General features: G+C 69.0%; 107 protein-coding genes, 1 tRNA gene and 1 pseudogene (1 of these 109 running past the window's edge). 54 read left to right on the top strand and 55 right to left on the bottom strand.

Features of this window, described 5'->3' with window-relative positions:
• Both C8263_RS09910 and C8263_RS09905 read left to right on the top strand, forming a co-directional pair.
• Positions 1–276 carry the 3' portion of a molybdopterin-dependent oxidoreductase gene (locus tag C8263_RS09910; protein WP_233218753.1) on the top strand. Its footprint begins 267 nt before the window's first position, so only the last 276 of its 543 coding nucleotides appear in the window; its start codon lies off the left edge, out of view; the stop codon is at positions 274–276.
• A complete protein-coding gene (locus C8263_RS09905; protein WP_107137960.1) occupies positions 276–1,481 on the top strand; it encodes a sensor histidine kinase in 1,206 nt (401 codons plus the stop codon). The genes C8263_RS09910 and C8263_RS09905 overlap by 1 nt, the downstream gene beginning before the upstream one ends.
• A 185-nt stretch (positions 1,482–1,666) precedes the next feature.
• Here the strand turns inward: C8263_RS09905 and C8263_RS09900 are convergent, their stop codons facing one another.
• Positions 1,667–2,881 (bottom strand): S41 family peptidase, encoded by a 1,215-nt coding sequence (locus tag C8263_RS09900; protein WP_158263778.1) that lies wholly within the window; start codon positions 2,879–2,881, stop codon positions 1,667–1,669.
• 378 nt (positions 2,882–3,259) lie between these two features.
• Here C8263_RS09900 and C8263_RS09895 point away from each other — a divergent pair, with 378 nt between their 5' ends.
• The 3 genes from C8263_RS09895 to C8263_RS09885 all read left to right on the top strand — a co-directional run bounded on the left by C8263_RS09895 (position 3,260) and on the right by C8263_RS09885 (position 6,423).
• The gene (locus tag C8263_RS09895) at positions 3,260–4,282 is read left to right on the top strand and encodes an SDR family NAD(P)-dependent oxidoreductase (RefSeq protein WP_107137958.1); all 1,023 of its coding nucleotides are present in this window, start codon (positions 3,260–3,262) and stop codon (positions 4,280–4,282) included.
• A 216-nt stretch (positions 4,283–4,498) separates the two neighbouring features.
• On the top strand, positions 4,499–5,248 hold the full coding sequence (locus tag C8263_RS09890; RefSeq protein ID WP_107137957.1) for an SRPBCC family protein: 750 nt from the start codon (positions 4,499–4,501) through the stop codon (positions 5,246–5,248).
• Positions 5,245–6,423 (top strand): zinc-dependent alcohol dehydrogenase, encoded by a 1,179-nt coding sequence (locus C8263_RS09885; RefSeq protein ID WP_107137956.1) that lies wholly within the window; start codon positions 5,245–5,247, stop codon positions 6,421–6,423. Before C8263_RS09890 ends, C8263_RS09885 begins: the two co-directional genes overlap by 4 nt.
• Positions 6,424–6,587: 164 nt before the next feature.
• On the opposite strand, the gene C8263_RS09880 is transcribed toward C8263_RS09885, so the two are convergent.
• Positions 6,588–7,364, bottom strand: a complete 777-nt coding sequence (locus C8263_RS09880) for a type III pantothenate kinase (protein WP_107138022.1) — start codon at positions 7,362–7,364, stop codon at positions 6,588–6,590.
• A 150-nt stretch (positions 7,365–7,514) separates the two neighbouring features.
• Here C8263_RS09880 and sufC point away from each other — a divergent pair, with 150 nt between their 5' ends.
• From sufC to sufD, 7 genes are read left to right on the top strand one after another with little or no spacing between them, the layout of a single operon-like run.
• On the top strand, positions 7,515–8,270 hold the full coding sequence (sufC, locus tag C8263_RS09875) for a Fe-S cluster assembly ATPase SufC (RefSeq protein WP_107137955.1): 756 nt from the start codon (positions 7,515–7,517) through the stop codon (positions 8,268–8,270).
• A gap of 36 nt (positions 8,271–8,306) precedes the next feature.
• Positions 8,307–8,576, top strand: a complete 270-nt coding sequence (locus C8263_RS09870; protein WP_107137954.1) for a type II toxin-antitoxin system Phd/YefM family antitoxin — start codon at positions 8,307–8,309, stop codon at positions 8,574–8,576.
• Positions 8,573–8,830, top strand: a complete 258-nt coding sequence (locus tag C8263_RS09865; protein WP_107137953.1) for a Txe/YoeB family addiction module toxin — start codon at positions 8,573–8,575, stop codon at positions 8,828–8,830. Before C8263_RS09870 ends, C8263_RS09865 begins: the two co-directional genes overlap by 4 nt.
• 10 nt (positions 8,831–8,840) lie before the next feature.
• The gene (gene sufB / locus C8263_RS09860; protein ID WP_107137952.1) at positions 8,841–10,247 is read left to right on the top strand and encodes a Fe-S cluster assembly protein SufB; all 1,407 of its coding nucleotides are present in this window, start codon (positions 8,841–8,843) and stop codon (positions 10,245–10,247) included.
• Between the two features lie 4 nt (positions 10,248–10,251).
• Complete coding sequence (locus tag C8263_RS09855) at positions 10,252–10,677, top strand: DUF7832 domain-containing protein (protein ID WP_107137951.1); 426 nt, start codon at positions 10,252–10,254, stop codon at positions 10,675–10,677.
• Positions 10,674–11,033 carry a VOC family protein gene (locus tag C8263_RS09850; protein WP_107137950.1) on the top strand — a complete coding sequence of 120 codons (360 nt, stop codon included), beginning with the start codon at positions 10,674–10,676 and terminating at the stop codon, positions 11,031–11,033. Before C8263_RS09855 ends, C8263_RS09850 begins: the two co-directional genes overlap by 4 nt.
• Positions 11,034–11,063: 30 nt before the next feature.
• Positions 11,064–12,416, top strand: coding sequence for a Fe-S cluster assembly protein SufD (gene sufD / locus C8263_RS09845; RefSeq protein WP_107137949.1), 1,353 nt, complete (start codon positions 11,064–11,066; stop codon positions 12,414–12,416).
• Between the two features lie 72 nt (positions 12,417–12,488).
• Here the strand turns inward: sufD and C8263_RS09840 are convergent, their stop codons facing one another.
• From C8263_RS09840 to ybiA, 3 genes are all read right to left on the bottom strand, one after another.
• The gene (locus C8263_RS09840; protein WP_107137948.1) at positions 12,489–12,911 is read right to left on the bottom strand and encodes a pyridoxamine 5'-phosphate oxidase family protein; all 423 of its coding nucleotides are present in this window, start codon (positions 12,909–12,911) and stop codon (positions 12,489–12,491) included.
• 108 nt (positions 12,912–13,019) lie between these two features.
• Positions 13,020–14,954: an alpha-amylase family protein gene (locus tag C8263_RS09835; RefSeq protein WP_107137947.1), complete on the bottom strand. Its 1,935-nt coding sequence runs from the start codon at positions 14,952–14,954 to the stop codon at positions 13,020–13,022.
• A gap of 48 nt (positions 14,955–15,002) precedes the next feature.
• Complete coding sequence (gene ybiA / locus C8263_RS09830) at positions 15,003–15,476, bottom strand: riboflavin biosynthesis intermediates N-glycosidase (RefSeq protein WP_107137946.1); 474 nt, start codon at positions 15,474–15,476, stop codon at positions 15,003–15,005.
• Positions 15,477–15,588: 112 nt separating this feature from the next.
• Between ybiA and proS the strand changes: the two genes are divergently transcribed.
• Positions 15,589–17,073, top strand: coding sequence for a proline--tRNA ligase (proS, locus tag C8263_RS09825; protein ID WP_107137945.1), 1,485 nt, complete (start codon positions 15,589–15,591; stop codon positions 17,071–17,073).
• Between the two features lie 102 nt (positions 17,074–17,175).
• Here proS and C8263_RS09820 read toward each other — a convergent pair whose 3' ends face one another.
• From C8263_RS09820 to C8263_RS09730, 19 genes are all read right to left on the bottom strand, one after another.
• Positions 17,176–18,633 carry an NADH-quinone oxidoreductase subunit N gene (locus tag C8263_RS09820; protein WP_107137944.1) on the bottom strand — a complete coding sequence of 486 codons (1,458 nt, stop codon included), beginning with the start codon at positions 18,631–18,633 and terminating at the stop codon, positions 17,176–17,178.
• A gap of 1 nt (position 18,634) precedes the next feature.
• Entirely contained in the window at positions 18,635–20,077 is a 1,443-nt protein-coding gene (locus tag C8263_RS09815) for an NADH-quinone oxidoreductase subunit M (protein WP_107137943.1), read from the bottom strand.
• Positions 20,074–22,002 carry an NADH-quinone oxidoreductase subunit L gene (gene nuoL / locus C8263_RS09810; protein ID WP_107137942.1) on the bottom strand — a complete coding sequence of 643 codons (1,929 nt, stop codon included), beginning with the start codon at positions 22,000–22,002 and terminating at the stop codon, positions 20,074–20,076. Before nuoL ends, C8263_RS09815 begins: the two co-directional genes overlap by 4 nt.
• A 6-nt stretch (positions 22,003–22,008) precedes the next feature.
• Positions 22,009–22,311, bottom strand: a complete 303-nt coding sequence (gene nuoK, locus C8263_RS09805) for an NADH-quinone oxidoreductase subunit NuoK (protein WP_107137941.1) — start codon at positions 22,309–22,311, stop codon at positions 22,009–22,011.
• A complete protein-coding gene (locus C8263_RS09800; RefSeq protein ID WP_107137940.1) occupies positions 22,311–22,958 on the bottom strand; it encodes an NADH-quinone oxidoreductase subunit J family protein in 648 nt (215 codons plus the stop codon). Before C8263_RS09800 ends, nuoK begins: the two co-directional genes overlap by 1 nt.
• A gap of 166 nt (positions 22,959–23,124) precedes the next feature.
• The gene (nuoI, locus tag C8263_RS09795; protein ID WP_107137939.1) at positions 23,125–23,661 is read right to left on the bottom strand and encodes an NADH-quinone oxidoreductase subunit NuoI; all 537 of its coding nucleotides are present in this window, start codon (positions 23,659–23,661) and stop codon (positions 23,125–23,127) included.
• Between the two features lie 207 nt (positions 23,662–23,868).
• Entirely contained in the window at positions 23,869–25,062 is a 1,194-nt protein-coding gene (nuoH, locus tag C8263_RS09790) for an NADH-quinone oxidoreductase subunit NuoH (RefSeq protein WP_107137938.1), read from the bottom strand.
• Positions 25,062–27,233 (bottom strand): NADH-quinone oxidoreductase subunit NuoG, encoded by a 2,172-nt coding sequence (nuoG, locus tag C8263_RS09785; RefSeq protein ID WP_107137937.1) that lies wholly within the window; start codon positions 27,231–27,233, stop codon positions 25,062–25,064. The genes nuoH and nuoG overlap by 1 nt, the downstream gene beginning before the upstream one ends.
• 76 nt (positions 27,234–27,309) lie before the next feature.
• Complete coding sequence (nuoF, locus tag C8263_RS09780) at positions 27,310–28,650, bottom strand: NADH-quinone oxidoreductase subunit NuoF (RefSeq protein ID WP_107137936.1); 1,341 nt, start codon at positions 28,648–28,650, stop codon at positions 27,310–27,312.
• A complete protein-coding gene (nuoE, locus tag C8263_RS09775) occupies positions 28,647–29,267 on the bottom strand; it encodes an NADH-quinone oxidoreductase subunit NuoE (RefSeq protein WP_107137935.1) in 621 nt (206 codons plus the stop codon). Before nuoE ends, nuoF begins: the two co-directional genes overlap by 4 nt.
• A gap of 90 nt (positions 29,268–29,357) precedes the next feature.
• The gene (gene nuoD / locus C8263_RS09770) at positions 29,358–30,593 is read right to left on the bottom strand and encodes an NADH dehydrogenase (quinone) subunit D (protein ID WP_107138021.1); all 1,236 of its coding nucleotides are present in this window, start codon (positions 30,591–30,593) and stop codon (positions 29,358–29,360) included.
• Between the two features lie 163 nt (positions 30,594–30,756).
• Positions 30,757–31,392, bottom strand: a complete 636-nt coding sequence (locus C8263_RS09765; RefSeq protein ID WP_332888940.1) for an NADH-quinone oxidoreductase subunit C — start codon at positions 31,390–31,392, stop codon at positions 30,757–30,759.
• Between the two features lie 50 nt (positions 31,393–31,442).
• The gene (locus C8263_RS09760; protein ID WP_107137934.1) at positions 31,443–31,979 is read right to left on the bottom strand and encodes a NuoB/complex I 20 kDa subunit family protein; all 537 of its coding nucleotides are present in this window, start codon (positions 31,977–31,979) and stop codon (positions 31,443–31,445) included.
• A gap of 187 nt (positions 31,980–32,166) precedes the next feature.
• The gene (locus C8263_RS09755) at positions 32,167–32,502 is read right to left on the bottom strand and encodes an NADH-quinone oxidoreductase subunit A (protein WP_107137933.1); all 336 of its coding nucleotides are present in this window, start codon (positions 32,500–32,502) and stop codon (positions 32,167–32,169) included.
• Between the two features lie 364 nt (positions 32,503–32,866).
• Positions 32,867–34,015 carry an ATP-binding protein gene (locus C8263_RS09750; protein ID WP_107137932.1) on the bottom strand — a complete coding sequence of 383 codons (1,149 nt, stop codon included), beginning with the start codon at positions 34,013–34,015 and terminating at the stop codon, positions 32,867–32,869.
• 161 nt (positions 34,016–34,176) lie between these two features.
• Complete coding sequence (locus C8263_RS09745; protein ID WP_107137931.1) at positions 34,177–35,043, bottom strand: carbohydrate ABC transporter permease; 867 nt, start codon at positions 35,041–35,043, stop codon at positions 34,177–34,179.
• Positions 35,044–35,194: 151 nt separating this feature from the next.
• A complete protein-coding gene (locus tag C8263_RS09740; RefSeq protein WP_107137930.1) occupies positions 35,195–36,319 on the bottom strand; it encodes a carbohydrate ABC transporter permease in 1,125 nt (374 codons plus the stop codon).
• Positions 36,320–36,413: 94 nt separating this feature from the next.
• Entirely contained in the window at positions 36,414–37,649 is a 1,236-nt protein-coding gene (locus C8263_RS09735) for an ABC transporter substrate-binding protein (RefSeq protein ID WP_107137929.1), read from the bottom strand.
• On the bottom strand, positions 37,646–38,989 hold the full coding sequence (locus C8263_RS09730; protein ID WP_107137928.1) for an ROK family transcriptional regulator: 1,344 nt from the start codon (positions 38,987–38,989) through the stop codon (positions 37,646–37,648). The genes C8263_RS09735 and C8263_RS09730 overlap by 4 nt, the downstream gene beginning before the upstream one ends.
• 315 nt (positions 38,990–39,304) lie before the next feature.
• Here C8263_RS09730 and C8263_RS09725 point away from each other — a divergent pair, with 315 nt between their 5' ends.
• Complete coding sequence (locus C8263_RS09725; protein WP_107137927.1) at positions 39,305–40,555, top strand: transposase; 1,251 nt, start codon at positions 39,305–39,307, stop codon at positions 40,553–40,555.
• Positions 40,556–40,947: 392 nt separating this feature from the next.
• Here C8263_RS09725 and lysS read toward each other — a convergent pair whose 3' ends face one another.
• Entirely contained in the window at positions 40,948–42,489 is a 1,542-nt protein-coding gene (lysS, locus tag C8263_RS09720; RefSeq protein ID WP_107137926.1) for a lysine--tRNA ligase, read from the bottom strand.
• A 35-nt stretch (positions 42,490–42,524) separates the two neighbouring features.
• Here lysS and C8263_RS19890 point away from each other — a divergent pair.
• Positions 42,525–42,740: pseudogene (locus C8263_RS19890) on the top strand (hypothetical protein); the annotation flags it as partial.
• 137 nt (positions 42,741–42,877) lie between these two features.
• Here the strand turns inward: C8263_RS19890 and C8263_RS09710 are convergent.
• The 8 genes from C8263_RS09710 to C8263_RS09675 all read right to left on the bottom strand — a co-directional run bounded on the left by C8263_RS09710 (position 42,878) and on the right by C8263_RS09675 (position 51,084).
• Positions 42,878–43,366, bottom strand: a complete 489-nt coding sequence (locus C8263_RS09710; protein ID WP_107137924.1) for a GreA/GreB family elongation factor — start codon at positions 43,364–43,366, stop codon at positions 42,878–42,880.
• A gap of 118 nt (positions 43,367–43,484) precedes the next feature.
• A complete protein-coding gene (locus C8263_RS09705) occupies positions 43,485–44,612 on the bottom strand; it encodes an MFS transporter (protein ID WP_107137923.1) in 1,128 nt (375 codons plus the stop codon).
• Between the two features lie 52 nt (positions 44,613–44,664).
• On the bottom strand, positions 44,665–45,195 hold the full coding sequence (locus C8263_RS09700; protein WP_107137922.1) for a hypothetical protein: 531 nt from the start codon (positions 45,193–45,195) through the stop codon (positions 44,665–44,667).
• A gap of 55 nt (positions 45,196–45,250) precedes the next feature.
• Positions 45,251–47,554 (bottom strand): endonuclease MutS2, encoded by a 2,304-nt coding sequence (locus C8263_RS09695; RefSeq protein WP_199188370.1) that lies wholly within the window; start codon positions 47,552–47,554, stop codon positions 45,251–45,253.
• Positions 47,555–47,839: 285 nt separating this feature from the next.
• Entirely contained in the window at positions 47,840–48,250 is a 411-nt protein-coding gene (locus C8263_RS09690; RefSeq protein ID WP_107137920.1) for a hypothetical protein, read from the bottom strand.
• A 3-nt stretch (positions 48,251–48,253) separates the two neighbouring features.
• Positions 48,254–48,499 (bottom strand): hypothetical protein, encoded by a 246-nt coding sequence (locus C8263_RS09685; RefSeq protein ID WP_107137919.1) that lies wholly within the window; start codon positions 48,497–48,499, stop codon positions 48,254–48,256.
• A 236-nt stretch (positions 48,500–48,735) separates the two neighbouring features.
• Positions 48,736–49,710: a hypothetical protein gene (locus C8263_RS09680; protein ID WP_233218752.1), complete on the bottom strand. Its 975-nt coding sequence runs from the start codon at positions 49,708–49,710 to the stop codon at positions 48,736–48,738.
• Between the two features lie 87 nt (positions 49,711–49,797).
• Positions 49,798–51,084, bottom strand: coding sequence for a replication-associated recombination protein A (locus C8263_RS09675; RefSeq protein WP_107138018.1), 1,287 nt, complete (start codon positions 51,082–51,084; stop codon positions 49,798–49,800).
• A 94-nt stretch (positions 51,085–51,178) separates the two neighbouring features.
• Here C8263_RS09675 and C8263_RS09670 point away from each other — a divergent pair, with 94 nt between their 5' ends.
• Complete coding sequence (locus tag C8263_RS09670; protein WP_107137918.1) at positions 51,179–51,457, top strand: hypothetical protein; 279 nt, start codon at positions 51,179–51,181, stop codon at positions 51,455–51,457.
• A 176-nt stretch (positions 51,458–51,633) separates the two neighbouring features.
• Here C8263_RS09670 and C8263_RS09665 read toward each other — a convergent pair whose 3' ends face one another.
• Positions 51,634–52,092 (bottom strand): NUDIX domain-containing protein, encoded by a 459-nt coding sequence (locus tag C8263_RS09665; RefSeq protein ID WP_107137917.1) that lies wholly within the window; start codon positions 52,090–52,092, stop codon positions 51,634–51,636.
• A gap of 104 nt (positions 52,093–52,196) precedes the next feature.
• On the opposite strand from C8263_RS09665, the gene C8263_RS09660 reads away from it, so the two are divergent.
• Together C8263_RS09660 and C8263_RS09655 are read left to right on the top strand one after the other, a co-directional pair.
• Positions 52,197–52,835, top strand: coding sequence for a winged helix-turn-helix domain-containing protein (locus C8263_RS09660; protein ID WP_107137916.1), 639 nt, complete (start codon positions 52,197–52,199; stop codon positions 52,833–52,835).
• Between the two features lie 87 nt (positions 52,836–52,922).
• Positions 52,923–54,014 (top strand): GNAT family N-acetyltransferase, encoded by a 1,092-nt coding sequence (locus C8263_RS09655; RefSeq protein ID WP_107137915.1) that lies wholly within the window; start codon positions 52,923–52,925, stop codon positions 54,012–54,014.
• A 58-nt stretch (positions 54,015–54,072) separates the two neighbouring features.
• On the opposite strand, the gene C8263_RS09650 is transcribed toward C8263_RS09655, so the two are convergent.
• Both C8263_RS09650 and C8263_RS09645 read right to left on the bottom strand, forming a co-directional pair.
• Complete coding sequence (locus C8263_RS09650; protein WP_107137914.1) at positions 54,073–55,167, bottom strand: App1 family protein phosphatidate phosphatase; 1,095 nt, start codon at positions 55,165–55,167, stop codon at positions 54,073–54,075.
• A gap of 109 nt (positions 55,168–55,276) precedes the next feature.
• On the bottom strand, positions 55,277–56,092 hold the full coding sequence (locus C8263_RS09645) for an SDR family NAD(P)-dependent oxidoreductase (RefSeq protein ID WP_107137913.1): 816 nt from the start codon (positions 56,090–56,092) through the stop codon (positions 55,277–55,279).
• A 65-nt stretch (positions 56,093–56,157) separates the two neighbouring features.
• On the opposite strand from C8263_RS09645, the gene C8263_RS09640 reads away from it, so the two are divergent.
• A complete protein-coding gene (locus tag C8263_RS09640; protein WP_107137912.1) occupies positions 56,158–57,363 on the top strand; it encodes a S8 family serine peptidase in 1,206 nt (401 codons plus the stop codon).
• 164 nt (positions 57,364–57,527) lie between these two features.
• Here C8263_RS09640 and C8263_RS09635 read toward each other — a convergent pair whose 3' ends face one another.
• Together C8263_RS09635 and C8263_RS09630 are read right to left on the bottom strand one after the other, a co-directional pair.
• Positions 57,528–58,100 carry a DinB family protein gene (locus C8263_RS09635; protein ID WP_107137911.1) on the bottom strand — a complete coding sequence of 191 codons (573 nt, stop codon included), beginning with the start codon at positions 58,098–58,100 and terminating at the stop codon, positions 57,528–57,530.
• On the bottom strand, positions 58,097–59,110 hold the full coding sequence (locus C8263_RS09630; RefSeq protein WP_107137910.1) for a tRNA dihydrouridine synthase: 1,014 nt from the start codon (positions 59,108–59,110) through the stop codon (positions 58,097–58,099). Before C8263_RS09630 ends, C8263_RS09635 begins: the two co-directional genes overlap by 4 nt.
• Before the next feature lie 164 nt (positions 59,111–59,274).
• On the opposite strand from C8263_RS09630, the gene C8263_RS09625 reads away from it, so the two are divergent.
• Together C8263_RS09625 and argB are read left to right on the top strand one after the other, a co-directional pair.
• On the top strand, positions 59,275–59,784 hold the full coding sequence (locus C8263_RS09625) for a GNAT family N-acetyltransferase (protein ID WP_107137909.1): 510 nt from the start codon (positions 59,275–59,277) through the stop codon (positions 59,782–59,784).
• 37 nt (positions 59,785–59,821) lie between these two features.
• Positions 59,822–60,571, top strand: coding sequence for an acetylglutamate kinase (gene argB / locus C8263_RS09620; protein ID WP_107137908.1), 750 nt, complete (start codon positions 59,822–59,824; stop codon positions 60,569–60,571).
• Positions 60,572–60,654: 83 nt separating this feature from the next.
• Here the strand turns inward: argB and C8263_RS09615 are convergent, their stop codons facing one another.
• The 5 genes from C8263_RS09615 to purE form a co-directional block, all read right to left on the bottom strand.
• Entirely contained in the window at positions 60,655–61,218 is a 564-nt protein-coding gene (locus C8263_RS09615) for a GNAT family N-acetyltransferase (protein WP_107137907.1), read from the bottom strand.
• A gap of 74 nt (positions 61,219–61,292) precedes the next feature.
• On the bottom strand, positions 61,293–61,622 hold the full coding sequence (locus C8263_RS09610; RefSeq protein WP_107137906.1) for a hypothetical protein: 330 nt from the start codon (positions 61,620–61,622) through the stop codon (positions 61,293–61,295).
• 454 nt (positions 61,623–62,076) lie between these two features.
• On the bottom strand, positions 62,077–63,237 hold the full coding sequence (locus tag C8263_RS09605; RefSeq protein WP_107137905.1) for a VanW family protein: 1,161 nt from the start codon (positions 63,235–63,237) through the stop codon (positions 62,077–62,079).
• A gap of 143 nt (positions 63,238–63,380) precedes the next feature.
• A complete protein-coding gene (purK, locus tag C8263_RS09600; RefSeq protein WP_107137904.1) occupies positions 63,381–64,544 on the bottom strand; it encodes a 5-(carboxyamino)imidazole ribonucleotide synthase in 1,164 nt (387 codons plus the stop codon).
• Positions 64,541–65,080 (bottom strand): 5-(carboxyamino)imidazole ribonucleotide mutase, encoded by a 540-nt coding sequence (gene purE / locus C8263_RS09595; protein WP_199188368.1) that lies wholly within the window; start codon positions 65,078–65,080, stop codon positions 64,541–64,543. The genes purK and purE overlap by 4 nt, the downstream gene beginning before the upstream one ends.
• Before the next feature lie 74 nt (positions 65,081–65,154).
• On the opposite strand from purE, the gene C8263_RS09590 reads away from it, so the two are divergent.
• The 6 genes from C8263_RS09590 to C8263_RS09565 all read left to right on the top strand — a co-directional run bounded on the left by C8263_RS09590 (position 65,155) and on the right by C8263_RS09565 (position 69,393).
• Positions 65,155–66,345, top strand: coding sequence for a glutamate ligase domain-containing protein (locus C8263_RS09590; RefSeq protein WP_107137903.1), 1,191 nt, complete (start codon positions 65,155–65,157; stop codon positions 66,343–66,345).
• Positions 66,346–66,382: 37 nt separating this feature from the next.
• Positions 66,383–66,458 (top strand) — tRNA-Lys (locus C8263_RS09585).
• Positions 66,459–66,772: 314 nt separating this feature from the next.
• Positions 66,773–67,174, top strand: coding sequence for a type II toxin-antitoxin system death-on-curing family toxin (locus tag C8263_RS09580; protein WP_107137902.1), 402 nt, complete (start codon positions 66,773–66,775; stop codon positions 67,172–67,174).
• 148 nt (positions 67,175–67,322) lie between these two features.
• On the top strand, positions 67,323–67,715 hold the full coding sequence (locus tag C8263_RS09575; RefSeq protein ID WP_107137901.1) for a nuclear transport factor 2 family protein: 393 nt from the start codon (positions 67,323–67,325) through the stop codon (positions 67,713–67,715).
• A gap of 32 nt (positions 67,716–67,747) precedes the next feature.
• Positions 67,748–68,458 carry a 23S rRNA (guanosine(2251)-2'-O)-methyltransferase RlmB gene (gene rlmB / locus C8263_RS09570; protein ID WP_107137900.1) on the top strand — a complete coding sequence of 237 codons (711 nt, stop codon included), beginning with the start codon at positions 67,748–67,750 and terminating at the stop codon, positions 68,456–68,458.
• Complete coding sequence (locus C8263_RS09565; protein WP_199188367.1) at positions 68,455–69,393, top strand: aldose 1-epimerase; 939 nt, start codon at positions 68,455–68,457, stop codon at positions 69,391–69,393. Before rlmB ends, C8263_RS09565 begins: the two co-directional genes overlap by 4 nt.
• A 272-nt stretch (positions 69,394–69,665) precedes the next feature.
• Here C8263_RS09565 and C8263_RS09560 read toward each other — a convergent pair whose 3' ends face one another.
• Both C8263_RS09560 and C8263_RS09555 read right to left on the bottom strand, forming a co-directional pair.
• A complete protein-coding gene (locus C8263_RS09560) occupies positions 69,666–69,890 on the bottom strand; it encodes a hypothetical protein (protein ID WP_107137898.1) in 225 nt (74 codons plus the stop codon).
• Positions 69,891–69,941: 51 nt separating this feature from the next.
• On the bottom strand, positions 69,942–71,012 hold the full coding sequence (locus tag C8263_RS09555) for a S1C family serine protease (protein ID WP_107137897.1): 1,071 nt from the start codon (positions 71,010–71,012) through the stop codon (positions 69,942–69,944).
• Between the two features lie 134 nt (positions 71,013–71,146).
• On the opposite strand from C8263_RS09555, the gene C8263_RS09550 reads away from it, so the two are divergent.
• From C8263_RS09550 to C8263_RS09535, 4 genes are all read left to right on the top strand, one after another.
• Positions 71,147–71,476, top strand: coding sequence for a PadR family transcriptional regulator (locus C8263_RS09550; RefSeq protein ID WP_107137896.1), 330 nt, complete (start codon positions 71,147–71,149; stop codon positions 71,474–71,476).
• Positions 71,473–72,534 carry a permease prefix domain 1-containing protein gene (locus C8263_RS19485; RefSeq protein WP_199188366.1) on the top strand — a complete coding sequence of 354 codons (1,062 nt, stop codon included), beginning with the start codon at positions 71,473–71,475 and terminating at the stop codon, positions 72,532–72,534. The genes C8263_RS09550 and C8263_RS19485 overlap by 4 nt, the downstream gene beginning before the upstream one ends.
• Positions 72,535–72,568: 34 nt before the next feature.
• Complete coding sequence (locus C8263_RS09540) at positions 72,569–73,063, top strand: EVE domain-containing protein (protein ID WP_107137895.1); 495 nt, start codon at positions 72,569–72,571, stop codon at positions 73,061–73,063.
• A 239-nt stretch (positions 73,064–73,302) separates the two neighbouring features.
• On the top strand, positions 73,303–73,974 hold the full coding sequence (locus C8263_RS09535; RefSeq protein ID WP_233218751.1) for a PIG-L deacetylase family protein: 672 nt from the start codon (positions 73,303–73,305) through the stop codon (positions 73,972–73,974).
• Between the two features lie 79 nt (positions 73,975–74,053).
• On the opposite strand, the gene C8263_RS09530 is transcribed toward C8263_RS09535, so the two are convergent.
• Positions 74,054–74,350 (bottom strand): hypothetical protein, encoded by a 297-nt coding sequence (locus C8263_RS09530; RefSeq protein ID WP_107137893.1) that lies wholly within the window; start codon positions 74,348–74,350, stop codon positions 74,054–74,056.
• A 99-nt stretch (positions 74,351–74,449) separates the two neighbouring features.
• Between C8263_RS09530 and C8263_RS09525 the strand changes: the two genes are divergently transcribed.
• Positions 74,450–76,345 (top strand): putative bifunctional diguanylate cyclase/phosphodiesterase, encoded by a 1,896-nt coding sequence (locus C8263_RS09525; protein WP_107137892.1) that lies wholly within the window; start codon positions 74,450–74,452, stop codon positions 76,343–76,345.
• Positions 76,346–76,622: 277 nt separating this feature from the next.
• Here C8263_RS09525 and C8263_RS09520 read toward each other — a convergent pair whose 3' ends face one another.
• On the bottom strand, positions 76,623–77,732 hold the full coding sequence (locus tag C8263_RS09520) for a M20 family metallopeptidase (protein ID WP_107137891.1): 1,110 nt from the start codon (positions 77,730–77,732) through the stop codon (positions 76,623–76,625).
• 69 nt (positions 77,733–77,801) lie between these two features.
• Positions 77,802–77,993: a hypothetical protein gene (locus C8263_RS09515; RefSeq protein WP_107137890.1), complete on the bottom strand. Its 192-nt coding sequence runs from the start codon at positions 77,991–77,993 to the stop codon at positions 77,802–77,804.
• A 363-nt stretch (positions 77,994–78,356) separates the two neighbouring features.
• Between C8263_RS09515 and C8263_RS09510 the strand changes: the two genes are divergently transcribed.
• Positions 78,357–80,390 (top strand): S9 family peptidase, encoded by a 2,034-nt coding sequence (locus C8263_RS09510; RefSeq protein WP_107137889.1) that lies wholly within the window; start codon positions 78,357–78,359, stop codon positions 80,388–80,390.
• 70 nt (positions 80,391–80,460) lie between these two features.
• Positions 80,461–81,132: an SMI1/KNR4 family protein gene (locus C8263_RS09505; RefSeq protein ID WP_107137888.1), complete on the top strand. Its 672-nt coding sequence runs from the start codon at positions 80,461–80,463 to the stop codon at positions 81,130–81,132.
• Here C8263_RS09505 and C8263_RS09500 read toward each other — a convergent pair.
• Complete coding sequence (locus tag C8263_RS09500) at positions 81,129–82,271, bottom strand: glycosyltransferase family 4 protein (protein ID WP_107137887.1); 1,143 nt, start codon at positions 82,269–82,271, stop codon at positions 81,129–81,131. The genes C8263_RS09505 and C8263_RS09500 overlap by 4 nt on opposite strands.
• 59 nt (positions 82,272–82,330) lie before the next feature.
• On the opposite strand from C8263_RS09500, the gene hisA reads away from it, so the two are divergent.
• Positions 82,331–83,053 carry a 1-(5-phosphoribosyl)-5-[(5-phosphoribosylamino)methylideneamino]imidazole-4-carboxamide isomerase gene (hisA, locus tag C8263_RS09495; protein ID WP_107137886.1) on the top strand — a complete coding sequence of 241 codons (723 nt, stop codon included), beginning with the start codon at positions 82,331–82,333 and terminating at the stop codon, positions 83,051–83,053.
• Positions 83,054–83,063: 10 nt separating this feature from the next.
• Here hisA and C8263_RS09490 read toward each other — a convergent pair whose 3' ends face one another.
• The 3 genes from C8263_RS09490 to C8263_RS09480 form a co-directional block, all read right to left on the bottom strand.
• Complete coding sequence (locus C8263_RS09490; RefSeq protein WP_107137885.1) at positions 83,064–83,834, bottom strand: ABC transporter permease; 771 nt, start codon at positions 83,832–83,834, stop codon at positions 83,064–83,066.
• A gap of 26 nt (positions 83,835–83,860) precedes the next feature.
• The gene (gene modA, locus C8263_RS09485; protein WP_107137884.1) at positions 83,861–84,631 is read right to left on the bottom strand and encodes a molybdate ABC transporter substrate-binding protein; all 771 of its coding nucleotides are present in this window, start codon (positions 84,629–84,631) and stop codon (positions 83,861–83,863) included.
• 69 nt (positions 84,632–84,700) lie between these two features.
• Entirely contained in the window at positions 84,701–85,870 is a 1,170-nt protein-coding gene (locus C8263_RS09480; RefSeq protein WP_107137883.1) for a YihY/virulence factor BrkB family protein, read from the bottom strand.
• A gap of 89 nt (positions 85,871–85,959) precedes the next feature.
• Here C8263_RS09480 and C8263_RS09475 point away from each other — a divergent pair, with 89 nt between their 5' ends.
• From C8263_RS09475 to dnaX, 5 genes are all read left to right on the top strand, one after another.
• Entirely contained in the window at positions 85,960–86,382 is a 423-nt protein-coding gene (locus C8263_RS09475; RefSeq protein WP_107137882.1) for a thioesterase family protein, read from the top strand.
• A 533-nt stretch (positions 86,383–86,915) separates the two neighbouring features.
• Positions 86,916–88,649: an NAD-dependent malic enzyme gene (locus C8263_RS09470; RefSeq protein WP_107137881.1), complete on the top strand. Its 1,734-nt coding sequence runs from the start codon at positions 86,916–86,918 to the stop codon at positions 88,647–88,649.
• 185 nt (positions 88,650–88,834) lie between these two features.
• Entirely contained in the window at positions 88,835–89,272 is a 438-nt protein-coding gene (locus C8263_RS09465) for a hypothetical protein (protein WP_107137880.1), read from the top strand.
• A 21-nt stretch (positions 89,273–89,293) separates the two neighbouring features.
• Positions 89,294–90,088, top strand: a complete 795-nt coding sequence (locus C8263_RS09460; protein ID WP_199188365.1) for a M15 family metallopeptidase — start codon at positions 89,294–89,296, stop codon at positions 90,086–90,088.
• A gap of 216 nt (positions 90,089–90,304) precedes the next feature.
• On the top strand, positions 90,305–92,617 hold the full coding sequence (gene dnaX, locus C8263_RS09455; RefSeq protein WP_107137879.1) for a DNA polymerase III subunit gamma/tau: 2,313 nt from the start codon (positions 90,305–90,307) through the stop codon (positions 92,615–92,617).
• A gap of 88 nt (positions 92,618–92,705) precedes the next feature.
• Here dnaX and C8263_RS09450 read toward each other — a convergent pair whose 3' ends face one another.
• A complete protein-coding gene (locus tag C8263_RS09450) occupies positions 92,706–93,176 on the bottom strand; it encodes a hypothetical protein (protein ID WP_107137878.1) in 471 nt (156 codons plus the stop codon).
• A gap of 220 nt (positions 93,177–93,396) precedes the next feature.
• Here C8263_RS09450 and C8263_RS09445 point away from each other — a divergent pair, with 220 nt between their 5' ends.
• From C8263_RS09445 to C8263_RS09430, 4 genes are all read left to right on the top strand, one after another.
• Entirely contained in the window at positions 93,397–94,941 is a 1,545-nt protein-coding gene (locus C8263_RS09445) for a glycoside hydrolase family 10-like protein (RefSeq protein ID WP_107137877.1), read from the top strand.
• A gap of 75 nt (positions 94,942–95,016) precedes the next feature.
• Complete coding sequence (locus C8263_RS09440; protein WP_107137876.1) at positions 95,017–95,511, top strand: flavin reductase family protein; 495 nt, start codon at positions 95,017–95,019, stop codon at positions 95,509–95,511.
• Between the two features lie 59 nt (positions 95,512–95,570).
• Positions 95,571–96,305, top strand: a complete 735-nt coding sequence (locus C8263_RS09435; RefSeq protein WP_107137875.1) for a metallophosphoesterase family protein — start codon at positions 95,571–95,573, stop codon at positions 96,303–96,305.
• Between the two features lie 163 nt (positions 96,306–96,468).
• Entirely contained in the window at positions 96,469–97,035 is a 567-nt protein-coding gene (locus C8263_RS09430) for a peptidylprolyl isomerase (protein ID WP_199188364.1), read from the top strand.
• A gap of 131 nt (positions 97,036–97,166) precedes the next feature.
• Here C8263_RS09430 and C8263_RS09425 read toward each other — a convergent pair whose 3' ends face one another.
• Positions 97,167–97,847, bottom strand: coding sequence for an SRPBCC family protein (locus C8263_RS09425; protein WP_233218750.1), 681 nt, complete (start codon positions 97,845–97,847; stop codon positions 97,167–97,169).
• Between the two features lie 119 nt (positions 97,848–97,966).
• Positions 97,967–98,188 (bottom strand): hypothetical protein, encoded by a 222-nt coding sequence (locus C8263_RS09420; RefSeq protein WP_107137873.1) that lies wholly within the window; start codon positions 98,186–98,188, stop codon positions 97,967–97,969.
• A gap of 182 nt (positions 98,189–98,370) precedes the next feature.
• Between C8263_RS09420 and C8263_RS09415 the strand changes: the two genes are divergently transcribed.
• The 10 genes from C8263_RS09415 (at position 98,371) to C8263_RS09370 (ending at position 110,055) form a co-directional block, all read left to right on the top strand.
• Entirely contained in the window at positions 98,371–99,291 is a 921-nt protein-coding gene (locus C8263_RS09415; RefSeq protein WP_107138014.1) for a DMT family transporter, read from the top strand.
• Entirely contained in the window at positions 99,288–100,760 is a 1,473-nt protein-coding gene (locus tag C8263_RS09410) for an ABC transporter permease subunit (RefSeq protein WP_107137872.1), read from the top strand. The genes C8263_RS09415 and C8263_RS09410 overlap by 4 nt, the downstream gene beginning before the upstream one ends.
• Before the next feature lie 85 nt (positions 100,761–100,845).
• Positions 100,846–101,256, top strand: coding sequence for an NUDIX domain-containing protein (locus C8263_RS09405; protein WP_107137871.1), 411 nt, complete (start codon positions 100,846–100,848; stop codon positions 101,254–101,256).
• A complete protein-coding gene (gene tmpR / locus C8263_RS09400; protein ID WP_107137870.1) occupies positions 101,253–101,981 on the top strand; it encodes a bifunctional dihydropteridine reductase/dihydrofolate reductase TmpR in 729 nt (242 codons plus the stop codon). Before C8263_RS09405 ends, tmpR begins: the two co-directional genes overlap by 4 nt.
• Before the next feature lie 681 nt (positions 101,982–102,662).
• Positions 102,663–104,204 (top strand): S8 family peptidase, encoded by a 1,542-nt coding sequence (locus tag C8263_RS09395; RefSeq protein ID WP_107137869.1) that lies wholly within the window; start codon positions 102,663–102,665, stop codon positions 104,202–104,204.
• Between the two features lie 87 nt (positions 104,205–104,291).
• Positions 104,292–105,140, top strand: a complete 849-nt coding sequence (locus tag C8263_RS09390; RefSeq protein WP_107137868.1) for a serine protease — start codon at positions 104,292–104,294, stop codon at positions 105,138–105,140.
• A 101-nt stretch (positions 105,141–105,241) separates the two neighbouring features.
• Positions 105,242–105,874: a DNA-3-methyladenine glycosylase family protein gene (locus C8263_RS09385; RefSeq protein WP_107137867.1), complete on the top strand. Its 633-nt coding sequence runs from the start codon at positions 105,242–105,244 to the stop codon at positions 105,872–105,874.
• A gap of 56 nt (positions 105,875–105,930) precedes the next feature.
• The gene (locus C8263_RS09380; RefSeq protein WP_107137866.1) at positions 105,931–106,518 is read left to right on the top strand and encodes an NUDIX domain-containing protein; all 588 of its coding nucleotides are present in this window, start codon (positions 105,931–105,933) and stop codon (positions 106,516–106,518) included.
• 20 nt (positions 106,519–106,538) lie between these two features.
• The gene (locus tag C8263_RS09375; protein WP_233218747.1) at positions 106,539–107,138 is read left to right on the top strand and encodes an IMPACT family protein; all 600 of its coding nucleotides are present in this window, start codon (positions 106,539–106,541) and stop codon (positions 107,136–107,138) included.
• A gap of 46 nt (positions 107,139–107,184) precedes the next feature.
• Complete coding sequence (locus C8263_RS09370; protein ID WP_146160643.1) at positions 107,185–110,055, top strand: hypothetical protein; 2,871 nt, start codon at positions 107,185–107,187, stop codon at positions 110,053–110,055.
• Positions 110,056–110,564: the final 509 nt, after the last annotated feature.

Raw genomic sequence — 110,564 nt, 5'->3', positions numbered from 1 at the left:
TACCAGGGCGTGCCGCTGCGCGACCTCGCGCGCCGGGGCGGCTTTGCGGGGCGCGACCTGCGTGTGACGGCCGAAGACGGCTTCGTGGCAACCATTACCGCCAGCGACTACATGACGGCGCCCATCATGGTGGCCTACGAGGCGGGCGGCAAACCCATTCCCACCCTGAAAAAAGGCCCCCTGCTGATCGTGTTTCCCCCCGACCCCGTGCGCTTTCCACGCCGGCCGTATGGCAGCCAGTGGGTGTGGTTCGTGCGCAGCGTTGGCCCGCGCTGATGCGGCTGTGGCCCCCGGCGCTGGGCCGGCGCGACCTGTTGCTGGCCGCGCTGCCGGGGGTGCTGTCCACCGCGCTGCTGCTGGCGGCCTTTGCCCCGGCGCAGCGCACCCTGGCCAACCCGAACAATTCCTGGACGGCGTACAGCTACGACTCGCTGCTCAACCGCGTCCACCTGTATGCCCTGGCGCAGCGGGATCCGCGCGCCACCCCGGAGCAGGTGCAGGCCCGGCGCGATCAGGCGCTCTCCAGCCTGAGCAGCCGCGCGGCCATGGAAAACGAGTTTCAGGAGCTGCCCACCCTGGAGGCCGAAGCCGGCTACCGCATGGAGGAGCTGCGCGACCTGCTGCGCCGGGGCCGCCCAGCCGACACCGCCGAGGCGCTGGCCATCGCTCAGGCCCTGAATGCTGCGGCCCACATCCGCCTGAATGAGCTGCGGGGCGAACTGCTGCGCACCCTGAAGCTGATCAAGACCACCGTGGTGCTGACCGCCCTCCTGACCGGCCTGATCAGCACACTGCTGATTGCCCGGGCCCTGGCCGGCGCGCGGCAGGCCCAGCACGCCCGGCAGGCGCGCGAGGCCCAGCACAAAGAAGCCCTGGGCATGGCCGCCCACGAACTGCGCCGCCCCCTGCAGGCGCTGCTGCTGGCCACCGACGCGCTGCGCGGGCAGGACAACCTGCGCGCCCGGGAAAAGCTGCTGCGCATCATTGAGGAGCAGGCGGCGTTTCTGGCCGCCCGCACAGAGCTGGAGCGCCTGGACGGCATGTATGTGAACATCAGCCCCCGGCCCCAGTCCACCGATCTGGCCGCGCTGCTGACCGGGCTGGAAAGCGAACGGGTCCGGCTGCGGCGCCCAGCTGGGCCGGTGAACTGGACCGTGGACGGCGCCCAGGTGCGCCAGGTGGTGGAAAATCTGGTGGAAAACGCCCTGCGCTACTCGGCCGGGCCGGTGCTGGTGGTGCTGTGCGCGCCCACCGAGGCCGGCGGCCCCCAGATCCGGGTGCTGGACCGGGGCCCGGGCCTGCCCCCCGAACAGCGCGAGGCCGTGTTTGACCCGGGCCACCAGCGTCCCCGGGTCGCCAGCGGGCGCGGGCTGGGCCTGCCCCTGGCCCGCCGCCTGGCCCGCGCCAACGGTGCGGACCTGACCCTGCACGAGGCGCAGGGCGGGGGCCTGGAAGCCCGCGTGGAGTTCGGGAGGCGCTAAGTCGCTCGCTGCCAAGCCCCCGATCAACCGAGCGGGCGGGGACAGCGGCGCCGCAGAGTGAGAAGCGGACACAGTGCCTCGCACCGGGAATGGACACGTTGCTGCGCCCTTCTGAACTGTTGCCATGGGAGGGGCGAGATCCTTAAGCGCCCCCACCCATCTGCAGTCTCTGCACGCTCGACAGATCATCGCCCTGAGCCCCGGGGCCCCGCGCAATTCTTTGTGCCCCGGGCCACCCGCAGCGCTTCCTCCAGCGCGGTGTCCCTTCCCTGAGAGCTGAGCTCTGCATCGTCCGGCAGGAGGCAATCCGGCACGACCCGGCCCGGCAACCGGACCCGACCGTCCAGCGTGGGCCGAACATCTGAGACGAACAGCAGGCCGCCTCCGGGCAGGTCATGGGCGCGCGTTCCACTGGACATCAGCCCCCTGGTGGGCTGGCCCACGACCATTCCGCCGGCGCGCTGCCCAAAATACGCCAGCAGCTCCCCGCAGGACGCGGTCCTGGCCGAGACCAGCAGGGCCAGGGGCCCCACCCAGGGGGTGCGAACGCGGGCGCGGGCGGCCTGCGCTTCGGGAGTGGTGCGCCACGCTGGCAGCGGCCGGCCGCTTCGCCCCACCCCAACCAGATTGACCCGGTCCCCCGCCAGTGACTGCGCCGCCGCCAGGCAGTCCACAGCGCTGCCGCCCCCGTTCCAGCGCAGATCCACAACCAGGCCGGCCGCGCCCTGGGCCGCCGCGCGGGTCACCAGTGTGTTGAAGGCCGGCCCGGTGCCGGGAACAAAATTGGGCACACTGATCACCGCGACCTGGCCGCGCCAGCGCAGACTGGGCTGAGCAAAGGCGGGCCAGGACGCCGGAATGACCGTCACGGTGAGCACCTGTTCACCCCGGCGCACGCGCAGGACGTAGGGCTTCTGGTCGGCCTCCGCCTCTTCCAGAAAGGACGCGCGCAGGCCCGCCTCTGCCATGTCGTCGCGGCGGTTCACGGCCAGCACCACATCCCCGGGGCGCAGGCCCGCGCGCTCTGCCGGGCCGCCGTGATCCACATGCACGACCTGCAGCGTGCTGGGGGTCCGGAGGTCGGTCAGCATGCCGCTCCAGACGCGGCGCGCCGTCACCTGCTGCGCGCCCTGCGCCAGGGCGGGCGCGTCCCAGTTGACCCCTGTGTGCGGGTCATCCAGACTCCACACCACGGCCTCCACAGCGGCGCGGCCCAGCGCCAGGGGACACGGCGCCGCCGCGCACCGCCCCAGCAGGGCGCGCCGCTGGGCCGCCAGTCGGGCTTCTATTTCACCCATGGCTGGACCGGCATAGTGGGTGCGCAGCACCTGGGCAGCCGCGTCAAAGACTGCCCGTCCGTCCACTGTGGGCGGCCCGCCCGCTCCGCCCGCGTGGCCCAAGGTGCCAAAAGTGCTTCCTACCAGAGCCAGAGTTAGGGCCGCCACACGCCATCTTGTTCGCATCAGCAGGAACTACGGCCAGCCGGGCGACTTCGTTCCAGCGGGCGGCGCGCGCCCTGCTGACCACCAGCAATCATGAGGGGGGGCCGGCAACAGGTCCCCTCTGATGACCTTGCTCCCCGGGGCCCGCCGCCCTCATCTCCTGCGCATCTGCCTGCCCCCGACGCATCCAGTACACCGTTGCCGCACAGGGGTAAAGCGGGGGTCCAGGCGCAGCGGACCCTGGCCGGTCACGGCTGACGGCAACAGGGCCGGGCGGTATTGCGGTCCTCTTTAGGCTTGCGGCCGGGGCGGCCCCGCAGCCCACACAATGCCCGTATGCGAATCCCGAAACGACTGCTGCTGCTGGGGGCCGCCGGTGCTCTGGCCGCCCGGCGTGCCCTGAGGGCCCCCTATGACCTGACCGGCAAGGCCGTGCTGATCACGGGCGGCTCGCGCGGGCTGGGGCTGGCGCTGGCCCAGGAATTCCTGGCCCGGGGTGCTCGCGTGACCCTGATGGCCCGCACCGAGGCCGACCTGAAGCGCGCGCAGGCCGGGCTGAAGGCGGGCGAGCGCGTGAGCATCGTGACCGGGAACGTGGCCGTGCCGGCAGACGCCGCGCGCGCGGTGCAGGCCACCGTGCAGGCCCACGGGCGCCTGGACGTGCTGGTGAACAACGCCGGAATCATTCAGCTGGGCCCGGTCGCCAACGCCACCGAGGAAGATTTCCGCACCGCCATGGAGGTCAACGCCTTCGGGCCGCTGCGCCTGATCCGCGCGGCGCTGCCGCACCTGCGCGGCGGGGGACGGGTGCTGATCGTGTCGTCGCTGGGGGGCAAGGTGGCCATTCCGCACCTCACGCCCTACGTCATGAGCAAATTCGCCTCGGCCGGGCTGGGACAGGCCCTGCGCGCCGAACTGGCCCCCGAGGGCGTGGCCGTGACCACAGTGCTGCCCGGTCTGATGCGCACCGGCAGCCCCCTGAACGCGCCGGTCAAGGGTCAGCCCCGCAAGGAGTACGCCCTGTTCGCCACCCTGGCCGCCTCGCCGCTGGTGTCGCTGGACGCCCACGAGGCCGCGCGGCGCGTTGTGAATGCCTTGGTGCGCGGCGACGTGGAAGCCATGATCGGCGGGCCCGCGCTGATTCTGCGCACCGCCCAGGCACTGGCGCCGCAGCTGACGGCCGACCTGCTGCGCCTGGGCCACCGCGCCCTGCCCGGCCCCGGGCCCAGCGACGCCATGGTGGAGGGCCGCGCGGTGGAAAGTGCCCTCACCCGCGCCAACCCCATCAAGCGCAGCGCCGAGGAGGAATTCAACCAGCGCGGCGCCCACGGCCACGCGCCGGGCGGCGATCTGAATTGAAGGGGGCTCCCCCTGGCGCACCTGCTTTTCCCTGCGGTCTTCCAGCGTCCACACCGGGTTTCAGGGCGCCTTGGTTCCCCTGTCATCAAGGGCCGCAAAACCCCGGTCCGTCTTGAGGCAGCGGTCACACAGTAAGGCGGGGCGCACTCTGGGCATGGCCCGCCCGCTTGACTGCCCCCACACGTTCCCCACCCTTCCCACCCTGCAGGAGGCCCCATGACACAGGAAGACCACCCCACCCCGACCGATGCCCAAGCCGCCACGCCCGACACCCCCAGCACCGGCGCCCATATGCCCACGCTGGAACGCTCGGTGATGGGCAGCGTGGGTGTGGCCCTGATGGGCGCGGGGCTGCGCAGCGCCCGCCCCCTGCAAAAGCTGGTGCTGGGCACGGTGGGCGCTGGTCTGGCCGCCATGGCCGCCACTGGCCGTAACCCCATTGCCACCGCCCTGAAGATTCGCCAGGGCGGAGACGGTGAGGTGCTGGTGGGCGACGCCGTGACCATTGGTCGCCCGGCTGCTGAGCTGTACGCCTTCTGGCGTGACCTGGAGAAGCTGCCCACACTGATGACCCACCTGCAGAGCGTGGAGGTCCTGAGCGACACCCGCTCGCGCTGGACGGTGAAGGCGCCCACCGGCGAGGTGAGCTGGGAAGCGGAAATCACGGCCGACGAACCGGGCCGACGCCTCGCGTGGCAGTCGCTGCCCGGGGCGATGGTGGAAAACCACGGCGAGGTGCTGTTCCGCGCGGCACCTGGCAACCGGGGCACCGAAGTCGTGGTGCGGCTGGGTTACCGCCCGCCCGCCGGCACGACCGGCGCCATCGTGGCCCGCCTGACTGGCGAGGAACCCGCCCAGCAACTGCGCGACGACCTGATGCGCTTCAAACGGGAACAGGAAACCGGGCACGCGCCCACCACCGAGGGACAGACGAGCGGCCGGGCCGCCAAGGGAGGCGAGGCATGAAGGCGATTGTCTGGCAGGGCACCAACAAGGTGGGTGTGGAGACGGTCCCAGACCCCACCCTCCTGCTCCCCACCGACGCGATTGTCAAGATCACCTCCACGGCCATCTGCGGCTCGGACCTGCACCTGCTGGACGGTTTCATCCCCAGCATGGAAAAAGGCGACATTCTGGGCCACGAGTTCATGGGCGAAGTGGTTGAGGTGGGCCGCGAGGTCAGGAAGCTCAAGGTGGGCGACCGCGTGGTGGTGCCGTTCAACATCGCCTGTGGGGTGTGTGATCCCTGCCGCCGGGGGCTGTTCAGCGCCTGCGACAACTCCAACCCCAACCACCGCATGACCGAAGCCATGTACGGCGGCACCAGCGGGGGCGGCCTGTTCGGGTACTCGCACATGTACGGCGGCTACGCTGGCGGGCAGGCCCAGTACGTCCGCGTGCCGTTTGCTGACGTGAACCCGCACAAGATCGAAACGAACCTCAGTGACGAGCAGGTGCTGTTCCTGACCGACATCTTTCCCACCGGCTACCAGGCTGCCGAACAGTGCGGCATCATTCCGGGCCGGGACGTGGTGGCGGTCTTCGGTGCCGGGCCTGTGGGCCAGTTCGCCGCCCGCAGCGCGCAGATGCTGGGCGCCGCCCACGTGATCGTGATTGACCGCGTGCCCGAACGCCTCGCCATGGCCGAGGCCGCCGGGTGCCAGACCATCAACTATGAGCAGGACGACGTACTGCTGGCCCTGCGGGAAGCCACAGGCGGGCGCGGCCCCGACCATGTGATTGACGCGGTGGGCATGGAAGCGCATGGCCACGGCCCCGGCGCCCTGGTCGACACCGCCAAGCAGCGGCTGCGCCTGAGCTTTGACCGTATTACGGCGCTGCGCTGGGCCCTGCTGAGCTGCGCCAAGGGTGGCACTGTCAGCCTGCCCGGCGTGTACGGCGGCCTGATTGACAAGGTGCCCATGGGCGCCGCCTTTGCCAAGGGCCTGACCTTCAAGATGGGTCAGACCCACACCCACCGCTACGTGGCCCCCCTGCTGGCCCGCATTGAGGCGCGCCAGATTGACCCCAGCTTCGTGATTACCCACCGCGCCTCCCTGGATGAGGCCCCGGACCTCTACAAGACTTTCCGCGACAAACACGACGGCTGCATCAAGGTGGTGCTGAACCCCTGGGCATAGCCGGTTGATGGATGATGGTAAATGGGTGATGGATGGGCCTGGGGCGACACCAGGATGAACGGTTGAGGAAGCCCTGGGGTTCAGTCCCCAGGGCGTTCTTGATGCCTTCAGTGCTGGCGTCACTGGCAACACGCGGGGGGCCACTGCCCAGGGCCCGGTGCCCTCTAGCGACTGGCCCAGAGTTCCACCAGACCGCGCAGGGTCAGCGTGTCGTCGTAGTGGTCAATTTCGCGGCACAGGCCCTCCACGGTGCGGGCAAAGCCGCCGGTGGCCACCGCCACAGCGGGGCCCGGTAACTCGGCGCGGATACGGCGCAGCAGACCGTCCACCATCTCGGCGTAGCCGTAGACCAGCCCCGACTGCAGGGCGTGCGTGGTGTTCTTGCCTATGGCCGTCTGCGGGGCTTCCAGGGCAATACGCGGCAGCTTGGCCGCGCGGGCGAACAGGGCGTCGGCGCTCACCTGCGCGCCGGTGGCCAGCACGCCCCCGATAAAGCGGCGGCCCCGGCCAATCACATCAAAGTTCGTGGAGGTGCCGAAATCCACCACCACGGCGTACTCGTGGCGGTCCAGGTATTTGCCGGCGCCAAAGAGGTTACACAGGCGGTCGGCCCCCACAGCGTCGGGGATGTCCAGCTCCACCCGCACGTCGGGAAGGTTGGTCGCGCTGACCTCGAAGGGCTGAATGCCGAAGTGACGGCGCAGGGCCAGCGCCAGATTCTGTCCCACCGGCGGAGCCACACTGCTCAGCACGGCGGCGCGCGGCGGCTGGGCGCCGGCCAGCGTCAGCAGCCCCTGCAACTGCAGCGCGAGGTCGTCGGGCAGCTGGTCACGGTTGGTGCGCACCCGCCAGGTGTGGGTCAGGGTCAGGGTCTCGTCGGCCAGGCCCAGCACGGTGCTGGTGTTGCCAATATCCACAGCCAGAAGGGGAAACGCAGGCACGGGGGGCATTGTACGGCGCGCCTGGGCGCTTCCAGTCGCAGGGACGCCAATCCACAGCACTTCACTCGACTTTAGCGGCCGGGGCGGGTAAAATAACACGGTAAGTAGGAATCATTCCTAACAAAATTCAGTGATTCCCCAAGGAGCCTCATGACCCACCAGCTCGAAATCCGCAACCTGCACGCCTCTGTGGGCGACCAACCCATTCTCAAGGGCATCAACCTGGTGGTGCCCCGGGGCGAACTGCACGCCATCATGGGGCCCAACGGCAACGGCAAAAGCACCCTGGCCAAGGTGATTGTGGGCGACCCCGAATACACTGTCACCGAGGGCGAAGTGCTGGTGGACGGCCAGAATATCCTGGAGATGGAGCCCGACGAGCGCGCCCGCCTGGGCGTGTTCCTGGCCTTCCAGTACCCCGTGGAGATTCCGGGCGTGACCATTGCCAACTTCCTGCGTCTGGCCATGCAGGCCCGCAAGGCCGAGGGCGAAGAGGTGGGCTTTGCCGAGTTCTACGGCAAGCTGCAACAGGCCCTGAAGACCCTGGAATGGGACGAGAGCATCGTGGAGCGCTACCTCAACGCGGGCTTTTCTGGCGGCGAGAAGAAGCGCAACGAGATTCTGCAGATGCTGATGCTGGACCCCAACTACATCATCATGGACGAGACCGACAGCGGCCTGGACGTGGACGCGCTGAAGATCGTGGCCAAGGGCGTGAACTCCATGCGCGGGCCCGGTCTGGGCGGGCTGATCATCACCCACTATCAGCGCCTGCTGGATTACATCACCCCCGACAAGGTGCACATCATCGTGAATGGCCGCGTGGTGCAGACGGGCGGCCCCGAACTGGCCAAGAAACTCGACACCCAGGGCTACGACTGGGTGAAGGAACTGGCGACGGCGTAACAGCGGGTGGGTGAGGCGCGCCCGCCAGGAGGACCCATGACGGCTTATTCCCTGAAGTTTGCCCAAGACAACCTGGAGCGGATTGCGCGGGAGACCGTGCAGAACAGTGATGAGACCATCATCACCCTGGACTCTGGCGAGGCCGTGGTCTTGATCCCTTTGGACCAGTACGAAGCCTGGAAGGAAACGCAGTTGCTGGCCCACCCGGCCAACCGCCGTCACCTGCTGGAATCCATGGAGCAGTACCGCCAGGGCCGCAAGGTTCCTCAGAGTCTGGCGGCCCTGCAGGCGGGCGCGCCGGAGTGAAGCTGAGTTTTACGCCGAATGGCTGGGCCGACTATCTCTGGCTTCAGGCACACGAGCCCAAACTGCTGCGTAAGCTCCACCGCCTGCTGGACGAGTGCCTGCGAGCCCCCTTTGAAGGCACCGGCAAACCCGAACCGCTGAAACATGAGTACGCCGGCTTCTGGTCGCGCCGCCTCACCGCCGAGCACCGCCTTGTGTACGCCGTGGATGATGACGCCCTGACTGTCATCGCCTGCCGCTCACACTATGAGTAAGGAGAAGCACATGACCGTTAATCCTGAAGCGTCAGAGATCAACACCAGCTACGAATACGGCTGGAGCAACCCCGAGAAGTACGCCATCAAGGCCCCCAAGGGCCTGCGCCGCGACGTCGTCGAGATGATCAGTAAGGCCAAGGACGAGCCCCAGTGGATGCTGGACTTTCGCCTCAAGGCCCTGGACATCTTCCTGAGCAAGCCCATGCCCGAATGGGGCGCGGACCTCTCGGGGCTGAACCTCGACGAGATTTACTACTACATCAAGCCTGAAGGCATGAACGCCCGCTCCTGGGACGACGTGCCCGAGGACGTGAAGAACACCTTCGAGCGCCTGGGCATTCCCGAAGCCGAGCGCGCCGCGCTGGCCGGGGTGGGCGCGCAGTACGAGAGCGAGATGGTGTACCACAACCTCAAAGAGGAGTGGGAAAAGCTGGGCGTGGTCTTTCTGTCCATTGAGGACGGCCTGAAGGAATACCCCGAGCTGTTCCGCGAGCACTTCGCCACCATCGTGCCGCCCGAGGACAACAAGTTCGCGGCCATTAACAGCGCGGTCTGGAGCGGCGGCTCGTTCGTGTACGTGCCCAAGGGCGTGAAGGTGGATATTCCCCTGCAAACGTACTTCCGCATCAACGCGGAAAGCAGCGGCCAGTTCGAGCGCACCCTGATCATCATCGACGAGGGCGCGCAGGCCCACTACATTGAGGGCTGCACGGCCCCGGCGTACTCCAGCGACTCGTTCCACTCCGGCGTCATTGAGATTGTGGTGAAAGAAGGCGCCCGCTTCCGCTACTCCACCATTCAGAACTGGAGCCACAACGTCTACAACCTCGTGACCCAGCGCGCCGCCGTGTACGCGGGCGGCGTGATGGAATGGGTGGACGGCAACCTGGGCAGCAAGGTGACCATGAAGTACCCCGCCTGCTACCTGCTGGAAGAGGGCGCGCGGGGCGAGGTGCTGAGCATCGCCATGGCCGGCCGTGGCCAGCACCAGGACGCCGGCGCCAAGATTGTTCACTTTGCGCCCAATACCAGCGGCACCATCGTGTCCAAGAGCATCTCCAAGGACAGTGGCCGCTCCTCGTACCGTGGGCTGGTCAAGATCTACGAGGGCGCCAGGGGCTCCAAGACCAACGTGGAATGCGACGCGCTGCTGCTGGACGAGGAAGCGCGCACCGACACCTACCCCTACATTGAGATTGAGGAAAAGGACGCTTCTGTGGGCCACGAGGCGACCGTGTCCAAGATCAACGATGACCAGATTCTGTACCTGCAGAGCCGTGGTCTGAGTGAGGACGAGGCCGCCGGCCTGATCGTGCGCGGCTTCATTGAGCCGATTGCCAAGGAACTGCCGCTGGAATACGCGGTGGAGCTGAACCGCCTGATTGAGCTGGAAATGGAAGGCTCGGTCGGTTAAAGCCATGACCCAGGGCATCTGCTACGACAAGGCCAAGTGGCACTATGACGGAGATTTTCCGGCAGACCTGCCGCCGTCGCAGGGATTCGTGCACACCGGCATGTTTATCAGCTGGCTGGCGGACCATCACCTGCTGGCAGATGCCCTGCAGCACGACGCCGAGGCAATCCGGACGAGAGAGCAGACGGGCGCCCAGGTATTTGGCCGCTGGGCAGGCGTACTCACCAGCGACATGCTGAGTGACGAAGGCAACGCCTTTGCCCGTCACTATTACGCCTCGGCGGCGGGCGGCGGCGAATATCTGCACGACTACTTCAACCTGTTTGACGAGCTGCCCTCCATTTACCATGTGACCGACACCTGGGAGAATTACGCCCGGGTGGCCGCCCTGATCAGTGATCGGCACGCCGAGTGGCGAGGAAAGCCATGAAACTCAATCACATCAATCTGGGCGTCAAGGATGTGCCGCAGGCGGTGGCGATCTTCCAGCGCCATTTCGGGCTGCGACCAGCCGGGGACGGCATGCCGATCAACGACCAGATGGCCTTTTTGCGGGATGACGTGGGCGCGCTGCTCTCCATGTTCCGCGTTGAGGATCCTCAGTACCCCAGGGTATTTCACATTGGGTTTTTGCAGGACAGTCCCGAGCAGGTGCGGGCGATTTACCAGCAGCTCACCGACAGCGGCTTTCAGATTCCGGCGCCAAGTGAGAATCACGGCCGGCTGACGTTTTACTTCAATACCCCCTTCGGCGTGGTCATTGAAGTGGAGTCGTTCCTCAACTGAGGGACTTCTTTTTCTTTTCCTGGAGTGTTCATGACCCAATTCACCGAGCAACTGGCCACGCACACCGGCCCCGAGTGGCTGAACAGCAAGCGCCGCGAGAGCCTGGACCTGTTCAACACCCTGGCCATTCCCACCGAGAACGTGGAGGCCTGGAAGTACACCCAGGTGGACATGGACTTCGCCGCGCTGCGCCCCCACGGCAAGCGCGACGAGGTCACGGACGTGGCCGCGCTGCCCGCCAGCGTGCAGGAACGCCTGACCGGCACCGACGTGGGCGCTTTCCTGGTGCTGGACGGCCCAGACGTGGTGTACCGCACCGAACTGCCCGCCGAGCTGACCCAGAAGGGCGTGATCTTCACCGACCTGAAGACGGCGGTGGAACAGCACGCCGACAAGGTGCAGCAGTACCTGTATTCCGTGGTGCCTGCCGAGGTGCCCGACGACACCACCATTGCCGCGCCCGGCACCACCCCCAGCAAGAGCCCCGACCCCAGCGAGGGCAAGTTCAGCGCGCTGGCGGCGGCGCTGTGGACGAACGGCGCCTTTATGTACGTGCCGCGCGGCGTGGAGGTCGAACTGCCCCTGGGGTCCTTCCGCGTGATGAGCGAGGCCGGCACCTACACCGCCACCCGCACCCTGGTGGTGGCCGAGGAAAACGCGCAGGTGACCTTCATTGACGAGCAGGCCAGCGACGACCTGCCCGGCACCTACGCCATTGGCGCTGTGGAGCTGGTCGTGAAGGCGGGCGCGCGCGTGCGCTACGTGTCCATTCAGAACTGGGGCAAGGGCGTGACCCATATTCAGCGCCAGCGCGGCGACGTGGAGCGCGACGCCACCCTGAACAGTCTGGTGGTGACCATGGGCGGCACCCTATCGCGCACCGAGATGCAGAGCTACCTGCGCGGGCAGGGCGCCGACAGCGAGATGCTGGCGCTGTACTTTGCGAATGAAGACCAGCACTTCGACCACTACACCCTGCAGCACCACGCCGCCGCGCACGCCCACAGCGACCTGCTGTACAAGGGCGTGAACAACGACCGGAGCGTGGGCGTGTTCTCCGGGATGATCAAGGTGGACCTGGGCGCCCAGAAAACCGACGCCTACCAGAAGCACCGCACCCTGATGCTGTCCAGCGAAGCCCGCAACTACTCGGTGCCGCAGCTGGAAATCAATGCCAACGACGTGCGCTGCAGCCACGGCAGCACCACCAGCCCGGTGGACCAGGAAGCCCTGTTCTTCCTGCGCTCGCGCGGCATCAGCAGGGAAACGGCCGAGAAGATGCTGGTCACGGCGTTCCTGGAAGATGTGCTGGGCCGCGTGCCGCTTTCCAGCGTGGTCAAGTACATCGAAGGCATCATTGCCCGGAAGGTGGGCGCAGTTTAATCCCCGCTTCACTGGACCCCCTGGGGCAGCCACCAACCGGGCTGCCCCATTTGCATGGCTGGGGGTTTCCCGTCAATCCGGCTTCAACTCAATCTTGCCGTCTTCCTCGCCCCACCACTGAATGCGCCGGGCGTCCACAACCAGCATCACCAGCCCCTCGGTGTCCAGGCCGCCTTTGAACCACCGCTCCAGCTCCGGGTGCCAGTGGTCTTTCATCACGCGGCGGTCGTGCAGTACGCGGGCGTGGCCCTGCACCGCCACGAACAAAAAGCCCTTCTTGGCCTTGAAGTTCAGTACGACGTGGCTGTTTTTCTCGATATCGCGGGCGGCGCGCGAGTCAGCCCAGGTGAAAAAGTAGCTGGTGCCGTCGTATTCCACCTCGCCGTTGTTGCTCATGGGCCGCGAGGCCAGCTGGCCGTGACTGCTCACGGTGGTCAGCAGGCAGTAGTCCATGCCGCGCATCTTCTGGGCCAGGGCCTTGAGGGTGGTTGCCATACCTGATGGTAGGGGGCCGGCCGCTGCAGGCGGAGTCCGTTGCTGTTGAGCTTTCGGTCACGTCCTCCTGCGCGTGGCCCCGTTGACTGGCCCCGTTGACCACCGCGCTCAGGGGGCCTGGGTCAGCCACAGGGCGCGGTAGGGGTCCAGCACCACCGGGGCGTGGCCGAAGGTAAAGGCGCTCCCGGCCACATGGTCCAGCGCGTGCTCGCCCAGGTGCTCGCGCAGGGCCCAGGCGGGGAACTGAACGGTGTGCTCGCTGAAGTTGTAGACCCCCAGCATCACGCCCAGCGGATGGTCGCGGCGCAGCAGCAGCACGCAGGGATCGGGGCTGCCCACCGGGCGGCTTTCCACGCTGGCGTGCAGGTGTGCCAGACCCTGGCGCGCGGCGATCAGGCGGCGCAGCCCGGCGTTCACGCGGCCCTCGGGGGTGCCAGGGTCGGCGGCCACGGCCTGCACGCGGGCCCAGTCCATGGGGGGGCGGTGAACCCAGCGGTTGTCCGGGGCGTGCTCGGGCGTGTCAGCGAACGTGTGGTCGTTCAGCAGCGCCAGTTCATCGCCCATATACAGCAGCGGCACCCCGCCAAAGCCCAGGATGACCGCGTGCAGCAGCAGCAGCCGCCGCACCGCAAGGTCCACCTGCCGCGGATCGCCCGCCGCCAGGGCCGCTTCCAGCCCCGCGAGGCTGGCCGCCGAGCCGCTGATGCGCCGGTCCCCGGTCTGCGGGTTGTGCTGAAACACCAGCCCCCGCGCAAAGGACCCGGGATACTCGCCGCTGTAAAAGTCGCTCAGGAAGTGGCGGTGCGCCGGCCCCGACAGGCCCACGCGGGCCGCGTCGTCATCACTGATCGCCCAGCCGATGTCATCGTGGCAGCGCACGTACATGCCCCAGGTGGTGCTCAAAGGCTTGGGCGCAAAGGCGCGCAGGGCCTCTTCAAACAGGCGCACGTCGCGGCTGGCGAGGCTGCTCCACAGCTGCACCATCAGCGAGTTGTGGTACGCCATGTCGCTCACGCGGCCGTGGTGCCCGCCGGTGCCCAGGTAATGAATCAGCTGCCCCGGGGCCACAATCGCCTCGGCCTTGAAGGCCACGGCGGGCGCCGCAATGCGCGCGCAGGCCCGCAGCGCCCGGGTCAGGTGATGCACCTCGGGCTGGTTCTGGCAGTCGGTGCCGGGGCGCTTCCACAGAAAGGCAATGGCGTCCAGCCGGAACACCTCGACCCCCCGGTTGGCGAGGTGCAGGATGATGTCCACGAATTCGCGCAGCACAGCGGGGTTGGCCCAGTTCAGGTCCCACTGGTAGGTGTTGAAAGTGGTCCAGACCCAGCCCTGCGCGTCCTCATTCCAGGTGAAATTGCCCGGCGCAAAGTCGGGGAAAATCTCGGGGAGGGTGCGCTCGTAGGCGTCGGGCCCGGCGCGGTCGGGAAAGAGGTGGAAGTAATCGCGGTAGGCGGGGTCGCCTGCACGGGCCTTCACGGCCCATTCGTGCTCCTGCGCCACATGGTTGAGCACGAGGTCCAGCACCAGACTGATCCCCCGGCCCCGCAGATCGGCGGCCAGCGCCGAGAGGTCGTCCATGCTGCCCAGATCGCCGCGCACCGCGCGGTAGTCGGCCACCGCGTAGCCGCCGTCGTTCTCGCCGGGCCGGGGCCTGAGCAGCGGCATCAGGTGCAGGTAGGTCACGCCCAGCTCTTCCAGGTAGGGCACGCGGGCCTGCACGCCCCTGAGGGTGCCGGCAAAGCGGTCGGCGTAGGCCACGTACCCGATCATCCCGGGCTGCTGCAACCAGTCGGGGCGCAGCAGCCGGGCCTCGTCCAGCCGTTTCAGGTCGGCCGGGCGGGTGTGAAAGGCGTGCAGCAGGACTTCCAGCAGTTCGGGCAGCAGCGCGGCGGTCTGGTCACCGTACACGGCCGCCAGGCTCTCGATCAGCTCCGGGCCGTAGCGCTCCAAGCGCAGCAGAAACGTCTCGGCGTCGCGGTCGTCGTCAAAGGCGCGGCGCAGCGACTCGGGGGCCAGCAGCCGGAAGGGGTCGGAAGGGGCCATGGCTGCTCAGCATAAACCGGAATTGGAACTGTTTCCAACTCTGGGCGGTCAGGCAAGCTGCAGTTCCGCCCGCACCGCCATCAGGGCTTTGCCCAGCAGGTTCTGCCCCCACGCCTGCCGCGCGCCCTCGGCCTGGGGCTCCGCGAAGCCGATGCCCCAGATGCGGTCATCCGCCGCCGTCTCGACCAGCTCGGCGTCTGCGGTGTTCAGCAGGAAGGCGCGCAGCTCTGGATTCTGCCCAAATTTCAGCCGCAGCATCGCCAGGGCCACGCCGAACCGCTCGCGCGCCCAGACCCCATCGTCGTATGGGGTCACGCGGCGCCCCAGCGCCTTGCATTCTGCGGGGGTAGAGGCGGCCAGGATCCTCGCCCGGGTGGCCTCGTCGCCAAACAGCTTCGCCTTGCGGGCCATCAGGTACTGCTCGGCCCAGTGGTATGTCACGCCGTCCTCCACAAACAGGCTGGGGTGGAAATTCGAGAACGGGTGGGCCGTTCGGTAGAAGTAATGGGTGGATGCACTCATAGCAGGCAGTCTGCCCGGCCCTCCCCTCCCCGCGCCTCTGCCACCTGGCCTGCCCTCTGCCCTCCCCTCTGGCCGATTCCGACCCTCCCTGCGCCCGGTATCATGCGGGGTGATGACGAAAGACGGCGGGAAACAGGACAGGAAGGCGGCGCAGTACGGCGTCACCCCCCAGAGCGCAGATTTCAACGACTGGTACAACGAGGTCGTGAAAAAGGCCGATCTGGCCGACAACAGCCCCGTGGCGGGCGCCATGGTGGTGCGCCCTTATGGCAGCGCGCTGTGGGAAAACATCGTGCGCTGGCTGGACGACCGCTTCAAGGCCACCGGCCACGAGTCCCTGGTCTTTCCCACCCTGATTCCCATGGGCTTTATCACCAGGGAAGCCGACCACGTGGAAGGCTTTGCGCCGGAACTCTTCACGGTCAGCAAGATCGGCACCGAGGAACTGGCTGAGCCCTATGTGCTGCGCCCCACCAGCGAAACCATCATTGGGCACATGTGGAGCGGCTGGCTGAACTCTTACCGGGACCTGCCTTTCTTGCACTACCAGTGGGGCAGCGTGTTCCGCGCCGAGCTGCGCACCAAGGCGTTTCTGCGCACCAGCGAATTCTTCTGGCACGAGGGCCACACCGCCCACGCCAATGAACCCGAGGCCCGCGCCGAAGTGCGGCAGATGCTGGACCTCTACCACGAGTTCTGCCGCGACGTGCTGGCGCTGCCCGTGGTGCGCGGCGAGAAGACCGCCAGCGAGCGCTTTGCCGGGGCCGTGGCCACCTACTCCATTGAGGGCATGATGCGCGACGGTAAGGCGCTGCAGTCCGGCACCAGCCACTACCTGGGCCAGAACTTCTCCAGGGCCTTTGACGTGAAGTTCCAGACGCGCGAACAGAAGGAAGAGTACGCCCACACGACCTCCTGGGCGATTTCCAGCCGCATCATCGGCGCGATCATCATGACGCACGGCGACGACTTCGGGCTGATCATGCCGCCCCGGATTGCGCCCATTCAGGTGGTGGTGATTCCCGTGGGCCGCAAGGACAACTTTGACCAGATGGTGGAAGAGGGCGAGAAGCTGGCCGCCGAACTGCGTGGCCTGGGCCTGAAGGTGAAGGTGGACCGGCGCGACGGCGTGACCAACGGCTTCAAGTACAACGACTGGGAACTGAAGGGCGTGCCGGTGCGCATTGAACTGGGCCCGCGCGATCTGGAGCAGGGTGTGGTCGTGGTGAAAAACCGCAACCGTGACGAGAAGGAGACCCTGACGCGCGCCGACGCCGTGGCGGGCATGCCCGCCCGCTTGGACGAGATTCACGACTGGCTGTATGGCCGCGCGACCCAGTTTCTGCTGACCCGCACCCTGGTGGCCGACACCTACGAGGCGTTCCAGGAAGGCATCGAGAGTGGGCACTGGGTCCGCGCGTACCACTGCGCCGACGCCGCGTGCGAAAAGAGCATCAAGGACGACACCAAGGCCACCACGCGCAACGTGCCGCTGGACGACGCCGAATTCTTCCACGAGCACGGCGAGGGCCCCTGCGTGAAGTGCGGCCAGCCGGGCGCCTACGGCAAGCGCGTGATTTTCGGCCGGCAGTACTGAGCAGGCCGCTGTCCTGAGAGAACCGGGGCACCCCCACCACAGCAAGCCGCCGCTCCAATCCGGGGCGGCGGCTTGCTGCTGGAACGGGGCCCGCTCCCGGCTTTACCGGCCGGCGAGCAGGTTCCAGATCACCGGCGAGGCCCCCCAGGCGTACCACAGGTTGGGCAGCAGGCCCAGCACCGTCACGCCCGCCACGCCCAGGCCCACCGCCAGGGTGGTGGCGGGACGCTGGCCGTGGGCGTATTCGCGCGCCGGGGTGCGGTCCGGCATGAACATCAGCATGGCGGGGCGCAGGTAGTACACCAGCGCGGCCACACTGGTCAGGGCCGCCAGCACGCTCAGCCACACGTAGCCGTTCTGAAAGGCCGCCTGGAACACGAGGTACTTGCCGAAGAACCCGGCAAACGGCGGCAGGCCCGCCAGCGAGGCCAGGCAGATGGCCAGGCACACTGCGTACCCTGGATGCCGGAAGTACAGCCCGCGCAGGTCGCTGATCTCGAACCCCGCCTCGGAGCGCTGCAGGGCGGCCACCACGGCCAGGGCAGCGGCGGTCATGAGGGTGTACACAAGCAGGTAGTAACTGAGGGCGGCGCCGCCCGCCTGGGGGGTGCCCAACAGGGCCATCGCCAGGAAGCCGGTGTGGGCCACGGCCGAGTACGCCAGCATGCGCTTGAAGTTCAGCTGGCGCAGCGCCGCCAGATTCCCCACGATCAGGGTGGCAGCGATCAGCACCTGCATCACCGAATGCCAGCCCGGGGCGTCGGCCAGGGCGCCGGAGAACACGCGCAGCATGCCTGCAAAGGCGGCGACCTTCACCACGGTGCTCAGAAAGAGGCTCACGCTGGTGGGTGCGCCGCCGTACACGTCGGGGGTCCACTGGTGAAAGGGCGCCAGGGCCACCTTGAAGGCAAAGCCGCACAACACCAGCAGGGCGCCGCCCACCAGAATGCCCACGTTCTGCGGCAACAGGCCCTGTACGGACCCCACGCGCTCGGCAATGGCGGCGTAGTTCAGGCTGCCGGTGGCGCCGTACACGAAGGCCAGACCGTAAATCAGCACCGCGCTGCCCGCTGCGCCCAGCAGGAAGTATTTCAGGCCGGATTCCTCGGCGCGGCGCGAGCCCTGCAGGGTGGCAAGCACGTAGCTCGACAGGCTCATGATCTCCAGGCCGATCAGCATGACGATCAGGTCGCCGGAAAAGGCGATGAGCAGGCAGCCGGTCACGGCGTACATGAGCATGGCGTCGAATTCGGGGAACGACACCCGCGCGCGCCACGCGGTATCCAGGGTGACCAGCAGGGTCATCAGGGTACCCACCAGAATGACAAAGGAGAGCAGCAGCGCCGCGTTGTCGGCGTTCAGGCTGCCGCCAAAGGCGCTCAGGCCCCGGTTCCACAGCAGGGTGAGGCTGGCGCCCGAGAGCAGCAGCGCGCCGATGTTGATGAAGGTGAGGGTGCGCCGCTGGACCCAGAAGCCCAGCAGGGTGCTGGAAATGGCGCCGGCCAGCACGATCAGGATAGGCAGCATGGGGGTCAGGGCCACATCGGGGGGCGTCAGCATGTCAGTTGCCTCCCAGGGCGCTCAGCACGGCGCGCACCGCCGGCTGCATGAGGTTCAGGGCCGGCGCGGAGTACACGCCGAAGAGAATCAGCACGGCCAGCGGCAGGCCCAGCACCAGCCACTCGGTGTGCACGAGGTCGCGCACGCCCACGGCGCCCAGCGGGCGGGCCTGCCAGAAGGTGGTCTGGAAGGCGGTCAGGGCGTAGGCGGCGGCGGCAATGGTGGTGATCCCGGCAATGAAGGTGAGCCACGGCGAGACCTGATAGGCCCCCAGGAGAATCGAGAATTCCCCGATAAACCCGGCCAGCCCCGGCACGGCGATGGACGCGAACCACAGGGCCATGGTCAGGCCACTCAGGGCGCCCGCCTGGGTCATCACGCCGCCCACCCGGGTCTCCAGGCTGCCAATGCGCTCCTGCACCATGCCCACCGAGAGAAACAGCGCGCCCGTGTACAGGTTCTGGAAAGCCAGCAGGTACATGGCGCCAATCACGGCGGTTTCGTTGAGCGAAAACACGCCCAGCGCCACGAAGCCCATGTGCGACAGGCCCGCGTAGGCCAGCAGGCGCTTCCAGTCGGTCTGCCGGAAGGCAATCCAGGCGGCGTACAGGGCCGTGAAGGCGGCCAGACCCATCAGGATGGGGCGCAGTTCCAGGCTGGCGTCCGGGAACAGCGGAATCCCGAAGGTAAACAGGCCGTACCCGCCCACCTTGTACAGCGTGCCCATCACGTCCGGCACGCCGGAATCATGGTTCTGCTCGTGGAAGTCCGGCAGCCACGCGTGTAGGGGCCACAGGGGCAGCTTCACCGCCATGGCCGCCAGGAAACCCAGGTACAGCCACGTCTGGGCGGGGCCCTCCACGAGGTTGGCCTTCAGGTCCACCATGGCGAAGGTGGGGCTGCCCCCCAGGTAGCGCACCCCGATGATGCTCACCAGCATCAGCAGGCTGCCAAACAGCGTGTAGGCCGCAAACTTCACCAGCGCCTTCATGCGCCCAGCCTTGCCGTACATGGCCAGCATCAGCAGGGCGGGAATCAGGGCGTCTTCAAAGAACACGTAGAACAGCAGCAGGTCCTGCGCGGCAAAAATACCGATCAGGCCGGTTTCCATCGCCAGAATCAGCGAGAGCATGGGCCCGGGGTTCGGGATGCGCCGCGCGGCGTACAGGATGGCGATAAAGGACATGAACGCCGTGACCAGCGCCAGCGCGAGGCTGACCCCGCTCAGCTGCACCGAGTAGGTGATGCCCAGCGGCGGAATCCAGTCCCAGCGGAACAGCTCTGAGCCGCCGCCGCGCCAGATGGCCAGCCCAGCGCCCAGGGTCAGCGCGGCAATCAGGCCCGCCACCTCGTCCCGGAAGGTTTTCGGCACCACCAGCAGCAGCAGGCTGCCCAGCACCGGCAGGAAAATCATGATCGTGGGAAGCCAGTCCAGAAAGGTCATGCGCCACTTCCAATCGTTTTCAGGGCCCAGTAGCCGATGATCAGCGCGGTGCCCAGCACCATGCTGACCGCGTAGGCCCGCACGAAACCGCTCTGCCACAGGGTGAACAGGCCGCCCGGCCCGCTGGCGTTGCGCGCCACACTGCCCAGCGCGCTGTCGGTGCCCCGGTCCACGGTGTCCAGCGCGCCGGCAATGGCCCGGCTGGGGGCGCCCACCACGTTGTCGTACACGGTGTCCAGGTACAGGGCGCGCGTGCTGGTTTCGCCCAGCGGGCCGTCCATCAGGGTGCCCCGGCGGTGTTCCAGATAGGCCCAGACCAGCCCCAGCACCCCGGCGCCCACCGCCAGCGCGGTCAGCAGCCACTCGGTGCTCACGGGAATCTCGTGGGCGTGCACTGGAATGGCGCGGCCCAGGTAGTCATCGAAGGCGTGCTTGCCGCCCAGGAAGGTGGGAATGTTCAGCAGCCCGCCCAGGGTGGCCAGCGCGGCCAGAATGCCCAGCGGAATCCTGGTCAGCAGGTCCGCCTCGTGCGGGTGCGCGTGCCCCCGGTACTTGCCCGCCCACACCAGAAAGTACCAGCGGCCCATGTAAAAGGCAGTCAGCAGCGCCACGCCCAGCCCGATCACGTACAGGCCGGGATTGGCTTCAAAAGCGGCGGCCAGAATGGCGTCCTTGGAAAAGAAGCCGCTCCAGATGGGAATGCCGGCAATGGCCAGCACACCCGCCACCGACACCAGATGGGTAAAGGGCATCTTGCGGCGCAGCCCGCCCATGCGGCGCACGTCCTGTTCGTCGTGCAGGGCGTGAATCACGGCGCCCGCCGCCAGGAACAGCAGCGCCTTGAAAAAGGCGTGCGTGAGCAGGTGAAAGACCCCGGCAGAGTAGGCGTGCAGGCCCACGGCCATGAACATGTAGCCCAGCTGCGACACCGTGGAGAACGCCAGAATCTTCTTGATGTCGTGCTGGTTCAGGGCGGAAAGGGCCCCGTACAGCGCCGTCAGGCCACCCACCCAGGCCACCCACAGGCTGGCGTTCGGGGCGAGGTCGTACAGGAAGTGACTGCGCGCCACCAGATACACGCCCGCCGTCACCATGGTCGCCGCGTGAATCAGCGCCGACACTGGCGTGGGCCCGGCCATGGCGTCCGGCAGCCAGGTGGTCAGGGGCAGCTGACCACTCTTGCCCACCGCGCCCACCAGCAGGAACAGACAGGCCAGTTCAATGCCGGCCTGCGCCACCTGCGCGCCGCCCTCCACCCGCTCGGCCAGTTCCGGGATGGAGAGGGTGCCGTACAGCTTGAACAGCAGGAACATGCCCAGCATGAAGCCCAGGTCGCCAATGCGGTTCATGATGAAGGCCTTGCGGGCGGCGTTGGAGTTCGCCACGCCCTCGCGGTCGCTGGCCTCGCGCAGGTCCCGGTCCGACGCTTCGCTGTTGCGGCCGTTGAACCAGAAGCCGATCAGGAGGTACGACGCCATGCCCACGCCTTCCCAGCCCACGAACATCAGGGGGTAGGAGTCGGCCAGGACCAGAATCAGCATCATGGCCACGAAGAAGTTCAGGAAGGCGAAAAAGCGCGTGAACTTCGGGTCGTGCCCCATGTAGGAAATGGAGTACAGGTGAATCAGGAAGCCCACGCCCGTGATAATCAGGGCCATCAGGGCCGAGAGCTGGTCATACCAGAAGCCCACGGCAAGGTTGGCGTTCAGGGCCATGTTGGGCAGCCATTCCCAGAGAATCTCGTGGGCTGGGGTACCACCCTGGTTCAGGTAGCGCAGCGCGGCCACCACGAAGGCGGCGCCCACCGCGCCGGTGGCCACCCAGCCGCCGGTCTTGCCCGGAAACAGGCGCGGAAAGCACATCAGCACCGCAAACGACAGCAGCGGCAGCAGCGGCAGCAGGTAAAGAGCGGGAAGACTGTCCATAGCCACTCAGCCTTTCAGGGCCGCGAGATCGTCCACGTTGGTGGTCTCGCGCTTGCGGAAAATAGCGACGATGATCGCCAGGCCAATGGCCACTTCGGCGGCGGCCAGGGTCATCACGATGAACACGGCCGTTTGCCCGGTGGGATCGCCCCACGAGCGCGCAAACGCCACCAGCGCGAGGTTCGCAGCGTTCAGCATGAGTTCCACCGACAGGAACACCATGATGGCCGTGCGCCGGGTCAGCACCCCGATCATGCCCAGGGCGAACAGAATGCCCGAGAGCGCCAGGTAGGAAGAGGTGGACACCATTACGCGCTCACCTCGCCGTCCCGGGCCGCTTGCAGGGCCGGCTGGCCGCCCACGCGGGGCCCAAAGCGGGGTTGCTCGTCCTGTCCCCGGTCGCCGGGCACGGTACCCACCGGGGTGTCCAGTTCATCGGGCACGCCGTCAGGCTGAGCCTCGGGGCGCTGCACCAGGGCCACCGAGCCCACAATGGCCACCAGCAGCAGAATGCTGACCGCTTCAAAGGGCAGCAGGAAGCGCGTGAGCAGCGTTTCGCCCATGATCATGGCGTCGCCGCCGCGCAGGGCCGCTGCACTTTCTGCCAGGGGGCGGGGGTCTTTGTAGGTAAAGGCCAGCACCACAAAGGCCGCCGCCAGCAGCGTGCCACCAATGCCCGCCAGCTCCCGCACGAACGGCACCGGGTCGTGCCCGGTGACCGGCTGGTTGGCATTGAGCAGCATGATGACGAAGAGAAACAGCACCATCACGGCCCCGGCGTACACGATCACCTGCGTGGCCGCCAGAAACGAGGCGTTCAGCGTGGCAAACAGCCCCGCCACGCACAGCAGCGTGCCCACCAGCCCCAGCGAGGCGTGTACAGCGTTGCGGGCGGCAATGGTGATGATGCCGCCGACGATGGCCAGCGCGCCCAGAAGGATAAAGGCGAGCGTCATGCGTGACCGCCGGCCACGGGAAGTGGGGAGTGGGCAGCAGGGAGTGGGAACAGCAGGGAACGCAGGAGGCAGGAAGCGGTGCGTGGGGTTTCGGTGCCCCACCCTTTCGCCCCCGCGACGCCCTGGCCGCTGACACCATCCACCATCAACGTTTGACCATCAACCATCACTGATACTTCACCCCTTCCAACTCCTCGCGCACAGCGCCCTCCAGCTGGAAGCCCAGGCGCACCGGCTTGCCCCTGCGCTCGGCCTCGCGGCGCTGGGGCAGGCTGCCGGTGACGCCCACCAGCATGTCTTCCTTGCCATACACGAAGTCGCGGGAGCGGTAATCGGCCATCTCGAATTCGTTGCCCATGACCACGGCGCCCGTGGGGCAGGCTTCCTCGCACATGCCGCAGAAGATGCAGCGCAGCATGTTGATCTCATAGACCCTGGCGTAGCGCTCGCCCGGACTGACGGGCGCGGCGGGGTCGTTCTCGGCGGCTTCCACATAGATGGCGTAGGCCGGGCAGGCGGCGGCACACAGCGAACAGCCGATGCACTTTTCCAGGCCCGTGCCCGGGTGGCGCGTCAGGATGTGGCGGCCACGAAAGCGGGGCTGCAGCGTGGCGCGCTGTTCGGGGTAACTGACCGTCACGGGCTTCTGAAACAACTTGCTCAGCGTGACGCCCATGCCCTTGGCGATCTCAAGTACGCCCATGGGGGGCTCCTTTCAGGGGGGAAGTGGGGAAACAGCGGGAGGCGGGAAGCGGGAGGCGGGAGGCGGTGTTGACTCCCTCTCCCCCCGTGGAAGAGGGGTGGGGTGGCTCGCAGAGCTGCGAAGCAGAGGAGGGGCGCACCCAGCTCAACGCGCGCTCCCGGCCGGCCACCTCTCCATCAACCATCAACCATTGACCATCACCACTCATCAGTCTCCACCCCCCAGCCGCACGTCGCCCTCGCGGCGCACGGTGGGCTGGTTCCACAGCACCCGCACCCGGTCACTCATGACCAGCAGGGCCGCCAGGGCCGCGAAGCTGAGAATGCTCAGGAACCACAGGCCGCCCTGACCACGGAAGGCCAGGAACGCGGCCGTCATGACCGTGTTGGCCAGGGCCAGGGGCAGCACCAGCTTCCAGCCAAAGCGCATCAGCTGGTCGTAGCGGAGCCGGGGCAGCGTGGCGCGCACCCAGATGAACAGGAAGAGGAAAAAGGCAATCTTGGCAATCAGCCACACCAGCGGCCAGTCGGAGATGCCGGGAATCAGACCATTGAGAAACTGCGGGCCCTTCCAGCCCCCGAAAAACAGCGTGGCCATGACCGCCGAGGCGGTGATCATGTTCACGTATTCCGCCATCTGAAACAGCGCCCACTTGATCGCGGAATATTCGGTGAGGTACCCGGCCACGATTTCCTGTTCGGCTTCGGGCAGGTCAAAGGGCGTGCGGTTCGTCTCCGCAAACGAGGAGATCAGAAAGAGGGCAAAACCCAGTGCCTGAAAGAGGATGAGCCAGCCGTTTTCAGCCTGCCAGCCGACAAAACCCAAAGCGCGCAGAGTGCCATCACTATTGAACGTGTTATTGAAGCTGGTGGTGCCCACCAGCATCAGCAGGCCCAGGATGCTCAGGCCCATGCCCAGTTCGTAGGAGATCATCTGCGCGCTGCTTCTCAGGCCGCCCAGAATCGGGTACTTGCTGCCCGAGGCCCAGCCACCCAGGAAGATGCCGTACACGCCCATGGAGGTCAGGGCCAGCAGGGCCAGAATGCCCGCATCCAGGTTGTAGACCCAGGGGTTCTCGCCAAACAGGCTGCCCGCCGGGCCAGCAGGGAGGCCACCAAAGGCGGTCAGTGCCATGCCAATGGCCACGATGGGCGCCAGGGTGTAGACCAGCTTGTCGGCCAGCGTCACGTTCAGGTCTTCTTTGAAGATGCTCTTAATCGCGTCGGCGGCGGGCTGCAATAGGCCCATGGGGCCCACGCGGTTGGGCCCGGGGCGCAGCTGCATGCGGCCCAGCAGGCGGCGCTCCACCAGGGTCATGTAGGCAAAGGTGGTGAGCAGGCCCAGCACGACCAGCACGGCCTTGACCAGCGAAATCAGGAGGGTGGCGAGCCAGTCGGGCATCAGTCATCCCCTCCCGGCTGAGGTGCAGCCGGCGACACCGGGAGCGTCCAGCCGCCCTGGGTCAGGTGGGCAATGCGCTCCACCCAGTCCCCGTCCCGCCGGACCATGCGCTCGGTCCACAGGCGGGGGGTGTGGGGCTGGGCCGGGGCGGTGTGGGTCTGGGGGAAGGGGTGCAACTGGCCCTGTTCGGGCAGGTCCGCGAGGTTCACGCCCAGCCGCTGGGCAGCCAGGGTCTGTGCACCACGCAGGCCGCGCACCGGGGCCTTTACGCCCAGGGCCTCGGCCAGAGCGGTCAGGGTGCGGATCAGGTCGGCCGAGTCGCCGGCCTGAATGGCGGCGGAAGACAGGGGCAGCAGGCGGCCTTCCAGATTGACGGTGGTGCCGCGCTTCTCGTAGTTCGTGACAGCGGGCAGCACCACGTCGGCCAGTTGCGCGGTGGCGGTCAGGTGAAGGTCGTGCACCACCGTAAAGCCACGCGCCCGCACGCCCGGATTCACGCGGCTGAGAAACGCGGCAGGCACCTCAGCCAGCCGGTTCAGGCCCAGGCCACCCGTGCGGGGCACGAGATTCAGGGCACTCAGGCCCAGACTATTCGGCCCGGCGGGAATGGCCAGCACCTTCGCCCCCGTGCTGGCCGCCAGGGTGCTCAGGGTGCCAGCAAACGAGCCGCTCGCGCCGTTCAGGGCGTCGGCACCCAGAATCAGAACCGGGCGTTCGGCCTTGTCCAGGGCCTCGCGCACCACCTTCAGTTCGGCCGTGTCGGGCTGCACCAGACGGTTCAGGACCCCATGCCCATTGGCACTGATGCGGTGCCCGGCGTGGCTCCAGAGGCGACTTTCGGCACCCACCACGGCGAGGCGCTCGGTTTTGCGCGCGGGCCGCTCGACCAGCCGCAGATCGGCAATGGCGGTGCCGTGGGCAAATTCGGGCGGCAACACGCCGCCCCGCAGCATCTCCAGAATGCGCAGTTCCAGCACCGGGGCTTCCTCGCCCAGATCGGCGCCAATCACCACCACAAAGTCGGCCTGGGCCACATCGGTCAGCGTGGCGGTGGGGGCAATGTGCACGGCCTGCCGGGGGCCGTGGTCCACATGCCGGGCCTGCAGGGCGTCGGCCAGGGCTTCCAGCGCCACGCCCTCTTCCAGGGTGGTGTCGGCACCCACGAACAGGCCCAGGTCGGCCAGAGGCAGCCCGGCCAGGCCCCGGTTGATCGCCGTGATCGCCTGATCCCAGCTGGCGGGCACGAGTTCGCCGTCCTCGCCCCGGATGAGGGGCGTGGTCAGCCGTTCCTCGCTGGCAAACGGGTGCCCGAAGCGGCCCGCATCGCAGATCCAGGCCTCGTTCACGTCGCGGTTCTCGCGCGCCACCACCCGTTCCAGGCGGCCGTTGCGGGCGTCGGCGGTAATGGAGCAGCCCACCGGGCACAGGGTACAGGTGGTGGGCGTGTGGTCGTATTCCCAGTTGCGGCCCCGGAAGCGCGCCACGTTGTCCAGCAGCGCGCCCACCGGGCAGATATCCGTGATGTTGCCCTGGAAGCCCAGCGGCAGCCCGCCCTCCTCGGTGTCAATGAAAGTGTGGCCACCACGCTCGATAAAGTCCAGCACTTCCTGGCCCGGCACTTCCTCGAAGTAGCGCACGCAGCGCTTGCAGTGAATGCAGCGTTCCTGGTCCAGAATCACGAAATCCGACAGCGGGTAATGCTTGTCGGCGTGGCGGCGGTCAAAGCCGTAACGGCTCGCCCCATAGCCGTACTCGAAGGCACGGTCCTGCAGTTCGCACGCGCCGCCCTTGTCGCAGGTGGGGCAGTCCAGCGGGTGGTTCAGCAGGGTAAATTCCATCATGCCGGCCTGGGCCTTGGCCACCACATCGCTGGTCTTGGCGGTGCGAATGTGCATGCCCTCGGTGGCCTGCATGGTGCATGACGCCATGGGTTTGGGGAACCAGAAGATCTTGGGCTTGGCCGCTTCCCCCTCCCCTTCCATTACAAATGACCCATCCGGGTTCTTGCGGGGGCTGCCGGTTTCCACCAGACACATGCGGCAGGCCCCAATAGGCGAGAGATACGAATGCGCGCAGAAGTAGGGCACGTCCCCGCCCGACTCGAAGACCGCGTCAATGGCGCTGGTCCCGGCCGGCAGTTCAACTTCGGTGCCGTCAACGATGACTTTCATTTCGCCTCCCTCCGGTCGGCGCCGATGCCGGGTGACAGGCGGCCTGCGGGCCCACTGCCCTGGACGGCGGCGCGGCTCACGCGTCCCTCCAGCGCTTCCTGGGCGCGTACATCGCCTGCCCGGTTTGCGCCAGGGCGTCGTATTCCTCGCGGAAGTGCTTGATGGAGCTGAGCACCGGGCCCAGGCAGGCGTCGGCCAGGGCGCAGAAGGAGCGCCCGCCGATGTTCTCGGACATGTCCAGAATCAGCTGCACGTCGCCGGGTTGCCCGCGTCCGGTGACCAGCTTCTGGTACATGCGGGTCATCCAGCTCGAAATCCCCTCGCGGCAGGGCGTGCATTTGCCGCAGGACTCGTGGCCGTAGAAGCGCACCAGATTCCAGGTGGCATTCACGATGCAGTCGGCCTTCGGAATCAGGGTGACGCCGCCCGTGCCCAGCATGGACCCGGCCGCCGCAATCGCCTCGTAATCCATGGGCGTGTCCAGAATCGCGTCGGTCCAGGGCAGCATGGGGCAGCTGCTGCCGCCCGGAATGATCGCCTTCATCTCTTCCAGAGGCCCGCCCGCCCAGTCATAGATGAGTTCGCGGAACGTGGTACCCAGCGGCAGTTCGTACACGCCCGGCCGCGCCACCGGCCCGGAAATCTGAAAGAGCTTCATGCCCTTGCTCTTCTCCGTGCCCATGCCCGCATGCCAGTCCGCGCCGAACTTCAGAATCTGGGTGGCGGCGCAGAAGGTTTCCACGTTGTTGATGGTGGTGGGCAGGCCGTACAGGCCGGCAGCCGCCGGAAAGGGCGGCTTGAGGCGCGGGTTGGCGCGCAGGCCTTCCAGGGAGTTCATCAGGGCGGTTTCCTCGCCGCAGATGTACGCCCCGGCCCCCCGGTGCAGGTGCAGCTGGAAGTCAAAGCCGCTGCCCAGCACGTTCTGGCCCAGCAGGCCTGCCGCGCGCGCTTCCTCAATGGCGGCCTGGATGCGCTCGGCGGCGTGCACGTACTCGCCGCGAATGTAGATGTAGCCCACGCTGGCGCGCATGGCGTAGGCGGCAATCAACATGCCTTCAATGAGCTGGTGGGGGTCTTCGGACAGCAGGTAGCGGTCCTTGAACGAGCCCGGCTCGGATTCGTCTGCGTTGCAGATGACGTAGTGCTGGCGCCCGTCGTTCAGCGGCATAAACGACCATTTGAGGCCGGTGGCAAACCCGGCGCCCCCGCGCCCGCGCAGGCCGGACTTCTTCACCTCGTCAATCACGGCATCCGGGCCCATGGCAAAGGCGCGCTTCACGGCCTCGTAACCGCCGGCGCGGCGGTAAAAGTCCAGGGTCCAGCTGCCCTCCTGGCCCACATAGGCGTACAGGGTGGGCGCAAAGCGCGGGTCCTTGGCGCTGGTGATGGGTTTGGGGGCGGGCTCGGCCACAGTCATAGGGCCCTCCCCGAATCCGGCAGGACGGTCAGGCCCGTGACACTGCTGCCCACCGCCTGCCCGTTGGCCATCAGCTGGCGGCCCTCGGCGGTCACCGTCACCGGCACCGGGTTGTCTGGCAGCGGTTGGCGGTCAGCACGCAGGTCCGCCAGAATCCGGGCGCACTTGCCTGGGCCCACGTTCTCGTAATAGCCGTCGTCGTTGATCTGCATCATGGGCGCGGTGCCGCAGCTGCCCAGGCACTCCACCTTCTGCACGCTGAACCGGCCGTCACTGGTCACTTCGCCGGGCTGCACGTCCAGCGTCTCCACGAGGTGGTCCCACAGCTCATCCGAACCCGCCAGCGCGCACATCAGCGTGGAGCAGACCTGCAGGTGATACCGGCCCGTGGGCACCGTGTGGTAGGTGGAATAGAAGCTCATGACGCTGCGCACTTCGGTGGCGGTAGTCCCCACCAGCGCGGCAATTTCCGCCATTCGGGTTTCTGAAACAAAGCCCTCGGCGTCCTGCACTTCCCGCAGCAGTGGCATCAGCGCGCTTCTTCGCCCCTGCGGCGAATCGGGGTAGCGGCTGAAAATGTCCGCCACCAGTGGTTGTTTATCCGCGAAGTAACTCAAAGTGGCCTTGCTCCTTGGTTGAAAAGGGCTCTGGGCTGTGGGCCATGAGGCGAAGAGGGCTCATGGTCCACAGCTCATGGCTTATGGCCTTCACCGGTCCACGTCTCCCAGGACCGGGTCAATGGTGGCCAGAATCGTGATCAGGTCGGCAAACTGCGCGCCCACGCAGGCGTATTCCAGGGCCTGCAGGTTCACGAAGCTGGGCGCCCGGATTTTCACGCGGTAGGGCATGGAGCCGCCGTCGGAGACGATGTAGTAGCCGACTTCGCCGCGCGCGCTCTCCACTGGCACGTAGACCTCGCCCGTGGGCGGGTGAAAGCCCTCGGTCACCAGTTTGAAGTGGTGAATGACCGCTTCCATGCTGGTTTCCAGTTCGTGGCGGGGGGGCAGGGAGATCTTGCGGTTGGGGTCCTTGACCGGCCCGGGCTTCAGCAGCTTCAGGGCCTGGCGCACGATCTTGATGCTCTCGCGGAACTCCAGCAGGCGCATGTTGAACCGTGCCAGGCTGTCGCCGTCCTGGCTGGTGACCACGTTGAAGTCGTACTGCTCGTAGCCGCAGTAGGGGTTGTCCTTGCGGTGGTCCAGGGGCACGCCGCTGGCGCGCAGGTTGGGGCCGGTCAGGCCCAGGTCCAGGGCCACGTCCGCCGGAATGACGCCCACGCCCTTGGCCCGGTCCAGGAAGATGGGGTTCTGCGAGAACAGGGTGCTGTACTCGTCCACGCCGCGGTCCATCTGGTCCAGGAACTTCGCCACGCGGGCGGGCCAGTCGTCAGGGATGTCGCGGGACAGGCCGCCCACCCGGAAGTAGCCCTGGTTCATGCGGTAACCGCACACCGCCTCGAACAGGTCCACCAGCGCCTCTTTCTCGCGGAAGGCGTAGAAGAAGGGCGTCAGGGCGCCCAGGTCCAGCAGGCCCGTGCCCACGAACACGAGGTGGCTGTGAATGCGCCCCAGTTCGTGCAGAATCACGCGCACGGTGGTGGCGCGCTCCGGCACCTGGGCCGAGAGCAGTTTTTCCACGCTCAGCACATACGCCAGTTCGTGCCCGAAACAGTGCAGGTAATCGGTGCGCGGCGCGTAGGTCACGCCCTGCTGGTAGGTGCGGTGCTCGAAGGTCTTTTCAAAGCCCGTGTGCAGGTAGCCCATGTGTGGGGTCACCTTCACCACGTACTCGCCGTCCATATCCACGACCAGGCGCAGCACCCCGTGCGTACTGGGATGCTGCGGCCCCACGTTCAGCGACATGATCTCGGTGTGCATCAGGGCCTCGCCCTCATCGGCCCCCAGGCGCTCGGCGCGGTCACTTTCCTGGTGATCCGGCCCCATCTGCTCGGGCGCCAGCGTGCCCCCCGGGGCAAGGCGGCCATGGGTGGGTTTGTCGGTGGTGGTCATGGGCGACCTCCGGTCGCGTTGATGGTGAAACGTGGATGGTTGATGGAAAGGGCGCCCGCGCAGCCCTCCATCAACCGTTGACCATCACCCATCACCATCATTTCGGTCCTCCTTCCGGCATGACAGGCGGCAGGCGCTCGCCGCTCTCGCCCCTCCGGAATTCGCCCCGGTAGCCGGTCAGGCCCGCGTCGCGGCCAGTCAGGCCAGCGCGGAAGGTGGCGGGGTCCAGAAAGCGGCCGTCGCGGAACAGGGTGGGGCTTTCGCCCAGCGGAAAGTCCTTGCGCAGCGGGTGACCTTCGAGGTCGTCGGGGGTCAGCACCTTGCGCAGGTCCGGGTGGCCGGTAAACACAATGCCCAGCAGGTCGTAGACCTCGCGCTCCAGATAGTTGGCGGCCTTCCACACCGGATACAGGCTGTCCACCGCTTCCCCGTCGTCCAGCCACACCCGCAGAAACAGGCGGCGGTGGTCGCGCGGGTGATAGACGTTGTGCAGCACGGCAAAGCGCGCCGGGCGCCGCTCCGGGTAGGCGCTGTAGTCCAGGCCCACCGTGTCCATCAGCATGAAGCCGCGCTCTTTGAGGGCCTGGGCGACGGCGCGCAACTGTCCGGCCGGTACCACGGCGGTGGGCTCGGCGGCGTGGTCTTCCTGCAGGCCCAGTTCGCGCATCAGGGGCCCCACGTCGCGCGAGGGGGGGGCTGGTACCACAGGCGCCGGGACAGGCACCGGCGGCAACGTCTGGGACGACTGCACCCCGCCCTCCCGGCCCGTGCGTTTCTCGCCGCTCACCGGGTCCACGCGTCCACCATTGGCAACTGGTGGCCCAGCTCGTCAAAGGCTTCGCCGCGTACCTTTTTCTGCAGCTGCATCACGGCGTAGATCAGGGCTTCGGGGCGCGGCGGGCAGCCGGGCACGAAGATGTCCACCGGCACCACGCTGTCCACGTTCTGGACAATGGCGTAGTTGTTGAACATGCCCCCACTGCTGGCGCACGCGCCCATGGAAATCACCCACTTGGGGTCGGGCATCTGGTCGTACACCCGGCGCATAATCGGGGCCATTTTCTTGCTCAGTCGCCCGGCCACGATCATCACGTCGGCCTGCCGGGGGCTGGCCCGGAACACCTCCGAGCCAAAGCGCGCCAGATCGTTGCGCCCGTCGGTCGAGCTCATCATTTCAATGGCGCAGCACGCCAGCCCGAAGGTGGCGGGCCACAGGCTGTTGCTGCGCCCCCAGGCCACCAGCTTTTCCAGACTGGAAAAGAGAACCCCTTCGGATTCCAGTTCCTGCCAGTCCTTCTCAAAGAGTTCCTTTAAAGCCATACAGCCTCCATCGGGTGGCCAGGAACGCTGAAGTGTCGAAGAGTCGGAGGGTCGAAGGGGCTAAGGAAACCCGGTGGCCTCAGACCCTTCGGCCCTTCCACTCTTTGACCGCGCGCAGCGCGGGTGGCCTGAGGCTCAGGGGCGGCCCTTCGCCTGTCTTGACCAGGTGGCACAGGCGTACCCGCTCTTAGGCCCATTCCAGCACCTTCTTCTTCAGGATGTACACGTAGCCCACCAGCAGCAGCAGCACAAAGGTAATTGCCTCGAAGAAGGCAAAGGGCACCAGCTTCTGGTAAGCCACCGCCAGCGGATAGAAGAACGCCGTTTCAATGTCGAAGATGATGAACAGCATGGCGACCAGGTAGAAATGCACCGGGAAGCGCTGGCCCGTGCCGACCCCACCTTCAGGATCGTTGCCGCTTTCATAGGCCATGAGCTTGGTGCGGCTGCCCCGGCGTTTGGGGCCCAGGATGGCGCTGGCAATGACGGCGACAATGCCAATACCCAGCGCGACGAGCAGCATGATGACAAAATTGGCGTATTCGATAACAGGTCCCCTTTCTGCGTGCGTACTCGCCCTTCACTGGCCTGCTCGTGAAAAACGGCACGAAATGCTGGAAAAAAAGAGAGTGCGTCCGAACTCCTCTTGCCTGACTTGTGGTGCACCCTTGTTCTAGCATGTTCTGTGCGCCTGGGGCGCAGATTCACCCCACAGTGATATGGGCAGGTTGGGGCAGGCCGGGCCAGGGGGGAGCGCCGAACAGGCGACCAAAAGCCGCTGGCCTCTCCCCGCACCGGGGAGGGGCCAGCGGTGAACAGGCCGTGGCGATGGTGCGGCGCCTCCATGAGGGAGCGGCGGGCCCTGTCAAGCGGAGCGCCCCGCCCTGCTACACCAGTTCCGCGAAGTCGTCGTCCTCGTTATCGGCGGCCAGGGGCAGGGTGAAGGTGAAGGTGGCCCCCTGCCCGCGCACCGAATCCACCCAGATCTTGCCGCCGTGTTCTTCCACCGCCAGCTTGCAAAAAGCCAGGCCCATGCCGGTGTCAAAGCGCCCGTGCAGGGTCAGGCGGGACTGCTCAAAGGCCGCAAACAGGTTGGGAATGTCGTCCTCGGGAATGCCCTCGCCGTCGTCACGCACCGTGATCTGCACTGTGTCGCCGTGCCCGCGCACAGTCACCACGATCAGGCCGCCGGTCATGGTGTGTTTCAGGGCGTTGCTGATCAGGTTGGCCAGCACCCGGCGCAGAATCTCGGGGTCGGCGCTGGCAGGGCTCAGGTCCTGTTCCACCTCCACGCGCAGGTGGCGGTCGCGCAGACCGCTGCCCACATCGCCGCAGGCCAGTTCCACCACCTCGCGGAACATGGGAGTGAACATCAGCTCCCGGCGCAGGTTCATCTTGCCCGCCTGAATCTTGCGCACGTCCAGCATGTTCACGGCGAGGTGCAGCAGGTGCTGGGTTTCGTCGCGCGCCACTTTCAGCAGGTCGCGGTTGTCGTCGGGCACGCGGGGGTCTTCCTGCACGATTTCCAGCAGGCCCATCACGGCGGCAATGGGGTTTTTCAGGTCGTGCACCAGCATGTGCACGAGCTGGTCGCGCACCCGCTCCTCGTGCTCCCAGGTGTCCAGGCGCCGCTGCAGCGACACCACCCGTCCCTGGGCGTCGCGGTGCTGCTGCGCGCGGGCCAGCAGGGTCTGCACCTGCACGGCCACCGCCTGGGGCGGGGTGGCCTCGCTGATCAGGGCGTCCACCCCCGCCGTCAGCATCTCGCCCAGGCCCCGCGAGCCCACCGCCAGCCAGTAGGTGCCGGCCAGTTCGGCGCGCTGGCGCAGCATGGGCAGCACCCCGTGCAGCGGCACGCCGGGCGTGTCGGTGTACAGCAGCGCCACATCAGGAGGGGTCACGTGGGCTTCGCGCAGCAGCGTTTCGGCGTCACTGATATGGCGGACGTTGGCCCGGGGCAGCAGCGGCCGCAGGGCCTGGGCCCGCGCCGGTTCCGCCGTCACAACGAACACGGGGGGGGATTCGGGAATCGTCATGAAGTGGGGTACAGCATAGCGGGGGCAGCCTGACGGAAGTGTAAGAGGGGGAAAAGAGGCCATGGGCTCTGGGCCATGGGCCATGGGGAACAGCCCCCATAACGCATGGCCCAGATGCTTTTTTGCTCACGGCTCAGAGCTCATGGCTCATGGCCTTCTGTTTACCCCTTCACGCTCCCCGCCAGCAGGCCGCGCACAAAGTAGCGGCCCAGCAGGATATACACCAGCAGCGTGGGCAGGGCGGCCAGGATGGCGCCGGCCATGGGAAGGTTCCAGCTGACCGCCTGCCCGCCTGCCAGCTGCGACAGGGCGTAGGTGACGGGCTGCGAACTGGTGTTCGTGAGGGTGGCGGCAAACAGGAATTCATTCCACACCTGCGTGAACTGCCAGATGATGACCACCACGAAGCCCGGAATGCTGATGGGGAAGATAACCTTGCCGTAGATCTGCCAGAAGCCCGCGCCGTCAATGGTGGCGGCTTCAATCAGGGCGTCGGGCACATCGGCGTAGAAGTTGCGGAAAATCAGGGTGGTGATGGGCAGGCCGTACACCACGTGCGCCAGGATGAGGCCCCAGATGGAGCCGTACAGCCCCAGCGATTTGATGAACTGAAACAGCGGAATCAGCACGGCCTGGTACGGAATGAACATGCCGAACAGCATCAGGGCGAACAGGGTGTTGGCGCCCCGGAACTTCCATTTGCTCAGGGCGTAGCCGTTCAGGCTGCCCAGCACGGCGCTGAGCAGGGTGGCCACCACCGCCAGAAACACGCTGTTGAGCATGTTGCCGCCAATCTTGGCCCAGGCGTCACGGAAACTGCCCCAGTTCAGCACGCTGGGCCAGTGCCACGTGGTGGCCTCGGCAATGGCGTCCGGGCTTTTCAGGGCCGTGGCAAACAGCAGGTACACCGGCACCAGGAAAAACAGGGCGGCCAGCACCAGCAGGGCGTACATGGCCACGCGGCCCGGCCGCAGCGGCTTTCTGGGGGCTGCCGCCGGGGCCGTGTGGGTGGGGAGGGTGGTGGTCATGCGGGGCCTCCGCTGCGCGGAGCCGCGTTGACCGTTGATGGTTCATGGTTGATAGAAACAGCGCGCCACTCGCCAACCAACCTGCCACCTCGAACCTTCAACATCATTGCCGCCCCTCCTCCATCACCCATCAACCTTCGACCGTCTACCCTCACGCGTGTCCCTCCTCGCCCCGGAACTGCGAGGCCAGATACGGCACAATCACGAAGGCCACCAGAATCAGCAGGATGGTGCCAATGGCCGCCCCCAGCGCGAACTGGTTCTGCCGGAAGCTGGTGAGGTACATGTTCAGGGCCGGCACGCTGGTGTTGATGTTGTCGGGCCCCGACATGGCGTACACGAGATCGAAGATTTTCAGGCTGATGTGGCCCAGGACGATCATGGCGGACAGGGAGATGGGCGCCAGCAGCGGGAAGATCACATGGCGGTACATGCCCAGGTCGCCGGCGCCGTCCACTTTCGCGGCCTCGCGCAGTTCCTCGGGAATGCCGCGCAGCCCGGCCAGATACAGCGCCATGGTGTAGCCGCTCATCTGCCACACGGCGGCAATGATGATGCCGATCAGGGCGAGGTTGAAGCCGTGAAGCTCCGGCGCGGGCAGCAATTTCAGGTTGGGGGCCACCAGCAGCGCCCAGCCCAGCAGCAGGGCCGCGCAGAGGGCAGCGACCAGGGTACGGCGGCGGTCCCCGGCGCGCAGGGCCCGCACCGCCACCACGATCAGCACTGCGGCCACCACGCTGGCGGTCAGCAGCGGCAGCCTGTTCCAGTCGAACTTCCAGATGGCCTCGGTGCTGCTGAGCCAGGGAAAGGTGCTGGGCGGGGCCCCGAACAGCGTGGGCGCCTGGTTCACGCCGCCGCCGGGCTGCAGCATCCAGCGCCAGATGGTGCCGGTCACGATGAACGACAGGCTCATGGGAAACAGGAAGATGGTGCGCCACAGCCCCTCGCCCCGGGGGTTGCGGTCCAGGATCAGGGCCAGCCCCAGCCCCAGACCCAGGCAGCCCAGAATGAAAAAGGCGGTGAAAAACACTGTGCTCACCAGTTCCTGGCGGAAACGACCCTGCAAGAAGCCGGTAAACAGGTCCTGGTAGTTGGCCAGCCCGATAAACCGGATCACCGGGTCCAGCGCCAGCGCCTGGGCGGGATCGTTGCCCCAGTCGGTCAGGCTGACGTACACACTGCGCGCGATAAACCCGTACACAAACACCGCGATCAGCACAACGCTGGGCAGCAGTACGGCGACCGACCACAGCCGGTCTTTACTCAGGCCTTTCATGGATGGGCCTCCTTTAGAACAGGGGAGCGGTGCGCGGGCAGCAGGGCGCGGTCAACACCGCGTACCGCACACCGCGCACCGCCTCCTGCTTGACTTACTTGCCGATGCCGGCGCGTACGGCCAGTTGCTGGGCGGCGGCAGCGGCGCCGGCGCTGTTGCGGCTGGCCACGAACTGATCAATCACCGTGCCGAACGCACTCATGAAGCTCTCGGGGGCCACGGCGCCGTGGACCAGCGAGCCCACGATCTTGTTGCTCTTCCAGTCGGCGGCGGCCGAGCGGCTGTAGGTGTTGTACTTGCTCAGGTCGCTGTCAGTGCGCGCAGCAATCGAGCCTTTGAGGGGGTTAAAGGCGTCCTGGCCGGCCTTGGAGCCCAGCACGCGCAGCCAGTTCAGGGCCTCGGCGCGGTTCTTGGCGCCCTTGGGCAGCCCGAAAGAGTCGGCCAGCATCACAAAGGTCTTGGTGGTGCCGGGGGACGGGGCCCAGCCAAAGCCGGTGTTGGGGGCCAGTTTCTTGGTGGTGGTGAAGTACCCGGCGGCCCAGTCGCCCATGATGTTAAACGCACTCTGGCCGCTGATGATGCGGTCACTGGCCTGCTGCCAGCTGAGGCCCGAGGCGTCCTTGTTGGCGCAGTCCATGACCTTGCCGAAGGTGGTAAAAGCGCCCACGACCCGGGGGTCGGTGAACTTCAGCTTGCCGGCCCACAGGTTTTCCCAGTTCTGGGCGCCCAGGGTGCCGATTGCCACGGATTCCCACAGGTGCTGCTGGGTCCAGTTCTCGCCCACCACCAGCGGGGCGGCCACGCCCTTGGCCTTGAGTTTGGTGCAGGTGCTCAGGAATTCAGGCCACGTCTTGGGCACAGTGACGCCCCAGCTCTTCAGCCTGGCGGGGTTGTACCACATGACGTTGCTGCGGTGAACGTTTACCGGCACGCTCCAGATGCCGCCCTTGCTGGAAATCAGGCGTACGAGGTCCTTGGGAAACGCCTTGTCCCAGCCCTCGGACCTGAACAGGCCGCTGAGGTCCTCCATGCGGTTGGCCACCACCCAGGTGCCAATGAGTTCCTGCCCGGCGTGCGCCTGGAAGGAGTCGGGCGGGGTGCCGCCCAGCATGCGGGTTTTCAGCACGGCCTTGGCGTTGGTGCCCGCGCCACCCGACACGGTGGCGTTGTCCACGGCCACACTGGGGTAACGCTGCTTGTACAGCTTGACCAGGGCTTCCAGAGCGGGGCCCTCGTCACCGGCCCACCACGAGAAGATTTCCAGCTTGCCAGCGGCGGCGGCGCTGGTGGGAACGGCGAGGGCGGCGGCGATCAACAGGGCTTTTTTCATGAGACTCCTCCAAACGGGGGAAAATGAGATCGGGTAGGGGCTGGGTCACTGGGGCCCAGGCCAGGCGGCGCGCGGCTGGCGGCGAGGTCGTGGGTGCTCTGGTTGACACGGGCAATGCCGTACAGGTGCGGCAGGCCGCGCGGGGTAAACAGCGAATCCAGCATCATGGCGCCCGCGCCCAGCACCCCCGCGTCGCTGCCCAGGGTGCCCAGGTCAATGCGCACCCGGTCGGCGTTGATGCGCATGGTGCGGCTCTGGGCACTGGCGCGCACCGCCTGCAGCAGCACGTCCCCGGCCTGCGAGAGGCGGCCACCAATGACCACCGCCGCCGGGTTAAACAGGTTCAGGGCCGTGCTGATGGCCACGCCCAGGTGGTGACCGGCCTCTTCCCACACGGCGCGGGCCAGCGGATCGGTGTTGGCGTGCGTGAGCAGCGTGCCCAGGCTGACAGGCGAGGGCAGGGCCGTGGGCACCCCCGCCGCGCGGCGTTCCTCGGCCAGGCGGGAGAGCACGCCGGCCGCCGCGTAACTTTCCAGGCTGCCAGGGTTGCCGCTGCGCCCCACCGGGCCCTGTTCGTTGATACTGATGTGCCCGATTTCGCCTGCCCCGCCGCGTGTGCCCCGGTGCAGTCGTCCGCCCAGCAGCACCCCGGCGCCTATGCCGGTGGCGGCCTTCACGTAAATCAGGTCCTGGGTGCCCCGGTGGGCGCCAAAGCGGGCCTCGGCCAGGGCGCCCAGATTGGCGTCGTTGTCCACCAGTACCTCCAGGCCCAGCAGGGTGCGCAGGGCCTCGCGCACGTTCTCGCCGTCCCAGCCGGGCATATTGGGGGGCTGCACCACGCGGCCGGTGTCGTGGTCCACCGGGCCCGGAATGCCCACGCCCACCAGCGCCACCTGGGCCGGGCTCAGGCGCGCGGCGCGCAGCACCTCCTGGCTCAGCTCGTGCAGCAGGGCGTAGGTGGCGCGCGGCCCGGCCTGAATGTCGTGCGGCACGCTCTGGGTGGCCAGGGTGCGGCAGTGCAGGTCCAGGGCGTCCACCCGGGCGTGGCTGGCCCCCAGGTCCACCGCCAGCAGCGCGGCGGCGCGGGTGTTCAGGTTCAGCAGGGTGGCCTTGCGCCCCACGCCGCTGCTGCCCCGCGTGCCCACCTCCTGCACCAGCCCCACGCTGATCAGCTCCGTAACAATCGAGCTGATCGCGCTGCGCGAGAGCCCCAGTTCGCGGGCCATGTCCACGCGCGCCAGGTCGCGGTTCCACAGCAGCCCCAGCAGCAGCAGCGTGTGCCGTGCACGGATGGCCGCAAGGTCCAGGGTATCGGCGCTGTGGGGTTCGTCGTGCAGCATGGCAGGGTCCTTGGGCAAGAGCGGGCCTTCCCGGCACCGGGGGCCAGGACGCACAAAGGGCAGAAAACGTCGTCAGATACAGGGGATCTGAGTGCAGGGCAGGGTTGTGTGCTCAGATGCTGCGCCCTGGCAATTTTGTTTGTCAAACGAACGAATGAATGAAGCGGTTCCAGTTTGGGGGGTGTGGGGAGGACGTGATCGGGAAGCGGCCGATGCGAGAAATTCTTGCGTTCGGCAGCATTTCTTTTGACGCCGTCTCATCAATGGTTCGGACAGTTTTCGCGGAGCGCACGATGCTGCCTCGACACTGTGGTGATGAATCAATCGCTTCCGGTCGGCCTCCTCAGCATCCTCGAACACGTCCTCAGAGGCACCACCCTGCGCCAAACGCAACGGCGATTTCTGACGGTCGTGCTCAGCGTATTTCTGGCGGTCCCTGGGCGTCTGAATGCCTTGAATCTCTCCCGGTACGCAGGCTGCTCTGACCGAACGATTCGGCGCTGGCTCCATCGGACAGACAAGGGGGCCCTTCCGTGGTGGTCGCTTCAGCTTCAGGCCGTTCAGGCGGGCATTGAGAGCGGGCTGATCAGCCCGCTCTTCGTCTTGGCCATTGACGCCTCGTTTCACCGGAAAGCGGGCACAACAACCGACCATATCGGTGCGTTCTGGAATGGGGCGACGGGGCATGTCGAGCAGGGCATCGAGCAGTCGTGCTGCGCCCTGGTGGAAGTGCAGCACCGCCAGGCCTTTCCAATTCACGCGCGCCAAACGCAGACCCAACCAGAAGCGGGCAACCGCATGGCCCAGGCGATTCGTCAGCTGGATGATGTGCTGCACGGTCTGCGGGCGCTCCCTCAACTTGAGGTGGCCGCGGTCGTGGCAGATGGAAACTATGCCCATCAGGACTTCGTGCAGGCCATGACACGTCATGGCCTGCCGGTGGTCTCGAAGATGCAACGCAACGCCGACCTGAAGTATGTCAAGTCAGGCGAGCACGAGAAGCGCCGTGGAAGACCGAAAAAGTACGATGGAAAGGTCACCTTCGACGATCTGTCACGCTTCGAGGTGGTGTCCGAGACCAACATCGAACGCGTACTGACCCAAGTGGTCTGGCGCACCCACTGGAATCTGCCTGTGCGCGTGGTGGTGGTGCAGCAGTTGAACCGCCGAGGACAGGTCAGCGCCTACGCCGTGCTGTTCAGCACGGCAGTTCACATGCCCGCCCATGAGGTGGTGGCGTTCTACAAGAGTCGGTTCGAGATTGAACTGATCTTCCGTGATCAGAAGCAGTTCTTGGGTGGGCAAGATGCTCAGGTTCGGGCGCAGCCGGCCCTGGAGGCGCACTGGAACATGGTGATGCTGATGCTGAACGTCGCTCGCCTGGAGGCGTTACGACAGGCGGGCAGTGGCCAGGGGCTGGTGTTTCACCTGGAAGATATGAAGCGCAGGGCGTATAACGCCCTGTTTGCTGAAGTCATTTTGGTGCAACTCGGCCTGAATGACTACTTCGATGAATTAGAAGCCATGCCGTCCAGGCCACTGAATTTCGGTCTCAAAGCGGCCTGAAACTGTCCGAACCATTGCTCATACGGCTTCCGGAAAATTCCGGAATTTTTCCGACCAAAGGGACTCGAAGAGCTGCGGAGCAGAGCAGGAACAAATACGGATTTCCGGGAATTGGGCTGGAACAGCGCCGAAGGCGGGGAACATCCGGCTCTTTCCCGGATGTTACGGAAATGGACGGCAGTCCGTATCAGGTGCTTTTGCTTCGGAAACGTGCGGCCGTCGCCCAACACGGCCGCGCCGCTTGAGGGGTCTCTCTCCACATAAAGGGCCATGACTTCTTTGGACCAGCGGCCCGGCAGGCGGACAGCACCCGGGCGCCCTGCACCCGTCCAGCGCAAAACAGCCAGCCGGGAAAGAGAGACGCCCTTTCCCAGCTGGCTGTTTTGCGAACTTTACTCCTGGCTCTGACTGCCCTGCGCCCTCTCCTCTTCCCCACCCGTGCCCTCGGGGCGCAGCAGCGGGAACAGCAGCACGTCGCGGATGGAATCGCGGTCGGTGAGGAGCATGGCCAGGCGGTCCATGCCCATCCCCATGCCGGCGGTGGGGGGCATCCCGTACTCCAGGGCCAGCAGGAAATCCTCGTCCTGTTCATGGGCCTCGTCGTCGCCGGCCTCACGCCTCTGGGTCTGGGCCTCGAACCGGGCGCGCTGGTCCAGGGCGTCGTTCAGCTCGGAATAGATGGGGGCCAGCTCAAAGCCCGCCACATACAGGTCGGCGCGTTCGGCCAGCCCGGCGCGGTCACGGTGCACCTTCACCAGGGGGCTGATCGCCAGCGGCATATCGGTCAGGAAGGTGGGGTTCTGCAGCAGCGGCTCCACGTACTCGCCGCCCAACTTGTCCAGCAGCTTGTAGTCCGGCACCTTGCGGAACTCGGGGTGGCGCTCGTCGCTCCACTGGCGCAGGCGGGGCAAATCGAGGGGATCAAAGTCCAGCCCGGCCTGTTCCTTCAGCGCCGTCACGAAATCCAGGCGCCTGAACGGCAGCGAGAAGTCCAGCTCCTTGCCCTGGTAGGTCAGCTTCGGCTCACCTCTCAGTTCCACCACGAGGTCGTGCAGCAGCTGCTCGACCAGCGCCATCATGTCGTGGTAGTCACCGTAAGCGAAATAAGCCTCCAGCATGGTGAATTCCGGGTTGTGGGTGCGGTCAATGCCCTCGTTGCGGTAGTTACGGCCAATTTCATACACGCGCTCGAAGCCCCCCACCAGCAGGCGCTTGAGGTACAGCTCCAAGCTGATGCGCAGGCTGAACTCGTGGCCCAGAGCGTTGTGGAAGGTCTTGAAGGGCCGGGCCTCGGTGCCGCCGGGGACCACCTGCAGCGTGGGGCCTTCCACCTCCATAAAGTCGCGGCTATCCAGGAAGTTGCGGATAAAGCGCAGCATCCGCGAGCGGGTGCGGTAGACCTCGCGGCTCTCGCTGTTCACCATCAGGTCCACGTAGCGGCGCCGGGCGCGCAGTTCCTCGTCCTGCAGGCCGTGGAACTTGCTGGGCAGGGGATGCAGGCTCTTGACCAGGGGCTGCCACGAGGTCACGCGCAGGGTCAGCTGCCCGGTTTTCGTCACGAAGGGAAAGCCCCGCACGCCGATAATGTCGCCCAGGTCAATCTTCCTGGTGGCGTCAAAGCCCTCGGTGTCCCCCTTGGAAAAGTGCAGCTGGATTTTGCCGTGTTCGTCGTTCAGGTCGGCAAAGGCGGCCTTGCCCATGTGGCGCATGAGGGTCACGCGCCCGGCCAGGGCGTACACCTCTTCGGGCCATTCCTGTCCGGCTTCCAGTTCGCCGGGGTGGGCCAGGAGCACCTCGCGGGCGTGGTGGGTGCGCGCGTAGGTGTAGGGATACGCTTCAAAACCGGCCGCCACCTGGGCGTCCAGGTTGTTCAGGCGGCTGACGGTCTGCTCATGCAGCCCCTCGGGGCGCGGCGTGGAGGGGGCGTCGGACATGAGGGGAAGTATATGGGGGCGCGGACAGCGCATGGCAGATGGCAAATGGCTCAGGGCAGATGGCAGATGGCGCAGAGCAGGTGGCAGATGGCCCCGGCGGTTTCGCCTTCGCCATCTGCCATGGGCATCCTGACTGGTTGTGGTCTTCGCCGCGCGGGGCGGCCCGCGCGTTGCTGCTGGTTCTTCTTGCGTGTCTGGCACTTGGTGGCGCCGCGCGGGGCGGCCCGCGCGTTGCCGCTCACTTGCAATGACGCGCCTGAAACCTAAGTCGCTCGCTGTTGATCTTTAGATCAACCGAGCGGAGCGAGTATCGAAAAAAGTACGTTGCACCGGGGGTGGAGACTTTGCGGTGCTCTCCTGCAAAGTCGTAACGTGAGGTGCAACGTCCTTAGTATTCGATGCTCTTCACCTTGTATTTCATCTGCTTGCCGTTGTCCAGGTTCACCACAAAGGATTCGCCCTTCTTGCGGCCCATCAGTTCCTTGCCCACCGGGCTGTCCTCGGACACGCGGGGCAGACTACCGCCGGTGACCGTGGCTTCGGCGGCGCTGACCACCTGCACCTTCATATCCTTCTTGGTGGTCTCGTTGGCCAGCACCACGATGGCGCCCAGTTCAATGCGGCCGTCGTGCTCGTGGTCCTCGATGACCGTGGCGCGGGCCAGGGTGTCTTCCAGCTCGTCAATGCGCGCTTCAATATTCATCTTCTCGCGCTTGGCGTCCTCCAGACCCGTGTCCTCGGTATCGGAGTTGGTTTCCATCTGCTCTTGCAAGATGCGGGTGGCTTCGGCCAGGCGGGCCATTTCCTGATCGAGCGTTTTTTGCAGCCGCTCGTACCCTTCGCGCGTGAGCTTTACCTGTCTGGTCGCTTGTGCCACTCTGGAGCCTCCGTGATGCCGCCGGGCCACTGGCCGTGCGCGGCCATGATGGGCGAAGTTGGGGTGAGAATTCGCCGCGCATTCTGCCACACGCCCCCAGCGCTGACAATGCGCTTTGCTAGGCCGCCCCGCCCGGGCGCAGGCCACGCCGCGCCAGCAGCGTAAAAGCGCCCATCAGGAGGGCCAGTGTACCCAGGCCCAGCGGCACGGCCGGCAGCCCGAAGCGGGCCAGCAGCGCGCCCAGCGCCGCCGGGGCCAGCACGCCACCCACCGAGCCCGCCACCAGCAGGATGGGCACCAGCCGCGCCGAGAGGCTCTGGGTGGCCCAGGCCAGGGTGGTGCCGAACACCGGGGCCAGTGCCAGCCCGGCCCCCAGGAACGCCAGTGGAGCCCAGGCCGGCACCAGCGCCAGCCCGGCCAGTCCCACCAGGGCGGCGGCGCAGGCCAGCAGCAGGCGGTGGGGCGCCGCCCGCCCACCAAACACCCCGGTCAACACCCGGCCCACGGTCAGCGCGCCCCAGAACAGGCTGAGCATCAGGGCAGCGCCGCCGATCCCGTGATCGGTCAGGTAACGCACAATCCAGGCGCCGTAGCCCGCTTCCATGCCCACATACGCCACCAGCAGGCCCCCAAACAGCCCCGCCTGCACCCCGGGGCGCGCAGGGGCGGTTTCGGGCGCGCGGGCCAGCATCTCGGGCATGCCCCAGACCCGGCCCACGGCGAAGGTCACGGCGCACAGGGCGGCCACCGTCAGGAACGGGCCGGCCAGCCCCGCGTGCAGGCCGGTGACCAGCAGCGGCGAAACCAGACTGCCCACCCCGAACACGGCGTTGACCAGATTCACGGCGCGCGCCCCCACGCTGGCGTACGCGGCGTTCAGGCAGGCGCTGACCCCGCCCAGGCCCAGGCCCCCCACAGCGGCGGCGGCGACCGCCAGCGGCCATGTGGGGGCCAGCACCACCCCCACCATGCCCAGCGCCAGCACCAGCAGGCTCCACGACGTTCCGGCGCGCGCACTCATCACGCGCAGCAGCAGGCCCACCGGCAGCGGCGCGCAGGCCGAACCCAGAAAATGCGCGCTGGCGATCAGGCCCACGGCGGCTGTGGACACCCCATAGCGGGCCTGAAACAGCCCGAAGGCCGGCCCATACATGGCCTGAATGACCCCCAGGGTAAAAAAAGCCGCCGTGCCTGCCGCCAGCAGCGGCCAGGACAGCGGCACAGACGGGGCAGGGGCAGCGCTCACAGCCGGGATGCTAGCAGGGCGCGCTGGCCCAGCACACCCGCGTGTCTACCCGTCAGAAGCGGAAGAATGGCAGGGCGTCTGCGCCCGGCGCCAGTGTGGCATAGACGCTGCCGCTGCCCGGTTGAAGGTGGTTCATCCCGCTCAGGTTGTCCATGGAGCACACCTCCAGCGGGGGCACACGTTGCCCCTCCAGGGCGCAGCGAACCTGATGCGGCTGGCCGTCCAGGGTCCTGTGAAGGCCGCTGGTCAGCCGGTCCACCGCAAAGATGTTCGCGCGGGCAAACGCGGCTTTCGCGGCCTCGTCACGCAAAAAGGCTTCGGTGCTCAGGCCCTTTTCGGCCAGCAGGCGGCCCAGCAGCGCGGCCCGCTCATCGTCGCCCAGATTGGGTGCGAGGACCGTCACCGGCCCCGACACGGCCGCGAGGGTAGGCAACAGGGCCCGGCAGTACACGTCCGTAGCGCTGCGCGCGCAGGACCGGACATAGTCCCTGGCACTGACCGGGCTGTAGACGTCCAGCCCCTGCAGATCGCAGGCCGACAGCGTGAGGGCCAGGAAGGTCCATCCCAGGAAGCGGCGGAGCATGCCACAGGGTACGCGCCAGGCCGGGGCCAGCCCCTGCCCAGCTTGACCCACTTCCTCAGCGCCGGATATTCACGATGGTCACGCCGTGGCCGCCCTGGTTGGCCTCGGCGTCGTGGAAGGACTCAACTTTCTTGTCGCTTTTCAGGTACTCGCGCAGCAGGCGCCGCAGCACGCCCTGGCCCTTGCCGTGCACCACCCGCAGCGGGCTTTCTTTCAGCGCGTGGGCTTCCAGAATGGCGGCGCGCAGTTCCTCCACCGCTTCTTCCACGCCCAGGCCGCGCAGCTGCAGTTCGTTCTGAAAGGTGCTGGCCGTGGTGCCGGTAAAGCGCGGGCCCCGGGTCTTGGGCGCGCCCGCCGCCACCGGCTTGGGCTCGCCCTTCAGGCGCACGTCGCGGCGCTTGACGCCCACCTTCATCACGCCCAGCTGCACCACCAGATCATCGCCGCGCAGTTCCAGCACCTGCCCGCTGGCGTTGTAGGCGGGCACGTCCACCGCGCTGCCCACGCGGATGGGGTCGCCCCTCTCCTCGCGCGGGGCCGCTGCCGGCCGCACCTTCTGGGCCGCCACCCGCAACTCGCGCAGTTCCTGCATCACGCGCGGGCGGGCGCTGTCTTCCTGGGCGCGCGCGCGCAGGGTCCGCACCCGCTCAATGGCGTCGGCGTACAGGGACTCGGCCTTCTGGGCGGCCTCGGCCAGCATTTCATTGCGCCGGGCTTCCAGCGTTTCGCGTTCCTGCCGCACCCGGCCCAGTTCGGCCTCGGCGCCCTGGCGGGCGGCGGCCGTAGCGTCCAGCTGGGCGCGCAGCTCGGCGCGTTCGCGCTCTAAGCCCTCCAGCATGCGCTCCATCAGGCCGGCGTCGGGGCCCAGCAGCTCCTCGGCCCGCTGCAGCACGTCGCCCGGCAGGCCCATGCGCTGGGCAATCGCCAGGGCAAAGGAGCGCCCCGGCTGCCCCACCTGCAGCACGTAGGTGGGGGCCAGGGTCTCCAGGTTGAAACCCATGGAGGCGTTTTTCAGGCCCGGCGTTTCCAGCGCGAACAGCTTCAGGGGCGAGAGGTGCGAGGTGATGACCCCGCGCGCGTCCTGCGACAGCAGACACTCGATCATCGCCTGGGCCAGCGCGGCGCCCTCGTTGGGGTCGGTGCCGGAGCCCAGCTCGTCCACCAGCACCAGCGTATCGGGGGCGGCGTGGCGCAGCACGTAGCGCAGGTGCTTGAGGTGACTGGCAAAGGTAGACAGGCTCGCCTCGATGCTCTGCTCGTCGCCAATGTCCACCAGCACGTCGCGCACCACCGGCAGCCGCGCGCTGGCCGCCGCCACGTACATGCCGCACTGGTGCATCAGCACCGCCAGCCCCAGGGTCTTGATGGTGGCCGTCTTGCCGCCCATGTTGGGGCCGGTGATCAGCAGCAGCTTGGTCTCGCCCAGCGCAATGTCGTTGGCGACCGGGTTTTCGATGAGGGGGTGGCGCACCTCGCGCAGGTCGTAGGTGCCGCCCGCCACCCCCTCGGGGCGGTTCAGGCGCCAGTCGCGCGCCAGCCGCGCCTTGGCCGCGATCAGGTCCAGTTCGCCCACCGCCGCCAGGGTGCGGGGCACCGCGCTGTCCGAGGCCAGCAGGCCCGAGAGTTCGGTCAGGATGCGCCGCACCTCGGCTTCCTCGTCCAGAATCAGGCGCGTGAGTTCGTTGTTCAGCTGCGTCACGGCGGCCGGTTCCACGAAGTAGGTCTGGCCGGTGGCGCTGGCATCCACGATGATGCCCTGCACCTGCCCCACGCGGCTGGCCTGCACCGGCAGCACATAGCGGTCGCGGCGAATGGTGACAATGTGTTCCTGCAGCACGTCCGACCACTTGTCCAGCGTGGCGGCCAGCTTTTCCCGGATGCGCCCGCGCAGGGGCTCAATACGTTTGCGCAGGTCGCGCAGGCGGGGGCTGGCGTCGTCGCGCACCGCGCCGTCGCGGTCCAGCGCCGAGAGCACCCGGCGCACGAGTTCGCTGTGGTCGCCCAGGTCCTCGGCCACCTCGCGCAGCGGGCCCCGGGAATTGGCGGTGATGGCGCGCCGCACCGTCATGGCGCCGTCCAGGGAGTAGGCGGCGGTCAGCAGTTCCGGCCCGGTCAGCACCCGGCCTTCCTGGGCGCGGGCGTGCAGCTCGCTGATGTCCTGAATGCCGCCCAGGGACAGGCTCACGCCGAACAGCGCGTCTTCCACCTCGTCCAGCTCCCGCGCAATGCGCTCCGCGTCGCTCGACGGGCGCAGGCTGCGGGCGCGCGCGGCCCCCAGGGTGGTGGCGCTGCGCTCGGCCAGGGCAGAAAGAATGAGGGGAAAATCCAGGGCGGACAGGGCGCGGGCATCAAAGGACATCTCGTTCAGGAGCATACTGGCCGGACCCCGGACGGACCGTGCGCCGAGTGGCTTAGAAAGCATTGACCCAATTGGGCAGCCGGTGGCCTGGAGCGCGCGGCCCCTGACCACCGGTGCTTTCCAGATTGCTCGCTGCCAAGCCCCCGATCCACTGAGCGGGCCGGGACAGCGGCGCCGCAGCGCGAGGAGCGAACAAGATGCCTTACCCCTCCCCGTTCAACGGTGCAGAGGAACGCCGAAACGTTTCCATTCCCGGGGCGAGGCACTTGGCCCCGCCGCCCCCGGTCAGATCAGGGCGGGGTGTGCGGCCGTGGTCCCCAGATCGGTGACCACATACGCGCAGCCCTGGCAGGCCCCGGCGCCGCTCTGCGCAAACCAGCGGCAGCGCCCGCGAATGCTGCAGCCCGGCAGTTCGGCCTCCGCCTGCAACGGCACCACGGCCAGCACGCTGTCAATCACGCCGCAGCGCTGCCCGGTCCACTGCGCGCAGCCGGCCGCCTGACAGGGCGAGGCGAACCGGAAGCGCTTTTCCGGCGCGCGGCCTTTGTGGGCTGTGTCTACAAACCCGGCGTCGACTGGCAGGGCATCTGGCAGCAGCTGAATCAGGCCGCCGGACCCCACCACCCCGATGAGCAAATGGCCCTCGGCGCAGGTGGAACTGGGGCACAGCGGCGCGCCCCGTGGCAAGGCGGCCATGGCCTAGCGGGTAAACGAGCGCAGCCGCTCGGCAATCTGCTTGTCCGGGCGAATGAAAATGCCCATCCATTCCTTCGGGAAGCGGTAGCGGATTTCGCTGTCACCCTGCAGGTCCAGCTCGGCCAGGGTCTGCATGGTGGTCAGGCGCAGGCGGCGGTCCAGGAGCGTGCGGAATTCCGGCGACAGCGGCGTGTCGCCGAAGTCCACGGTAAAGGCGCTGCTGCGGGCGGGCGGGGTCTTGTCGGTCATGGGGCTCTCCTCCGGGGTGTGACGGGCGTTGGAAACGGTGGGCGAGAGACGGAGCGGCTTGTCGTGGCTTTCCTCCCTGTTCGTGCGGGGTCATGGGGCTCGCCTTCCCCGCAGCGAACGGCGCCGCAGGCCGGAGCAGAGGCCGGTGCCTGCCCGCGTGCTGACGCTGAAGTCAGTGAACACCGCCCCCCGTGATCAGGCCGTGATCAGCGGGGGGCACCGGACAACGTGACTCTTCAGAGTTGAGGCGCCGCGCCCCCCACCGCGGCCAGAAACCCGCTGGGGTCATCCACATGCAGGCTGAGGTGCGCGGCCGTTTTGGTGATGCCGTAGGGCCCCAGCACCCGCACCGGCTGCGCGAAGCTGAGCACCACGTTGGGCTTGACCCCCAGCGCGATGGTGGGCACCGGGGCGTCCTGGCTGGGCACACAGGCGCGGGCCGATTGCACATTGGCCAGCGGCGTGCTGACCGTCCAGTGCAGCCCGGTGCGCAGGTACAGGCGGCGGTGGGTCACCGTGACCGGGCGGGCCCGCAGCGCGCGGGTATACGCCAGCAGCCACCCGGCCCCCAGGGCGTTCGCCGCCAGATGCAGGGCCGCCGCCGTGTGAGAATGGGGCGCCAGCATGAAATGCACGGGCAGGCTTTCGAGCGCCGTGTAGAACAGCAGCAGGGTCGCGGTGGCCGGCACAGAGGAGCCGCGCTGGGTGCCGAAGTGCTGGCCTTCAGGCAGCGCCGGGCGGCGCCACAGGTGGGGCCACAGCCGGGCGTCGTAGGTGAGCAGCCGGGCCGCGCGGGGCGAGGGCAGCGCGCGGGCCAGTGTGGCCTCGGCCCGCTCCAGGTCATCAAGTTCGGCAAAGCCTTCGGGCAGGGGGCGCCGCAGACCAGCCAGCCCCACCGCCAGCGCGGCCACCAGCACCGCCCCGCCCAGGGCCCACCACTCCCGCACCAGCGGCACGCACAGGGCCAGCACGAGTCCGCCGCGCAGACCCAGCAGCAGGGCGCGGGGCCAGTGGCGCTCCTGGCGTGGCGACGCGGCCCACACCAGCAGGGCCGTGGTCAGCGTGGCGTCGAACAGGGTGGCCGCCGCCAGCAGCGTGCGGCCCCCGCTCGTGGCGTGTGGCAGCAGCGCCAGCGCCGCGACAGCCGCCAGCAGCGGCACCAGCCAGGAGAGGCGAATGTGGAGCGGGGGCAACAGGAAGCGGCTGAGCATGACGGGGGCACCTCCGGGCTGAACTGTGGTGCCTGCACGTTAACGGGGGCTGCGCCGCCGAATGTCCTGGCCGCAGGCCGCCCCCGCTCAGCCCGGGCCGCCCTCCCCTTCCCCGTGCGCGTCTTTGAGTTTGCGCCAGCGCTCGGCCACCCGGGCTTCCCAGCCCTCGCCGGTGGGGGCGTACAGGTTCAGCTGCACGCCCTCTGGCAGATAGTTCTGGGCAAAGGAACCCTCGGGGTCGTCGAAATAGTAGGCGTAGCCCCGGCCGTAGCCCTGGGCGCGCATCAGGCTGGTGGGGGCGTTGCGCAGGTGCAGGGGAATGGGCAGGCTCTCGCCCTCGCGCACAGCCTTCAGGGCCTCGCCCCAGGCCACGTACACGCTGTTGCTCTTGGGGGCCAGGGCCAGGTACACCACCGCCTGGGCCAGCGCCAGGTCGCCTTCCGGATGGCCCAGAAAATCGGCGGTGTCGTGGGCCGCCACCGCCAGCCGCAGGGCCTGGGGGTCGGCCAAGCCAATGTCCTCGGCAGCCATGCGGATGATGCGCCGGGCGATATAGCGGGGATCGGCGCCGCCCTCCACCATGCGGGCCAACCAGTACAGGCTGGCGTCCACATGCGAGGCGCGCACGCTCTTGTGCAGCGCGGAAATCAGGTTGTAAAAGTCCTCGCCGTTCCGGTCCATCTGCGGCAGGTGGCGCCCAAACGCCTCGGTGATGGCCTCCGGGGTCACCGGGTTGGCCAGGGTGGCGGCCACCTCCAGGGTGCTCAGGGCGCGGCGGGCGTCGCCCTCGGCCAATCGGGCCAGCAACTCAAAGGCCTCCGGCTGGGCCGTGACCCCGCTCAGGCCGCGTTCGTCGCTCAGCGCGCGCTCCAGCAGGGCGCGAATGTCGGCCGGGGTCAGCGCCTCCAGGACCAGCGTGCGGGCCCGCGAACGCAGCGCCGGGTTCACCTCAAAGGAAGGATTCTCGGTGGTGGCGCCAATCAGGGTCAGCAGCCCCGACTCCACATGGGGCAGCAGGGCGTCCTGCTGGGCCTTGTTGAAGCGGTGAATTTCGTCCAGAAACAGCACGGTGCGCAGGCCCCGGGCGCGCTGGCGCTCGGCTTCGGCCACCGCGTCGCGCACGTCTTTCACGCCGGCACTCACCGCCGACAGGGCAATAAAGTGCGCGCCCACCTCGCCCGCCAGCAGCCGCGCCAGGGTGGTCTTGCCCACGCCGGGCGGCCCCCACAGAATCAGGCTGCCCAGCCGCCCACTGTGCAGCAGCCGGGTCAGCGGTTTGCCGGGCCCCAGCAGGTGCGTCTGCCCCACCACCTCGGCCACCGAGCGGGGGCGCAGGCGCTCGGCCAGGGGGGCAGGCGGGTCAAACAGCGTCACAGGCGCCAGCATACGGGCCGGTAGGGGCCCGCACAGAGCCTGATTTTCTTTAGGGAGCCGCCCCTGTGCGCCCAGACAGCGCCAGAATGCGGGCATGGACGAGGCAACCCTGCGGCATCAGGTGGCGTTGACGGGCTTTCCGGCGGGTGTGCAGGTGGACCACGTGCCCGGCCCCGGGCTGGTGCTGCGGGCCACCCAGGCGGGCGGTGGGCGCGGCCTGGAGGTGCAACTGACTGACGAGGCCGCGCGCCTGTACGGCGAGGGCCCGGCGGTATCGGTCGCCCTGGAACGGCTGAAGCAGGCCGCCGGGGCCGGGCTGCCGGCGGCGCGGCCGGACGGCACGTTCGAGCGGCTGGTGTTCGTGGGGGACTAAGGGGGCTCTGGGCCATGAGCCATGGGGAAAGGCCTCCCCACCCCTGTCCTCGGGGGGCCCTCTCTGCGGCGCAGCTCTTCGAGTCCCGTATAGGGGGAGAGGGTCAACAGGTCAACACCTGCTGTTCCAAGAACCCGCGTGTCTAGGTTCAGACCTCATAGCCCATGGCTCATGGCTCAAAGCTCATGGCCCCTGTGCCCCCCCAGCCACGCGCGGGCATACTCGCCCGGCTGGCCGCGCAGGGCCGGCAGCGCTTCCGGGCCGAAGAAGGCCAGTTCTACCCCTTCCACGCCGTCGGGAACCGGGGTGCCGTGCCACGCATCCACGCGGTAAATGGCGGTGTAGAAATGCGCCTGATCGCCGCCCGGCACCGTGCGCAGCGGTGTGGTCAGCAGGTCCAGCAGAGTGGCGGCCTGCACGGTGAGCGCCGTTTCCTCCCAGACCTCGCGCTGCAGGGTGGCCAGCGGCGGCTCGCCCAGTTCGCACAGGCCGCCGGGCAGGGCCCACACGTCGCGCCCCGCCAGCCGCTGCAGCAGGAGCCGGCCCTGGGGGTCCCGGATCAGACCGCACGCGCCCATCAGGTTCACGGGGCGGTGGCCGATCAGGGCGCGCAGATCAGCGATGTAATCGGGCATCGGGGAGCAGTGTAGCGGCCCCCCGGCGCAGGCCGGGCCGCAGGTGCCCCGCCATTTCAAAAGCGTGGCTGTCTCTTGAAATTCGGGCCATGCACAATGCCCCCATGCCCGATCCCCAGGCCACCCCCTTCCAGATCACGACCCCCGCGCAGGCGGCGGCTCTGCTGGATTTCACGTATGGGGCCCGTCTTCTGGAACAGTTCCTGACCCCCTGCACCGCCAGTCAGGCCGCGCGCGCGCTGGGCCAGCCGGCCAACCGCGTGACGTACCACGTGGGCAAGCTGGCGGGGTGCGGGCTGCTGCGCGTGGCCGGGCGGCAGGGCAAGGGCACGCTGTATGAAGCGGCCGCCCACACCTTTCAGGTGCCGTGCGCCCTGGTGCAGCTGGACGAACCCCTCAGCCTCATTGAGCCGGTGATGCGCGAGATCAGCGCCGCCTACGCCCACGCGGTGCTGGACTGGCAGGCGCGGCAGGGCCACCTGGACCTGCGCGGCGGCCACCCCCTGACCGTGAGCCTGGGTGCCCCGCACCCCACCGGGACCCCCGCGGTCCCCGAGGGCCCCTTTCCGCCGGCCATGCGCCTGCGCGCGGTGCAGCTCACCCCGGCCCAGTACCGCCGCGCCCAGGCCGCGCTGGACGCCATCCTGAGCGAACTGGAAACAGAGGCGGATGGGTCCGGTGAGCACGCCCGGCCCGCCACCTTTGTTCTGATGGGCTTTCCAGGCCACCTGCACGGCCACTGAGGCCAGCGCTGTTCAGCGCGCCCCCGCCGCCTTCCCCACCACCCGCACTCTATTCAGGCGAGCCCCAGGCTCTGCCCAGGAGCCCCCATGCCGCACACCCCGCTGTCCACCGCCGTCCACCCGCCCCGCGTGCCAGCTGGCCTGCACCTGGAGCCCTACGACCCCCGCACCGCGCCCGACGCATTCATGACGGCGCTGGCGGCCTTTCAGACAGCCCAGCTGCACGAACGGCAGCCGGACGATCCGGCCATTCAACCCGGCCAGCTGGCCGCGCAGCTGCGCCACCTGCCGCCGTTCGTGACCCTGCCCGGCTGGGTGGTGCGCGACGGCGCGCGCGTGGTGGCCGAGGCGAACGTGGCGCTGGTGAACCTGGACCAGAACCGGCATCTGGCGCAGGTGGGGCTGGGGGTGCTGGCTTCCTACCGCCGCCAGGGCCTGGGCCGCGCCCTGCTGGCGCAGGTCACAGAGGCCGCCCACGAGGCTGACCGCCGGCTGCTGCTGCTGAGCAGCCACGCGCGGGTGCCGGCAGGCGAAGCGGCCCTGCGCCGGGCCGGGGCCACCCCGGGCCTGAGCGCGCAGGTGAACCAGCTGGCGCTGACAGAGGTCTCGCACGAGCGGCTGGCACAGTGGGCCACGCAGGGACAGGCGCGCGCCCAGGGCCACCGCCTGGACCTCTGGGAAGCCGAGCTGCCTGGGGCCGACCTCGCCGCCTTTGCCGAACTGACCCAGGTGATGAACGACCAGCCGCTGGGGGACCTGGACGTGGAAGACAGCGCGATGAGCACCGAGCAGTTCCGCGAGGCAGAGGCGCACTTTCAGGCGTCGGGGCGACAGCGGGTGCTGGCGGTGGCGCGCCGGACCGCCGACCACCGCCTCGTGGGCTTTACCGAGCTGACGTGGCACCCCGCGCGCCCAGCCATCCTGGCCCAGGGCGCCACTGGCGTCCGCCCAGAGGCCCGTGGCCTGGGCCTGGGGCGCTGGCTGAAGGCCGCCGCCCTGCAGCGCGCCCTGGCCCGCAACCCCGAAGCCCGCTTTGTGCGCACCGAAAACGCCGACACGAACGCCGCCATGCGCCGCATCAACGAGGAACTGGGCTTCCGCCCCTACTCCACCACCACCCTGTGGCAGCTGGAGGTGGCCCAGGCCCAGACATATCTGGCCGGAGCCGCGGCGCGCTGACCAGCACAGCGGGGCGGCTGGTCATGCTTCAGCCGCCCCGCTCGCTGCTTTCAATTGCCTACGTTTCGTAGGTGCGGGCCACGCTGGTGAGCACGCTGCGGTATTCGCCCGCTGTGATCAGGCCCATGGCCATGGCGTGGCTGGCGGCGTTCAGGCTGTCGGCGGCCAGCACAAGGTCCACGCCGGCCTTGCGCACCTCCTCGCGCAGTTTCAGCACGCCCTCGTCGCGGCTGGCCTCGGTCACGTCGCGGATGTACACGGCCAGTACCCGGTTGGGGTGGCGGTGCACCACCTCGGCGTAGATTTCAGGGTCCTTTTCACCGCTGTCGCCCACCAGCACAAAGGGCAGGTCCGGAAACCGCTCGAAAATCCGCTCAATGACCGTGTGCTTGTGCCCGCCGTGCCCGCCCAGCAGGTCCATGCCCCAGTTGCGCAGGAACATGGGCCCCAGCGGAATGCGCCGGTAGTCCAGAAACTGCCACAGCAGATCGAACAGGTTCCACGGACTGCTGGAGACATAGAAGATGGGGTTACGGGCTTCACCGTCGCGGGTCAGGGCCCGGTACAGGGCGCCCACGCCGGGAAAGGGCAGGCGGGTGCGGGCGTTGCCGGTGAGCACGGTGCTCAGCATGCGCGTCAGGCTGGTCACGTCCGACTTGATCACGGTGTCGTCCAGGTCGCTGATCACGCCAAAGCGCGCCGCCGCCACCACCTGCACGCGGGCCACGGCGCTGACCTCGCGGCCCTCCATCTTCAGGCTGACCTGATGCCACCCGCCCCCCAGCGGCGAACTGGGATGAAAGGTCAGGGTGAAGTACCCGTCGCTGTCGCTGACCCCGCTCACCGTCACGCCGTCCAGGGTGCCCATCACCTTCACGCCCGCCACCTCGCGCGAGAGCAGGCGGCGCAGCATGTTGCGCGCGTTGTGCAGGCGGCGGTCGCCCTTGCGGGCCGGCGCCAGGGTGCGCGGCAGCAGCACGCGCCCGGTCACCTCCACCTGCTGCGGGGTGCCCCAGCCCACGTAGGGCTGCAGAATCAGCTTGCCGCGCGCCCGGCGGGGCTGCACGTACCCGCTGAACGCCCGATCTACGACCAGCACCGCCCGTTCCAGCGCGGGCTGAATGGTCTTGAAAGCGGTCTTGACCAGATTCACCCGCCCAGTCTAAGCGGGCGCCGGCCCCCGCACCCTGAAGCCCACCTTGCGCCTTTGCTCAAGTGCAGCTGTTCAGAGGCGCGGCCGGCGCGCGCGGACCCGGCCGCACTCAGCGCTGGGCGGCGTCTGGGGCTCCGCTGTGGTCGTAGCGGCGCCAGATCAGCTTTTGCACCACCCAGTCGCCCAGGGCCGGAAAGTGGCGCTCCAGCCACACCAGCACGCGGTAGGGTGCCGGCACCACCGTCTCGGCGCGCGGGCGCAGCAGCACGGCTGCCACGGCGCGGGCCACCACCCCGGGCCCGGGCATGGGCAGGCGTGCCTGGGCGGTCATCTCGCTTTTCACGAAGCCCGGGGCCACCAGACTCACGTGGACGCCGCTGCCCAGCAGCTCGCGGCGCAGGGCCAGCGAGAAGCCGCGCAGGCCAAACTTGCTGGCCGAATACATGCCGTTGGTGGCCGCCAGCCCCGCCACCGAGCCGATGTTCACGATGTGGCCGCTGCCCTGGGCGCGCAGGGCGGGCAGCAGCAGGCGCGTGAGTTCTATGGGGGCTTCCAGGTTCACCCGTAGCACCCGCAGGGGATCGGCGTCGTTCCACCACCAGCCGCGCTCCACTGTGACCCCGGCATTGTTCACCAGCACGTCAATGCGGCCAAAGTGGGCCTGGGCGGCGGCCAGCAGCGCCCGGCGCGAGGCGTCGTCGGTCACGTCGGTGGGCACGGCGATCACCCGCGCGCCGCTGGGGTCCAGGCGCCGGGCCAGGGCCTGCAGTTCATCGGCGCGGCGGGCAGCGAGCACCAGCGCGTAGCCCAGGTCCGCCAGCTCCTCGGCCGTGGCCCGGCCAATGCCGCTGGACGCCCCAGTCAGCACCACCACGGGCCGCGCGGTGGGATGGGTAGGCAGGGGGGCCGGCACAGGGGCGCTCATCAGGGTGATGGTAGCCCCAATGCCGCCCTCAGGTGGGCGTCAGGCCCGGGGCGCACACTGCGCGGATGACGGCCCACCTGCTTGCCCGCACGCTGCTGGGCGCGGCCCTGCTGGGGTCCGCCGCCCCCGCGCAGGACCTCACGTTGCCCGAACTCAGCCCACTGCCCGGCGCGCCCCGGCCCACGGCGCCCCTGCTGCCGCTGCCCGCTGGGGGGGCCGCGCCGTCTTCCCGCCCGGCCACCCCCGCCGCCACCTCTGCGGCGCCCACCCTGCCCACCGATCCCCTGGCAGCCCGGCAGTGGAATCTGGGGGCCATCCGGCTGCCGCAGGCGTGGGCGCTGCTGCCGGGCACCGGCCCTGGCGGACGCGGCGCACCGGTCACGGTGGCGGTGCTGGACACGGGCTATGTGCCCAGCCCCGAACTGGGCGCGCGGGCGGTGAATGGGTACGACTTCGTGAGCAGCCCAGCCCGCACCGGCGACGGCAACGGGCGTGACCCGGACGCCCGCGCGGTGGGCGACTACGCCTACCACGGCGAGGTGATTGCCAACCTGATTGGCGCGGCGCACGACGGCCGGGGCATGGCGGGCATTAACCCCCAGGCGCGGGTGGTGCATGTGCGGGTGGCGGCGGTGGACGGCACCATTGAAGTGCCGGATCTGGTGGACGGCCTGAAGTGGGCCGCTGGTCTGCCGGTACCCGGAGTGGGCGCCAACCCCAACCCGGCGCGCATTCTGAATCTCAGCCTGTACGCCGACTTTATTCCCCTGACCGGCTGCGACGCGCGGGTGCAGGCGGCGGTGGACGCCGTGACGGCCAGGGGCGCCCTGGTGATCGCCGGCGCGGCCAACGACGGGCGGGACGCGGCCGGCTATTCCCCGGCCGGCTGCCGCAATGTGCTGACTGTGACCAGCGTGAGCGCCGCCGGGGGGCGCCCCAGTTACGCCAACTGGGGCCGCGCGGTGGCCCTGGCCGCGCCGGGGGGTGACCCCGGGCAGGGCATTGTGGCCAGCAGCGCCACGGGCCCGGGCGGCGAACGCAGCCCCAACGGCACCAGCTTTGCCGCGCCCCACGCGGCGGGTGTGGCCAGCCTGCTGCTGGGCGTGCGCCCCAACCTCAGCCCGGCGCTGCTGCGCTCGTACCTCACCCGCAGCGCCTCGCCCTTTCCCGGGGGCCGCTGCGACCCACAGCCCGAACGAAGCTGCGGCGCGGGCCTGCTGAACGCCGAGGCCGCGCTGAAGCTGGCACTGGGATCAAGCCTGGGGAAGTAGGCCCCCTCGGCGTGGGGCTTTCTGCTGACAGAGAAGTGGTATCCCAGACCGCCGAGCCCACCACAAGGTCGTGCGGGGCGCCGGGCAAATGTCAACGCCCGCCAACGTCAGTGCCGCGCCCGGTGGTCCAGGCGCGGCTGTGCTGACCTTGTTGCCGCCGGCTCTTACAGCTCGTCGTCCAGGTCGCCAGGGTCCAGGCCCTGGTCCGGGGCGCCGGCCTGGGCGGGGGTGCTCTGGGGGCGCACGAAGCGCATGTAATCCAGCCAGGGCGGGGTATGGCCCAGCTGGCGGATCATCAGGGCAATCTGGGCGGTGTGGCGGACCTCGTGGGTCATCACGTTCCACAGCAGCTGGTCCAGGGTCACGGTGTCGCTGGCGGGGTCGTCCTGCACCAGCTTCACGCTGCGGTCCAGGTCCGGGTCACTGTCCAGCAGGGCCTGGGTGCGCCGCGTCACCTCACGGCTGTAGTCCAGAATCCAGTTCAGGTCGTACTGCGCGGCCTGGGGCTGCACCCAGTCGTGCGGGTACTGGCTCTGCACACCGTCACCCAGCGCAATGCCGTGGACCCAGTGGTCTTCCACATCTGTCACGTGCAGCAGCAGGTCCTTGATGCAGTGAAACCGGTCGCCGGTCTCGATGAGATTCCGGTTCAGGTCCTCTGCAGGCAGGGCGCGCAGGAAGTTCCACAGCTGCTCCCGCGCAGCCGTCAGGTAGGCGTAATACTCGCGCACGTTCATGAATGACCCACAGCATACCCTGCCGCGTCGCCCCCCGGCGCGCCTTGCCTGTCTGGCCGCTCTTCCAGCAGCGGGCGCAGGGCGGCCCGCACGTCCTGCACGGTCACCACGTTCACCAGGGCCTCGCGCAGCTCTGGGAAGTCCGGCAGGTAGGCGGGCAGCACCTTGCGCAGCGGGCGCAGGGTCAGGCGGCCGGTGGGGTCGGCATAGAACTGCTCCTGCAACTCGGCGTGGCGCAGGGCGGTGCAGGCGCGCTCCTGGGGACCGGGCCGCTCATCCTGGCCGGTGGCCAGGGCGCGGAAAATCCAGGGATTGCCCACCGCCCCCCGGCCAATCATCACGGCGGCCACCCCCGTACGGGCCCGCTGCCGCGCCACGTCCGGCGTGGTCACGTCGCCGCTGCCCACCACCGGCACCTTCACTGCCGCCGCCACCCGCGCAATGGCCTCCCAGTCGGCCTCGCCGGTGTAGCGCTGGGCGCTGGTGCGGCCATGCACCGTAATCAGGGCCGCGCCCGCTGCCTCCAGGCCCTGGGCCACCTCCAGGCTGCGGTCGTGGTCCCAGCCCAGGCGAATCTTGGCGCTCACGTCCAGGGCGGTGGCACTCTTCATGGCGCGCACCAGTTCATAGGCCACCTCGGGGGTCTGCAGCAGGCACGCCCCGCCCCGGCCCCGGATCTTGGGCACCGGGCAGCCCATGTTCAGGTCCAGGGCCGCCGGGGCAAACCAGGCCTCTGCGCGGGCCACGGCTGCGGCCAGCACCTCGCCCTCGGCGCCGAACAGCTGCACCACGCGCTCCGCCTCGCCGGGATAGGGGCGGCCCAGGTTCAGTTTCTCCGAGTCGCCGCCCGACATCAGGCCGCGCGCGCTGATCATCTCGCTGACCGTCCACAGCGCGCCCTGTTCGGTGGCCAGCTGGCGCATGGGGGCGTCGCTGTAGCCCGCCATGGGGGCCAGCACGGCGCCGGGGCGCCGCAGCCGACGGGCGTAGAAGTGGGGGGCAGCGGTCATCTGTGCAGGGTAGCGCACCTGCCCCCCCTGTTCGGTGAAGTGGGTCTTTGGGCACGGCTGTGGCGGAATTCACCGCGCCGGGCTGCAGGCGGCGTATGCTCGGCTCAGTCCGGCCATCACCCAAGCCCTTCTTTGCCCGACCCAGCCGGACCCGGGGAGGCCCTTTGAACGTTACGTCGCTGGCGCTGCACCACGCGCCGCTGCTCCACCAGCTGTACGCCGCGTCGCCCGGGTATTTCGAACTGCTGAGCACGCGCCTGCCCACCCTCAGTGAAGTGCAGCGGGACGTGGAACTGGCCCTGCTGGACCCCCGCCGCAGCCTGGAACTGCTGCTGGACGATGACGGCGAGGTGATCGGCAGTCTGGACTGCAAGCGCGACTTCCCCGGGCCAGGCGACCTGACGATCAACCTGCTCCTGATTCGCGAGGACCGTCAGTCGCAGGGCTGGGGCCGCCGGGCCGTGCGCCACCTGGAGGGCCGGGTGGCGCCGGGCACCACGCGCATTCTGGCCAGCGTGCTGGGTGACAATCCGCGTGGCGCCCGCTTCTGGGAGCGTCTGGGCTTTGCGTTTACCCTGGACGCCCGCCCGGTCATGACGTGGTATGCCCGCCCGGTGGGGACGCAGCCGCCGGCCACCCCCGTGCCCGCTGCCCTGCGCGCCAGCCACGATTAGGGTCCGGGGCGCGCGTTTCTCGCCTAGACTCGGGGGCGTGATCGTCAAGTACGGCGGCAATGCCATGAAAAGTCTGAAGCTGCGCCGCGCGGTGGCCGCCGAGATTGCGGCCCTGCGCACCGAGCATGCGGTGGTGGTGGTGCACGGCGGCGGCCCGGTGATTGAGCAGGAACTGGCGGCGCGCGGCATTGTCAGCGAATTCCGGGACGGCCTGCGCGTGACCTCGCCGCAGGCCATGCACGCTGTGGAACTGGCGCTGTGCGGGCTGAACAAGGCGCTGAGCCAGGATGTGGGGCAGGCCGTGGGCCTGATGGGCCGCGACGACCGGCTGCTGCAGGCCGAGCCCCTGGACCCGGCGCTGGGCCGGGTGGGCCGGGTGACCGGCGTGAACGCGGCGCTGCTGCGCACCCTGCTGGGCGCAGGCCTGACCCCGGTGGTGGGCTGCGTGGCGGTGGACGCAGCGGGCGAGCCCCTGAACGTGAACGCCGACACGGCCGCCGGCGCGGTGGCGGGCGCCCTGGGTGACGGCATCGTGTTCCTGACCGATGTCGAGGGCGTGTACCGCGCCTACCCCGACCCCGAGAGCCTGGTCCCCCACCTGACCCGCGCCGAGGCCGAAGCCGGCATGGCGGCCGGCTGGATTGCCGGCGGCATGAGGCCCAAGGTGCGCGCGGCCCTGGACGCTCTGGACCGGGGCGCTCCCTTCGCGGTCATTGCCAGCGGCATGCAGACCGGCGTGCTGGCCGCCGCCGCGCGGGGTGAAACAGGAACGCGGCTGACGCCGTAGAGGGTGGACGGGTGATAGTTGAAGGGTGATGGTGAAGGGCTTACAGCCGCGAGCCCCTCTCTTTCTCCATCAACCGTCAACCATCACCGCTTCCCCAGGCGGCTGAACACCAGCGTGTCGCGCAACTGCGCCGGGTCATCGGCGCGCACGTCGTCGTTCACGAAGCGGGCGTCCAGGGCGTAGCCCAGGGCCCGGGGAATGCGGGCGCTGCGGGTGTTCCCGGGGTCGCAGCGGATTTCCAGGCGGGCAAAGCCCAGCGGGCCCAGGGCCAGATCGGTCAGGGCCTGGGCCACTTCCTGCGCGTAGCCCTGGCCGGTGTGGGCCGTGGCTATCCAGTAGCCTATTTCGCCCTTCGGCACCCGCCAGTCCAGGGCGTGGTAGCCGCTGCTGCCCAGCAGTTCGGTGCCCTGCGGATTCCACACGTGGTAGCGCAGGTTCTCGCGCGTCTCGAAGCGCTCGGCGGCCGCGTGCAGGTTGGCCTGGGCCGCTTCCAGGGTCAGGGGCACCTGGGCCCAGTGCATCCAGCGCCGCAGCTCTGCGTGCGAGGCGTTGACAGCCGCCACCAGGGCGGGGGCGTCGGCCACCCGGGGGCGGCGCAGCCACAGGCGGGAAGTCCGGAGGTCGTCAGGCACAGCAGGCAGGGGCATGTGCGCGCCAGTGTAAAGAAAACAGGGAGCGCCCGCACGCGCTTCTGTCCGGGCGCCTGCGTGCGGTCTCGCCCTTAAAAATGCGTGCGGAACACGGCGGGGCGCGGCACGTGGCGCCCCTTGCCCGCCTTCTTGGCCAGGTCCAGATCCACGAGGCGCAGCAGTTGCCAGCGCTTCAGGCCCGGGTGCTGACGCTGCTTGGTCAGCACGTGGCGTTCCAGGGCGGCGCGGTTGCCGTGCAGCGCAGCCAGCACGCGGGCTTCCCAGAAGACATCCTGGGCGCTGTCACGCCGGGCGTGGCCCTGGGGAATGGCGGAATAGCGCGATTTGCCCCGGGTCACGCCGCTGAGCAGCAGCGCGACTCCACCCAGAGCCATCAGCAGAAGCAGGGTTGTCAGGAGCACAGGCGCAGTGTACCCGAGACACCCCGGCCAGAGCGGCGAAGTTTTGCACGGCGTCAGGTGGTGGTCAGCCGGGGCAGCGGCCACGCTGGGGGCCGCCCCAGTGCGAGGCGGCCCGGTCTTGCTCAGGGTGACACGGCTGGCCGTCCATTCCCGTCACATTCAGGAGGAAGGGGGATGCTCCCCGCCCAGGGCGGGGAGCGGTCCAATGCCCGGAACGCCTTCCCTTCTCCTCCTCTGCTCCGCAGCTCCCCGGGTCCCTCCGCTCGGAAAAGTTCTCTCACGTGTGACGGACCTTTTCGGAAACCGTCTTAAGTCGCTCGCTGTTGATCTTGAGAGCAACCGAGCAGGCTGAAACAGCTGCGCCGCAGAGCGAGTCTCGAAAAAAGGACGTTGCACCGGAAGTGGAGACTTTGCGGTGCTCTCCTGCAAAGTCGTAACGTGAGGTGCAACGTCCTTAGCGCTTCAGGCGCTTGTCCTTGGGGTTCACGCCGTAGACCGCGCCCCAGGGTTCATAGACGCTTTTCAGGGTGTCCTTGCTCACCACCTTGCCGCCCACCTTGATGGTGCGGGTGATCACGCTGGTCATGCCCTGCGCCGGGGTATCCAGCAGGCGGCGCCCGCCCAGGGCCACGCTCTTGTCGGGGGTGTAGCTGGGCTTGGCGGGGGGCTTGAAGTTGGTAATGACGGGCCTACTGATGTTCACCTGCCGCCCGGTGTTGGCCCCAAAGACATCGAAGCGCAGAGTGTCCGCCGCCGCGTTCCAGGTGGCCTGGATGAACAGGTGCGCGCCGGTGTCGTTTTTCATGCGCAGATTCTTGGCCGGGGCATACACGGTGGCTTCAAAGCCCACGGGGTCGTAGTACTTCACGCGGTGGCTGTGTTCGTGGCGCTCGGTGATGGGCAGACCGGCCTGGTACAGCGCCCGGAAGATGGTGGTGCTGACCTGACAGATGCCGCCGCCGTCCTCCTTGGTGAGGGTGCCGTCACTGATCACAAAGCCCTTCACGAAGCCGGTGCTGGCGTCAATCTGTCCGATTTCCTCGTTGAAGTTGAATTCGTGGCCCGGCGCGATAAAGAAGTTATCCAGCTTGCTGGCCCCCACCAGAATATTCTTTTCGCGGAAAGCCGGGCTGCCCGCGTAGCTGCTGCTGCCCGAGGCCACGTGCCAGCGCACGCCCCGTGCGGCCAGCACCTTCACGCTGCGGGCCGGCTCAATGCGCTTGTAGGCCACCTGGGCGGTCTTTTTACCGGACCGGATGGCGCGCAGCAGGTTCTTTTTGGTGGCGTCGCGGTCAAAGACCCAGCCCGTCTGGCCCTGGGCCACCCAGCTGCCGCCCACATTGCGAAACACGGCGGGCCGGGGCTTGCGGGCGCTGAGGGCCTTCTCAATGCGGTTCAGCGTGGGCGTGAAGGTGCTGCTGACCTTGTTGTATTTCTTGCTGGCCTTCACGCCCGCCGCCGGCAGCGGCCAGGATTTGACGATGGCCTGCTCCCGCACCTCGCCCTTGCGGATGGAGGCTTCGGTGGCCTTGAACACCAGTTTGAAGGTCTGGCCCTGCGCGCCGCCCGCCAGGGCCAGCGTGAGCAGAGGGAGAAGCGCGAGAGAACGGGTCATGCCCCCCAGGCTAGGGGCCGCGCACGCCGCGCCCGTGAGGCCGGGTTGTTCGCCCGTTCAGCCCGCCTTCCCCGAAGGTTGAGGTTTGTGGGGCGGTCAGATGGCGTTCAGGGGGGTGTGCCCGGCAGACGTGGCCCGCTCACTCAGGGAATCAGCGCTTCAAGCTGACGCAGACGCGCGTGCAGCGTCGCCTCGTCGGGGGCCACCAGATTCACGTGGCCTAACTTGCGCCCGGCCCGCCAGTCTTTGTGGTACAGATGCACGCGGGTACCGGGCAGCGCGTCAATGGCGGCCCAGTCGGGGTGCAGCGGCTGGCCATCTGGGCCGGCCACGCCCACCACGTTCACCATGGCGCAGGGCAGCAGCGGCGACCAGTCACGCAGCGCCAGCCCCAGCACCGCGCGCACCTGGGCCTCGAACTGGCTGACCCCGCCGCCGTCCTGGGTCAGGTGGCCGCTGTTGTGCACGCGGGGGGCCACCTCATTCACCAGCAACTCCCCGCCGGGCAGCTCAAAGAATTCCAGGGTCAGCAGCCCTTCCAGGCCCCAGCCCTCGGCCACGGCGCGGGCCAGTTCGCGGGCCCGCCCCCCGGTGTCCTGCGGCGCCGCACGGCAGACGCTGGTGCGCAGAATGCCCTGCCGGTGCACGTTTTCCACCAGCGGCCCGAACGCCACCTGCCCGGCCGCCGTGCGCGCCACCGCCAAGCTCACCTCGCGCTCAAAGGCCACCAGCCCCTCCAGCACGCAGGGCACCCGGCCCAGCGCGGCCCAGGCGGCGCCCAGGTCGGCGTCGGTGTTCACCCGCGCCTGCCCCTTGCCGTCGTAGCCCAGTTCGCTGGTTTTCAGCAGGCCCTGGCCGCCCACCCGCGCCAGGGCGCCGGTGAGGTCCGCCGCCTCTTCAATGGTCACGAAGGGCGCCGTGCCCACTCCCGCCGCACGCAGGGCCTCCTTTTCGCGGGCGCGGTGTTTGCTGCGGGCCAGCACCCCGGGCCCCGGGCGCAGCGGCACGCGGCCGTCCAGGGCGGCCAGGGCGGGCAGCGGCACGTTCTCGAATTCCAGCGTCACGGCGTCGCACCCCGCCAGCCGGGCCAGCCCCTGGGGGTCGGTGTAGGGCGCGGCCAGATGCTCGGCGCACAGGCGGGCAGGGGCCTGGGGATCGGGCTCCAGCACGGTCACGCGCACGCCCAGCGGCAGGGCGGCCAGGGCCAGCATCTGGGCCAGCTGCCCGCCGCCCAGGATGCCCAGGGTGGGCTGTGGGTTGTGAGACGTGGGCTGTGGGTTGTGGGACGTGGGCTGTGGGGCGCTCATGCCTCGCCCGCCTGGGGGTGGCCGTCAAAGAAGGGGTTGTCCAGCACGGCCCCGGTCTGGGCGGCCCGGAAGGCGTCCAGCCGCGCGCGCACCCCCGGGTCAGTGGTGGCGATGATGGCAGCTGCGAACAGGGCCGCGTTCTTCGCGCCCGCCGCGCCAATGGCAAAGGTGGCCACCGGCACCCCCGCCGGCATCTGCACGATGCTCAGCAGGCTGTCCTGGCCGCTCAGGGCGCGCGACTGCACCGGCACCCCCAGGACCGGCACGCGGGTAAAGGCCGCCAGCATGCCCGGCAGGTGCGCTGCCCCGCCTGCCCCGGCGATGAGGCACGAGAAGTTCAGCCGCTCGGCCCGCGCGCCGTAGCTGGCCAGCAGCGCGGGCGTGCGGTGCGCCGAGAGCACCCGCACCTCGTAAGAAACGCCCAGGGCCTGCAGCGTGCTCAGGGCGCCTTCCATCGTCTCGAAGTCGCTGCGGCTTCCCATCACGACGCCCACACGCGGGGCGCTTTCTGCGGCAAAGTCGGTCACGGCCTGCATGCTACCCGGGCGGCCCTGGGGCCCCTGCCGACCAGACTGGACGGCGGGCGGGCCCCATGCTTTACCGTGCGCGCATGGCCGCCCCGCACCCGACGCCCGACCACACCCGGCCCGATTACGACTGGCTCTATGCCCGCACCCGCGCAGGTCGGGCCCGTGGCCCCCAGGGCGCCCAGACCCTGCTCCGGGCCCTGGGCCGCCCCGACCACGCCTTTGTGAGCGTGCGTGTGGTGGGGACCAACGGCAAGGGCAGTACCTGCGCCATGCTGGAAGCCGGGCTGCGGACCGCTGGCGTGCGCACCGGCCGCTTTACCAGCCCGCACCTGCACGCCTACGAGGAACGCATCCGGGTGGACGGCCAGAACCTGGACCCGGCGCGCGCCGCCGCCTTTATCGCCTGGGCCCAGGCCCACGCCCCGGACGCTGCTTTCTTTGATCTGACGCTGGCCCTGGCCTGTCAGGCTTTCGCTGAGGACGGGGTGCAGGTGGCCGTGATGGAAGCCGGGGTGGGCGGCGAGAGTGACGCCACCCAGGCCCTGGACCGGGTGGCGGCGGTGGCCCTGACGAATGTGGGCCTGGACCACACGGCGGTGCTGGGTGACAGCGTGGCGGCCATTGCCCGGGACAAGGCGGGGGCGGCCCGGCCCGGCGTGCCCCTGCTGACCACAGCCCAGGACGAGGCCCTGGCCGTGATTGCCGGGGTGGCGGCCACTGCAGGTGCCCCGCTGCTGACCCCACAGAGCCACCCCGAACTGTTCGCGCTGCCCGCGCCCCCCCGGCTGGCGGGCCCCCACCAGCAGCAGAACGCTGCGCTGGCCGTGGCCACCCTGCGCACCCTGGGGTATGAACAGGGGGTGCCGGCTGCCCTGCAGGCCAACCACCCGGCCCGGCTGGAACGCTTTGCGCACGGTGGAAAGACCGTGCTGGTGGACGGGGCCCACAACCCCCACGCCACCCAGGCCCTGGCCGCCGCCGTGCCGGGCGCCGACGTGCTGCTGTTCGGCGGGCTGGCGCGCAAGGACACGGCCGCCACCCTGGCCCCGCTGCTGGGGCGAGTGCCGGTGCGCGTGTTCACAGCGCCCGGTGATCTGGCCACGCCCCCGGCCCAGCTGGCGGCCACATTCGGCGGCGAGGCTGTGCCCGACCCCCCCCAGGCCCTGGCGCGCGCCCTGGCCGTGACGCCAGCGGGCGGGACACTGCTGGTGGCGGGCAGCCTGTATCTGGCGGCCACCGTACGCGCCCTGCTGGGGGCCAAGCCCGCTTGACAGGCCCGGCAGCGGCCCGTATACTTCCTTCCGCTCTGGGTCGTTAGCTCAATTGGCAGAGCAGCTGACTCTTAATCAGCGGGTTGTAGGTTCGATTCCTACACGACCCACCAGACGCAAACGGTGCCCCAGGCACCGTTTTTTGCTTTCTGCTGTTCAGCGTTCACAGCGCCGCTGTGTTCGCTCCAGGGACACCACTGCCAAAAGCCCTATACTGCGGCCCACACAGCTGATTCACTGCCAGGACCAGGGGGAAGGTATGGGCACACCCAGTACACCAGACGATCAACCGCCGGTCTTTCGGTCTCTCAAGGAAACGCGGCCCACACCCCGCACCGAGCAAGCGGATGCCGAACTGGAAGCGTGGACCATGGAACAGCTCCAGGCCGATCAAAAGACCCTTGATCTGCTGGCTACCCTCTGATCTGTGTCACGCTCAGGACGCTATTTCGACCATCACCACGGTTGGGCGTATCCGACCCCAGCCTTCGTTCACCTCGTGCATGACGGCATTTTTCAGATTTCGCCCGGTCGTGCCGGGGTGGCCCATCCAGGGGTGATTGAAAGCGCGACGGCCAAAGCCACCGACAGCGCTTTTGGCGACGACGCTTATCCCACACTGTTCACCAAAGTGGCTGCTATAGGCTCCACCCTGGCGCACGACCACGGCTTTAGCGACGGCAACAAGCGCACGGCGTTGCAGGTCATGCTCCTGACCTTGAAGCGCAATGGCCTGCACCCCAACCCCAGCGCGCGGGAAGCTGCCACCGTCATGGTGCTCGTGGCGATGGGGGCCTGCTGGACGGCCCCGGTCTGCGGGTGGCCCTGATGCTGTGGTGCGGCATTGACCCGGCCGACGCCGAAGCCTGAGGGGCCCAGCCCACTCAGGCCCCCTTTCTCTTCACCTCCTTCACCTCTTCTTCAGCCCGTAGCCGCGCCTACGCTCTGGGCCTGCAGGGGATGGTGTGCTGGGGCCCATGAGCTACGCCCCGGACGGCAGCACCACCCAACGCTTTATGGCCGCGCTTCAGACGGCGGAAAACACCCGGCAGCTGGATGATCTGCTGGCGCTGCACGCTCCAGAGGTCACACTGCGCAATCTCAGCGCCCACAGCTGGTCGGGCCTGGACGGCGCCCGAGAGTTCTGGCAGACCTACCTGAACAATTTCGCGCAGGTGCACAGTGAGTTTGCCCGCAGCCACGAGGAAGGCGGCCTGGGTGTGATGGAGTGGGAAACCACCGGCCAGCTGGCAGCGGGACGTGACGTGGCCTACCGGGGCGTGAGCCTGATTGACGTGCGGGATGGCCGGGTGACGGCCTTCCGCACCTACTACGACAGCGCGGCGTTCGTGGCCCCGGCCACCGAGTAGGCCCGCGCGCCGCGCCGGGTACACTGCCTGACATGTTGCTGTACGGGCGGAATCCGGTGCTAGAGGCACTTCGCGATGGACGCGTGAGCGAGGTCCTGGTCGCGCGGGGCGTGGAAGAGGCGCTGGTGGCGCAGCTCAAGGCCACGGGCGTGCGCCTGCGCTTTGCTCCACGGATTGAGCTGGACCAGCTGGCGGGCACCACCGCCCACCAGGGCCTGCTGGCGGAAGTGGAGGACCTGGACTGGGCCAGCGTGGACGACATTCTGGATCTGGCCGAGAAACGGAGCGAGCCGCTGCTGATCGTGCTGCTGGACGGCATCACTGATCCGCGCAACTTTGGGGCCATCATCCGCAGCGCGGAGGTGCTGGGCGCGCACGGCGTGGTGGTCGAAGAACGGCGCAGCGCGCCACTCTCGCCGGTGGTGGCCAAAACAGCGGCGGGCGCCACCAGTTACCTGCCTGTGGCCCAGACGAAGAACCTGCCCCGCCTGATGGACGCGCTGAAAAAAGAGGGCGTGTGGGTGTACGGCGCGGCGGGCGAAGCGGCCCAGGACGTGCGCCGGGTGGACTTCAGTGGCAAGGTTGCCCTGGTGATTGGCGCCGAGGGCGAGGGCATGCGGCGCCTGGTGCGCGAGAAATGCGACGCCCTGGTCAGCATTCCGGTGCGCGGGCAGGTGCAGAGCCTGAATGCCTCGGTGGCGGCGGGAATTCTGCTGTTTGAAATCACCCGGGGCCGCGCGTGACCCCAGGCCCCGGGCCGGTGCAGACCCTGCGCAGCGAGCACCTGACCCTGGAGGTGCTGCCCGGGCTGGGCGCCAGCGTGCTCAACCTGCACGCGGCCAGCGGGCGGCCCGTGCTGCGCGCCGTGGACCCGGCGGCGGTGCAGACCAGCAGCCAGTGCGCCAGCTTTCTGCTGGTGCCCTACAGCAACCGCATCCGCGACGCGCGCTTCACTTTCGGAGGCCAGGCCGTGCAGTTGCGCCCCACCACCAAAAACGGGCTGGCGCAGCACGGCGATGTGCGGGGCCGCCCCTGGCAGGTGGCCCAGGCCGAGACTGGCTTCCTGCGCGCCACCTTCGACAGCCGCGACTTTGCCGACATGAACTGGCCCTGGGCCTTCACGGCGGCCGTGGAGTACCGCCTGCACGGGCCCCATCTGGACACCACAGTCAGCCTCGTCAACGCCGACACCCGGCCCATGCCGGCCGGGCTGGGCCTGCACCCTTACTTCGCCCGGGGCATAGGCGGCACCGACCCCACCCTGGAAGTGGACACCGAACTGATGTACGACACCGATGAGCGCCAGCTGCCCCTGGGGGCTGCGCGCCCTGTTACGCCTGCCGAGGACTTCCGGCGCCCCACGCCTGTGGGCCAGCGCCAGATTGACGCCACCTATACCGCCTGGAACGGGGTGGCGCGCCTGGACTGGGGCCACCGCGCCCTGACCCTGACCGCCGACAACGTGTATTCGCACCTTGTGGTCTTCACCGCGCCGGACGGAAGTCTGGCCCTGGAGCCGGTCTCGCACGCCACCGACGCCCTGAATCTGGCCGCGCAGGGCGTGGACGGCACCGACCTGCGCGTGCTGAGCCCGGGACAGACCCTGGCCGGCACCGTGCGGCTGACCCTGGAAGGCGACTGGTCAGGTATGGCCGGGGATGAAGTCACTCGCGGTTGATCCCCCGATCAACCGAGCGGGCGGGGACAGCGGCGCCGCAGCGCGAGAAGCGAACAAAGGGCCTTGTCCCAGGAAGGGAAACGTTTCTGCGCCCTTCTGAACCGTCGGCCTGGGGGAGGGGCGAGGCAATTGACGTTGCCCCTCATGGTGCGACTTTGCAGGAGAGCACCGAACAGTCTCCACGCCCGGTGCAACGTCCTTTTTTCGAGACTCGCTCTGCTGCGCAGCTGTTCCAGCCCGCTCGGTTGATCTAAAGATCAACAGCGAGCTACTTAACTTGCAGTGGCCAGCAGCACGCCCTGGCCGTCACGCAGTTCAAACAGGTGGCGCTGATCGCGGGCCTGCAGCCAGCGCAGGGCTTCAATCAGGTCGTCGGTTTCGCGCACCACTTCGGGCGCCTGGGCGGCCTCACCGCGCCACACGATGCGGTAGGCGCGGCGCGGGGAGGGAGGCTGCCAGCGCTCCCCCTCGTCTTCACGAACAAAGGCTCTGGACATCCCCCCAGTCTGCGCCCGGCCAGTGAAGCCCAGATGGGCCGGGGCTGAACGTCAGGGCAGGTCCGGGACACTGGCGCGCGGCACCAGGGTAATGCGGGCCTCGCGGGTCTCGTCGCCGCGCAGGTAGGTCAGCACCACGGTCTGGCCAATCTGCAGGCGCCGGATGGCGTTGATGACCTCGTTGGCGTCCCGGGTGCGCTGGCCGTTCACCCGCAGAATCACGTCACCCAGGCTCACCAGATGGTCCTGTTCGTCGCGCACGCTGCCACGCAGGCCGGCGCGCTCAGCGGGGCTGCGGCGGGCCACGGCGTCCACCACGGCGCCGGGCGGGTCGGTCTGGCCGCTGTGCAGGGGGTCAAACACCAGCCCCACCACCGGCACGTCGCGCTTCTCGCCGCTGCGCAGCGCCGCGATCAGTTCGTTGCCTTCGGTGACAGGCACCGCGTAGCTGCGCCGGGTCTGCCCGCTGCCGTCCACGCTGATGTAGCTCACCACGCCGATGGCCTGCCCGTTGCCGTCCAGAATAGGGCCGCCACTGTCACCGGGGGCCAGGGGCGCGCTCATTTCCAGGGTGCCGCCTGGAAAGTCGGCGCGGGCCGAGGCCGCGTTCAGGCGCAGCAGTTGCCCCCGGCGCGGCTGCAGAAAATCACCCCCGCTGTTGCCGATGGCCAGCACCGTCTCGCCCACGCGCGGCGCCCGGGTGGCCAGCTTCAGGAACGGAAACTCGCCGCCGCCGCGCACCTCCAGCAGAGCCACATCGTTGCTGGCATCAAAGGCCGACACCCGCGCCGGATACGACCGCCCCGAGAGGGTGCGCACCTGAAACAGGCTGCCCCCGCTGACCACGTGGTACGCCGTGAGCACCTGCCCCCCAGCGCTGATGAGAAAGCCGGTGCCAATGCCAGCGTTGCGGGTGGCCGGGTTCACGCTCTCCACCCGCACCGTGGCCGGGCGACTGCGCTCAAAGAGGGCCTGGGCTTCGGGGGGCAGGGCGCGCGGCAATGCGGGCACCGGGCCCGGCGCGGCCGGCGCAGGAGCGCCAAAGGGCAGGGTCGCGTCTGGCAGCAGGTAGGCGGCCAGCGCCAGCAGCAGCAAAACCGGAAGCCAGGGCGAGGCGCGCACAGGGGGCAGTGTAGTGCGCAGGCCCGGGGGCCACGGTAGCGAAAGGCACGGGAGCCCGGCGCCACCACTATCTGGCTTGACAAGTATCTTGCTCACTACTACTTTGTAGAGCAAGCAACCCAGGAGGTTCGCCTGTGAATCCACTGAAATCCGGCACGCTGGACCTGGCCCTGCTGGCGGCCTTGCAAGACCGGCCCCGCTATGGCCTGGACATCCTGAACCATGTGAACGACCGCAGCAGCGGCCTGTTCGACCTGAAGGAAGGCAGCCTGTACCCGGCGCTGCACCGTCTGGTCAAGGCCGGCTGGGTGGAGGGCGACTGGCAGCCCAGCGACCGGGGCGGAGCCCCTCGCAAGGTGTACCGTCTGACCGACGACGGACGGCACGCCCTGACCCAGAAGCGCCAGGAATGGCAGACGCTGCGCGGCGCCCTGGACGCCCTGCTGCTGCGGCGGCTGGCATGAAGTTGCTGCGAGGCCGCGCCCGGCTCTCTTCGGCCCTGACGGTGGAAGGGTATGTTCACCGCGCCACCCGGGGCCTGCCCGTTGCCCAGCGACTGGACGCCGCCGCCGAACTGCGCACCCATCTGCTGGACCGCGCCGCCGGGCACGAAGCGCAGGGGTTCAGCCGGGAAGAAGCCGAGTTTCTGGCGGTGCGCGCCATGGGGCACCCGCAGCCGGTGAACCGCCGTCTGCTGGGCCACGCCCTGACCCACCGCGTGGGCTGGCTGACGCTGGGCACGCTGCTGGCCGGGGGCCTGGCCTGGACGGCCTACCGCGAATGGATGCCGCCCCGGGAGGGCGCACAGTTTGAGACCGCCACCCAGCAGGACGTTGCGGCCCTTTTCAGCGTGTCAGACGCCCCCAGAGGCACCTATCAGGCGGTGACCCTCACCCTGCCCCGGGGCACCCAGTCACTGGTATACCTGAATCTGAGCACTGACCGGCAACTCGGAGAGCGCCTGGAGGTGGGCACCTTCGATGTGGCCGGCCACGCCGCACAGAACATCCAGGGCCGGATTCCAGGCAGTTACCGCGCCCAGGCCCGGCTGCTGATCACAAGCCAGCGCCTGACCTGCGCCGGTCAGCCCCATGCGCGGCTGTACGTGACCGAGCGCAGCGTGCCGTCCCCGTTCTGGAACACCGGGGCCCAGGGGGGTGGCGGCGTGGTGACCGAAAGCCTGCCCGCCTGCGCCAACCCCAGCCTGCCGCTGCGGCAAGTGGACCGCCCGGCGCGGGTGGCGCCGCCACACGGCGAAAACACCGTGCGCACAGGACATGAACCGCTGCGGCTGAACGAATGGACCGTCCTGGCGCGGCTGGTGGTTGATCCCCAGGGTGCCCCGAATACCTTCGGCTTTCCGGCGGGCGGCTACAGCGCCCAGGCCCGGGGCAGCTACGTGGCGGTCCTGCCGCTGGACCGCGCGACCACCGGGAACGGCGGCTACCGCTGGGGCGGCGGGCAGCTGCAACTGAGCGGCGACGCCCAGCCCCTCCCGCCGCTGCCCCCCACGGTTCCCTGACCAGCGCTGCCCCTGACCCCCTACCCTGGGGGTCATGCGTTTCTGGCTGCTGAAATCCGAACCCGATGTGTTTGGCTACGCCGATCTGGCGCGCGCCGGGCGCGAGCCCTGGAACGGCGTGCGCAATTACCAGGCCCGCAACTTCCTGCGCCAGATGACTGCGGGTGACCTGTGCCTCTTTTACCATTCGGGGACCAGGCCGCCCGGGGTGGCGGGCGTGGCGCAGGTGGTGCGCGCCGCCTACCCGGACAACCTGCAGTTTGACCCGGCCAGCTCCTACGCCGATCCCCGGGCCACCCCGGAGGCGCCGCGCTGGAGCATGGTGGACGTGGCGCCGCTGCTGGCCCTGCCCCGCCTGATCACGCTGGACGAACTGCGCACCCTGCCGGCCTGGGCCGCTTCGCCGCTGCTGGCCCGGGGCTCGCGCCTGAGTGTGCTGCCGGTGGACCGCGCCCAGGTGCAAAGCGTGCTGCAGGCCGCCGGCACCACGCTGCCTGCCCTAGACGAACCCGCAGCCCCGGCGCTTTGACGGGCCGCGCCCCTGGGGTAGAGTTGGGCGTTTCAATCACCGGTGATCTGATGTTGATGGATATTTCACGGCAGAGCGGCAGGCCGTCACATTAACGTCAGATAAAGAAAAGGAGAATGCCCTATGGAATTGCTGCTGGCGTTCATGGTCATTGTGGTGTCACTGCTTCTGGCGGCCTGGCAGGGTGGGCCCAGCCGCTCGTCCCGTTCCAAGCGCTAGGCCGCCCTATGCTGGAGCGCATGAGCTCCGGGCTGAAACTGCTGTTGATCGTGCCCCACCCCGACGATGAGGTGTACGGCGCCGCCGGCACCCTGATGACGCATCTGGCGGCCGGTGAGCCGTGTGGCCTGATTACCCTGACGCGCGGCGAGGCCGGGCGCACCCTGGGCCTGTGCGACTCGCCGCAGGCGCTGGCCCGCATGCGCGAAGCCGAACTGGCCGCCTGCCTGGACGTGATCGGCCTGACCCGCCACCCTGGCAGCGTGTTCGAGCACCACCACTTTCCCGACAAGTACCTGCAGGATCAGCCGCTGGCGCCGCTGGTCGAAACTGCGCGCGAGGCCATGGTGCGCCTGCGCCCCGATACCGTGCTGACCTTTCCGCCCAACGGCAGCAACGGGCACCCGGACCACGTGACCACATGGCGCGCCGTGAAAGCTGCCTGGGACGCGCTGCCGCCTGGGGAGCGCCCCGCGCTGTGGTACTACGCCAGCGACGTGCCGCCCGAACACGAGGCCCTGCGCGCCCAGTGGCTGCCGCCGAACGTGCGCCGCGATGTCAGCGCGCACGTGACCCGCAAGCTGCAGGCCATCGCCTGCCACCGCACCCAGGCCCTGAGCACCGTGGACTTTATCCGCAAGTTTCCCGAGCGCATCACCCAGGAAACCTTTCACGCCGTGGGGGCCGACTAGCGGCTTCACATCAGCCAGCACCGCCGGCCACAGGCGCCGCGTGATGTCAGAAAAAGGACAGACCCTCGCCTGAACCCGCTCACGCCCCAGCGTCTGGCCACTCGCTGACCGGAATGAAGCTGAGGTTCTCGGCCTCGGTGGCGGTCACGCGGTAGGCGCGGTCAAAATGCACCACCAGTTCGCCCCGGTCCAGATGCCGGGGCGAGACGATGGGCTTGCGGAAAAAGAAGGTGCCGCCCTCCCCGGCGGCGATGTGGGCGCCCTTGGTAAAGCGCACCTCTACCTCCTCGCCGTGGGGCTGGGTGCGCACCCGCACACGAAACACCTGGGCGCTGTCGGTTTTGACATACGGATTGGCGGGGCGGCGGCGGAACATGGGGTGATTGTGCGGGCCGCGCCGCCCCGGGCACAAGGGCCGGCAAAACCCGGCGCGCCGGTATGAAAACTGTGGGGCCAGGGCGCTAGGCTGCCGGACATGGGCACAGAGGGCGCACCACTCACGCAGGAGCTGCAGGGCGCGTGGCGGCGCATGCTGCTGCTGGGCCTGCCGGTGGTGCAGCTGTCTATCCTGGCCGCGCTGCTGTTTGCCCGCCCCGACGTCTGGGACACCCACTATGATCCGCCGCTGTACCTCGCCATGTCGGCGCTGCTGCTGGTCTGCTGGCTGGCGACGCTGCGTTCGTGGGCGTCCATCCGGCAGATCACCCTGGCCGTCACGGCGGGCAGCGGCCTGTTTTTAAGCGCCAAGCTGCTGCTGCTGGGCTTTGTGCTGCGTGACCCCTACGCCCGGGTGCTGGAGGTGCTGGAAACCCTGGTGTGGCTGCCCACCGTGATCACCTGGACCATGCTGACCGATCTGGCGCGCGAGGTGCGGCGGGTGCTGGGCGCCCTGCTGTGGGCGGTGGCGCTCTGCAGCCTGATGATTGTGCTGTGGCCGGTGGTGCAGGGCGAGGCCCTGCCGGTAGACCTGGCGCGCGCCCTGCTGCAGATCAACCTGTCGGCGGCGGTCAGCCTGTACGGGGCGTCGTTTTTCATGCAGCGCAACGACGCCCTGGGGCGGCTGCACGGCGAGCAGCGGGTGCTGCAGCAACTGGTGTACACCGACCTGCTGACCGGGCTGCCCGGGCGAGTGCGCCTGCACGAGCAGCTGGAGCAACTGGCCGCGCAGCAGACGCCCTTTGCGGTGCTGTTCGTGGATGTGGACGCCTTTAAGGTCATCAACGACACCCTGGGCCACGCGGCGGGCGACGACCTGCTGCGTGGGCTGGCCCGTGAACTGCAGCGCCTGGCCGGCGAGGGGGCGCAGGTCTTTCGTCTCAGCGGCGACGAATTCGTGGTGCTGCTGCCCGACACCCGCGAGCCCGAGGCCCACGCGCTGGCCGGGCACCTGCTGCAGGCGCCGCTGGCCCCCAGCCGCCACGTGGGTGTGGACGCCACGGTAAGCATTGGCCTGAGCCTCTACCCCGACGACGCGCAGCACCCCGGCGACCTGCTGCGGCACGCCGACAGCGCCATGTACGCGGTCAAGCGCGCCGGGCGGCGGCAGGTGCGGCGCTACCACCCGCAGCAGGACGCCGCCACCGAACGCTTTCAGGTGCTGGCCCGCGACCTGGGGAACGCCCTGGGGCGCGCTGAACTGTCCCTGCGCTTTCAGCCCATCTACCGCCTGCGTGACCTGCGGCTGGTCAAGGCCGAGGCGCTGCTGCGCTGGACGCACCCCACGCTGGGCCCGGTGCCGCCCAGTGAATTCATTCCGGTGGCCGAGCGGGTGGGCCTGATCATGCCGGTGGGCACCTGGGTGCTGCAGACCGCCTGCGAGGCGGCGCGCGGCTGGCCGGGCGTGCGGGTCAGCGTGAATGTCAGCCCGGTGCAGCTGCTGCAGGCCGACTTCGCGCAGACGGTGCGCGCGGCGCTGCAGCGCACGGGCCTGCGCCCCCGCCGCCTGGAACTGGAACTCACCGAAACCGCCGTGCTGTACGAGGACGACCGGGTGGCCCGTACCCTGCAGGAGCTGCGGGACCTGGGCGTGCGCATCAGCATTGACGATTTCGGCTCGGGCTATTCCAACCTTGCGCGGCTGCGCACCATGCCCATCACCGGGGTCAAACTCGACCGCTCAATCATTGTTGATCTGCCCCATGACCAGAATGGGGGCTTTGCCCGCGCCCTCACCCGCGCCGCCCTGGACATTGCCGCGCACATGCGGGTGGACCTGACCGCCGAGGGCATCGAGACCTGCGCCCACCTGGAGATGCTGCGCGCCCTGGACTGCCCCCTGGGCCAGGGCCACGGCCTGTGCCGCCCCATCACCGCCGAGGAACTGGGCGCCCTGCTGCGCGCCGCCCACGCAGAGCCCGCCAGGGCCACCTGATACGAGTTCCGAAAAGAGTGTGTAAGGATGACGGACTCTTTCGGAAGCCACCTGAGACAGAACGTCTGGAGGCCGTTCCTCCGAGGTCGCCACCCACTGGACCGTGCGGCGTGGCCTTATACGGACTGCCGTCCAGTTCCGTACCATCCGGGAAGAAGGGCGATGTTCCCCGCCTTCGGCGCTGTTCCAGCCCAATTCCCGGAAATCCGCCTTCTTTCCTGCTCCCTCCGGTCGAAAAAATTCCGGAACACGTTACGGAATTTTTCGGAATCCGTAATTACACCTCGCGCAGCAGGCGGGTCAGCAGGCGCACGTGGTCGGGCCAGCGGTCCAGGCGCACGTGTTCGTGGGCCGCGTGCGCACCGTCGCCGGGGGCGCCCAGGCCGTCCAGGGTGGGAATGATGGGCGCCGTGAAATTGCCGTCGCTGCCGCCCCCCACCACCGCGTGGGGCAGGTCAAAGCCCAGGTCCCCGGCAATGGCGCGGGCCTGTTCGTACAGGGCCAGGGTGCCGGGGCCCTGCTCGAAGGGCGGGCGGTTCAGGCCGCCGGCCACGTTCACCTGCACCCGGGCGTCCCCCGGGCGCCACGCCCGCACGGCGGCGTCCAGGCGCTCGGCCTCGGCCAGGGTGCTCACGCGCAGGTCAAGGTGCAGGGTGCAGTCGGCTGGAATCACGTTCACCGCGCTGCCTCCCGCCATCAGGCCCACGCTGACGGTGGTGCCTGCCTCCGGGCGGGCCAGGGCCTGCAGGGCCAGCACCGCCTCGGCCGCCGCCGTGATGGCGCTGGCCCCCTCTTCGGGTTTGTTGCCCGCGTGACTGGCAATGCCAGTGAAGGTCAGGGTGAACGAGCCGGTGCCCTTGCGCCCGGTTTTCAGGGCGTGGGTGTCGGCCACCGGGGGCTCCACCACCAGCGCGGCGCGGCTCTGGCGGGCAGCGGCTTCAATGTGGGCGCGGCTGGTCTCGCTGCCTGTTTCTTCATCGGGTGAGAGCAGCACGGTCACGCCGCCTCGCGGCCACTCGCCGCGCAGGGCCCGCAGCGCGTGGAACAGCCCCGCAATGCCCGCTTTCATGTCGTAGGTGCCGGGGCCGTACAGGCGCTCGCCGTCCACCCGAAAGGGCATGTGGGCCAGGGTGCCGTGGGGCCAGACCGTATCGGCGTGGGTCAGCACCAGCAGCGGGGGCCGCGTGCCGTCCACCCCGAAGCGGAACACGCGGGTGCCGCCGCCCAGGGCGTGGGTCTCGGCGCCCAGGGCGCGCGCCCAGCCTTCCACCACGTTCATCACATGGGCCACGGCCAGCGGATCGCTGGACGGCGACTCGATCTCCACGAGCTGGCGCAGGTCGGCCTGCAGGGCGCTCAGGTCTATGTCGGGGGCAGGGTGGCTCATGGGGGCATGCTAGCGCGCAGCCAAAAAGGCGCCCCGGATCATGGGGGCGCCCCGGGGCATGCGGGGAACTCAGCTGAGCAGGGCCACCTGCTGCGGATCGGCCTTGAGCTTGGCACTGCCCTTGAGATACAGGTCGTGCAGGGCCTGCTTGCCGAACAGACGGGCGAGGCGGGTGCTGGTCATTTCCACGGTGCGGCCAGCGAATTTCAGGCGAACGACATCAAAGGTGCCCGGAACCCAGGTGCAGGACAGCTCTTGCATGGCAGACCTCCAGAGGACGATGAAAAGAGTGGAGCCAGGGACGGCGGCGGACAATCAGCGCGGGCCACACGCCGACAGAAGGGTAGGAACAGACCGGATTGGGCCGGTACAGTCAGAGTACGGTAAGGTTCTTTGGAAATAGCGAGGACCGTTCCACTCCGTCTTGAGCGAGTCATCATGAATGGGGATTTTTTCCGTTTGGAAGCGCTTCTATGGGGTGCGTGCACACAGAGTGCCGGGGCCGGCGCCGCAGGGCCTGACCCTGCAGCTGCGCCTGGCAGCAGGGCGCTCTGTCCAGCCCAGGCGCACGCCTCCGCACTGCCAAAGCGGGCCCCGCGCTCCCGGTGTGATTGACTGGGCACCATGACACAACCCAACCGGGGCCAGCCCGGCCCGGACAGCCTGCTGCAGCTCTCGTTTCCCTCGGACCCCCAGGTCAGCCCGGACGGCACGCGGGCCGCCTTTGTCCTGACGCGCGTGGCCGAAGAGGACCCCCACAAGCCGGACGCCAGCTTTGCCCGGCCGCGCTACAAGGGCCAGATCTGGCTGGCCGACGCGGCGGGCACCCGGGCGCTGACCCACGGCGAGGGCCGCGACGGCTCGCCGCGCTGGTCGCCGGACGGGCAGACACTGGCCTTTATCCGCAAGGCGGGCGAGGGGGGCGGCGCGCAGCTACACCTGCTGCCACTCTCGGGCGGCGAGGCCCGGCGCGTGACCCATTTCCGGGGCGGCGTGCAGGACCCGCAGTGGAGCCCCGACGGCCGCCACATCGCCTTTCTGAGCACCGCCGACGATGAGGACAAACGCGACGAGCGCGGCGAGGCCCGGATCATCACCCGGCCGCGCTACCGCCTCAATGGCCGCGACTGGCTGCCCGAGCGCCCCGCGCGGCTGTTCGTGCTGACAGTGGCCAGCGGCGAGGTGCGCGAGTGGTTTGCCCCCCAGGTGGAACTGGGCGGCGTGACGTGGCTGCCCGACAGCCAGAGCGTGCTGCTGATTGCCCCCCAGAGCGAGCGCCACGGCGCCCAGTGGCAGGACGAGGTGTGGCAGCTGCGCCTGGAGGACCAGACCCCCCGGCAGGTCACAGCCTGGAACTCGGCGGTGCAGGCGGTGGTGCCGCACCCGGACGGCACGCACTTCGTGCTGGTGGGCCGCCCCGAGGGCCAGGGCAACACCGAGCACGCCCACCTGTATCTGCTGCCACTGCAGGGCCCGGGCGCGCCCCTGCGCCTGGACCCCGGGCACGACTCGCCCGTGGGCAATCTGGTGGGCGGCGACTGCCATGTGGGCGCCATGCCCGGCACCCCCACCTGGCTGGACGAACGCACGCTGCTGTTTTCCTCGACGGTGCGCGGCAGCTGCGGGCTGTTCACTGCGGCGCTGGACGGCGCCGGGGTGCGCCCGCACGACCACGACCCCCAGACTGTAATTGCCGCTTTCACCGCGCGGGGCGGCGGGGTGGCCCTGATCCGCGAGCGCGCCGACTGCTTTCCCGAGGTGGAACTGAACGGGCAGGCAGTGACCCAGCTGCACGCCGCGCTGCCCTTTCCGGTGCGCTCACCGGCCCGCGTGACCTTTTCCACCGAGCTGGGCGAGGGCGAAGGCTGGGTGCTGCGCCCGGGGGGCGAGGGCCCCTTTCCCGCCCTGCTGAACATTCACGGCGGCCCGCACACGGATTACGGCCACGCCTTCATGCACGAATTCCAGCTGATGGCCGCACGCGGTTACGGCGTGTGCTACAGCAATCCGCGCGGCAGTGTGGGCTACGGACAGGCGTGGGTGGACGCCATTCACGGCCGCTGGGGCAGCGTGGATATGGACGACCTGCTGGCCTTTTTCGACCGCTGCCTGGCGAGCGACCCTGCGCTGGACGAAGCGCGCACTGCCGTGATGGGCGGCAGTTACGGCGGCTACATGACGAACTGGATCACGGCGCACACCCCGCGCTTTCAGGCGGCAATCACCGACCGGTCCATCTGCAACCTGATTTCCTTCGGGGGCACCAGCGACATTGGCCTGCGCTTCTGGGACGACGAACTGGGCCTGAATTTCCATCGCCGGGGCGACGCCCTGAAGCTGTGGGACCTGAGTCCCCTGCAATACGTGGAAAACGTGCAGACCCCCACCCTGATCGTGCATTCGGTGCTGGACCACCGCTGCCCGGTGGAACAGGCCGAGCAGTGGTACGCCGCCCTGACGCTGCACGGGGTGCCGGTGCGCTTCGTGCGCTTTCCAGGCGAGGACCATGAACTCAGCCGCTCGGGCCGCCCCGACCGCCGCCTGACCCGCCTGAGCGAGTACCTGGGGTGGCTGGACCAGTGGCTGGGGGAGGGCGAGGTCACGCCCGGAGCAGCCGACCTGAACCGCCAGGGCGCGGCCGTGCCTGCGGCGGAATAGGCTGGGGCCCTGAGCACCCCAGGTCCAGGCCGCCACGTGCGCCGCCAGGGCAGGAGGAAGCGAGCTGACGATGCCCAACCCCACCCCTTTTCACACCATCCGGTCCTGGTGGCCCGCTGAGCAGACCGCTCCCACTGAGCCGGAGAACCTGACGCCACTGTTCCAGCGTCTGGAACGCGAGTTGAAGGTGGCCGTGCCAGACGATCTTCAGCAGTATTTTCATCAGCTGAACCCCCTCTTGGCGCGGCAGGCGCAGGCCCTGTTCTACGGCCTGAGCGCCCTGCCGCTGCAGGCAGGCCTGGATGAGCGCGGGGGCTTCCTCAGCAGCGTCTTCATGGACCCTGCTTTTCAAACGGTGGAGGCAGTTGATCCCCCGGGCACCGTGAGGCCGGTGGCCTTCGATGCGGGCTGGCTGCCGCTGGCCCACGACCACAGCGGAGCGTACATCGCGGCAGATCTGCGCCCAGACCCTGGCGGCCAGGTGGGGCAGATCATCAACTTTGGCGCGCGGGAGCTTAAACGCTTTGTCCTGGCGTCCTCCATCACGCAGTTTCTCTCGGACCTGCTTCAGAACATCGCGCAGGGTCGCGTGGAGCAGGTCTGCGAGGCCGGGGTCGTGGAGGTCCGCTTCACCGACGCGGACATCACCCACCCGCTGGACCTGTGCGAACAGTTCGGGGCCCAAGCTCTGCGGCCTGCAGGGTCGGCGCGGAAGCAATCACCTGGGGCCGGCCCGGCCTAGTGCCGCGCTGTCAGCACACGTTCATAGACCGCTTCCAGCGCCTGGGCCCGCACCGGCAGATCGTAGCGGGCGGCGCTGGCGCGGGCCCCGGCCTTCAGGGCAGGCAGTTGCCCGGGGGCCAGGGTGTCCAGCAGGCCCCCGGCCAGGGCCTCGGGCGTGGGCTCGCGCACCGTGCCGTTTTCGCCCTCGGCAATCAGGTCCAGGGCTGCCGGGCTGCGCGCGGCCACCAGCGGCGTGCCGGAGGCCAGCGCTTCAATCATGCTCATGGGCAGCACCTCGCTGGTGCTGGCGGTCACGAAGGCGTCGGCGGCGGCCAGGGCTTCGGGCACCCGGGCGTAGGGAATGGGGCCGGTGAAGGTCACGCCCTCCGGGGCCCGGGTCTGCAGGCCCGCGCGGCTGGGCCCGTCGCCCACCACCAGCAGGCGCAGTTCGGGGCGGCTGGCGCGGGCCTGGTCAAAGGCGCGCAGCATCACGTCCAGATTCTTTTCTGGCGCCAGCCGGCCCAGCGATACCACCAGCGGCGTGTCTGGACCCACATGAAACTGCGCGCGAAACGCGGCGCCCTCGGCGGCCCGGAAGGCGGCAAGGTCCACCGGGTTGGGAAACAGCTCCACCGCGCCGCCGTAGCCGTAGGCGCGCAGCATGTCCACCATGGCCTGCCCCGGAGCCAGCACCGCCGAGACGCGCCGGGCAAAGGCGCTGACGTGCGGGCGCAGCACCGCGCGGCCCACCCGCTCGGGCATGGGGGCGTAGTGCAGGTACTGGTCGTACTGGGTGTGGGCGGTGTACACCACCGGCGCCCCGGACAGCCGCGCCCATTTCAGCGCCAGTCCGCCGGCCAGAAAGGGGTGCATGGTGTGCAGCACGTCCAGGTCGCGCAGCGGCAGCCGCGCTGTAAGCAGCGGCCCCGGCGCCAGCATCACCGGGTAGTCGGCCGGGGCGCCCAGGGCGCGCGCCCCGGCAAACGAGGAATTCAGGCGGTACACGCCGTCTTCGGGCGCGGTCACCTGGGGGTGACGCGGCGCGAAGATGCGCACGTCATGGCCGCGTTCACGCAGGCCCCGCGCAAAAAGAGCGGTACTCGTCGCCACCCCGTTGCGGGACGGCAGGTAGGTCGCTGTGACAATCCCCACGCGCACGGGGGCAGTGTAGCCCTCACGGGCGCCCCCTGTGGGCCGGGGCCCGTATCCTGGGCCGCATGAGTGCCTCCTCTCCCCTGCTCATTCCCTGCGTGGACATCCAGTCCGGGCGCGCTGTGCGGCTGTACGAGGGCGATCCAGACCGCGAAACGGTGTATTTCGAGTCGCCGCTGGCGGCTGCGCGCCACTGGGTCTCGCGGGGCGCCGGTCTGGTGCATCTGGTGGACCTGGACGCCGCCACCGGGCGCGGCGAGAACCGCGCGGTGATTCACCAGATCACGCGTGAACTGGGTGTGCCCGTGGAGGTGGGCGGCGGCATCCGCACCCGCGAGGCCGCCGAGGCCCTGCTGGCGGCCGGGGTGGCCCAGGTGGTGATCGGCACGGCCGCCGTGAAGCAGCCCGAACTGGTGGCCGGGCTGATCGCCGCGCACGGGCCAGAACGCGTGGTGGTCAGCCTGGACGCCCGGGGGCTGGAGGTGGCCACCCACGGCTGGGCCCAGGGCAGCGGCGTGTCGGTGGGGGATCTGACGCCGGCGCTCTCGGGCGCGGGCCTGCACACCCTGATCTTTACCGATGTGACCCGCGACGGCACCCTGCGCGGCCTGGACCGCGAGCTGATGCGGCAGGTGCGCGCGCTGTGGAGCGGCACGCTGATCGTGGGCGGCGGCGTGGCCAATCTGGACGATGTGGCGCTGCTGCAGGAAGAAGGCATTGAGGGCGCCATCGTGGGCCGGGCCATCTACGAGGGCACGCTGCCGTATCCGCTGCCCACCCCCGCCTGAAGCCCGGCCCCTACTCCTGGCGCAGCCCGGCCAGCCCCCGCACCAGCAGCAGCACGCCAAAGGCCACCACCACCATCACTGCCGAGAGCACCAGCGCGGGCCCCAGGTCCGATTCGAGCGCGGCGTAGATGGCCAGGGGCACCGAGCGGGTGGTGCCCTGCAGCGACCCGGCAAACAGGATGGTGGCGCCAAATTCGCCCAGGGCGCGGGCCCAGGCCAGAATCAGGCCCTCCAGCAAGAAGGGCAGGGTCAGGGGCCACGTGATGAAGCGGAACACCGCCCAGCCCCCGGCGCCGTCGGTGCGCGCGGCGGCTTCCAGGTTCGGGTCCACGGCGGCAAAGCCCGCGCGGGCGGCACGCAGGTAGAACGGCGCGGCCACGAACAGCTGCGCCAGCACCACGGCGGCCGGCGAAAACGCCACGCGGATGCCCGCCAGTTCCAGCGGCGGCCCCAGCCAGCCCTGTCGGCCAAAGGCCAGCAGCAGCCCCACCCCCGCGACCACGGGCGGCAGCACCATGGGCAGGTCCAGCAGCGTTTCCAGGGCCGCCTTGCCCGGAAAGGTGAAGCGGGCCAGCCCCCAGGCCACCGGGGTGACCAGCACCACCGTCAGCAGGGCGGCGCAGCCGGTGGTGAGCAGGCTCACGCGCAGGGCGTCCTGCACGGCGGCACCCTGCAGGGCGGGCCAGAAGCCCGGCCCCAGGCCCCGCGAGAGCAGCGCCGCCACCGGCAGCAGCAAAAAGGCCACCAGCAGCCCCCCCAGCACGGCGGGCAGAAGCGGCATCCTGGTCTGGCGGCGGCCCACGCGGCTTACGGGGTGGCGCCCGGCACAGGCAGAAAACCCCAGCTCCGCAGAATCTTCTGCCCCGGGGCCGAGCGCACGTAAGCCACAAACGCCTGCGCGGCCTCGGGGCTGGCGCTGTTCCGGACCACACCAATGGGATAGCGGGCGGTCTGGTTAAAGCGGGTGGGCAGGGCGATGAGGCGCACCTTCGCCTTCAGGGCCGGCGTCACGTCACTCTGGTACACCACGGCGGCATCCGCCTCACCCAGGGCCACCTTCAGGGCCACCTGCCGCACGTTGGGTTCCTCGCTCACCACATTCTTCAGCACCCGGCCCGAAAAGTCCTTGCCGTATGTGCCTGCCCGGTCCACGGCCCCCAGCATCCGGCGCGTGTAGTCGCCGGCGGGCACGGCGCGGTCGGCCAGGACCAGTTTCACGCCGGGCCGCGCCAGATCGGCCAGGGTGGTCACGGCGCGCCCGGTTCTGGGGGCAATAATGGCCAGCCGGTTGCCCACGAAGAACGTTCCTGGATTCAGCAGCCCGCTCCGCACCAGCGGGTCAAACTGCGCGCTGTTGGCGCTGGCGTACACGTCGGCCCGGGCGCCCTGTTCCAGCTGGGTGCGCAGCACCTGTGAGCCGGCGAACTGAAAGGTGGTTCTGTGCCCGGTGCGGGCATCGAAGGCCCGGCCCAGTTCGGTCAGGGCGTCGGTGAGCGAGGCAGCAGCGAACACGGTCAGGTTCGCCGCTCCGGCCGAGCCCGCCAGCAGCAGACCCAGCAGCAACAGGGGGCGCTTCATGCGCCCTGTGATAGCAGATTGGGGGGCACAGGGCCGGAATGGGAGGGGGAGAGCGCCCAGGCCCTGCCCTCAGCGCCGCCGCCCGCCGGTCAGGCCCAGCACCCGCAGCACGATCACCGCCGGAATGGCCAGCAGGGCCAGCAGGGCGTGGCCCAGGGCCGCGCGTACCGTGGGCAGGACCCGACCTTCCTCGCGCCGGGGCACCTGCGGCAGCACGCGGGGCAGCGCGGGCACCTTCACGCCCAGCACCCGGCCCCGGGCGTCGCGCACCGGGCCGTCGGCCGCCGCCTTGGCCGCACGCTCCTGCTCGCTCTCGCCGGGGTGAATGTCCACGCCCTGGGCGGCCAGGGCTTCTTTCTTGGCAGTGTTGCCCGCGCCGCCCGCATGGGTGCCGAACTTCTGGGAATAGACCCAGGTCACTTCCGCGCCAAAGAAGAAGATCATGGCCGAGTAATAGATCCACAGCAGCAGCAGCACCAGCGAGGCCGCCCCGGCGAACACGCTGCCCGGCGCTGCCTGCCCCAGGTACAGGCCAATGCCCAGTTGCCCCAGCGTGAACAGCGCCGCCGTGAAAAAGCCCCCCACCCAGACCTCGCGCCATTCCAGTTTCACGTCCGGCAGCACCTTGTAAATGCCCGCAAAGATGGGCGTGAGAAACAGCGTGGACAGCAGCACCGTGCCCAGGCGCACGAACAACGCGCCCGCCCCGATGGTGTCGCCCAGCCGCTGGGCCATGGCCGAGAGGTAGGTGTTCAGGCCCAGAAAGACAATCAGAATCAGCCCGATGGCCAGAATCATCAGGAAAGACTTCACCCGGGTCCACAGGACATGCAAGACCCCCTGCGGCGGGGCCGGATCGGCGCCCCACATGCTGTTCAGGGCGTCCTGAAGCTGCACGAACAGCCCGGTGGCCCCCATGAACAGGGTCACGCCCGCCACCACCGAGGCCACCACGCTGCTTTTTTCCAGGCTTTCGGGCTTGATCAGGCCCTTCAGGAAGGCGGCGGCGTCGGCCCCCAGATTCTGCGTGACCACGCCGCTGGCCCCGAACAGCTGATCTAAAAAGCCCTCGTTGGTCAGAAAGCGGCTGGCCACGATCACCGCCACCAGCAGCAGCGGCGCCAGGCTGAACATGGCGTAGTAGGCAATGGCCGCCGCCAGCCGGGGGGCCTTGTCCTGCCCGAACGCCAGGAATGCCTCGCGCAGCAGGGTGAACAGGTCGGCAGGCTTGAGCCTCATGCCGGGCAGTGTACGGGCGCGCCTGCCGCTGTCCGTGACAGCAGGTTAAGGCTCTGCCCATGCACGCGCCCAGTTGTTAGCCTACGCACATGCGCGCCATTCCCGCCGGCTTTACCCAGACCCTCACCGTGACCGTGACCGACGACATGACCGTGGACTTTGGCGAACTGGGCCGCGTGCATCCGGTGTACGCCACCTACTGGATGGCCAAGCACTTTGAAGAGGCCGGGCGCAAGATCATCCTGCCGTTTCTGGAAGACGGTGAGGGCGGCATTGGGCTTCAGGTGGAGGTGAACCACACTGCCTCGGCGCTGCCCGGCATGACGGTCACGGTGAGCGCCACCTTCGAGCGGCAGGAGGGGCGGCGCATCTACGCCTCCATGGTGGCCGTGAACGAACTGGGCGACGAGATTGGCCGGGGCAGCAGCACCCAGGCCGTGCTGCCGCAAAGCCGCATTGACGAGGGCTTTGAAGGGCTGCGGGCCCGCTGGGCAGCGCATCAGGGGCGGTGATGGGTGAGAGTTGATGGGTGATGGCCAGGGCAGCATCCCACCGTGCTGGACGAAGAATGCTTGAAGATGGGGTCACTGCTGGCCTGGCCCGGTCGCTTTTTGCCGAACTGCGGGGGCTCTGGTGTGATGGCGTGGCGATTGAACAGCCCACCACAGCCCCTGGCCCGCGCCCGTTCGAGCACAGCGGCGAAGTCTCTGGGACCGCGTGGAGTGGCAAGGATATGACCGGGATGGGGGGGGTCCTGTACCACCGACGGTCCGCTTCAGGCCCCGGGCCCAGCTGGCAGAGATCAGGGGCGAGCCGATGACCCATTCATCCCGGGGGCCGGGGCAGAGCCCGGGCTGTACCTGCATGCCTCCACCCGGTCGCTGGCGCTTCAGCTCTGGTGAACCCAGGTCGCCCGGCCGTGTTTTCGTTCACGCCATGAACAGAGGCGCGGCGCCCCAGCCTGGCTCTGTGCCTTCTCCCTGTGCCTTCTGTTCACGGCCGCCCCTGAACCCAGTTCAGCCGGGCCCCGCTATGCTGGAAGGCCATGCCGAAGTCCCCGCCTGTTTCCCGGTATTACGACGTCAAACGCGACCCAGACGGCCAGCGTTACATCGAGGTTCAGGTCACGGGGCTGGCCCTGCTGCAAAATCCGCTGCTGAACAAGACCACGGCCTTTACCCGCCAGGAACGCCGGGCGCTGGAGCTGGAGGGGCTGATTCCGCCCCACACCAGCACCTTTGAAGAGCAGAAGGAACGCACCTACCTGCGCTACCTCAAATGCGGCACCGACCTGGAAAAGCACGAGTACCTGCGCGCGCTGCAGGACCGCAACGAGGTGCTGTTCTACGCGATTCTGGAAGATCACCTCGAAGAGATGCTGCCCATTATCTACACGCCCACCGTGGGCGAGGCGGTGCGCACTTATTCCAGCAATTACCGCTACCCGCGCGGTTTCACGGTCAGCACCGAGGACATTGACCACGTGGAGGACATGCTGGAAAACGTGACGGTGAACGACGTGCGCATGATCGTGGCGACCGATTCCAGCGCCATTCTGGGGATTGGCGACCAGGGCTTTGGTGGCATGGCGATCAGCATTGGCAAGCTCTCGCTGTACACGGCGGCGGGCGGCGTGGGCCCCGACAAGACGCTGCCCGTGGAGCTGGACGTGGGCACCAACCGCCAGGACCTGATTGACGACCCCCTGTACCTGGGCGTGCACCACCCGCGCCTGACGGGGGCCGCCTACGACGAGTTTCTGGACGCGTTCGTGGAAGCCGTGTCGCAGCGCTACCCCAAGGCGATCATTCAGTGGGAGGACTTCAGCCGGGGCACCGCCTTCCGGGTGCTGGAGCGCTACCGCCGGGTCATTCCGTCCTTCAACGACGATATTCAGGGCACCGGGGCCATGGCGCTGGCCGGGCTGCTGGGCGCGGCGCGCATCAAGGGCGAGCGCCTCTCGGATCAGGTGTTCGTGGTGGTGGGCGCGGGCGCGGCGGGCATTGGCGTGGCCATGGCCATCCGCCAGGGGCTGCAGGGGCAGGGCCTGAGTCCCGAGGCAGCGGGGGCGCGCGTGTACGTGGTGGACCGCCACGGCCTGCTGATGCACGGCCAGCCGGACCTGGAACCCCAGCAGCTGGGCTTTGTGCGCAGCCGCGACGAGGTGGCGCACTGGCGCTTTGAGGGCGAGTACCCCTCCATGCACGACGTGATCGTGAATGCCCGGGCCACCGCCCTGCTGGGCTTTACCGGCGTGCCGGGCCTGTTCAAGCAAGAGAGCATCCAGGCCATGCTGGCGCACACGTCCCGGCCCATCGTGTTTCCGCTGAGCAACCCCAGCAGCCATGTGGAAGCCCGCCCCGCCGACCTGATTCACTGGACCCGGGGCGGCGCCATCATCGCGTCGGGCAGTCCGTTTCCCGATGTGGAGTACGAGGGCCGGCGCTTTCCCGTGGGCCAGGGCAACAACGCCTTTATCTTTCCGGGGCTGGGCTTCGGGGCGGTGGCCAGCCGCGCCCGCGAGATCACCGACAACATGGTGATGGAAGCCGCGCGCACCCTGGCTGAATTCACCGAGCGCTACGGCGAGCGCGTGTACCCGCCCATTGCCGACCTGCGCGAACTGAGCATCCGCGTGGCCGTGAACGTGGCCCTGCAGGCCATCCGCGACGGGGTATGCGCCGAGCGCCGCATCCGCAACATGACCCCGGAAGAACTGGAGGCCGTGATCCGGGACCGGGCGTGGCAGCCGCGCTACCTGCCGCTGCGAAGGGCGTAAGAGTGGATGGTTAAAGGGTGATGGTTGATGGAAAAGGGCCTGGGGCGGGTGCCTGGGGACGGGGCAGGGCCACCCTGTGGCTGGTGACCTGTCGTACATTCAGCAGAGATCCGCTTCCATTGTTCAGAGGCGGTCTGTTCTGCCACAGTGTCTGGGCACAGCAGGCCATATTTACCGGAGGACCTATGAAGCCACATGCACTGCGATTCGCTCTGTTTGCCCTGCTCCTGGGCAGCGTCAGTCAGGGGCAGCGCCTTCAGCTGCCTGCTCAGCCGCCCGCGCCCCAGGCCAAGCTGCTGTTTTCCTACGTGGCGTTCCTGTCCACAGATGACCACTTCAATTCCAGCGGCATCCGGCTGCAGAGCGTGGCGGCCATCATTCAGCAGGACCGCGCCAACTACCACGGCATGAAGATGGACGCCTGTGACGGCGCCGAGCGGTACTTCTCCAGCAAGGCCAACCGCGCCGCCCTGAGCAGCATGGTGGCCCGCGCCACGGTGCCTGCCAGCCTGAAGAACCGCATTCTGAACGCCACGCCCGTGGTGAGGGTGTCGGTGTACCGGGGGGCGGCGGCCGATTACGTCACCCTGGCCGAGTTGCCCTCGTCCACCTGTGGCCGGTAGGCCCGGCCGCCGCGCGGCGCCGTGACGGCTCTCCTCCGCCTGCTGGCCCCACTGGCCCTGCTGCTGGGCACCCCGGGCGCCGCCCTGACGGCGCCGGAACGGGCGCAGGTCGCGGCCCTGATCCGGGCTTACCCCGCGTTTCTCAGCCGGGTGGAAGGCAACACGCTGGTCTGGCGGGACGGCACCCGCATGCCCCTGAGCCACAGCCGCGCCGCAACCTATGTGGACCGGCTGAATGCACCGGGCCTGCTGGACCAGCTGGCCACTCCCTACCCTGCTTGTGCCCCGCTGCGGCCCCCGGCCTGGAACGTGGACCCCGGGCGCGTGCGCTTTGAACCGTTCTTCCGCAAGATGTACGGCGCCTCGGCGGCCGAGGTGGAACGCCAGCTGACGAATGTGGACTGGTTCGGGCAGCGGCTGCGGGTGACGCAGGTGAACGGCGCGGCGCAGAGCCTCGCCGCTGTGGCGGCCGAACTGGCCCGGTTGCCGCAGGTCCGGCCGTTTGTTACCCCCAGCGCGGGCACCTTCAACTGGCGCACGATTGCCGGCACGCCGCGCCTGAGCGTGCATGCTTACGGCGCCGCTATTGACCTGAACGTGGCGCGCTCGGCGTACTGGGCCTGGGGCGGCTACCGCGAAGGGCAGCGCGGCATTCCCTACCGCAACGCCTTTCCCCTGGCGCTGGTGCAGGTGTTCGAGCGCCACGGCTGGATCTGGGGCGGGCGCTGGTACCACCACGACACCATGCATTTCGAGTACCGCCCGGAGCTGACAGGACCAGCCCAGTGTGCGGCGGCGCTCAGGGGACAGCCATGACGCAGCGGCGAGAGCACCGCTCTTTTTCCATCCCCACGCTCCCCTCCCCCCTCCAACCCAACCTGCCTTACTGCGCCCCCTTCCCCCGGCCCTCTACACTGGGGCAGTGAAGCGGCGAGTGGTTGAACATCAGCAGTTAAGTGCGTGCAGTCCTGGCTTCCTGTCTTTCCCACTCCCTACTCCCCACACCCCACGCCCCGCCCCGAAGAGGCACCCATGAGCGCCATCTACCAGCGGGCCCGGCCAGTGCGCTGGGAAGACGTGGTGGGGCAGGAACACGTCAAGGACGTGCTGCGCGCCGCCCTCTCGCAGGGGCGGGTGGGGCACGCCTACCTGTTCAGCGGCCCGCGCGGCGTGGGCAAAACCACCACCGCGCGCCTGATTGCCATGACCGCCAACTGCACAGGGCCGCTGCCCAAGCCCTGCGGCGAGTGCGACAGCTGCCTGGCCGTGCGCGCGGGCTCGCACCCCGACGTGCTGGAAATTGACGCCGCCTCCAACAACTCGGTGGACGATGTGCGTGACCTGCGCGAGAAGGTGGGGCTGGCGGCCATGCGCGGCGGCAAGAAAATCTACATTCTGGACGAGGCGCACATGATGAGCCGCGCGGCCTTTAACGCGCTGCTCAAGACCCTGGAAGAGCCGCCCGGCCACGTGATTTTCATCCTGGCGACCACAGAGCCGGAAAAGATCATTCCCACCATCCTCTCGCGCTGCCAGCACTACCGCTTTCGCCGCCTGACCCCCGAGGAGATTGCCGGCAAGCTGACCGGACTGGCAGCGCGCGAGGGCGTGAGCGCCGAGCCCGCCGCTCTGGCCCTCATTGGCCGCCTGGCCGACGGCGCCATGCGCGACGGTGAGAGCCTGCTGGAGCGCATGCTGGCGGCCGGCAACGCCATTACCCGCACGGGCGTGGAAGAGGCGCTGGGCCTGCCCCCCGGCGAGCGGGTGCGCGCCGTGGCGGCGGCCCTGGTGAGCGGCGATGCGGGCGCGGCTCTGCAGGGTGCCGGGGCCCTGTACCGCGACGGCTTTGCGGCCCGCACCGTCGTGGAGGGACTGGTCTCGGCCCTGGGCGCCGCGCTGCACGCCGAACTGGGCCTGGGCGGCGAACGCCTGGAGGGTGCCGACGTGCCCCGGTTGCTGCGCCTGCAAGCGGCCCTGGACGAGCAGGAAGCCCGCTTTGCCCGCGCCGCCGATGGCCAGAGCCTGGAACTGGCCCTGACCCACGCCCTGCTGGCCGCCGATGGGAGCCAGGGCGCTGGCCTGGGCAATGCCGGGGGCGCCGCCGTGCCCGCCGAGCTGACCCAGCGCCTCAACCGACTGGAAAAGGAACTGGCCAGCCTGAAAGCCGCGGGGGGGCGGTCCGGCGCCCCGCTGGCCGAGCCCCCACCCCGGGCGGCAGCCCCGGCTGGTCCGGCCCCGGTGCGCGCCGCCGTGCAGGCGGCGGCCGAAGAGGCGGGCGTGCCACTCCCCGCCCCGCAGGGCAACTGGGCCGACGTGCTGCGCCAGGCCAGCATGCAGCTCAAGGCGTACCTGAAACCGGCCCGCATGCACGCCGAAGCCGGCTACGTGAGCCTGAGTTACGATGAAAAGAACAAGTTTCATGCCAAGCAGTTGGCCGGCAAGTTTGACGAGGTGGGCGCGCTGGTGCTGCGGGTGTTTGGCCCGGTCACCTTTGAACTCGTGGCGCCCGAAGGCGGACGGCGGGTGAAGCTGGGGGGAAACCCTGACGGGGGCGCGGCGCCCCCCGCCCCCCCCAGCCCTGCCCCCCCCAGCCCTGCCCCCCACAGCCCCGCTGCCAGCGCCCCGGTGAACCGGCCGCCCGCCCAGTCCCCACCTGCCCCGGCGGCGCCCGAGATTGCGCCCTTCGAGCCGGGCCGGGGGACGCCGCCGCGCCGCGCCGCCCGTGGCCCGGAGGTTGAGCCGCTGGAACAGAACGCGCCCGCGGCGAGTGCGCCCCGGGCCACGCCGCAGCCCGCCAGCACGTCGCCCCGGCCGGCGGGCGTGGCGACCCTGCCCCCGCCGCTGCCTGAGCGGCCCCTGCCCGCACGGGCTCCCGCCGAACGGCGGGTGCCGCCCGCCAGCCCCGACGACGTGGCCCCGGCCCCACTGCCGGTGGCCGACATCCCGTGGGACGACCACGCCGCGCAGCCGCCCCGCCCCCCCGCCGATGCCCAGGGCGGCGACCGGGTGCCGCCCCCCACCGCCCGCGAGCCTTACATCGTGGAGGCCATTACCGAAGAACCCGACTGGGACGCCTTCGGAGCCCCGGTGACCGAAACAGGCCCCCCGCTGGAAGACGCGCCGTTTGCCGAATACAGTGTGCCGCGCCCGCCGCCCCGGCCCGCGCCGGCCCCCGCCGCCGTGCCCACAACGGCCGCCGCCCCCCCGGGGCGCCCCGGCGACATCCGCGCGCATCCCATGTACGAGGACATCCGGGCCCGCTTCAGTGGCCGCGTGCGCGAAATTGGCAAGAACCGCAACACACCTGCGGCGGCGGCCACCGAGGACGGAGGCGACGAGGAATAGGCGCAGCCCAGGATGAGACGCCCCGCCCCCGTCACCCCAAGCGAAAGGCCCGCTCAGATGCAGCGGGCCTCCAGACTTCAAGCAAGCTTCAGATGTCGGCGCACAGGGGGACCACGGCCAGTGCGTTGGCCTCATGCACGTTGATGTACGCGGCGGTGCTCAGCGTGCTGGTGTCCTGCAGGCCCTTGAGGGTCAGCGTGCCGTTGGGGCTGGCGGGCATGGCCATGCCGATGGTGGAGGGGGTGCCCACGATGGGGCCGCTGGAGGCGCAGTCGCCCGTGCCCGCCGGGGCCGCCGCGCCGCGCGCGTGGTAGTGGGCCACGTAGCTCACGCCGGGCTTCAGGCCGGTCATGGTCAGCACGGTGCGGCGGTCGCCCCCCGTGAGGTCCACGTAATCCACCGTGCCCGCAGCGGCTGTGTAGCCGGAGCCTGTCGTGGTGTTCAGCTGGGCGGTGAAGGTGGCCTTGCGGGTGGTCCCGGAGACATCCGGGGCGCGGTTCATGTTGCAGGAAGCCAGAGCGACCGAACCCACAAGCGCCAGAAGCAGTTGCTTTTTCATAACAAACCTCCTTGAAGTGTCAGCCGTACGGGCAGGCTAACACCGCGCCCAGCGCTGGGCCGCCGCCCCTGCCCCTGAGCCTTTCTTCATGAACTTCACATGGCTCAGCCGGTGGAATGGCCTGGGTCACGCCTCAGGCCTCTGGCCGCAGCCCAGGCGCGCCGGCAGGGTCCATGAAGGGCAGCCGGGGGGCAAATGCTCTAGCCTGCCGGACACGATCATGGCTCTCTTTCTCTCTGGCCGCGCCGCCCTTCTGTCTCTTGTGCTGGGGGTGGGTGCGGGCGCGCAGACCCCGGCCACACCGCCCGCCCCGCCCCCTGGCGCCGCGCTGCGCGGCCTGTGGGTGGACGCCTTCGGGCCAGGGCTGCATACCCCGGCCCAGGTGAAAAAAACGGTGGACGACGCCGCGCAGCTGGGCATGAACACCCTGTTTGTGCAGGCCATTCGCCGCGCCGATTGCCTGTGCCTGAAGGCCAGCGTGCCCCCGGTGTCCGACCCCGAGCTGGCGCCCGGCTTCGATCCTCTGGCAGCGGTGACGGCGCAGGCGCACGCCCGGGGCCTGAAGGTGATTGCCTGGATCAGCGTCACGGGCGCGGCCAACACCGCCAAACCCAACACCCGCCCCGGGCATGTGTTCCGGGCGCATGGCCCGGCCGCCGGGGCCGCCTCGTGGCTCTCACGCCGCCCGGACGGCAGCTGGCAGGAAGGCCGCGACGCGTGGCTGGACCCCGCCATTCCCGAAGCGGCAGACTTCATGGCCCAGGCCGCCCTGAGTCTCGTGCGCCAGTACCCGGTGGACGGCGTGCAGCTGGACCGCATCCGCTACCCCGATGGCGGCGCCTGGGGCTACGATCCCAAGACCCTGGCCCGCTACCGCGCCGAGACCGGCCGCCCCGGCATGCCCGCGCCCGGCGATCCCCTGTGGCAGGGCTGGAAACGCCAGCAGGTGTCGAATCTGGTACGGCGCATTGCCCTGGAAACCAAGGCCGTCAGCCCCAGGCTGTGGGTGAGTGCCGCCACCATCACGTACCAGACGCCGCCCGCCGACCTGGCCGCCTTTCAGAAGACGCGCACCTACGCCGACGTGCTGCAGGACTGGCCCGGCTGGATGCGCGCCGGGTGGCTGGACCTGAACGTGCTGATGAACTACAAACGCGACGCCCTGCCGCAGCAGACAGGCTGGTTTGACGGCTGGAACGCCTTTGCGCGCCGGGTGGCGGTCCGCACAGATGGCACTCCGGTGGCGGTGGCCTCGGGCACGGCCATGTACCTGAATTCGCCCGCCGTGACCGCCGCGCAGGCGGCGCGCGCCCTGAACGCGGGCCTGGGCTGGGTGGGGTATTCCTACCGCACGCCCACCCTGGACGTGTACGGCGAGCGCCAGACAGCCACCCAGGGCCTGCGGGCCGTGGGCACGCTGCTGCGCGCGCCCGGCGGCGCCCTGAACGGTGTTCAGCCCTGGACCGAGGCGGCGCCGGTCGCCCGGGGCCTGCTGGGCCGGGTGACGGGCGTGGCGGTGCCCGGCGGACGGCGCGTGCAGGCGTGGCAGGGCGGCGTCCTGGTGGCCGAGGCCGACACCGACGGGGGCGGCCACTACGGCTTTGCGGCGCTGCCCCCCGGGCCCACCGAGGTGCGGGTGGGCGGCCAGCGCTGGACCGACACCGTGCCCGCCGAGGGTGTGGTGCGCCTGCCGGACCTGCTGCTGCGCGACCTGAAGGCGGTGCCCGCCGCTCCCGTGCCGGCCCTGCCCCCCGCGCGGCCGTAGACGGGAGCGCCGGTCCGGACCGGGCGTCTGGCAGAGTGGAACGGCCTGCCCAGCCCCAGCCGGTACACTCGCCGCATGAGTGAACCGCAGCACGCAACCGATGGCCTCTCGCCCCTGGAATTCCGGCAGACGCTGGGGCGCTTTGCCAGCGGCGTGACCATCATCACCGCCGCCGACGGCACCGAGCGCCGGGGCATGACCGCCAGCGCCTTTGTGTCGGTCAGCCTGCAGCCGCCCCTGATTCTGGTGAGCGTGGACAACCGCGCCCAGATGCATGCCCTGCTCTCGCGCCCGGAGGTCACGCACTTTGGGGTGAGCGTGCTTTCGGCCGCGCAGCGGCACCTGAGTGACCACTTTGCCGGGCGCCCGGGCCCCGAGGAGCTGGTGCCCTGGTTCGAGCACGAGGGCCTGCCGCTGATTGGCGGCGCGGTGGCGCAGCTGGTGTGCCGCAAACACGAGGTCATCCCGGCGGGCGACCATACCCTGTATCTGGGCTTCGTGGCCTACAGCCGCTACACCGACGACGACCCCCTGGTGTATTTCCGGGGCCAGTACCACGAACTGGGCTAAAGGAATCCCCCGCACAATCTGACCGGGCGCCCGGCGGGGCCTGGGCTAGACTCGGGTGCATGATTCGCCTCGCCATCCTTGCGGACCTGCACGCCAATCTGGCGGCCACGCTCGCAGTTCACGCAGACCTTCAGCGGCGCGGCCTCACCGACATCTGGGTGCTGGGCGATCTGGTGGGCAAGGGCCCGCGCCCGCGTGAGGTGGTGGACTGGACGCAGGCCCACGCCACGCGCGTGATTCAGGGCAACTGGGACGCCCGGGTGGCCGGCGCCACCCACCGCCCCCAGGACCTGTGGCCGCGCAGCAAGCTCAGCCCCGCCGCTCTGACCTACCTCTCCGAGTTGCCTTACGGCATTGAGGAGCAGTTTGGCGGCGCGTGGTGGCGCTTTGTGCATGCCAGCAGCCGGGGCCTGTTTCACCGCCTGTATCCGCACAGCAGCCTGCACGACCAGCTCGAAGCCTTTGCGCCCAACGCGCAGTTTGGCCTGAAAGAGCACGCCGACGCCCTGGTGTACGCCGACATGCACGAGGCCCTGATGCTGGATGTGGAGGGCCGGCCCCTGATCAACTGCGGCAGCGTGGGCAATCCCCTGGATTCCACGCTGCCCTGCTATCTGGTGCTGGAATTCGATCCCCATAGCCCGGCCCACAGCGCCACCTACGTCCGGCTGACCTACGACCGCGACGAGGAAATTGCCGCCGCCGAGGCCAGCGACATGCCCTTTATCCGCGAGTACATTGCCGAGCTGCTGACCGGGGCGTACCAGAAGCGGCGGGCCCGGACGGGAGAGTAAGGGTAGCGCGGGCAGCGGTGAACAGCTGTCTTTTGCCGCGCCCTGCCTCCGGCGCCCCGCGCACCCTTTTTAAGGAACGGCGGTCCACATCTGGCAGGCGCCCGACACCTGCTTTGCCCGCGCACTGCCTCCCGCGCCCTGCGCACCATTTACAATGCCCCCCATGACTGACCTGTACCAGGCCGACGGCTTTGCCCCCACCCCCGAACTGGCCGCCGAGCGCCAGACGCGCTTTTCGCAGGCCCCCGAACTGGGCCAGGGCATCGAGCCCGGCAAGCAGTACCGCGCGGTGCTGGAGACCAGCAAGGGCCGCCTCGTGGTGGAGCTGTACCCCGACGACGCCCCGGTGACGGTCAACTCGTTCGCGTACCTGCTGCGCCACCACTATTACGACGGCATCAAGTTTCACCGCGTGATTGACGGCTTCATGGCGCAGGCAGGCGACCCCACCGGCACCGGCGCGGGCGGCCCCGGCTACGACTTTGAAGACGAGCCCAACGGCCACCGCCACCGGGGCAAGGGCATCCTGAGCATGGCGAACCGGGGGCCCAACACCAACGGCAGCCAGTTTTTCATCACCTTTACCGATACGCCGCACCTGGATGGCCGCCACACGGTCTTCGGCAAAGTGGTGGAAGGCCTGGACGTGCTTGACCGCCTCACGCGCATCCAGCCGGGCATGGGCGGCACCCCGGACGTGATTGAACAGGCGTACCTGGTCGAGAAGTGAGGTGATGGGTGATGGAAGCAGGTTGATGGTCAAAAGCCATCAACCTGCTTCTCTCTTCTGCCCTCCCGGCCCAAAAAAGTTGATGGCCGGAGCACCCCCGACCATCACCCATCACCTCTCAACCATCTCCGTCAGTTCTTGCTGCCACCCTCAAAGGCCGCCTTGAACTTCTGCAGGTCCTCGGCGATCTGCTGGCTGGGCTCCTCGCCAAACAGCTTGGCCACGGCCGCGCCCAGGGGGCCGGCGGGCGGGCGGTAGGACAGGGCCACGTGCACGCGGGTGCCGCCGCCGGGCAGCTCTTCAAACTGCACGCTGCCGGCGTTGTCCACGGTGGCGCCAGGAAGCGAGTGCCAGCCGATGCGCTGCCCCGGCTTATCATTCACGATTTCGGCTTCCCACTCCACGTGGGTGCCCAGGGGCGCCTTGGCCACCCAGCGGCTGCGCTTCTCGTCCAGCTCGGTCACGCTTTCCAGGTGGCTCATCACGTGGGGCAGGTTTTCCAGCTTGCGCCAGTAGTCGTACACCTGCTGGGCGGGGCGGTCAATGACCACGCTGTGCTCCACGAAAATGGGCTTGGCGGCCGCCGCGCTGCCACTCAGGCCCGCCGCCGCCATCACGGGGTCATTGCCGGTGGCGGCGCGGTAGGCGAGGTAACCGCCCACAGCGGCCATCCCCAGGCCCAGAAGCCCGCGCTTGCGCAGGCCCATCAGCAGCAGGGCGCCGCCGGCGGCCCCACTGATCATGCGGCCCTGGTCCATCCCTGCCATTCCTGTGCTGCTCTCGCTGGTGCTGTTGCTGCTGCTGTTCGTCATGATTCCCTCCGTGCGGGCAGTGTATGAGTTGGCCCGGGGCAAGCGCGTGAAGCGAGCCCCAACGAAGATTAAGGGCTCTGGGCGACTGGCGGGCCCCAGGGTGCGGCCTGGGGGGATGCTCAGGTGGTTGTGGGGCCCAGTTCATCCCCGCTGCCCGCCGAGGGGTCGCCGCTGCGGCGCTCCTCGATCTCCTGCGTGGCCGCCTGATCGCTGGCAGTGGCCGGGCCGCCCTGCAGGCTGGGGTCCAGATTGGTGTTGGCGCCGTGGGTACTGTGGTCGTTGCCGGTGTGGTTGGCCATGGTTTCGGGGGTGCTGGTCTGTGTGGGCTTGCGCTCGTCCATAGGGCCCTCCTGTGGGCCTCATCCTGAGCGGCGCGCGCCGGGAGCGGGTGTGCGGGCCCTCAGGGTCTCCTTATGCGGCTGTGGGGGCCTGGGGCCGCTGGACCAGCGCCGGCGAGGTGACCGGCGGACCTCTGGCGGCCCGGGCCGAACGCCGCGCCCCGGCGCTCTATGCTGGCGGGCGTATGCGCGCGCCTGTGCCCGGCCGACTGGACGCCCTCTCGCTGGGGGCCATTCTGGTGACCATCGTGTTCTGGGCCTCGGCCTTTGCTGGCATTCGCGCGGGGCTCGAAGCGTTCTCGCCGGGCCACGTCACCCTGTACCGCTTTCTGGTGGCCAGCGCCGCACTGGGCCTGTACGCCGTGGCCGCCCGTCTTCCACTGCCCCCCATGGGCGACCTGGGCCGCATCGCGCTGCTCAGCTTCTCGGGCATCACGCTGTACCACATCTGCCTGAACTACGGCGAGGTCAGTGTGCCCGCCGGCACAGCCAGTCTGCTGATTGCCGCGGGGCCGGTGATGACAGCCCTGCTGGCCACCCGGTTTGCCGGCGAACACCTGAATGCGCTGGGCTGGCTGGGCACCCTGATCAGCCTGGGCGGCGTGGCGCTGATCGTGCTGGGCAGCGGCCAGAGCCTGCAGTTCACCCAGGGCGCGCTGCTGATTCTGGCCGCTGCCCTGTTCACCAGCCTGTATTTCGTGTTTCAGAAACCGCTGCTCACGCGCATGAATCCGCTGCATTTCACGGTCTGGTCGCTCATTCTGGGCACGTTGCCCATGCTGATCTTCCTGCCGGGCTTTGGCACGGCGCTGGCCCAGGCGCCGCTCCCGGCCCACCTCGCCCTGGTGTACATCGGGCTGTTTCCGGCGGCGCTGGCGTACCTCACCTGGACCTTCGCCCTGGCGCGCGTGGGGGCAGCCACCACCACCTCATTTCTGTATGTCTCGCCGGTGTTTGCGGTGCTGATCGCGTGGCTGTGGCTGCGCGAGGTGCCCACGCCCCAGGCGCTGCTGGGGGGCGCCATCGCCGTGGCGGGCGTGGTGCTGGTGAACACGCGGGGCCGCCCCGTGCCGGCCCCCACCCCCCCGGCCGAGGTCCGGGTATGACCCCGGCCCATCCCCCGCTGGCCGTGCAGGACATCACCGTGCGGCTGGGCGGCGAGGTCATTCTGGACGGCGTGACGCTGGACGTGCAGCGCGGCGAGTTCCTGGCCCTGATTGGCCCGTCCGGCGGGGGCAAAAGCACGCTGCTGCGGGTGCTCGCCGGACTGCTGAGGCCAGGGGGGGGCACGGTTCACATCGCCACGCCGCCCGCCCTGGTGTTTCAGGACTACCGCCTGCTGCCCTGGCGCACGGCGCTGCGCAACGTGGCCCTGCCTGCCGACCTGGGCACCGGCGGCGGCCTGGCCCCCGACGAGGCGCTGAAGATGGTGGGCATGGAGGCGTATGGGCCCTACTTTCCCGCGCAGCTCTCGGGCGGCATGCGCGCCCGCGTGGCGCTGGCCCGCGCCCTGGCCCAGAGCGGCGACGTGCTGCTGCTGGACGAACCCTTTGCGGCCCTGGACGCCCTGGTGCGCGAGCGCTTCAACGCCGAGTTGCGCCACCTGCACGAAAAGACCGGGCGCACCACGGTGCTGGTCACCCATTCCATCCGGGAAGCGGTGTGGCTGGCCGACCGGGTGGCGGTGCTGCGCGGCGGTAAGATCGTGGAACTGCTGGACACGCGCGGCGAGGGCCGGGTGAGCGCCTACACCGACGGTCTGGAAGCGCACCTGCGCGCCGTGCTGGGCACCGGCGACAGCACCCGCCTGCGGCTGGGCAGCCGCCCCGCGCCCAGCCGCGCCTGGGTGCTGCCGGTGGCTGCGGTGGCGCTGGCCCTGGCGCTGTGGACCTGGGGCGCGGCGCGACTGGACCAGCCCTTCTTGCTGCCCACGCCCGGCGCGGTGTGGCAGGAAGCGGTCAGGACGGCCCCGGCCCTGGCCAGCGCCTTCTGGGTCACGGTGCGCACCGCGCTGCTGGGCACGCTGCTGGGCGCCCTGGCCGGCGTGCTGATCGGCTACCCACTGGCCCGGTGGCGGGCGCTGGAACGCTTTCTCAGCCCTTTTCTGGTGGCCTCGCAAAGCACGCCCATCGTGGTGCTGGCGCCGCTGCTGGTGTCGTGGCTGGGCTTTGGCTTCTTGCCGGCGCTGGTGGTCTCGGCGCTCAGCGCGCTGTACCCCATTCTGGTGGCCACCCTGGTGGGGGTGCGCGAACTGGAAGCCACCTACCACGAACTGTTCAGTTCCCTGCGCGCCACGCGCTGGCAGCGCCTGACCCGGCTGGAATTGCCCGGCGCTCTGCCGGTGCTGCTGGGGGGCCTGCGTCTGGCGGCCAGTCTGGCCCTGATTGGCGCGGTGGTGTGGGAATTTGTGGACCCCAATCAGAAGGGCCTGGGGCTGGCCGTGCAGGTGGCGGGCGTGTACCAGAACAAGGCCGGGCAGTTTGCCGCCATTGCCCTGCTGGTGGCCTACGGAGTGCTGGTGTACCTGCTCATTACCGGGCTGGAGCGCCGCGTGATGCGCCGCCGGGGCCGGTAGACGGGCGCGCGGGCGCCGGACGCTCTGAAGACTCTATAGGCATTCATCCTCTCTGCCGCCCGGGCGTCCCTGTACTCTGGCCGCCATGAACAGACCGCTGGTGTGCGTGGGGGCGCTGGTGTGGGGCCCAGAGAACCGGGTGCTGCTGGTGCGCACCACGAAGTGGCGTGGCCTGTGGGGTGTGCCGGGCGGCAAGGTGGAGTGGGGCGAGACCCTGGAAGCGGCCGTGCGGCGTGAACTGGCCGAGGAGGTGGGCCTGCACCTGAAAAACGTGCGTTACGCCCAGACCCAGGAAGCGGTGCTGAGCGAGGAATTCCACAAACCGGCCCACATGCTGCTGGTGGACTTCTTTGCGGCCACCGACGACACTGCCATCACCCCGAACGAGGAAATTGCCGAATGGGCCTGGGTCCCGCTGGCACAGGCCCCCAGCTATCCGCTGAACACCGTGACCCGCACGCTGGTGGCCCTGGCCGCCCAGGCGGCGCGGGCATGAGGCCCGCGCGCGGCACGGCGCTGGTGACAGGCGCGGCGCGCGGCATTGGGCGGGCCCTGGCGGTGGCGCTGGCCGGGGAGGGCTTTGATGTCGCCGTGCATTACCACCGCAGCGCCGCCGATGCCCAGGAAACAGCGGCGCTGTGCCGCGCCCGGGGCGTGCAGGCCCTGACCCTGCCGGCCGACGTGACCGTGCCGGCCCAGGCCCGCGCCCTGGTGCAGCAGGCGCACGGCGCCTTTGCCGGGAGCGGCGGGCTGGCCGTGCTGGTGAACAACGTGGGCAACTATATTCACCGCCCGCTGCTGGACCTGACCGATGAGCAGTGGGCCGACATGCTGGGCAGCAACCTCACCGCCACCTTCGCCACCTGCCAGGCGGCGGCGCCGCTGCTGCGGGCCCGGGGCTGGGGCCGCATGGTTAACCTGGGCTATGCAGGCGCGGCGCAGCTGGTGGCGCGCCCCGGCATCGTGCCCTACGCCATTGCCAAGGCGGGGGTGCTGCAGCTATCGCGCTCGCTGGGGCAGGTGCTCGCGGGCAGCGGGGTCAGCGTGAATGTGGTCAGCCCCGGCGTGATCGAAACGAGCGTCAGTCAGCCGGTGGCTCAGATTCCGGCGGGCCGGGTGGGCACCGTGCAGGAGGTGGTGGACGCCGCGCTGTATTTCGTGCGGGCCAGCGACTACGTCACCGGCCAGGAACTGGAAGTGGCCGGCGGCTGGAATCTGTAAAGACCAGCACTCGGGCGCCGCCACAGGCAGAACCGGCGGGGTGGCCTGCCACAGGACGCGGTGCTGGCACCTTCTCTGGACCTGAAGCTTTCGGCTGTCTTCAGGTAGTCCTGAACTCGCACACCCCCTGACTGCCGCGGGTGGAGCCTCAGGCATTGGCCGAATTCGGAAGCCGTGTCAACCGGGCCTATAGAGCGGCAATGAACAGCAACAGGGCAAGCTCCAGCCCCTCTGCACGCCGCAAGGCTGCTCATACAGGGTGAGGACACCTGTCCTTTCCCTCACCCTAAACCGAGAAAAAGACACGGTTTCTGAGGATCATTCCCGCCGTAAGTTTCAATTGCCAATTCAAAAGGCACTCTACCTTGCGGAGAGCAGGCTCCTAGACAGGCGAGTATGTGAGAAACATGAGGATCAACTCATCTGTTCGAAGGCACAAAACACCCGTCTCTTTATTCGGGACAGAGCGTTTTGCGCTTGCAGCGGGACGGAAGCCTTCATTTTGAACTCAGGGTGTACCAATTCTCTGTCAGAGTTCTGTCATTCATCCAATGGCAGTGCGGGATGCGTATGATTTGCAAAGTTCCCAAATTTACTTGACAGAAGCGCCCGGCCGTGTCAGCGGTTCGTGGATGTTGTCGCTTCGCTGCTCAGGCCGTGGAACAGCCCAGGAGGTTTCCCATGAACGCACGTCTTGCTTCCTCTGCCCTTGGTACCCTTGCCCTGACCCTGCTGCTGGCCGCCTGCGGCAGCCAGACCGCCACCCCCCAGGCCAGTGACACGGCCCGTACCCGCACGCTTGCCCCCCTCCTGGGCACCAGCAACCCCGAGGCGATTGCCGGGCAGTACATCGTGGTCTTCAGCGAAGGCGCCGCAAGCAACCTGAGCGCCCAGAGCGCCAGCGGCCTGATTCAGAGCCTGAACCTCGACCCCCAGGGCGTGACCATTCAGCACATTTACGGCGCGGCCCTGAACGGCTTTGCGGCCAAGCTGAGCGAGCAGAACCTGCAGGCCCTGCGCAGCGATCCCCGCGTGAAGTACATCGAGCAGGACGGCGTGATGCGCGCCACCGCCACCCAGACCGGCGCCACCTGGGGCCTGGACCGCATTGACCAGCGCAACCTGCCGCTGGACGGCAACTACGTGTACAACTCCACCGCCAGCGGCGTGAAGGTGTACATCATTGACACGGGGATCAACACGGCGCACAGCAACTTTGGTGGGCGCGCGGTTTGGGGCACGAACACCACAGGCGACGGCAACAACTCCGACTGCCAGGGGCACGGCACGCACGTGGCCGGCACCGTGGGGGGCAGCACCTGGGGCGTGGCCAAGGCCGCCACGCTGGTGGCTGTGAAAGTGCTGAACTGCCAGGGCTCCGGCAGCAACTCCGGCGTCATTGCCGGCGTCAACTGGGCCGTCACCAACAAGGGCAGCGCGACGGCCGTGGGCAACATGAGCCTGGGCGGCGGGGCCAGCCAGGCCGTGGACGACGCCGTGAACAACGCCGCCAGCAAGAACCTGATCATGGCTGTGGCCGCGGGCAACGAGAACCAGAACGCCTGTAACGTCTCGCCGGCCCGCGCCGCCAGCGCGATCACCGTGGGCAGCACCACGAACACGGACGCCCGCAGCTCCTTCTCGAACTTTGGCACCTGCGTGGATATCTTCGCCCCCGGCAGCAACATCACCTCCACCTGGATCGGCTCCACCTCCGCCACCAACACCATCTCCGGCACCTCCATGGCCTCCCCCCACGTGGCGGGCGCCCTGGCCCTGCTGGTGGCTGGCGGCAACACCACGAACAGCGCCGCCACCAGTGCCTTGATCAATGCTGCCACCACGGGCAAGGTGACGGGCGCGGGCACCGGCAGCCCCAACCGCCTGCTGTTCACCGGCACCGGCGGCACCACGCCGCCCCCCACGGGTGGCACCACCACCTACACCGGCAGCGTGTCGCGGGGCACCTTCAGCTACCAGCCCGGCACGGCTGGCTTCTCCTACGCGGGCGGCACCCTCAAGGGCAACCTCAGCGGCCCCTCGGGCACCGACTTTGACCTGTACCTGCAGCGCTACAACGGCTCCTCGTGGGTGGATGTGGCGGCCAGCGAGGGCGCCAGCAGCACCGAGGCCATCACCTTCACGGCCAGCAGCGGCACCTACCGCTGGGAGGTCTACGGCTACTCCGGCTCGGGTTCCTACACCCTGGTTGAAACGAAGTAAGTCCAGCCGGGAGGCGTCTGCGTGACGCCTCCCGCTGCTTTGGGCCCCCCCTGCCGCCTCTCTCCTGCGCCCTTCCCGAGGTCTGTCATGTTCAAACCCCTGCACGCTCTGCTGTCGGCTGTCGGTCTGCTCGCCCTGTCTGCCTGCTCCACGCAGGCCACCCCCGACGCGGCGGTGCTGCCCCAGGAGACGGTCACGGTCACCGGAACAGAAAAGGCATTTACCGATGATCTGAGCAGCCAGATTGTGTATGGCGTGGTGACCAACGTGACCAACCGGCCGTACCAGGTCAGCGTGACGCCCAGCAACTCCATGAGCGGCTGGTGCGGCGGCACCCTGATCAGCTCCACCTGGGTGCTGACGGCCGCGCACTGCGTGGACGGCTACAGCGCCTCGCAGATGCGGGTGCGCGCGGGCATCAACGACCTGACCACCAGCACCGGGCAGCTGCGCACCGCCGCGCAGATTGTCATGCACCCCAGCTACAACCGCAGCACCAACGCCAACGACATCGCCCTGGTCCGGGTGTCGGCGTTCACCCTGGGCAGCACCGTGCAGCCCGCCGCCCTGCCCAACAACGCCACCGAAAGCGTGCTGGACGTGAACGGCAAGTTCGCCGTCGTCAGCGGCTGGGGCAAGACCGAAACCGGGTCTTCCAGCCCGCGCGCCCTGCGTGAAGTCAGCATTCCCATCACCCCCACGGGCAGCGACTGCGGCAGCCGCCCCGCCAACACCATCTGCGGCAAGTACTACCAGGGCAAGGATTCCTGCAACGGTGACAGCGGTGGCCCGCTGGCCGCGCGCTACAACAACAAGTTCTATGTGCTGGGCGCCGTGTCCTACGGCCCGGCCGAGTGCCGTGGGTACGGGGTCTACACCCGCGTGAACGGCTTTATCAACTGGATTTACAGCTACACCGGCATCAGCGCGCAGTAAGCGCCGCCCTGCCCCCGCGCCCCCGGCTCCACACGGCCGGGGGCCCTGCTTTGTGGTGGGCAGGGCTGTGGGCAGAGCCTGCCCCGCCGAAAATGGGGGCGATGCCTGTTCTGTCCCCTGTCCTTGCGCCCCTGACCACCCACGCCGGGGCCACCGCCCACCTGTCGCGCGATCCGGTGATGGCGGCCGTGATCGCGCGGGTGGGCGAGTTGCCGGTGTTCGCCCCCACGACCAACCCTTTTGCCACCCTCATCCGCAACGTGACGGGCCAGCAGCTGAGTGTCAAGGCCGCGGCCACCATCTACGCCCGCCTGGAAACGCTGCTGGGCGAGGTGACCCCAACCACGCTGCTGGACGCAAACCCCGAGGCCCTGCGCAGCGCCGGGCTCTCCTGGGCCAAGGTGCGCACCGTCCAGGCCATAGCCCAGGCAGCGCACACCGGCACGGTGGATTTCGCGCACCTGGGCACCCAGCCCGACGAGGCGGTGATTGCCGCCCTGCTGCCGCTGCCCGGCATAGGCCGCTGGACCGGCGAGATGTTTCTGATGTTCGGCTTGGCGCGCCCGGACGTGTTCAGTATGGGCGACCTTGCCCTGCGCCAGGGGCTGACGCGGCTCTACCCCGGCACGCCCGCCGCCGAGGTTCTCTCCGGCTGGCAGCCCTACCGCACCCTGGCCGCGCGCTACCTGTGGGCCGAGGGCGCACTGAACCGGGGCGGCGGGGCGCCGGTCTGAAGGCCCCGCCGCCTGCCCGCCCCTGCCCCGGTGCTCTCCCCTGCTAGCCTGCGCATATGCCTGAACACCCCAACTGGGCGACCCTGACCGAGGACGAGACCCAGCCGTGGCAGACCCTGGAATCCCGGGTGCTGGTCACGGGGTTCCGCACCGTTTTTGAGGACCGGGTGCGCCTGGACAGCGGCGTGGAAACCCTGTACCAGTACCGCCCCCGGGGCCCGCGCGCCGTCTTCGTGCTGCCGGTCACGGCGCGCGGCGAGGCGGTGCTGATTCGACAGTACCGCTACCCCCTGCGCGCCACCGTGACCGAGGTGGTGGCCGGCGGCGTGGAGCGCGGCGAGGACCTGCACGCCGCCGCCGCGCGTGAACTGCAAGAAGAGGTGGGCGGCGCAGCGGCCGAGTGGCTGGCGCTGCCGGGCTTTTACCCCCAGCCCAGCATCAGTGGGGTGGTGTTCTATCCCTTTGTGGCCCTGGGCGTGACACTGGGGGCCCCGGCGCACGAGGCCACCGAGACCATTGAGCGCGTGGTGCTGCCGCTGCGGGACGCTTACGAGCTGCTGGAGCGCGGCGGCATTCAGGACGGCGCCAGCAGCCTGACCCTGTGGCATGCCCGCGCGGCGCTGCAGGCGCGGGGGCTACTCTGAGCGAAGAGGCCCCTGCCAGAGTGCCCCCGCCCTACACCACCCTGGCGGGCCCCTGGCGCGAGGACCTGCTGGTCGAGAACAGCGAATTTCTGGCGTTTGCCGAGCGGGCCGAGACCCCCGCGCAGGCCCTGGCGCAGCTGGCGGCCCTGCGCGAACGTTATCCCGGCGCCACCCACCACTGCTGGGCCTACCGCATAGGCCCGCTGCAGCGCTTTCACGACGATGGCGAGCCCGGTGGCACGGCCGGCGCGCCGCTGCTGAAAGTCATAGACGGCCAGGGCCTGGACCATGTGATGGTGGTGGTGGTGCGCTTTTACGGCGGCGTGAAGCTGGGCACCGGGGGACTGGCGCGGGCCTACAGCGGCGCGGCGGCCGCCTGCCTGCGCGCCGCCCCCAGGATCACAGTTCAGCCACGCCAGACCCTGCGCGTTACGGTGCCGTTTGCTCACCTGGGCCGCCTGTACCACCTGCTGGAAGGCTGCGGAGCCACGCGCGGCGAGGAAACCTATGGCGAGGGCGGCGTGACCCTGCTGGCGGAGCTGCTGCCCGGGGACATCGCCGCTTTCACGGCCGCGCTGCAGGGTGCCACCCGCGGCGAGGCCCACGCCGACCTGACCTGATCCCCCCCCTGCCCCCCCCGGCACGCTACGATGGGCACAGCTCTTCATGTCCAGAACCTCCGCTCCTCCGAACGCCAAGGGCCGCCCAGCCGCCGCTGCGCTGCGGCTGCAGGCCCTGGGCGGCCTCTCGATGGGCGAGTTTCGCAAGGTCAAGTCGCTGCTGCTGCCTGTGATCGTGGCCCTTGAAGGCCCCACCACCCGGCGCCACCTCGCGGCGCTGCTGTGGCCCCGCGCGGCCAAGCCTGAAGTCAGCCTGCGGGTGGCGCTGCACGCCCTGCGTGAATACTGCCCCGAAGCGCTGTGGGGCGAGGAACGGCTGTTCACCGCCCTGCCCTGCGACGCCGCCGAGTTGCTGACCCTGCGCGGCGAAGCCGCCGCCCAGGCCTACACCGGCGCCTTTTTGCCGGACCTGAACGTGAGCGATGTCTCGGCCGAATTCGAGGAGTGGGCCGAACACTGGCGCCAGCGCCTGGCCCGCCACGTGCAGAGCGAGGCCCTGCTGCTGGCCGAACGCAGCGAACCCGGCCGGGCGGCCCACTGGGCCCAGCGCGCCTACGACCTGCCCGGCGCCCCCCCCGCCGAGCCCGATACCCTGCGCCGCCTGCTGGCCCTGAGCGCCCCCGCCAGCGCCCTGGAAGCGGCCCTGCGCACCGAACTGCGCGAATTGACCGGCCGCCGCGCCACCGACGGAATGCCCAGTGCCCGGCGCGCCCCGGCGCCCGCCCGCATGCTGGGGCGCGAGGCCGAACTGGATACCCTGCTGGCCTGGGCGGCGCCGCCCGGTGGAGGCGTGGCGGTGGTGACCGGGCCCGGCGGCATCGGCAAATCCACGCTGGCGCGCGCCCTGCTGCGCGAACTGACGGTGCTGGGGCGCACCGTGTATCTGGTGGACACAGAGGGCGTGGCAGGCGCCAGCGAGGTGGCGGCGCGCCTGGGCGCGGCGCTGCCCGGGTTGGCGCCCGGCCGCGCCGACGACTGGCTGGCGCTGGGGACGGCGCTGACCAGTGGCAGCGTGGTGCTGCTGGACGGCCTGGACAGCCTGGAAGACCCCGAAGAACTGCGCGGCCACCTGACTGGTCTGCCGCAGGTGCGCTGGGTACTGACCGGGCGCCGCTCCCGGCTGGGCCGCGCCCCGGAGGGCGACCTGCTGCTGGCCCTGGGGGGCCTGGAACGCCCGGCCCCCGAAGCCTCGTGGCTGGACACCTCTGTGTGCAGCGCCGTGCAGGTGTTTGTGCGCGAGGCCACCCGGGTGCGGCGCGACTTTGCCCTCACCCCGCAAAACGCCGGGCTGGTCGCCAGCCTGACCCGGCGCCTGCTGGGCCACCCGCTGGCGCTGACCCTGGCCGCGTCGTGGCTGCGGGTGGAGGACCTGCCGGCGGTGCATGACCGGGTGCTGCAGGACGCCGGCGCGCTGCGCACCGAGGGCGGCGACGGTGACGGGCGGCGCGGCCTGCAGCTGGCGGCGGCGCGCTCCTGGGCCATGCTGAGCCCGGCCCTGCAGGCAGCGGCCCTGCGCCTGAGCGTGGGCGCCGACGTTGACCCCGCCGACGCCCCGGCGCTGGGGGTGAGCACCGAGGAGGTGGACGCCCTGCTGCAGCACGCCTTTTTAGAGGCGTACCAGCCCGGGAGTGAACGGCTGCGGCTGTACCCGGCCCTGGACGGCCTGCTGCGCGAACAGGGTCAGGCCTGCCCCGAGCTGCTGGACGCGGCGCGCGAGGCCCACGCCGCGTTTTACCTGCAGCGCTTTGCCGGGCGCGCCCCGGAAGACCCGGCCACCGACCCCGAGCGCGGCAACCTGACCCTGGCCATGCACACGGCCCTGCGCGGCGGTACCCTCACCCCGGCGCTGGCCGAGCACCTGCTGGCCCACTATGACCGCCGGGGCATGCACGCCTCGGGCATGGAAACCCTGCTGGGCCTCAGTGAATGCGCCGATGAACTGCGGTCCCCGGACGCGGTGCAGGCGGCGCTGCAGGTGGGCTGTATGTGGCTGGCCTACCGCGCCGGCCGGCTACTGGACGCCCAGACGCTGGCCGGGCTGTTCTTGCAAGGGCCCCTGGCGGCCGACCCGGGCAGCCGCATGAAGGTGCTCAACACCCTGGCCTCGGTGCGCGGTGAACAGGGGCAGATGCGCGCCTCGGCCGAACTGCTGCGCCAGGCCCTGCGCCTGGCCGGGCAGCTGGGCGACTCCATGCGCGAGCGGTTCTACCGCATGAATCTGCTGACGGTGCTGTCCTTTCTGGGCGAGGAGGAGGAACTGGGCCAGCAGATGGCCGAGGTGGAAGCGGGCCTGCCGGGCCTGCCAGAAGCCCACGCCTGGCCCCTGCGCGAGCGGCTGCTGGCCCTGCGCACCCACATGACCCGCGCCGATGTGCCCGCCCTGCAGGCCGAGGCGCAGGCCCTGGCCCAGACCGGGGCGCGCAGCGGCGAGGTGCGCCAGCAGCTGGCGGGCCTGCTGTGCGGCGCCCGGCTGGCCCTGCGGCTGGGGCAGTGGCGCGCGGTACAGGAGGCGCTGGCCGAGGTCAGGCGCGTGACTGCAGCGGTGCAGGACAACACCGCGCCGGTGGACGTGCTGCTGCTGGAAACGGGGCTGGCCTACGCCCGGGGCCGCGCGCCCCAGGCCCGGCGCGCGGCCCGGCAGGCCCTGCAGCAGCCCCGCCTGCGCGAGAATCCCTGGAACCTCACCGAACTGCTGCTGCTCACCGCCCCCGACCTGTACCGGCAGGACCCCGCCGGCACCCTGGCGTTCCTGGGCGCGGTGGCCCAGGCCCCACACCTGCACATGCAGCAGCGCCGGCAGGCTGCCGAGCGGGCCCGCACCCTGGGCGGCGACGGAACGCTGGACACCGCGCCTGCACTGGACCCGGCGGCCCTGCAACAGTGGCTGCGCACTCAACTGGGGGACATGGAGCGCTGAGGGCCTGTGCAGCCGTACCTTTCATACGGCTTCCGAAAAATTCCGTAACACATTACGGAATTTTTTCGACCGGAGGGCGCAAGAATAAATGCGGATTTCCGGGAATTGGGCTGGAACAGCGCCGAAGGCGGGGAACATCCCCCTTCTTCCCGGATGTGACGGACATGGACGGCAGTCCGTATCAGACCCCCAACGTCCGGTGTGACCCCGCTGCAGACGCTCGATCAGGGCGGACAATGGGCGCAGGCGGGCCGGGAACCCCTGCTGACCCCGCCCCACACGGCCTGCCATCTGTGGCGCCGACAACGCGGAACAGCGGGCGGCGGGTGGCGTGCCGCGCCCCTCGCGCTGCTCGGTTGATCTCAAGATCAACAGCGGCGTACTTAGAGCATTTGTCATAAAGACACTGATGGATGAACATGTTTGAACCAGCCGTGAATATCACTCGGTGTGACGGCATCCAGTGCGGCAAACACCGCCTGAAGCAGTTCGTCCACCTGTCGGCAGTC

This window comes from Deinococcus arcticus (genome assembly GCF_003028415.1).
In the GTDB taxonomy this organism is placed as follows: domain Bacteria; phylum Deinococcota; class Deinococci; order Deinococcales; family Deinococcaceae; genus Deinococcus; species Deinococcus arcticus.
This window is presented reverse-complemented; position numbering and strand designations above follow the sequence as displayed.

Bases quoted from the DNA above. Each gene is read 5' to 3' on its own strand.
- C8263_RS09505 (WP_107137888.1), top strand. From the start codon at position 80,461: ATGCCCAACCCCACCCCTTTTCACACCATCCGGTCCTGGTGGCCCGCT.
- C8263_RS09730 (WP_107137928.1), bottom strand. From the start codon at position 38,989: ATGCTGCACGACGAACCCCACAGCGCCGATACCCTGGACCTTGCGGCC.
- C8263_RS09695 (WP_199188370.1), bottom strand. From the start codon at position 47,554: ATGTCCTTTGATGCCCGCGCCCTGTCCGCCCTGGATTTTCCCCTCATT.
- sufC (WP_107137955.1), top strand. From the start codon at position 7,515: ATGACCCACCAGCTCGAAATCCGCAACCTGCACGCCTCTGTGGGCGAC.
- C8263_RS09670 (WP_107137918.1), top strand. From the start codon at position 51,179: ATGGACGAGGCAACCCTGCGGCATCAGGTGGCGTTGACGGGCTTTCCG.
- C8263_RS09885 (WP_107137956.1), top strand. From the start codon at position 5,245: ATGAAGGCGATTGTCTGGCAGGGCACCAACAAGGTGGGTGTGGAGACG.
- C8263_RS09395 (WP_107137869.1), top strand. From the start codon at position 102,663: ATGAACGCACGTCTTGCTTCCTCTGCCCTTGGTACCCTTGCCCTGACC.
- C8263_RS09735 (WP_107137929.1), bottom strand. From the start codon at position 37,649: ATGAAAAAAGCCCTGTTGATCGCCGCCGCCCTCGCCGTTCCCACCAGC.
- C8263_RS09855 (WP_107137951.1), top strand. From the start codon at position 10,252: ATGACCCAGGGCATCTGCTACGACAAGGCCAAGTGGCACTATGACGGA.
- C8263_RS09525 (WP_107137892.1), top strand. From the start codon at position 74,450: ATGGGCACAGAGGGCGCACCACTCACGCAGGAGCTGCAGGGCGCGTGG.
- C8263_RS09690 (WP_107137920.1), bottom strand. From the start codon at position 48,250: ATGGCCGCCTTGCCACGGGGCGCGCCGCTGTGCCCCAGTTCCACCTGC.
- sufD (WP_107137949.1), top strand. From the start codon at position 11,064: ATGACCCAATTCACCGAGCAACTGGCCACGCACACCGGCCCCGAGTGG.
- C8263_RS09815 (WP_107137943.1), bottom strand. From the start codon at position 20,077: ATGACCTTTCTGGACTGGCTTCCCACGATCATGATTTTCCTGCCGGTG.
- proS (WP_107137945.1), top strand. From the start codon at position 15,589: ATGACGAAAGACGGCGGGAAACAGGACAGGAAGGCGGCGCAGTACGGC.
- rlmB (WP_107137900.1), top strand. From the start codon at position 67,748: ATGTTGCTGTACGGGCGGAATCCGGTGCTAGAGGCACTTCGCGATGGA.
- C8263_RS09425 (WP_233218750.1), bottom strand. From the start codon at position 97,847: ATGACGAACAGCAGCAGCAACAGCACCAGCGAGAGCAGCACAGGAATG.
- C8263_RS09800 (WP_107137940.1), bottom strand. From the start codon at position 22,958: ATGACGCTCGCCTTTATCCTTCTGGGCGCGCTGGCCATCGTCGGCGGC.
- C8263_RS09725 (WP_107137927.1), top strand. From the start codon at position 39,305: ATGAATCAATCGCTTCCGGTCGGCCTCCTCAGCATCCTCGAACACGTC.
- C8263_RS09850 (WP_107137950.1), top strand. From the start codon at position 10,674: ATGAAACTCAATCACATCAATCTGGGCGTCAAGGATGTGCCGCAGGCG.
- C8263_RS09435 (WP_107137875.1), top strand. From the start codon at position 95,571: ATGATTCGCCTCGCCATCCTTGCGGACCTGCACGCCAATCTGGCGGCC.
- C8263_RS09685 (WP_107137919.1), bottom strand. From the start codon at position 48,499: ATGACCGACAAGACCCCGCCCGCCCGCAGCAGCGCCTTTACCGTGGAC.
- C8263_RS09470 (WP_107137881.1), top strand. From the start codon at position 86,916: ATGCCGAAGTCCCCGCCTGTTTCCCGGTATTACGACGTCAAACGCGAC.
- C8263_RS09820 (WP_107137944.1), bottom strand. From the start codon at position 18,633: ATGCTGACGCCCCCCGATGTGGCCCTGACCCCCATGCTGCCTATCCTG.
- hisA (WP_107137886.1), top strand. From the start codon at position 82,331: ATGAGTGCCTCCTCTCCCCTGCTCATTCCCTGCGTGGACATCCAGTCC.
- nuoI (WP_107137939.1), bottom strand. From the start codon at position 23,661: ATGGGCGTACTTGAGATCGCCAAGGGCATGGGCGTCACGCTGAGCAAG.
- C8263_RS09445 (WP_107137877.1), top strand. From the start codon at position 93,397: ATGGCTCTCTTTCTCTCTGGCCGCGCCGCCCTTCTGTCTCTTGTGCTG.
- C8263_RS09665 (WP_107137917.1), bottom strand. From the start codon at position 52,092: ATGCCCGATTACATCGCTGATCTGCGCGCCCTGATCGGCCACCGCCCC.
- C8263_RS09575 (WP_107137901.1), top strand. From the start codon at position 67,323: ATGAGCTACGCCCCGGACGGCAGCACCACCCAACGCTTTATGGCCGCG.
- C8263_RS09905 (WP_107137960.1), top strand. From the start codon at position 276: ATGCGGCTGTGGCCCCCGGCGCTGGGCCGGCGCGACCTGTTGCTGGCC.
- C8263_RS09385 (WP_107137867.1), top strand. From the start codon at position 105,242: ATGCCTGTTCTGTCCCCTGTCCTTGCGCCCCTGACCACCCACGCCGGG.
- C8263_RS09390 (WP_107137868.1), top strand. From the start codon at position 104,292: ATGTTCAAACCCCTGCACGCTCTGCTGTCGGCTGTCGGTCTGCTCGCC.
- C8263_RS09630 (WP_107137910.1), bottom strand. From the start codon at position 59,110: ATGACCGCTGCCCCCCACTTCTACGCCCGTCGGCTGCGGCGCCCCGGC.
- nuoH (WP_107137938.1), bottom strand. From the start codon at position 25,062: ATGCCCGACTGGCTCGCCACCCTCCTGATTTCGCTGGTCAAGGCCGTG.
- C8263_RS09890 (WP_107137957.1), top strand. From the start codon at position 4,499: ATGACACAGGAAGACCACCCCACCCCGACCGATGCCCAAGCCGCCACG.
- C8263_RS09415 (WP_107138014.1), top strand. From the start codon at position 98,371: ATGCGCGCGCCTGTGCCCGGCCGACTGGACGCCCTCTCGCTGGGGGCC.
- C8263_RS09835 (WP_107137947.1), bottom strand. From the start codon at position 14,954: ATGGCCCCTTCCGACCCCTTCCGGCTGCTGGCCCCCGAGTCGCTGCGC.
- C8263_RS09655 (WP_107137915.1), top strand. From the start codon at position 52,923: ATGCCGCACACCCCGCTGTCCACCGCCGTCCACCCGCCCCGCGTGCCA.
- C8263_RS09605 (WP_107137905.1), bottom strand. From the start codon at position 63,237: ATGACCCGTTCTCTCGCGCTTCTCCCTCTGCTCACGCTGGCCCTGGCG.
- C8263_RS09430 (WP_199188364.1), top strand. From the start codon at position 96,469: ATGACTGACCTGTACCAGGCCGACGGCTTTGCCCCCACCCCCGAACTG.
- nuoK (WP_107137941.1), bottom strand. From the start codon at position 22,311: ATGGTGTCCACCTCTTCCTACCTGGCGCTCTCGGGCATTCTGTTCGCC.
- C8263_RS19485 (WP_199188366.1), top strand. From the start codon at position 71,473: ATGAAGTTGCTGCGAGGCCGCGCCCGGCTCTCTTCGGCCCTGACGGTG.
- C8263_RS09530 (WP_107137893.1), bottom strand. From the start codon at position 74,350: ATGTTCCGCCGCCGCCCCGCCAATCCGTATGTCAAAACCGACAGCGCC.
- C8263_RS09405 (WP_107137871.1), top strand. From the start codon at position 100,846: ATGAACAGACCGCTGGTGTGCGTGGGGGCGCTGGTGTGGGGCCCAGAG.
- C8263_RS09760 (WP_107137934.1), bottom strand. From the start codon at position 31,979: ATGGCTTTAAAGGAACTCTTTGAGAAGGACTGGCAGGAACTGGAATCC.
- C8263_RS09535 (WP_233218751.1), top strand. From the start codon at position 73,303: ATGAGCTCCGGGCTGAAACTGCTGTTGATCGTGCCCCACCCCGACGAT.
- C8263_RS09700 (WP_107137922.1), bottom strand. From the start codon at position 45,195: ATGCTCCGCCGCTTCCTGGGATGGACCTTCCTGGCCCTCACGCTGTCG.
- C8263_RS09370 (WP_146160643.1), top strand. From the start codon at position 107,185: ATGTCCAGAACCTCCGCTCCTCCGAACGCCAAGGGCCGCCCAGCCGCC.
- purK (WP_107137904.1), bottom strand. From the start codon at position 64,544: ATGAGCGCCCCACAGCCCACGTCCCACAACCCACAGCCCACGTCTCAC.
- dnaX (WP_107137879.1), top strand. From the start codon at position 90,305: ATGAGCGCCATCTACCAGCGGGCCCGGCCAGTGCGCTGGGAAGACGTG.
- C8263_RS09635 (WP_107137911.1), bottom strand. From the start codon at position 58,100: ATGAACGTGCGCGAGTATTACGCCTACCTGACGGCTGCGCGGGAGCAG.
- C8263_RS09640 (WP_107137912.1), top strand. From the start codon at position 56,158: ATGACGGCCCACCTGCTTGCCCGCACGCTGCTGGGCGCGGCCCTGCTG.
- C8263_RS09840 (WP_107137948.1), bottom strand. From the start codon at position 12,911: ATGGCAACCACCCTCAAGGCCCTGGCCCAGAAGATGCGCGGCATGGAC.
- C8263_RS09440 (WP_107137876.1), top strand. From the start codon at position 95,017: ATGAGTGAACCGCAGCACGCAACCGATGGCCTCTCGCCCCTGGAATTC.
- sufB (WP_107137952.1), top strand. From the start codon at position 8,841: ATGACCGTTAATCCTGAAGCGTCAGAGATCAACACCAGCTACGAATAC.
- C8263_RS09515 (WP_107137890.1), bottom strand. From the start codon at position 77,993: ATGCAAGAGCTGTCCTGCACCTGGGTTCCGGGCACCTTTGATGTCGTT.
- C8263_RS09895 (WP_107137958.1), top strand. From the start codon at position 3,260: ATGCGAATCCCGAAACGACTGCTGCTGCTGGGGGCCGCCGGTGCTCTG.
- C8263_RS09450 (WP_107137878.1), bottom strand. From the start codon at position 93,176: ATGAAAAAGCAACTGCTTCTGGCGCTTGTGGGTTCGGTCGCTCTGGCT.
- C8263_RS09510 (WP_107137889.1), top strand. From the start codon at position 78,357: ATGACACAACCCAACCGGGGCCAGCCCGGCCCGGACAGCCTGCTGCAG.
- nuoF (WP_107137936.1), bottom strand. From the start codon at position 28,650: ATGACTGTGGCCGAGCCCGCCCCCAAACCCATCACCAGCGCCAAGGAC.
- ybiA (WP_107137946.1), bottom strand. From the start codon at position 15,476: ATGAGTGCATCCACCCATTACTTCTACCGAACGGCCCACCCGTTCTCG.
- C8263_RS09465 (WP_107137880.1), top strand. From the start codon at position 88,835: ATGAAGCCACATGCACTGCGATTCGCTCTGTTTGCCCTGCTCCTGGGC.
- C8263_RS09645 (WP_107137913.1), bottom strand. From the start codon at position 56,092: ATGAGCGCCCCTGTGCCGGCCCCCCTGCCTACCCATCCCACCGCGCGG.
- C8263_RS09590 (WP_107137903.1), top strand. From the start codon at position 65,155: ATGGCCGCCCCGCACCCGACGCCCGACCACACCCGGCCCGATTACGAC.
- nuoL (WP_107137942.1), bottom strand. From the start codon at position 22,002: ATGGACAGTCTTCCCGCTCTTTACCTGCTGCCGCTGCTGCCGCTGCTG.
- C8263_RS09560 (WP_107137898.1), bottom strand. From the start codon at position 69,890: ATGTCCAGAGCCTTTGTTCGTGAAGACGAGGGGGAGCGCTGGCAGCCT.
- C8263_RS09755 (WP_107137933.1), bottom strand. From the start codon at position 32,502: ATGCTGCTCGTCGCGCTGGGTATTGGCATTGTCGCCGTCATTGCCAGC.
- C8263_RS09615 (WP_107137907.1), bottom strand. From the start codon at position 61,218: ATGCCCCTGCCTGCTGTGCCTGACGACCTCCGGACTTCCCGCCTGTGG.
- C8263_RS09870 (WP_107137954.1), top strand. From the start codon at position 8,307: ATGACGGCTTATTCCCTGAAGTTTGCCCAAGACAACCTGGAGCGGATT.
- nuoG (WP_107137937.1), bottom strand. From the start codon at position 27,233: ATGAAAGTCATCGTTGACGGCACCGAAGTTGAACTGCCGGCCGGGACC.
- tmpR (WP_107137870.1), top strand. From the start codon at position 101,253: ATGAGGCCCGCGCGCGGCACGGCGCTGGTGACAGGCGCGGCGCGCGGC.
- C8263_RS09520 (WP_107137891.1), bottom strand. From the start codon at position 77,732: ATGAGCCACCCTGCCCCCGACATAGACCTGAGCGCCCTGCAGGCCGAC.
- C8263_RS09410 (WP_107137872.1), top strand. From the start codon at position 99,288: ATGACCCCGGCCCATCCCCCGCTGGCCGTGCAGGACATCACCGTGCGG.
- C8263_RS09475 (WP_107137882.1), top strand. From the start codon at position 85,960: ATGCGCGCCATTCCCGCCGGCTTTACCCAGACCCTCACCGTGACCGTG.
- C8263_RS09480 (WP_107137883.1), bottom strand. From the start codon at position 85,870: ATGAGGCTCAAGCCTGCCGACCTGTTCACCCTGCTGCGCGAGGCATTC.
- C8263_RS09380 (WP_107137866.1), top strand. From the start codon at position 105,931: ATGCCTGAACACCCCAACTGGGCGACCCTGACCGAGGACGAGACCCAG.
- nuoD (WP_107138021.1), bottom strand. From the start codon at position 30,593: ATGGGGCCGGATCACCAGGAAAGTGACCGCGCCGAGCGCCTGGGGGCC.
- C8263_RS09740 (WP_107137930.1), bottom strand. From the start codon at position 36,319: ATGAAAGGCCTGAGTAAAGACCGGCTGTGGTCGGTCGCCGTACTGCTG.
- purE (WP_199188368.1), bottom strand. From the start codon at position 65,080: ATGCAGGCCGTGACCGACTTTGCCGCAGAAAGCGCCCCGCGTGTGGGC.
- modA (WP_107137884.1), bottom strand. From the start codon at position 84,631: ATGAAGCGCCCCCTGTTGCTGCTGGGTCTGCTGCTGGCGGGCTCGGCC.
- C8263_RS09490 (WP_107137885.1), bottom strand. From the start codon at position 83,834: ATGCCGCTTCTGCCCGCCGTGCTGGGGGGGCTGCTGGTGGCCTTTTTG.
- C8263_RS09680 (WP_233218752.1), bottom strand. From the start codon at position 49,710: ATGCTCAGCCGCTTCCTGTTGCCCCCGCTCCACATTCGCCTCTCCTGG.
- C8263_RS09540 (WP_107137895.1), top strand. From the start codon at position 72,569: ATGCGTTTCTGGCTGCTGAAATCCGAACCCGATGTGTTTGGCTACGCC.
- C8263_RS09745 (WP_107137931.1), bottom strand. From the start codon at position 35,043: ATGACCACCACCCTCCCCACCCACACGGCCCCGGCGGCAGCCCCCAGA.
- C8263_RS09660 (WP_107137916.1), top strand. From the start codon at position 52,197: ATGCCCGATCCCCAGGCCACCCCCTTCCAGATCACGACCCCCGCGCAG.
- lysS (WP_107137926.1), bottom strand. From the start codon at position 42,489: ATGTCCGACGCCCCCTCCACGCCGCGCCCCGAGGGGCTGCATGAGCAG.
- C8263_RS09420 (WP_107137873.1), bottom strand. From the start codon at position 98,188: ATGGACGAGCGCAAGCCCACACAGACCAGCACCCCCGAAACCATGGCC.
- C8263_RS09750 (WP_107137932.1), bottom strand. From the start codon at position 34,015: ATGACGATTCCCGAATCCCCCCCCGTGTTCGTTGTGACGGCGGAACCG.